The 110,590-nt window shown below is 62.2% G+C and carries 107 protein-coding genes, 4 tRNA genes and 1 riboswitch (1 of these 112 only partly in view); of the genes, 60 read left to right on the top strand and 51 right to left on the bottom strand.

From position 1 onward, the window contains the following. Positions 1 to 14 precede the first annotated feature (14 nt). The 3 genes from PFLCHA0_RS22770 to flgA form a co-directional block, all read right to left on the bottom strand. Positions 15 to 482 carry a flagella synthesis protein FlgN gene (locus PFLCHA0_RS22770; protein WP_011062748.1) on the bottom strand — a complete coding sequence of 156 codons (468 nt, stop codon included), beginning with the start codon at positions 480 to 482 and terminating at the stop codon, positions 15 to 17. A gap of 48 nt (positions 483 to 530) precedes the next feature. Next, a complete protein-coding gene (gene flgM / locus PFLCHA0_RS22765) occupies positions 531 to 848 on the bottom strand; it encodes a flagellar biosynthesis anti-sigma factor FlgM (RefSeq protein ID WP_011062747.1) in 318 nt (105 codons plus the stop codon). A gap of 151 nt (positions 849 to 999) precedes the next feature. Next, a complete protein-coding gene (gene flgA / locus PFLCHA0_RS22760) occupies positions 1,000 to 1,761 on the bottom strand; it encodes a flagellar basal body P-ring formation chaperone FlgA (protein ID WP_011062746.1) in 762 nt (253 codons plus the stop codon). A gap of 75 nt (positions 1,762 to 1,836) precedes the next feature. Between flgA and PFLCHA0_RS22755 the strand changes: the two genes are divergently transcribed. From PFLCHA0_RS22755 to flgE, 6 genes are all read left to right on the top strand, one after another. Continuing rightward, positions 1,837 to 2,769 carry a chemotaxis protein CheV gene (locus tag PFLCHA0_RS22755; protein ID WP_011062745.1) on the top strand — a complete coding sequence of 311 codons (933 nt, stop codon included), beginning with the start codon at positions 1,837 to 1,839 and terminating at the stop codon, positions 2,767 to 2,769. Positions 2,770 to 2,812: 43 nt separating this feature from the next. Continuing rightward, positions 2,813 to 3,640 carry a protein-glutamate O-methyltransferase CheR gene (gene cheR / locus PFLCHA0_RS22750; RefSeq protein WP_015636665.1) on the top strand — a complete coding sequence of 276 codons (828 nt, stop codon included), beginning with the start codon at positions 2,813 to 2,815 and terminating at the stop codon, positions 3,638 to 3,640. A gap of 251 nt (positions 3,641 to 3,891) precedes the next feature. Beyond that, a complete protein-coding gene (flgB, locus tag PFLCHA0_RS22745) occupies positions 3,892 to 4,299 on the top strand; it encodes a flagellar basal body rod protein FlgB (RefSeq protein WP_011062743.1) in 408 nt (135 codons plus the stop codon). A gap of 3 nt (positions 4,300 to 4,302) precedes the next feature. Beyond that, positions 4,303 to 4,746, top strand: a complete 444-nt coding sequence (gene flgC / locus PFLCHA0_RS22740; RefSeq protein WP_011062742.1) for a flagellar basal body rod protein FlgC — start codon at positions 4,303 to 4,305, stop codon at positions 4,744 to 4,746. A 15-nt stretch (positions 4,747 to 4,761) separates the two neighbouring features. Further along, a complete protein-coding gene (flgD, locus tag PFLCHA0_RS22735; protein WP_011062741.1) occupies positions 4,762 to 5,490 on the top strand; it encodes a flagellar hook assembly protein FlgD in 729 nt (242 codons plus the stop codon). Between the two features lie 29 nt (positions 5,491 to 5,519). Beyond that, positions 5,520 to 6,863, top strand: coding sequence for a flagellar hook protein FlgE (flgE, locus tag PFLCHA0_RS22730; RefSeq protein ID WP_011062740.1), 1,344 nt, complete (start codon positions 5,520 to 5,522; stop codon positions 6,861 to 6,863). A gap of 264 nt (positions 6,864 to 7,127) precedes the next feature. Here the strand turns inward: flgE and PFLCHA0_RS22725 are convergent, their stop codons facing one another. Continuing rightward, positions 7,128 to 10,019: a ribonucleoside-diphosphate reductase subunit alpha gene (locus PFLCHA0_RS22725; RefSeq protein ID WP_015636664.1), complete on the bottom strand. Its 2,892-nt coding sequence runs from the start codon at positions 10,017 to 10,019 to the stop codon at positions 7,128 to 7,130. A gap of 786 nt (positions 10,020 to 10,805) precedes the next feature. On the opposite strand from PFLCHA0_RS22725, the gene PFLCHA0_RS22720 reads away from it, so the two are divergent. Beyond that, positions 10,806 to 11,528, top strand: a complete 723-nt coding sequence (locus PFLCHA0_RS22720; protein ID WP_011062738.1) for a response regulator — start codon at positions 10,806 to 10,808, stop codon at positions 11,526 to 11,528. After that, positions 11,525 to 13,135 (top strand): ATP-binding protein, encoded by a 1,611-nt coding sequence (locus PFLCHA0_RS22715; RefSeq protein WP_011062737.1) that lies wholly within the window; start codon positions 11,525 to 11,527, stop codon positions 13,133 to 13,135. Before PFLCHA0_RS22720 ends, PFLCHA0_RS22715 begins: the two co-directional genes overlap by 4 nt. 13 nt (positions 13,136 to 13,148) lie before the next feature. On the opposite strand, the gene PFLCHA0_RS22710 is transcribed toward PFLCHA0_RS22715, so the two are convergent. Together PFLCHA0_RS22710 and PFLCHA0_RS22705 are read right to left on the bottom strand one after the other, a co-directional pair. Next, positions 13,149 to 13,874, bottom strand: a complete 726-nt coding sequence (locus PFLCHA0_RS22710; protein ID WP_015636663.1) for a 4'-phosphopantetheinyl transferase family protein — start codon at positions 13,872 to 13,874, stop codon at positions 13,149 to 13,151. Between the two features lie 93 nt (positions 13,875 to 13,967). Further along, positions 13,968 to 14,759: a dienelactone hydrolase family protein gene (locus PFLCHA0_RS22705; protein WP_015636662.1), complete on the bottom strand. Its 792-nt coding sequence runs from the start codon at positions 14,757 to 14,759 to the stop codon at positions 13,968 to 13,970. Positions 14,760 to 14,904: 145 nt separating this feature from the next. Here PFLCHA0_RS22705 and PFLCHA0_RS22700 point away from each other — a divergent pair, with 145 nt between their 5' ends. The 3 genes from PFLCHA0_RS22700 to PFLCHA0_RS22690 all read left to right on the top strand — a co-directional run bounded on the left by PFLCHA0_RS22700 (position 14,905) and on the right by PFLCHA0_RS22690 (position 17,647). Continuing rightward, positions 14,905 to 15,507 carry an outer membrane beta-barrel protein gene (locus PFLCHA0_RS22700; protein WP_015636661.1) on the top strand — a complete coding sequence of 201 codons (603 nt, stop codon included), beginning with the start codon at positions 14,905 to 14,907 and terminating at the stop codon, positions 15,505 to 15,507. A 119-nt stretch (positions 15,508 to 15,626) separates the two neighbouring features. Next, the gene (locus tag PFLCHA0_RS22695) at positions 15,627 to 16,304 is read left to right on the top strand and encodes a response regulator (protein ID WP_011062733.1); all 678 of its coding nucleotides are present in this window, start codon (positions 15,627 to 15,629) and stop codon (positions 16,302 to 16,304) included. Further along, positions 16,301 to 17,647, top strand: coding sequence for an ATP-binding protein (locus tag PFLCHA0_RS22690; RefSeq protein WP_011062732.1), 1,347 nt, complete (start codon positions 16,301 to 16,303; stop codon positions 17,645 to 17,647). Before PFLCHA0_RS22695 ends, PFLCHA0_RS22690 begins: the two co-directional genes overlap by 4 nt. Before the next feature lie 4 nt (positions 17,648 to 17,651). Here the strand turns inward: PFLCHA0_RS22690 and PFLCHA0_RS22685 are convergent, their stop codons facing one another. After that, positions 17,652 to 18,650 (bottom strand): AraC family transcriptional regulator, encoded by a 999-nt coding sequence (locus PFLCHA0_RS22685; protein WP_041752486.1) that lies wholly within the window; start codon positions 18,648 to 18,650, stop codon positions 17,652 to 17,654. A gap of 333 nt (positions 18,651 to 18,983) precedes the next feature. Here PFLCHA0_RS22685 and PFLCHA0_RS22680 point away from each other — a divergent pair, with 333 nt between their 5' ends. Continuing rightward, positions 18,984 to 20,315, top strand: a complete 1,332-nt coding sequence (locus PFLCHA0_RS22680) for a dicarboxylate/amino acid:cation symporter (RefSeq protein ID WP_015636658.1) — start codon at positions 18,984 to 18,986, stop codon at positions 20,313 to 20,315. A 147-nt stretch (positions 20,316 to 20,462) separates the two neighbouring features. Continuing rightward, entirely contained in the window at positions 20,463 to 21,644 is a 1,182-nt protein-coding gene (locus PFLCHA0_RS22675) for a CaiB/BaiF CoA transferase family protein (protein WP_011062729.1), read from the top strand. Positions 21,645 to 21,677: 33 nt separating this feature from the next. Here PFLCHA0_RS22675 and PFLCHA0_RS22670 read toward each other — a convergent pair whose 3' ends face one another. After that, a complete protein-coding gene (locus PFLCHA0_RS22670) occupies positions 21,678 to 22,172 on the bottom strand; it encodes a SprT family zinc-dependent metalloprotease (protein WP_011062728.1) in 495 nt (164 codons plus the stop codon). Between the two features lie 151 nt (positions 22,173 to 22,323). After that, positions 22,324 to 22,926: a Yip1 family protein gene (locus PFLCHA0_RS22665; RefSeq protein WP_011062727.1), complete on the bottom strand. Its 603-nt coding sequence runs from the start codon at positions 22,924 to 22,926 to the stop codon at positions 22,324 to 22,326. Positions 22,927 to 23,217: 291 nt separating this feature from the next. Between PFLCHA0_RS22665 and ttcA the strand changes: the two genes are divergently transcribed. After that, on the top strand, positions 23,218 to 24,042 hold the full coding sequence (gene ttcA / locus PFLCHA0_RS22660) for a tRNA 2-thiocytidine(32) synthetase TtcA (RefSeq protein ID WP_019094595.1): 825 nt from the start codon (positions 23,218 to 23,220) through the stop codon (positions 24,040 to 24,042). Positions 24,043 to 24,086: 44 nt separating this feature from the next. Here the strand turns inward: ttcA and PFLCHA0_RS22655 are convergent, their stop codons facing one another. The 7 genes from PFLCHA0_RS22655 to arsC form a co-directional block, all read right to left on the bottom strand. After that, a complete protein-coding gene (locus PFLCHA0_RS22655) occupies positions 24,087 to 25,622 on the bottom strand; it encodes an ArnT family glycosyltransferase (RefSeq protein WP_015636656.1) in 1,536 nt (511 codons plus the stop codon). A 113-nt stretch (positions 25,623 to 25,735) separates the two neighbouring features. Further along, positions 25,736 to 27,487 carry a lipid IV(A) 4-amino-4-deoxy-L-arabinosyltransferase gene (gene arnT, locus PFLCHA0_RS22650; protein WP_041752483.1) on the bottom strand — a complete coding sequence of 584 codons (1,752 nt, stop codon included), beginning with the start codon at positions 27,485 to 27,487 and terminating at the stop codon, positions 25,736 to 25,738. A 244-nt stretch (positions 27,488 to 27,731) separates the two neighbouring features. Beyond that, complete coding sequence (gene pmrG / locus PFLCHA0_RS22645; RefSeq protein ID WP_070100298.1) at positions 27,732 to 28,397, bottom strand: lipopolysaccharide core heptose(II)-phosphate phosphatase PmrG; 666 nt, start codon at positions 28,395 to 28,397, stop codon at positions 27,732 to 27,734. A 453-nt stretch (positions 28,398 to 28,850) separates the two neighbouring features. Next, on the bottom strand, positions 28,851 to 29,522 hold the full coding sequence (locus PFLCHA0_RS22640) for a DNA-3-methyladenine glycosylase I (protein WP_041119501.1): 672 nt from the start codon (positions 29,520 to 29,522) through the stop codon (positions 28,851 to 28,853). Positions 29,523 to 29,625: 103 nt separating this feature from the next. Continuing rightward, complete coding sequence (locus tag PFLCHA0_RS22635) at positions 29,626 to 30,048, bottom strand: DUF2069 domain-containing protein (RefSeq protein WP_041752482.1); 423 nt, start codon at positions 30,046 to 30,048, stop codon at positions 29,626 to 29,628. Continuing rightward, on the bottom strand, positions 30,041 to 30,646 hold the full coding sequence (gene wrbA, locus PFLCHA0_RS22630) for an NAD(P)H:quinone oxidoreductase (protein ID WP_041752480.1): 606 nt from the start codon (positions 30,644 to 30,646) through the stop codon (positions 30,041 to 30,043). Before wrbA ends, PFLCHA0_RS22635 begins: the two co-directional genes overlap by 8 nt. Next, entirely contained in the window at positions 30,643 to 30,996 is a 354-nt protein-coding gene (arsC, locus tag PFLCHA0_RS22625; RefSeq protein ID WP_041119496.1) for an arsenate reductase (glutaredoxin), read from the bottom strand. The genes wrbA and arsC overlap by 4 nt, the downstream gene beginning before the upstream one ends. Before the next feature lie 138 nt (positions 30,997 to 31,134). Between arsC and PFLCHA0_RS22620 the strand changes: the two genes are divergently transcribed. Then, the gene (locus tag PFLCHA0_RS22620; protein WP_011062718.1) at positions 31,135 to 31,599 is read left to right on the top strand and encodes a TlpA disulfide reductase family protein; all 465 of its coding nucleotides are present in this window, start codon (positions 31,135 to 31,137) and stop codon (positions 31,597 to 31,599) included. A gap of 143 nt (positions 31,600 to 31,742) precedes the next feature. Here the strand turns inward: PFLCHA0_RS22620 and PFLCHA0_RS22615 are convergent, their stop codons facing one another. The 4 genes from PFLCHA0_RS22615 to PFLCHA0_RS22600 form a co-directional block, all read right to left on the bottom strand. Further along, positions 31,743 to 32,147, bottom strand: coding sequence for an META domain-containing protein (locus tag PFLCHA0_RS22615; RefSeq protein ID WP_011062717.1), 405 nt, complete (start codon positions 32,145 to 32,147; stop codon positions 31,743 to 31,745). Next, entirely contained in the window at positions 32,144 to 32,581 is a 438-nt protein-coding gene (locus PFLCHA0_RS22610; RefSeq protein ID WP_011062716.1) for a hypothetical protein, read from the bottom strand. Before PFLCHA0_RS22610 ends, PFLCHA0_RS22615 begins: the two co-directional genes overlap by 4 nt. Positions 32,582 to 32,671: 90 nt before the next feature. Continuing rightward, positions 32,672 to 33,661, bottom strand: a complete 990-nt coding sequence (locus PFLCHA0_RS22605) for a 2-hydroxyacid dehydrogenase (protein ID WP_041752476.1) — start codon at positions 33,659 to 33,661, stop codon at positions 32,672 to 32,674. 63 nt (positions 33,662 to 33,724) lie between these two features. After that, positions 33,725 to 36,478 carry a response regulator gene (locus tag PFLCHA0_RS22600; protein ID WP_011062714.1) on the bottom strand — a complete coding sequence of 918 codons (2,754 nt, stop codon included), beginning with the start codon at positions 36,476 to 36,478 and terminating at the stop codon, positions 33,725 to 33,727. 219 nt (positions 36,479 to 36,697) lie between these two features. Here PFLCHA0_RS22600 and PFLCHA0_RS22595 point away from each other — a divergent pair, with 219 nt between their 5' ends. From PFLCHA0_RS22595 to PFLCHA0_RS22565, 7 genes are all read left to right on the top strand, one after another. After that, positions 36,698 to 37,420: a response regulator transcription factor gene (locus PFLCHA0_RS22595; protein WP_011062713.1), complete on the top strand. Its 723-nt coding sequence runs from the start codon at positions 36,698 to 36,700 to the stop codon at positions 37,418 to 37,420. After that, a complete protein-coding gene (locus PFLCHA0_RS22590; protein WP_011062712.1) occupies positions 37,407 to 38,762 on the top strand; it encodes a sensor histidine kinase in 1,356 nt (451 codons plus the stop codon). The genes PFLCHA0_RS22595 and PFLCHA0_RS22590 overlap by 14 nt, the downstream gene beginning before the upstream one ends. Positions 38,763 to 38,879: 117 nt before the next feature. Continuing rightward, on the top strand, positions 38,880 to 39,782 hold the full coding sequence (gene cysM, locus PFLCHA0_RS22585; RefSeq protein ID WP_011062711.1) for a cysteine synthase CysM: 903 nt from the start codon (positions 38,880 to 38,882) through the stop codon (positions 39,780 to 39,782). Further along, positions 39,782 to 41,134: a 23S rRNA (uracil(1939)-C(5))-methyltransferase RlmD gene (gene rlmD / locus PFLCHA0_RS22580; RefSeq protein WP_015636648.1), complete on the top strand. Its 1,353-nt coding sequence runs from the start codon at positions 39,782 to 39,784 to the stop codon at positions 41,132 to 41,134. The genes cysM and rlmD overlap by 1 nt, the downstream gene beginning before the upstream one ends. 122 nt (positions 41,135 to 41,256) lie before the next feature. After that, positions 41,257 to 43,500 carry a GTP diphosphokinase gene (gene relA, locus PFLCHA0_RS22575; protein ID WP_011062709.1) on the top strand — a complete coding sequence of 748 codons (2,244 nt, stop codon included), beginning with the start codon at positions 41,257 to 41,259 and terminating at the stop codon, positions 43,498 to 43,500. 24 nt (positions 43,501 to 43,524) lie between these two features. Then, positions 43,525 to 44,358 (top strand): nucleoside triphosphate pyrophosphohydrolase, encoded by an 834-nt coding sequence (gene mazG, locus PFLCHA0_RS22570; protein ID WP_011062708.1) that lies wholly within the window; start codon positions 43,525 to 43,527, stop codon positions 44,356 to 44,358. Positions 44,359 to 44,384: 26 nt separating this feature from the next. Then, a complete protein-coding gene (locus PFLCHA0_RS22565; RefSeq protein WP_011062707.1) occupies positions 44,385 to 44,924 on the top strand; it encodes a DUF2058 domain-containing protein in 540 nt (179 codons plus the stop codon). Between the two features lie 101 nt (positions 44,925 to 45,025). Here PFLCHA0_RS22565 and PFLCHA0_RS22560 read toward each other — a convergent pair whose 3' ends face one another. The 4 genes from PFLCHA0_RS22560 to purM form a co-directional block, all read right to left on the bottom strand. Next, positions 45,026 to 45,214, bottom strand: coding sequence for a hypothetical protein (locus tag PFLCHA0_RS22560; RefSeq protein WP_011062706.1), 189 nt, complete (start codon positions 45,212 to 45,214; stop codon positions 45,026 to 45,028). A 284-nt stretch (positions 45,215 to 45,498) separates the two neighbouring features. Further along, positions 45,499 to 46,212 (bottom strand): DUF3108 domain-containing protein, encoded by a 714-nt coding sequence (locus PFLCHA0_RS22555; protein ID WP_011062705.1) that lies wholly within the window; start codon positions 46,210 to 46,212, stop codon positions 45,499 to 45,501. A gap of 8 nt (positions 46,213 to 46,220) precedes the next feature. Then, positions 46,221 to 46,871 (bottom strand): phosphoribosylglycinamide formyltransferase, encoded by a 651-nt coding sequence (gene purN / locus PFLCHA0_RS22550; protein ID WP_015636646.1) that lies wholly within the window; start codon positions 46,869 to 46,871, stop codon positions 46,221 to 46,223. Between the two features lie 11 nt (positions 46,872 to 46,882). Further along, positions 46,883 to 47,941: a phosphoribosylformylglycinamidine cyclo-ligase gene (gene purM, locus PFLCHA0_RS22545; protein ID WP_011062703.1), complete on the bottom strand. Its 1,059-nt coding sequence runs from the start codon at positions 47,939 to 47,941 to the stop codon at positions 46,883 to 46,885. A gap of 370 nt (positions 47,942 to 48,311) precedes the next feature. On the opposite strand from purM, the gene PFLCHA0_RS22540 reads away from it, so the two are divergent. The 6 genes from PFLCHA0_RS22540 (at position 48,312) to PFLCHA0_RS22515 (ending at position 53,601) form a co-directional block, all read left to right on the top strand. Continuing rightward, positions 48,312 to 49,352: a DUF2066 domain-containing protein gene (locus PFLCHA0_RS22540; protein ID WP_015636645.1), complete on the top strand. Its 1,041-nt coding sequence runs from the start codon at positions 48,312 to 48,314 to the stop codon at positions 49,350 to 49,352. Positions 49,353 to 49,389: 37 nt separating this feature from the next. Then, on the top strand, positions 49,390 to 50,463 hold the full coding sequence (locus tag PFLCHA0_RS22535) for an AI-2E family transporter (protein ID WP_011062701.1): 1,074 nt from the start codon (positions 49,390 to 49,392) through the stop codon (positions 50,461 to 50,463). A gap of 207 nt (positions 50,464 to 50,670) precedes the next feature. Continuing rightward, the gene (gene hda, locus PFLCHA0_RS22530) at positions 50,671 to 51,375 is read left to right on the top strand and encodes a DnaA regulatory inactivator Hda (protein ID WP_007898944.1); all 705 of its coding nucleotides are present in this window, start codon (positions 50,671 to 50,673) and stop codon (positions 51,373 to 51,375) included. Positions 51,376 to 51,598: 223 nt separating this feature from the next. After that, positions 51,599 to 52,219, top strand: coding sequence for a C40 family peptidase (locus tag PFLCHA0_RS22525; protein ID WP_015636644.1), 621 nt, complete (start codon positions 51,599 to 51,601; stop codon positions 52,217 to 52,219). Positions 52,220 to 52,383: 164 nt separating this feature from the next. Further along, positions 52,384 to 52,917: a C40 family peptidase gene (locus PFLCHA0_RS22520; RefSeq protein ID WP_015636643.1), complete on the top strand. Its 534-nt coding sequence runs from the start codon at positions 52,384 to 52,386 to the stop codon at positions 52,915 to 52,917. A gap of 21 nt (positions 52,918 to 52,938) precedes the next feature. Beyond that, on the top strand, positions 52,939 to 53,601 hold the full coding sequence (locus PFLCHA0_RS22515; protein WP_041752473.1) for a class I SAM-dependent methyltransferase: 663 nt from the start codon (positions 52,939 to 52,941) through the stop codon (positions 53,599 to 53,601). Between the two features lie 2 nt (positions 53,602 to 53,603). On the opposite strand, the gene PFLCHA0_RS22510 is transcribed toward PFLCHA0_RS22515, so the two are convergent. Then, positions 53,604 to 54,923: a PQQ-dependent sugar dehydrogenase gene (locus tag PFLCHA0_RS22510; protein ID WP_015636641.1), complete on the bottom strand. Its 1,320-nt coding sequence runs from the start codon at positions 54,921 to 54,923 to the stop codon at positions 53,604 to 53,606. A 70-nt stretch (positions 54,924 to 54,993) separates the two neighbouring features. After that, positions 54,994 to 55,575 carry a hypothetical protein gene (locus PFLCHA0_RS22505; RefSeq protein ID WP_011062696.1) on the bottom strand — a complete coding sequence of 194 codons (582 nt, stop codon included), beginning with the start codon at positions 55,573 to 55,575 and terminating at the stop codon, positions 54,994 to 54,996. A 171-nt stretch (positions 55,576 to 55,746) separates the two neighbouring features. Next, positions 55,747 to 55,979: riboswitch (cobalamin riboswitch) on the top strand. A gap of 81 nt (positions 55,980 to 56,060) precedes the next feature. Here PFLCHA0_RS22505 and cobO point away from each other — a divergent pair. The 14 genes from cobO (at position 56,061) to PFLCHA0_RS22440 (ending at position 67,381) form a co-directional block, all read left to right on the top strand. Beyond that, the gene (cobO, locus tag PFLCHA0_RS22500) at positions 56,061 to 56,672 is read left to right on the top strand and encodes a cob(I)yrinic acid a,c-diamide adenosyltransferase (RefSeq protein WP_015636640.1); all 612 of its coding nucleotides are present in this window, start codon (positions 56,061 to 56,063) and stop codon (positions 56,670 to 56,672) included. A gap of 10 nt (positions 56,673 to 56,682) precedes the next feature. Next, positions 56,683 to 58,023 carry a cobyrinate a,c-diamide synthase gene (locus tag PFLCHA0_RS22495; protein ID WP_015636639.1) on the top strand — a complete coding sequence of 447 codons (1,341 nt, stop codon included), beginning with the start codon at positions 56,683 to 56,685 and terminating at the stop codon, positions 58,021 to 58,023. Continuing rightward, entirely contained in the window at positions 58,016 to 58,666 is a 651-nt protein-coding gene (gene bluB, locus PFLCHA0_RS22490; protein WP_015636638.1) for a 5,6-dimethylbenzimidazole synthase, read from the top strand. Before PFLCHA0_RS22495 ends, bluB begins: the two co-directional genes overlap by 8 nt. Beyond that, positions 58,663 to 59,571: an adenosylcobinamide-phosphate synthase CbiB gene (gene cbiB / locus PFLCHA0_RS22485; protein ID WP_015636637.1), complete on the top strand. Its 909-nt coding sequence runs from the start codon at positions 58,663 to 58,665 to the stop codon at positions 59,569 to 59,571. The genes bluB and cbiB overlap by 4 nt, the downstream gene beginning before the upstream one ends. Further along, positions 59,564 to 60,556, top strand: a complete 993-nt coding sequence (gene cobD, locus PFLCHA0_RS22480) for a threonine-phosphate decarboxylase CobD (protein ID WP_011062691.1) — start codon at positions 59,564 to 59,566, stop codon at positions 60,554 to 60,556. Before cbiB ends, cobD begins: the two co-directional genes overlap by 8 nt. After that, positions 60,553 to 62,004, top strand: coding sequence for a cobyric acid synthase (locus PFLCHA0_RS22475; RefSeq protein ID WP_015636636.1), 1,452 nt, complete (start codon positions 60,553 to 60,555; stop codon positions 62,002 to 62,004). The genes cobD and PFLCHA0_RS22475 overlap by 4 nt, the downstream gene beginning before the upstream one ends. Positions 62,005 to 62,046: 42 nt before the next feature. Next, positions 62,047 to 62,568, top strand: coding sequence for a bifunctional adenosylcobinamide kinase/adenosylcobinamide-phosphate guanylyltransferase (gene cobU, locus PFLCHA0_RS22470; protein WP_015636635.1), 522 nt, complete (start codon positions 62,047 to 62,049; stop codon positions 62,566 to 62,568). Continuing rightward, a complete protein-coding gene (cobT, locus tag PFLCHA0_RS22465) occupies positions 62,565 to 63,620 on the top strand; it encodes a nicotinate-nucleotide--dimethylbenzimidazole phosphoribosyltransferase (protein WP_015636634.1) in 1,056 nt (351 codons plus the stop codon). The genes cobU and cobT overlap by 4 nt, the downstream gene beginning before the upstream one ends. After that, positions 63,617 to 64,192, top strand: a complete 576-nt coding sequence (gene cobC, locus PFLCHA0_RS22460; RefSeq protein WP_015636633.1) for an alpha-ribazole phosphatase family protein — start codon at positions 63,617 to 63,619, stop codon at positions 64,190 to 64,192. The genes cobT and cobC overlap by 4 nt, the downstream gene beginning before the upstream one ends. A 1-nt stretch (position 64,193) precedes the next feature. Further along, positions 64,194 to 64,925 carry an adenosylcobinamide-GDP ribazoletransferase gene (locus PFLCHA0_RS22455; protein WP_015636632.1) on the top strand — a complete coding sequence of 244 codons (732 nt, stop codon included), beginning with the start codon at positions 64,194 to 64,196 and terminating at the stop codon, positions 64,923 to 64,925. 70 nt (positions 64,926 to 64,995) lie between these two features. After that, positions 64,996 to 65,400 carry a MarR family winged helix-turn-helix transcriptional regulator gene (locus PFLCHA0_RS22450; RefSeq protein ID WP_015636631.1) on the top strand — a complete coding sequence of 135 codons (405 nt, stop codon included), beginning with the start codon at positions 64,996 to 64,998 and terminating at the stop codon, positions 65,398 to 65,400. A 52-nt stretch (positions 65,401 to 65,452) separates the two neighbouring features. After that, the gene (locus PFLCHA0_RS22445; RefSeq protein ID WP_015636630.1) at positions 65,453 to 66,655 is read left to right on the top strand and encodes an MFS transporter; all 1,203 of its coding nucleotides are present in this window, start codon (positions 65,453 to 65,455) and stop codon (positions 66,653 to 66,655) included. Continuing rightward, a complete protein-coding gene (locus tag PFLCHA0_RS32110; RefSeq protein WP_015636629.1) occupies positions 66,652 to 66,774 on the top strand; it encodes a hypothetical protein in 123 nt (40 codons plus the stop codon). The genes PFLCHA0_RS22445 and PFLCHA0_RS32110 overlap by 4 nt, the downstream gene beginning before the upstream one ends. 55 nt (positions 66,775 to 66,829) lie before the next feature. Continuing rightward, the gene (locus tag PFLCHA0_RS22440) at positions 66,830 to 67,381 is read left to right on the top strand and encodes a glutathione peroxidase (RefSeq protein WP_015636628.1); all 552 of its coding nucleotides are present in this window, start codon (positions 66,830 to 66,832) and stop codon (positions 67,379 to 67,381) included. Between the two features lie 79 nt (positions 67,382 to 67,460). Here the strand turns inward: PFLCHA0_RS22440 and PFLCHA0_RS22435 are convergent, their stop codons facing one another. The 3 genes from PFLCHA0_RS22435 to PFLCHA0_RS22425 form a co-directional block, all read right to left on the bottom strand. Beyond that, on the bottom strand, positions 67,461 to 68,741 hold the full coding sequence (locus tag PFLCHA0_RS22435; RefSeq protein WP_011062682.1) for an OmpP1/FadL family transporter: 1,281 nt from the start codon (positions 68,739 to 68,741) through the stop codon (positions 67,461 to 67,463). A 144-nt stretch (positions 68,742 to 68,885) separates the two neighbouring features. Beyond that, positions 68,886 to 69,368 carry a hypothetical protein gene (locus PFLCHA0_RS22430; RefSeq protein WP_015636627.1) on the bottom strand — a complete coding sequence of 161 codons (483 nt, stop codon included), beginning with the start codon at positions 69,366 to 69,368 and terminating at the stop codon, positions 68,886 to 68,888. A 272-nt stretch (positions 69,369 to 69,640) separates the two neighbouring features. Continuing rightward, on the bottom strand, positions 69,641 to 69,865 hold the full coding sequence (locus PFLCHA0_RS22425; protein ID WP_011062680.1) for a hypothetical protein: 225 nt from the start codon (positions 69,863 to 69,865) through the stop codon (positions 69,641 to 69,643). Positions 69,866 to 70,741: 876 nt separating this feature from the next. On the opposite strand from PFLCHA0_RS22425, the gene PFLCHA0_RS22420 reads away from it, so the two are divergent. Together PFLCHA0_RS22420 and PFLCHA0_RS22415 are read left to right on the top strand one after the other, a co-directional pair. After that, positions 70,742 to 71,065 (top strand): SEL1-like repeat protein, encoded by a 324-nt coding sequence (locus tag PFLCHA0_RS22420; protein WP_011062679.1) that lies wholly within the window; start codon positions 70,742 to 70,744, stop codon positions 71,063 to 71,065. Between the two features lie 175 nt (positions 71,066 to 71,240). Further along, on the top strand, positions 71,241 to 72,608 hold the full coding sequence (locus tag PFLCHA0_RS22415; protein ID WP_162865008.1) for a DNA recombination protein RmuC: 1,368 nt from the start codon (positions 71,241 to 71,243) through the stop codon (positions 72,606 to 72,608). A gap of 15 nt (positions 72,609 to 72,623) precedes the next feature. Here PFLCHA0_RS22415 and PFLCHA0_RS22410 read toward each other — a convergent pair whose 3' ends face one another. After that, positions 72,624 to 76,097, bottom strand: a complete 3,474-nt coding sequence (locus tag PFLCHA0_RS22410; protein WP_011062677.1) for a hybrid sensor histidine kinase/response regulator — start codon at positions 76,095 to 76,097, stop codon at positions 72,624 to 72,626. 133 nt (positions 76,098 to 76,230) lie between these two features. After that, entirely contained in the window at positions 76,231 to 76,776 is a 546-nt protein-coding gene (locus PFLCHA0_RS22405; protein ID WP_015636625.1) for a TetR/AcrR family transcriptional regulator, read from the bottom strand. Positions 76,777 to 76,868: 92 nt separating this feature from the next. Between PFLCHA0_RS22405 and PFLCHA0_RS22400 the strand changes: the two genes are divergently transcribed. The 3 genes from PFLCHA0_RS22400 (at position 76,869) to PFLCHA0_RS22390 (ending at position 81,422) form a co-directional block, all read left to right on the top strand. Then, positions 76,869 to 78,074, top strand: coding sequence for an MFS transporter (locus tag PFLCHA0_RS22400; RefSeq protein ID WP_015636624.1), 1,206 nt, complete (start codon positions 76,869 to 76,871; stop codon positions 78,072 to 78,074). Between the two features lie 238 nt (positions 78,075 to 78,312). Continuing rightward, on the top strand, positions 78,313 to 79,464 hold the full coding sequence (locus PFLCHA0_RS22395; protein ID WP_015636623.1) for a TDT family transporter: 1,152 nt from the start codon (positions 78,313 to 78,315) through the stop codon (positions 79,462 to 79,464). Between the two features lie 83 nt (positions 79,465 to 79,547). Further along, positions 79,548 to 81,422, top strand: coding sequence for an MFS transporter (locus PFLCHA0_RS22390; protein ID WP_015636622.1), 1,875 nt, complete (start codon positions 79,548 to 79,550; stop codon positions 81,420 to 81,422). A 58-nt stretch (positions 81,423 to 81,480) separates the two neighbouring features. On the opposite strand, the gene sugE is transcribed toward PFLCHA0_RS22390, so the two are convergent. The 3 genes from sugE to rdgC all read right to left on the bottom strand — a co-directional run bounded on the left by sugE (position 81,481) and on the right by rdgC (position 83,877). After that, a complete protein-coding gene (sugE, locus tag PFLCHA0_RS22385; protein WP_011062672.1) occupies positions 81,481 to 81,798 on the bottom strand; it encodes a quaternary ammonium compound efflux SMR transporter SugE in 318 nt (105 codons plus the stop codon). A 117-nt stretch (positions 81,799 to 81,915) separates the two neighbouring features. Continuing rightward, positions 81,916 to 82,881, bottom strand: a complete 966-nt coding sequence (locus PFLCHA0_RS22380) for a bile acid:sodium symporter family protein (RefSeq protein WP_015636621.1) — start codon at positions 82,879 to 82,881, stop codon at positions 81,916 to 81,918. Between the two features lie 75 nt (positions 82,882 to 82,956). Next, positions 82,957 to 83,877 carry a recombination-associated protein RdgC gene (gene rdgC / locus PFLCHA0_RS22375; protein ID WP_011062670.1) on the bottom strand — a complete coding sequence of 307 codons (921 nt, stop codon included), beginning with the start codon at positions 83,875 to 83,877 and terminating at the stop codon, positions 82,957 to 82,959. A gap of 160 nt (positions 83,878 to 84,037) precedes the next feature. Between rdgC and PFLCHA0_RS22370 the strand changes: the two genes are divergently transcribed. From PFLCHA0_RS22370 to PFLCHA0_RS22355, 4 genes are all read left to right on the top strand, one after another. Next, positions 84,038 to 84,113, top strand: a tRNA-Val gene (locus PFLCHA0_RS22370). A 19-nt stretch (positions 84,114 to 84,132) separates the two neighbouring features. Then, a tRNA-Asp gene (locus PFLCHA0_RS22365) sits at positions 84,133 to 84,209 on the top strand. Positions 84,210 to 84,396: 187 nt separating this feature from the next. Continuing rightward, a tRNA-Val gene (locus PFLCHA0_RS22360) sits at positions 84,397 to 84,472 on the top strand. 19 nt (positions 84,473 to 84,491) lie between these two features. Further along, a tRNA-Asp gene (locus PFLCHA0_RS22355) sits at positions 84,492 to 84,568 on the top strand. A gap of 140 nt (positions 84,569 to 84,708) precedes the next feature. On the opposite strand, the gene PFLCHA0_RS22350 is transcribed toward PFLCHA0_RS22355, so the two are convergent. Together PFLCHA0_RS22350 and PFLCHA0_RS22345 are read right to left on the bottom strand one after the other, a co-directional pair. Further along, positions 84,709 to 85,878, bottom strand: a complete 1,170-nt coding sequence (locus PFLCHA0_RS22350) for a catalase family protein (protein ID WP_011062669.1) — start codon at positions 85,876 to 85,878, stop codon at positions 84,709 to 84,711. After that, entirely contained in the window at positions 85,875 to 87,683 is a 1,809-nt protein-coding gene (locus PFLCHA0_RS22345; protein WP_041752471.1) for a di-heme-cytochrome C peroxidase, read from the bottom strand. Before PFLCHA0_RS22345 ends, PFLCHA0_RS22350 begins: the two co-directional genes overlap by 4 nt. Before the next feature lie 269 nt (positions 87,684 to 87,952). Here PFLCHA0_RS22345 and PFLCHA0_RS22340 point away from each other — a divergent pair, with 269 nt between their 5' ends. The 5 genes from PFLCHA0_RS22340 to PFLCHA0_RS22320 all read left to right on the top strand — a co-directional run bounded on the left by PFLCHA0_RS22340 (position 87,953) and on the right by PFLCHA0_RS22320 (position 90,655). Further along, positions 87,953 to 88,666 (top strand): FKBP-type peptidyl-prolyl cis-trans isomerase, encoded by a 714-nt coding sequence (locus tag PFLCHA0_RS22340; protein ID WP_011062667.1) that lies wholly within the window; start codon positions 87,953 to 87,955, stop codon positions 88,664 to 88,666. 292 nt (positions 88,667 to 88,958) lie between these two features. Next, the gene (locus PFLCHA0_RS22335; protein ID WP_011062666.1) at positions 88,959 to 89,414 is read left to right on the top strand and encodes a YkvA family protein; all 456 of its coding nucleotides are present in this window, start codon (positions 88,959 to 88,961) and stop codon (positions 89,412 to 89,414) included. 114 nt (positions 89,415 to 89,528) lie between these two features. Next, a complete protein-coding gene (locus tag PFLCHA0_RS22330) occupies positions 89,529 to 89,870 on the top strand; it encodes a helix-turn-helix domain-containing protein (protein ID WP_015636619.1) in 342 nt (113 codons plus the stop codon). After that, entirely contained in the window at positions 89,867 to 90,238 is a 372-nt protein-coding gene (locus PFLCHA0_RS22325; protein ID WP_003179080.1) for a hypothetical protein, read from the top strand. The genes PFLCHA0_RS22330 and PFLCHA0_RS22325 overlap by 4 nt, the downstream gene beginning before the upstream one ends. After that, positions 90,239 to 90,655, top strand: coding sequence for an SEL1-like repeat protein (locus tag PFLCHA0_RS22320; protein ID WP_011062665.1), 417 nt, complete (start codon positions 90,239 to 90,241; stop codon positions 90,653 to 90,655). It abuts the gene before it with no gap. On the opposite strand, the gene PFLCHA0_RS22315 is transcribed toward PFLCHA0_RS22320, so the two are convergent. Further along, the gene (locus tag PFLCHA0_RS22315) at positions 90,606 to 92,432 is read right to left on the bottom strand and encodes a bifunctional diguanylate cyclase/phosphodiesterase (protein ID WP_015636618.1); all 1,827 of its coding nucleotides are present in this window, start codon (positions 92,430 to 92,432) and stop codon (positions 90,606 to 90,608) included. The two genes, PFLCHA0_RS22320 and PFLCHA0_RS22315, sit on opposite strands and share 50 nt — an antisense overlap. A gap of 133 nt (positions 92,433 to 92,565) precedes the next feature. Continuing rightward, positions 92,566 to 94,650, bottom strand: coding sequence for a carboxy terminal-processing peptidase (locus PFLCHA0_RS22310; RefSeq protein WP_172621753.1), 2,085 nt, complete (start codon positions 94,648 to 94,650; stop codon positions 92,566 to 92,568). 138 nt (positions 94,651 to 94,788) lie between these two features. Here PFLCHA0_RS22310 and PFLCHA0_RS22305 point away from each other — a divergent pair, with 138 nt between their 5' ends. After that, positions 94,789 to 95,751 carry an NAD(P)H-quinone oxidoreductase gene (locus PFLCHA0_RS22305; RefSeq protein WP_015636616.1) on the top strand — a complete coding sequence of 321 codons (963 nt, stop codon included), beginning with the start codon at positions 94,789 to 94,791 and terminating at the stop codon, positions 95,749 to 95,751. 106 nt (positions 95,752 to 95,857) lie between these two features. Here PFLCHA0_RS22305 and PFLCHA0_RS22300 read toward each other — a convergent pair whose 3' ends face one another. The 6 genes from PFLCHA0_RS22300 to PFLCHA0_RS22275 all read right to left on the bottom strand — a co-directional run bounded on the left by PFLCHA0_RS22300 (position 95,858) and on the right by PFLCHA0_RS22275 (position 101,165). Next, positions 95,858 to 96,511: an HAD family hydrolase gene (locus PFLCHA0_RS22300; RefSeq protein WP_011062661.1), complete on the bottom strand. Its 654-nt coding sequence runs from the start codon at positions 96,509 to 96,511 to the stop codon at positions 95,858 to 95,860. A 40-nt stretch (positions 96,512 to 96,551) separates the two neighbouring features. Continuing rightward, a complete protein-coding gene (locus PFLCHA0_RS22295) occupies positions 96,552 to 97,541 on the bottom strand; it encodes an ABC transporter ATP-binding protein (protein WP_015636615.1) in 990 nt (329 codons plus the stop codon). Next, entirely contained in the window at positions 97,538 to 98,338 is an 801-nt protein-coding gene (locus PFLCHA0_RS22290) for an ABC transporter permease (RefSeq protein WP_015636614.1), read from the bottom strand. The genes PFLCHA0_RS22295 and PFLCHA0_RS22290 overlap by 4 nt, the downstream gene beginning before the upstream one ends. Continuing rightward, entirely contained in the window at positions 98,325 to 99,170 is an 846-nt protein-coding gene (locus tag PFLCHA0_RS22285) for an ABC transporter permease (protein ID WP_015636613.1), read from the bottom strand. The genes PFLCHA0_RS22290 and PFLCHA0_RS22285 overlap by 14 nt, the downstream gene beginning before the upstream one ends. Next, positions 99,167 to 99,973 (bottom strand): alkaline phosphatase family protein, encoded by an 807-nt coding sequence (locus tag PFLCHA0_RS22280; protein ID WP_011062657.1) that lies wholly within the window; start codon positions 99,971 to 99,973, stop codon positions 99,167 to 99,169. The genes PFLCHA0_RS22285 and PFLCHA0_RS22280 overlap by 4 nt, the downstream gene beginning before the upstream one ends. 124 nt (positions 99,974 to 100,097) lie before the next feature. Then, the gene (locus tag PFLCHA0_RS22275; RefSeq protein WP_015636612.1) at positions 100,098 to 101,165 is read right to left on the bottom strand and encodes an ABC transporter substrate-binding protein; all 1,068 of its coding nucleotides are present in this window, start codon (positions 101,163 to 101,165) and stop codon (positions 100,098 to 100,100) included. Positions 101,166 to 101,527: 362 nt separating this feature from the next. Between PFLCHA0_RS22275 and PFLCHA0_RS22270 the strand changes: the two genes are divergently transcribed. Then, positions 101,528 to 102,241 carry a UTRA domain-containing protein gene (locus tag PFLCHA0_RS22270; protein WP_011062655.1) on the top strand — a complete coding sequence of 238 codons (714 nt, stop codon included), beginning with the start codon at positions 101,528 to 101,530 and terminating at the stop codon, positions 102,239 to 102,241. Between the two features lie 39 nt (positions 102,242 to 102,280). On the opposite strand, the gene PFLCHA0_RS22265 is transcribed toward PFLCHA0_RS22270, so the two are convergent. From PFLCHA0_RS22265 to minC, 7 genes are all read right to left on the bottom strand, one after another. Further along, positions 102,281 to 104,437 carry a mechanosensitive ion channel family protein gene (locus tag PFLCHA0_RS22265; RefSeq protein WP_015636611.1) on the bottom strand — a complete coding sequence of 719 codons (2,157 nt, stop codon included), beginning with the start codon at positions 104,435 to 104,437 and terminating at the stop codon, positions 102,281 to 102,283. 78 nt (positions 104,438 to 104,515) lie between these two features. Beyond that, the gene (locus tag PFLCHA0_RS31885) at positions 104,516 to 104,692 is read right to left on the bottom strand and encodes a hypothetical protein (RefSeq protein WP_011062653.1); all 177 of its coding nucleotides are present in this window, start codon (positions 104,690 to 104,692) and stop codon (positions 104,516 to 104,518) included. Between the two features lie 111 nt (positions 104,693 to 104,803). After that, positions 104,804 to 106,093, bottom strand: a complete 1,290-nt coding sequence (locus tag PFLCHA0_RS22260; protein WP_011062652.1) for a M18 family aminopeptidase — start codon at positions 106,091 to 106,093, stop codon at positions 104,804 to 104,806. Positions 106,094 to 106,217: 124 nt separating this feature from the next. After that, complete coding sequence (locus tag PFLCHA0_RS22255) at positions 106,218 to 106,853, bottom strand: RluA family pseudouridine synthase (protein WP_015636609.1); 636 nt, start codon at positions 106,851 to 106,853, stop codon at positions 106,218 to 106,220. Between the two features lie 92 nt (positions 106,854 to 106,945). Further along, the gene (gene minE / locus PFLCHA0_RS22250) at positions 106,946 to 107,200 is read right to left on the bottom strand and encodes a cell division topological specificity factor MinE (RefSeq protein ID WP_007898843.1); all 255 of its coding nucleotides are present in this window, start codon (positions 107,198 to 107,200) and stop codon (positions 106,946 to 106,948) included. Then, the gene (gene minD / locus PFLCHA0_RS22245; protein ID WP_011062650.1) at positions 107,200 to 108,012 is read right to left on the bottom strand and encodes a septum site-determining protein MinD; all 813 of its coding nucleotides are present in this window, start codon (positions 108,010 to 108,012) and stop codon (positions 107,200 to 107,202) included. The genes minE and minD overlap by 1 nt, the downstream gene beginning before the upstream one ends. Before the next feature lie 200 nt (positions 108,013 to 108,212). Beyond that, positions 108,213 to 108,947: a septum site-determining protein MinC gene (gene minC / locus PFLCHA0_RS22240; RefSeq protein WP_011062649.1), complete on the bottom strand. Its 735-nt coding sequence runs from the start codon at positions 108,945 to 108,947 to the stop codon at positions 108,213 to 108,215. 122 nt (positions 108,948 to 109,069) lie between these two features. On the opposite strand from minC, the gene PFLCHA0_RS22235 reads away from it, so the two are divergent. Further along, positions 109,070 to 110,002 carry a lipid A biosynthesis lauroyl acyltransferase gene (locus tag PFLCHA0_RS22235; RefSeq protein ID WP_015636608.1) on the top strand — a complete coding sequence of 311 codons (933 nt, stop codon included), beginning with the start codon at positions 109,070 to 109,072 and terminating at the stop codon, positions 110,000 to 110,002. Between the two features lie 50 nt (positions 110,003 to 110,052). Beyond that, on the top strand, positions 110,053 to 110,590 hold the start of the coding sequence (locus PFLCHA0_RS22230) for a patatin-like phospholipase family protein (RefSeq protein WP_015636607.1). Its footprint extends 629 nt past the window's final position; the window shows 538 of its 1,167 coding nt (coding positions 1-538); it begins with the start codon at positions 110,053 to 110,055; the stop codon falls past the right edge of the window.

Genomic DNA, 110,590 nt, shown 5'->3' with positions numbered 1-110,590 from the left:
CTCATTTTTTGGGTTTAAGCCTGACTGAGTGGGCGTGGCTTCGCAAGCATTGAGGTAGAGCCGCGGGCGTCGTATAGGGCAGGAGGTTCGCCACCATTGAGGATTTTCAGCTGGTTGGCGGTGGTGGCCTGTTGGATCTGGATCGAGCGACCATTGAGCTCGTTGGCAGCTTGGCACTCGGCAAGCAATTGGGTCAGGACATTGCTCTGTTCGAGCAATTGCGCGCCCAGGCTGGAGTGGCTGGCCAGTTGCTCGAGCCCCTCGCGGTTGGTCGGCAGGTTCAGGCTGGCAAGAATTTGCGTGCGCTTACGGCCATGCTGTTCCAGCAAGATGACCAAGGCTTGCTTCTGCGCCAGGATATCTTCCAGCAGCGGCATGTCGCGGCCGTGGAGGGCGATAGACTCGGCGCGTAGCAGCTCCAGCAAGTGTTGCGCTGGAGCAAGGTCATCGTTGATCAATTGCAGTAGGTTGGTGTCGTGCATGGCTGGCCTTGGGGATTAAGCGTCCAAAAGCCTGGCGCAAGCCTGGGGCTAGCGCTGGGCTTCGAAGTTAAGCAGTTTGCTGGCTACGCGGTTGCTGTCGACCTTATAGCTGCCATCGGCAATCGCTTGCTTCAACTCGGCCACCCGGGCTTTGTCGACGGCAGGCTGATCACGCAGCTTGTCAGTGACTTTCTGCAACTGTTGAGCCTCATTGCTCAGGTGTACCGATTCCCCGCTTTTGCTGGTCTCGGCGGCGGTTGTCAGCGGCGTGGATTTGCCGGCATCACCGGTTTCCTTGCTGGTGCTGGTACGCGTACTGCCTGTCAGTGAAGGGGAGCTGTTTAAACGGCTGAAGTCGATGACCATGATGAAGTAAACCTCTGGGTATTTGGACGCTTGCCATGTTTTCGGCCATACCCTGAAAAACTTTAGGCTTGATTGTCGACAAACCAGGTCAGGTATCTGCGACCCTTTATCGGCCACAGTTTAGGGAACGCACGGCTTGAGCGCCAGCTATCTACATGGCCACTTCCACTTGCCCTGGCGCCGTGATGCGGGCCTTGATCACTCGTTGCGAATTGAGATTCTTGACCCGGATCTGTTCGCTCATGCCGCCGTTGGACAGCGCCTCGCCCGGCATCCGTACATTCAACGTGCCGCTGCGTGCCGATATCACCACTTGATCGCCCTTGCGCACGACTTCCGCCTGCTCCAGATGGGCCAGGGTAACGAGCTGGTCGGCGACCATTGGTCGGACAAGTTTCTGACCAATGGCTTGGTCCACTGAGGTGAGGTAGCCCTGATTGTTCTGGCTGATGTCCCGTTCGCGCAGCACCACGTCTTCCGGTTCGATGATGCCGGCGCGCTTGAGCGGGCGTGCAGTGGTGACCACCTCGCGAAACAGCTTGACCTGCGCCGGCACGAATACCGTCCATGGCGAGGCGCCTTCGCAGCGCACTTTGACGGTGACCCGCCCCAGCGGTTGGGCCGGGCTTTCCAGGTTGGCTGTCAATTCCTTGTCGCAATTGGGCATGCGCATGCGCGGGTCCAGCTGGTTGACCTGGATTTCATAGCGACCTTCCGTTTGACTGGTGGCCAGGTAGTCTTCTACCGTGAATTCAAGAAACCCTTGAGTGACGCCGATAAGAAGATCAGGCAGGGTGACCGAATCAGCAACGGCAGGGTTGCCGGGGTTTAAAATGCACAAAGCCGACAGCCCGCACAGCAAAGTGCGGTAGCGGGATGTCAGGCGTCGGAAAAATGTCGTTTTGGCGTTCATAACAGTTAAAAAGCAAGCGCCGTGCCGTTTAGCAATGAGCGTGCGTCGGATCTTAAAGCTTTGGGGAGTCTGGGCATGGCTGGTGTAATGGATTCGGTGAACCAGCGCACGCAATTGGTTGGGCAGAATCGACTAGAGTTGTTGCTGTTCCGTCTGGACGGTGGGCAGCTCTACGGGATCAACGTATTCAAGGTTCGCGAGGTGCTGCAATGCCCTAAGCTGACCCTGATGCCCAAATCCAGTCCTGTGGTGTGCGGTGTCGCGAATATACGAGGGGCAACCATTCCGATCCTGGATCTGGCAATGGCTACGGGTTCTGGTGGCCTGCAGGACCAGAGCAATCCGTTCGTCATCATCACTGAGTACAACACCAAGACCCAGGGTTTCCTGGTGCGCTCGGTGGAGCGCATCGTCAACATGAACTGGGAAGAGATCCATCCGCCGCCCAAGGGGACCGGACGCGATCACTACCTGACGGCGGTCACTCGGGTGGACAACCAGTTGGTGGAAATCATCGACGTGGAGAAGATCCTGGCGGAAGTCGCGCCGACCTCGGAGGCGATCTCGGCAGGAGTGGTGGATGTCGAAACCCAGCACAAGGCTGTTTCCCTGCGGGTGCTGACCGTCGATGACTCGTCGGTGGCACGCAAGCAGGTCACCCGTTGCCTGCAAACCGTAGGTGTCGAGGTAGTGGCATTGAATGATGGCCGGCAAGCGCTGGATTACTTGCGCAAACTGGTGGACGAGGGCAAGAAGCCGGAAGAGGAATTCCTCATGATGATTTCCGACATCGAGATGCCCGAAATGGACGGTTACACCCTCACGGCCGAGATACGTAATGATCCACGCATGCAAAAGCTGCATATCATCCTGCATACTTCGTTGTCAGGGGTGTTCAATCAGGCGATGGTGAAGAAGGTCGGTGCCGATGACTTCCTTGCCAAGTTCCGCCCTGATGACCTGGCATCCCGGGTAGTCGACCGGATCAAAGCAGCAGATCACAGCTAAGGGCACTCGCCCTGGCGGACATAAGATTTAAGAGGCGGCAGCATTGTCTACGGGTAATTTGGATTTTGAACAGTTCCGGGTCTTCCTGGAAAAAGCCTGTGGTATTTTGCTCGGGGAAAATAAGCAATATCTAGTCTCGAGCCGTCTCAACAAACTGATGGAGCAGCAAGGGATAAAAACCTTGGGTGAGCTGGTCCAGCGGATTCAGACCCAGCCCCGCAGTGGTTTGCGCGAGATGGTCGTGGATGCCATGACGACCAACGAAACCTTGTGGTTTCGCGACACCTACCCATTCGAGGTGTTGAAGAACAAGGTGCTTCCCGAAGCCATCAAGGCCAGCCCCAACCAACGCTTGCGCATCTGGTCGGCGGCCTGTTCGTCGGGGCAGGAGCCCTACTCGCTGTCGATGTCCATCGATGAGTTCGAGCGTAGCAACATGGGGCAGTTGAAGATGGGGGTGCAGATCGTTGCCACTGATCTGTCCGGGACCATGCTCAACAACTGCAAGACCGGTGAATATGACAGCCTGGCAATTGGACGTGGCCTGTCGGCCGAGCGCCTGCAGCGTTACTTCGAGCCCAAGGGGCCGGGGCGCTGGGTGGTCAAGGCGCCGATCAAGAGCCGCGTGGAGTTCCGCTCGTTCAACCTGCTGGACAGCTACGCCAGTCTCGGCAAGTTCGACATCGTGTTCTGTCGCAATGTGTTGATCTACTTCTCGGCGGAGGTCAAGAAGGACATCCTGATGCGCATTCACAGCACCCTGAAGCCTGGCGGCTACCTGTTCCTGGGGGCTTCCGAAGCCCTCAATGGGCTGCCGGATCATTATCAGATGGTGCAATGCAGTCCGGGCATCATCTACCAGGCCAAGTAGCCAGCAGATCGTCGTACCGAAAAAGGAGGCCATTGGGCCTCCTTTTTTGTGCCTGCAATTATCTGACGCGCCGGCTGAAAGCGGCAGGGTGGTTGCCGCTTTGCCGGTGTTTCGCGGAAATCCGTTGCCGCTTTTCTGGCATTGCCGCCTTGCCGTCGCCGGCAAACCCTTGAAATACGGGGTTTGATGACTTGGCACGCAGCTTGCTATATCCGAGTTACGAAAAATCAGGTCACCCAAAGGTTTCCGCCATGAGCATCAGCTTCGATAAAGCGCTCGGTATCCACGAACAGGCCCTTGGCTTTCGCGCCAAGCGTGCCGAAGTTCTGGCCAACAACATCGCCAACGCCGATACCCCGAACTACAAGGCTCGGGACCTGGACTTCTCTGCCGTGCTTGCCGAGCAGAATCAGAAGGCCCAGAACGGTACCTTCGCGTTGAACATGACCAACAACCGGCATATCGAAGCCCAGGGCTTGAGCAGTGGTGATGAATCGCTGCTGTATCGCACCCCGATGCAACCTTCGATCGACCAGAACACCGTGGACGCCCAGCTGGAGCAATCGAGCTACGCGCAGAACTCGGTGGATTTCCAGGCCAGCTTCACGCTGCTCAACAGCAAATTCAAAGGGCTGGTAGCAGCCCTGCGCGGAGAGTAATCCATGTCCCTCGCCAGTGTTTTCAATATTGCCGGTAGTGGCATGAGCGCCCAGACCACCCGTCTGAACACCGTCGCCAGTAACATCGCCAACGCCGAGAGCGTCTCGTCGAGCATCGACCAGACCTACCGCGCTCGTCACCCGGTGTTTGCCACCATGTTCCAGGGTGCGCAAAGCGGCGGCAGCGACTCGCTGTTCCAGAACCAGGACGCTGCCGGCCAGGGCGTGCAGGTACTGGGTGTGGTCGAAGACCAGAGCAACCTCGAAGCTCGTTACGAGCCGAACCATCCCGCCGCTGATGCCAAGGGTTATGTCTACTACCCCAACGTCAACGTGGTGGAAGAAATGGCCGACATGATTTCTGCCAGCCGTTCGTTCCAGACCAACGCTGAAATGATGAACACCGCCAAAACCATGATGCAGAAGGTCCTGACCCTGGGTCAGTGATAAGGGGCGAAGACCATGAGCGTTACTGATACCACCAACGCCCCATCCCTCAAGGATATCCTGGCGAATTCGTCGAAAACGACGAGCAATACCAGCGCCGACGGCCTGGCCGCGGCGACCAACAGCGCCACCGGCAAACAGAGCCTGGGCAAGGACGCATTCCTCAAGCTGCTGGTAACCCAGCTGAACAACCAGAACCCGCTGGATCCGCAGGACAACAGTGCGTTCGTTGCGCAGTTGGCGCAGTTCTCCACCCTGGAAGGCATCACCACCCTCAACTCCTCGGTGAATGCGATCACGGGTAACTACAAGTCTTCCCAGGCCTTGCAGGCTTCGTCCCTGGTGGGGCGCTCGGTCATCGTGCAGACCGGCACTACCCAGGTCGACACCAGCAAGAGCATGACCGGCTCGGTCACCGTGCCATCCAGCGTGAACTCGGTCACCGTGACCGTCACCGACAAGGACGGCAATACCGTCAAGACCATCGACATGGGCAGCCAGAAGGCCGGCAACGCCAGCTTTGTCTGGGATGGCACCAAGACTGACGGCACCAAGGCGGATCCGGGCAACTACACCTTCAAGGCCAGCACCACCATCGATGGCAAGGGCACTGATCTGATCACCTACCTGCCGGCCACGGTCAATAGCGTGACCATCAGCCAGACCGGCGGCGAGTTGATGTTGAACCTCGCCGGCATGAGCAGCCCGATTGCCCTGTCCAAAGTACAAACCATTGGTATCTAGAGCCGACTAACCGGCACAAGGAGTGGAATATGTCTTTCAATATCGGCCTTAGCGGTCTCTACGCTGCCAACAAACAGCTGGACGTTACCGGCAACAACATCGCCAACGTCGCTACCACCGGCTTCAAATCCTCCCGTGCGGAGTTCGCCGACGTCTATTCGGCCACCAAGCTGGGCAGCGGCACCCAGGTGATTGGTAACGGTGTGCGCCTGGCCAACGTTTCCCAGCAGTTCACCAACGGTGATATCAACAACACCGGTAATGTGCTGGACATGGGCATCCAGGGCCAGGGCTTCTTCGTGCTGAGCACCAACGGCTCCCTGACCTACACCCGTGCCGGTACCTTCAAGACCGACAAGGAAGGCTACATCACCAACAGTGACGGCACTGCCCGCCTGCAAGGTTATGCGGTCGATGCCAACGGCAAGATCATCAACGGTGTGCTGACCGACCTGCGGATCGATACTTCGAACCTGGCGCCAAAGCCAACCGACTCGATCTCCTCGACGATCAACCTGAACTCCGATTCGACGCCGATCGATGTGGGTGCGACCACTCCGGCCTATGTGTTCAATCCGACCGACAACACCACCTACACCAAGCAGTTCAGCACGCCTGTGTATGACACCCAGGGCAACAAGCACGTCATGGATCAGTACATGATCAAGACGCCGAACGCCAATGAGTGGCAAACCTACACGCTGATTGATGGTCGCAACCCGGACGGTACTGCATTCACCATGGCCAACCAGTCGCCGATCACCATGAAGTTCGACTCGTCGGGCAAGCTCAGCAGCATGACCCCGCCAGCTGCGCCTGGGACCACGCCGTATACCATTACCGGTAACAGCATTGTCATGTCGGCTGCGGCCTGGACCCCGGGTACCGTCACTAACGGCGTGTTCACTCCCAATGGCGCCAAGCCTGCACCTAACGGTGTCAGCATCGACATGACCAAAACCGGTTCGGTGTTTGGCGAAAGCACCCGCTCGGTGATCGCGCAGAACGGCTACTCCACTGGCCAGATCAGCAGCCTGACCATCGATGGCACCGGTGTGATGCTGGCCAACTTCAGCAACGAGCAGACCAAGCCGATCGGTCAGATCTCCCTGGCCAGCTTCACCAACGAGCAGGGCCTGCAGCCGGTAGGCGGCACTCAGTGGAAAGAGACCTACTCGTCCGGTATTCCAGGTTATGACGCGCCGAAGACTGGCACCCTGGGGGCGATTCAGTCCAACTCCCTGGAAGAGTCCAACGTCAACCTGACCAACGAACTGGTAAACCTGATCAAGGCCCAGAGCAACTATCAGGCGAACGCCAAGACCATCTCCACCCAGAGCACCATCATGCAGACCATCATCCAGATGACCTGATGCAGGTTGGCTGAAACGCTTTACGAAAAGCCCCTCCTCGAGGGGCTTTTTTGTGCCTGTTCGATAGTGCTGTTCGCTCTGCAAGAACCGCTGCCGCAGGGGCTGGCTTGCCAGCGAAGGCGCTCTCGGTGCAGTGCAAGGCTTCGGGCCTCTTCGCTGGCAAGCAGGCTCCTGCAGCTTTGTTGCGGGCAAAAGAAAACCCCCGATAAACCGGAGGTCTATCGGGGGGTGGGGCAGGTGCCCGCAGGCACCTGTCGGCTCAGCTTATTGGCAAGCTTCGCAATCCGGCTCGTCGATGGCGCAAGCCTTAGGTACAGGAGCTGGGCCGGCTGGAGCCGCGAGGACCGAGTCGTCACCGTGGTTGCCGCCGCTGGAAACAGCGTTCAGCTTGCCGGTGTTGATGGTGGACTTCTCGGTGCTGGTGGCGGCCAGGGCGCGGAGGTAGTAGGTGGTTTTCAGGCCACGGTACCAAGCCATGCGGTAGGTCACGTCCAGCTTCTTGCCCGAAGCGCCGGCGATGTACAGGTTCAGCGACTGAGCCTGGTCGATCCACTTCTGGCGACGGCTGGCGGCGTCGACGATCCACTTGGTTTCCACTTCGAAGGCAGTCGCGTAGAGCTCCTTGAGCTCCTGCGGGATGCGCTCGATCTGCTGTACCGAACCGTCGTAGTACTTCAGGTCGTTGATCATGACCGAGTCCCACAGACCGCGAGCCTTCAGGTCGCGAACCAGGTACGGGTTGATCACGGTGAATTCGCCCGACAGGTTGGATTTCACATAGAGGTTCTGATAGGTCGGTTCGATCGACTGCGACACGCCGGTGATGTTGGCGATGGTGGCGGTCGGTGCGATGGCCATGATGTTGGAGTTACGAATGCCTTTCTGTACACGGGCGCGAACCGGTGCCCAGTCCAGGGATTCGTTGAGGTCCACATCGATGTACTTCTGGCCACGGGCTTCGATCAGGATCTGTTGCGAATCCAGCGGCAGGATGCCCTTGGACCACAGCGAACCCTGGAAGGTCTCGTAGGCGCCGCGCTCGTCGGCCAGGTCGCAGGAAGCCTGGATTGCGTAGTAGCTGACCGCTTCCATGGACTTGTCGGCGAACTCGACGGCTGCGTCGGAACCGTAGGCGATGTGCTGCAGGTACAGCGCATCCTGGAAGCCCATGATGCCCAGGCCGACCGGACGGTGCTTGAAGTTGGAGTTCTTCGCTTGCGGCACCGAGTAGTAGTTGATGTCGATCACGTTGTCGAGCATGCGCACGGCAGTGTTCACGGTGCGTTGCAGCTTGGCGGTATCCAGCTTGCCGTCGACGATGTGGTTCGGCAGGTTGATCGAGCCCAGGTTGCAGACTGCGATCTCGTCCTTGTTGGTGTTCAGGGTGATCTCGGTGCACAGGTTCGAGCTGTGGACCACGCCCACGTGCTGCTGCGGGCTGCGCAGGTTGCACGGGTCCTTGAAGGTCAGCCATGGGTGGCCGGTCTCGAAGAGCATGGACAGCATCTTGCGCCACAGGTCTTTGGCCTGGACGGTCTTGAACAGCTTGATCTTGTTGTACTCGGTCAGGGCTTCGTAGTACTCGTAGCGCTCTTCGAAGGCCTTGCCGGTCAGGTCGTGCAGATCAGGCACTTCCGATGGCGAGAACAGGGTCCACTTGCCGTCGTCGAAGACGCGCTTCATGAACAGGTCGGGGATCCAGTTGGCGGTGTTCATGTCGTGGGTACGACGGCGGTCATCACCGGTGTTCTTGCGCAGCTCGATGAACTCTTCGATGTCCATGTGCCAGGTTTCCAGGTAGGCACAGACAGCGCCCTTGCGCTTGCCACCCTGGTTCACGGCTACCGCGGTGTCGTTGACCACTTTCAGGAAGGGCACGACGCCCTGGGACTTGCCGTTGGTGCCCTTGATGTAGGAGCCCAGTGCACGTACCGGAGTCCAGTCGTTGCCCAGGCCGCCGGCGAATTTCGACAGCATGGCGTTGTCGTGGATGGCGCCGTAGATGCCTGACAGGTCGTCCGGAACGGTGGTCAGGTAGCAGCTCGACAGCTGTGGACGCAGGGTGCCGGCGTTGAACAGGGTCGGGGTCGAAGCCATGTAGTCGAAGGACGACAACAGGTTGTAGAACTCGATGGCGCGGTCTTCACGTTGTTTCTCTTCGATTGCCAGGCCCATGGCCACGCGCATGAAGAAGATCTGTGGCAGTTCGAAACGCACGCCATCCTTGTGGATGAAGTAGCGGTCGTACAGGGTCTGCAGGCCCAGGTAGGTGAACTGCTGGTCGCGCTCGTGGTTGATCGCCTTGCCGAGTTTTTCCAGATCGAACTCGGCCAGTACCGGGTTCAGCAATTCGAACTCGATACCCTTGGCGACGTAAGCCGGCAGCGCCTTGGCGTACAGGTCGGCCATTTCGTGGTGGGTGGCGCTTTCGGCTACTTCGAGGAAGCCCAAGCCTTCGGCACGCAGGGTGTCCATCAGCAGGCGGGCAGTCACGAACGAGTAGTTCGGCTCGCGCTCGACCAGGGTGCGGGCAGTCATCACCAGAGCGGTGTTGACGTCTTTGAGTGCCACGCCGTCGTAGAGGTTCTTCAGAGTTTCGCGCTGGATCAGGTCGCCGTCGACTTCTTCCAGGCCTTCGCAGGCTTCGCTGACGATAGTGTTCAGGCGGCCCATGTCCAGGGGCGCGAAGCTGCCATCGGTGCGGGTGATGCGGATCGAAGGGTGGGCTTGTACCGGCTCTTCGCTGGTGGAGCGGGTGGCCCGTTCCTTGGCGCGGGAGTCACGGTAGATCACGTAGTCGCGGGCGACTTTCTGCTCGCCGGCGCGCATCAGGGCCAGTTCGACCTGGTCCTGGATCTCTTCGATGTGGATGGTGCCGCCCGAAGGCATGCGACGCTTGAAGGTTGCGGTGACCTGTTCGGTCAGGCGCGCCACGGTGTCGTGGATTCGCGACGAGGCAGCGGCGGTGCCGCCTTCAACTGCGAGGAACGCTTTGGTGATCGCGACGGTGATCTTGTCATCGGTATAAGGAACGACAGTGCCGTTACGCTTGATCACGCGCAATTGGCCAGGTGCGGTAGCAGACAGATCCTGAGTGGAATCGGCGGCCTGCGGCGCATTGGCCTGCGAGTTCTCGCGAGTTGTGTCGGTTTGCATGGGTGTCTCCACGTTCTCTATGTTTGTTTGGGCACCGTTTGGGTGCCCACCGTTCCGTCCTGAAGCACTACAGCCGGCATAGGCCGGGCATAACGACTTCGGGACAGTTCAGGAAGGGGGCTATAGGCGCCGCTTCCATGCCGAAGTCATGGGTGCCGAGCCGGGGCTCGGCACCTTATTCCTGGTGGGTGACAGTCTTGTTGCTGCAACACCCGTACCGCTTTCTCCTGGACAGGGTGGAAAACGATGCCATCCGCACGCGCGGTCTTGGTCTTCTGAAACAGCGATTGGTTCCACCAAACGGGGCAAGAAAAGGGCTTGAGTTTCTTGGCTGAATTGTGTTTGGTTTTTTGCGCAAAACCCTAGATATAGGGATTTTTAGCCGCCGGGCTACAAGATAATGCGTTTGGGGGGCTGATTGCAACGTACTGCCTGTGGATAAGGTTGTGCGTAAATTGTGTATGGACTGGGTAAAACTCACGCAGCCCGCAGTCCCAGTGGATGGAACCGTTTGTCACTGTTTTTTACCGTCGAAAATTGCCTTGGGCGGATTTTTGCGGGCGCGAACCCTATCACAAAAAAACGCCCTGACCGAGTCGTTTTAGCCGCTTGTGTCGGCGCCTGTGCCGGTTGCTACAATCGGCAGCGATCGACCGGGGTTTCCCGGCCTTTCCCATGGCAAACCAGCCACCTTTCCCAGAGCGTGTTATCCGCCTTTTTCATGACAGAAAGACGGGGGCTTTCCTGCTCAAGGTGGACTGGCAATAGAACAAGAAGAGGTCGTGCGTGGAACAGGAAGCCTGGCAGGTACTGATTGTCGAGGATGACCAGCGTCTGGCTGAGTTGACCCGTGAATATCTCGAAAGCAATGGCCTGCAGGTGGCGATCGAGGGCAACGGTGCCCGGGCCGCGGCCAGGATCATTGCCGAGCAGCCGGATCTGGTGATCCTCGACCTGATGCTGCCCGGTGAAGACGGCCTGAGCATCTGCCGCAAGGTTCGGGATCGTTATGACGGAGTGATCCTCATGCTCACCGCCCGTACCGATGACATGGACCAGATCATGGGCCTGGACCTGGGTGCCGACGACTATGTCTGCAAGCCGGTGCGCCCGCGGTTGCTGCTGGCGCGCATCCAGGCCCTGCTGCGCCGTAGCGAAGCGCCGGAGCCGGCGGTGGAGAAAACCCGCCGCCTGCAGTTCGGCCCGCTGGTGGTGGACAATGCCCTGCGCGAGGCCTGGCTGAGCGATGCCGGGATCGAATTGACCAGTGCCGAGTTCGACCTGCTGTGGCTGCTGGTGGCCAATGCCGGGCGGATCCTGTCCCGGGAAGAAATCTTCACCGCCCTGCGCGGCATCGGCTATGACGGCCAGGACCGCTCCATCGATGTGCGGATCTCGCGCATCCGCCCGAAGATCGGTGACGATCCGGAGCACCCGCGGCTGATCAAGACCATTCGCAGCAAGGGTTACCTGTTCGTCCCCGAAGCTGCCGCCGACATGCGCTCGTGAACTCGATCTTCCTGCGGATCTACGGCGGTATGTGCGCCGCGCTGATCCTCGTGGCGTTGCTTGGAGTCCTGGCCCTGCATCTGTTGAACCAGGTGCGCAGCGAGCAGTACCGCGAGCGGCTGGCCCACGGCACTTTTTCGCTGATGGCGGACAACCTGCAGCCGATGAGCGAGATCGAGCGTCGCCGGGCGCTGGCGGTGTGGGAGCGCTTGCTGGGCATTCCCCTGAGTCTCAAGACCTTCAGCCAGACCGACCTGGACAGTAGCCAGCGCGGTCGGGTGCTGCGCGGCCAGGCGCTGGTGGAGCAGACCGGCCCCTTCGCCGCCCGGGTCTATCGCCTGGTCAGCGAGAAGGAACAGCTGCTGCTCAGTGCCGAGGTCCAGCAGATCAGCGAGCAGTTGGCCCGGGCCACTATCTACCTGCTGGCGGATGAGCTGGTGCGTTATCCGGTGGCAGAGCAACCCCAGCGCCTGGCTGCACTCAAGGAAGCCAAGGGGTTTGGCTTCGATATGCAGTTGTCGACTCTGGACGCCGCCGACATGGACGAGGATCAGCGGCGCCGGGTGGCCGAGGGCGACACGGTGATGGCCCTGGGCAAGGGTGGCGATTCGATCCGGGTCTTCGCCGGCCTGGTGGGCACGCCCTGGGTGCTGGAGATCGGCCCGCTGTATCAGATGAATCCCTATCCGCCGCAATGGCTGGTGCTGATTGCCGTGCTGGGCCTGAGCCTGATCGGCCTGATCGTCTATCTATTGGTGCGCCAGCTGGAGCGGCGCCTCAGCGGCCTGGAGTCGGCGGCCACGCGCATCGCCAAGGGCAGCCTGGAAACCCGCGTGCCGGCCCGTGGCGCGGACTCGGTGGGGCGCCTGGCGGCGGCCTTCAATGGCATGGCCGAGCACTTGCAGCGCCTGCTGGCGATTCAGCGCGAGCTGGTACGTGCGGTGTCCCATGAGTTGCGCACACCCGTGGCGCGGCTGCGTTTCGGCCTGGAGATGATTGCTTCGGCGAGCACCGATCAGGCCCGGCAGAAGTACCTGGACGGCATGGACAACGACATTCAGGACCTCGACCGGCTGGTGGACGAAATGCTGACCTACGCCCGCCTGGAGCAGGGCTCGCCGGCGCTGAATTTCCAGCGTATCGACCTGGATGCGCTGATCAACCAGGTGATCAGCGAACTGGCGCCGTTGCGGGCCAATCTCAAGGTCCGGCGTGGCCTGTGCCTGTCTGCCGCCGAGTGTGACGGTGCGTGGGTCGAGGCCGAGCCGCGCTACCTGCACCGGGCCTTGCAGAACCTGGTGGGCAACGCCATGCGTCATGCCGAGTCCCAGGTGACGGTCAGCTATCAGGTAGGGCAGTTGCGCTGCCGGGTGGATGTGGAAGATGACGGTCCCGGCGTGCCGGAGCATGCCTGGGAAAAGATCTTCACCCCATTCCTGCGCCTGGATGACAGCCGCACCCGGGCTTCCGGCGGGCATGGGCTGGGGCTGTCGATTGTGCGGCGGATCATCCATTGGCACGAGGGCCGTGCCCTGATCAGCAAGAGCAAGAACCTGGGCGGTGCCTGCTTCAGCCTGAGCTGGCCACGGCATCAGGAACCCCGTTGAGGGCGGCCCCGGTTCAGGCCTTGATGGCCACCAGGCTCAGCAGATGATCGTCTTGCACGGCGAACTGCCCTTGCAGTTCGCGGCCGTGCTGCCATTCCTCGGACAGATCGGTCAGCAGGCGCATCCGCACCGGCCCTTCGGCAGACCATTCCAGGACTTCGGCGTGTTCGAAATAGAAGCGTTTGTGCACCAGCGGGTACAGGGCCTTGAACAGGCTTTCCTTGATCGAGAAGGTCAGGGTTACCGCCAGTGCATGCAGCTCGGCCGGCAACTGGTCGCGGCGCTGCAGTTCGGCCGGGGTCAGGATCTGCTCCGCCAGTTTGGCCGCACGTTCTGCACTGAGCAGGTGTTCCAGGTCCATTCCCAGGCCACGCCAGTGTTGCTTGTCGGCGACGATGGCCGCGGCGCGTCCGCTGCTGTGGGTGATCGAACCGCAGATGTGTTCGGGCCAGATCGGCGCTCGGTCATCGCCAATGGGCGGTACCCAGTCCAGTCGTTGCAGTTGCTGCAAGGCGGCTCGGGCACACAGGCGTCCAGCGAGAAATTCGGCCTGACGCTTGGCCACCGAACGCTGGATGCTCGGCGGTGCCTCAATGCCGCTGCGCTGAAAATCATCCGCGGCAAGTTGCCCGGGATCGAACCGGGTACTTAGCCAGAGGGCTTGGGGCAGGACGTTCGGCAGCGGCCAGGCAGCGTCCAGAGGGGTGCAGCAAGCGGGGAGGGGGGGGAGAGCATTCATGGCCGCTAGTGTGCCGGGTTGCTGCGTTTGAGGGTAGTCGGGTGAAGCGCAAAGGGTTGCCGCAGCGCACTGACCGCAACCCAGGTACGGCGGCTAGCCAAACAGTTTTTTGAAGAATGCCTGCATGTCTGCCCAGGAACGCTCATCGGCGGCCTTGTTGTAGCCGATGTCCGGCCCGCCGTGTTCGCCATGGCTCAGGCGGTCGGCATCGGGATTGCTGAAGCCATGCTTGGCTCCCTCCAGGCTGACGAAGCGGTAGTCGGCGCCGGCCTTGTCCATTTCCGTTTTGAAGGTGGTGACGTTGTCCGCCGTCACCATGCTGTCCTGGGCCCCATGTTCCACCAGGATCTTGGCCTTGACGCTGCCGGGGGTAGCCGGTGTGGCGGTGGCCAGGGCACCGTGGAAACTCACCACGCCGGCCAGGGGCAGGCCCTGGCGCGCGGCGTCCAGGACAATCTTGCCGCCAAAGCAGTAGCCGATGGCGGCGAGTTTCTGCGGATCGGTCTGCGGTTGCTGTTTCAACAGCTCAAGGCCGGCGTTGAAACGTGCACTGGCAGCGGTACTGTCCTTCAGCGCGGCCTGCATGAAGGCCATGGCGTCCGCCGGGTGTTCGGTGTGCTTGCCCTGGCCGTACATGTCGATGGCCAGGGCACTGTAGCCAAGGGCGGCAAGGTCCCGGGCCCGGCGCTTGGCGTAGTCGTTGAGGCCCCACCATTCATGCACCACCACGATGCCCGGGCGCGGGCCCTGTAGGGCGTCGTCGTAGGCGTAGTAGCCGATCAACTGAGTGCCGTCGGTGCTGCGATAGGGAATTTCCTGAGTCTTGATGGCGGCCTGGCTGAGGCTGCCGAGGGTTAACAGGACCAATGCGACGAGCATGCGCATGAGGGGAACTCCGGTTGAAAAGGTGTCAGCACAGCCTAGTCGATCTGGTTCAGGCGAGGTTAAGGGTGTGTTCAGGGGGAGTTCAGGGCGGGCTGTTTACTCTAGCCCCGTACCCAAAAAGCCAATAGCGCAAAGGAAACTTCCTATGACTTCATTGAAAAAACTGTTCCTGGCCTTTACCGTCTTCGGCGCCAGCGCCGCTGCCCAAGCCGCTGACAGCAACTTCGTTGGGTTGTCCTTCGGCCAGACCAGCGACAAGATCAACAAGTCCAGCCAGCTCAACAGCAACCTGGGCCACCCGAACGCCGATGGCGTGATCGGCAAGGACAACACCTGGGGCATACGCGCCGGTCAACAGAATGACCAGGGTCGTTACTACGCTACCTACGATTATGTGTCTGGCTCCCACAACGGCATTAAACTGCGCCAGCAGAACCTGCTGGGCAGCTACGATATGTTCCTGCCGGTGACCAGCAGCACCAAACTCTTTGGCGGCGGCACGGCCGGCCTGACCAAGCTGACTCAGGAGTCTCCGGGCTTCAGCCGTGACAGCGACATTGGTTACGCGGTGGGCGTACAGGCCGGCGTCCTGCAACAGGTTTCACAGAACACCTCGGTGGAGCTCGGCTACCGTTACCTGCGCAGCAATGCCGGGACCGAGATGAGCGAGCGCGGTGGCAGCAAGCAGGGTTCGCTGAGCCTTACCAGCAGCGCCCAGACCTACCTGTCGGCCAACTACGCTTTCTGATAAGCGGCCTGGCCTGGACCGCGCCGGATCGTGCCTTGGGCACGGTCCGGCGTTGGCGCATTAATCATCAGGGCGCAGGGGCGCCCCTGGAGATGTCGAATTTTGCCTGGGAGAGCGTTATGAAGTTGCTGGTCGTCGAAGATGAGGCGCTGTTGCGTCATCATTTGCAAACCCGCCTCACCGACAGCGGTCATGTCGTCGAGTCCGTGGCCAACGCCGAGGAGGCGCTGTATCAGACCGAGCAGTTCAACCACGATCTGGCGGTGATCGACCTGGGCCTGCCCGGCATGGGCGGGCTGGACCTGATCCGCCAGTTGCGCAACCGTGGCAAGACGTTCCCGATCCTCATCCTCACGGCCCGTGGCAACTGGCAGGACAAGGTCGAGGGCCTGGCGGCCGGTGCGGACGACTATGTGGTCAAGCCATTCCAGTTCGAAGAGCTGGATGCGCGCCTGAATGCGCTGCTGCGGCGCTCCAGTGGCTTTACCCAGTCCACCATCATTGCCGGGCCGCTGCTGCTGGACCTGAATCGCAAGCAGGCCTCCCTGGATGAGCAGCCCCTGGCCCTGACGGCCTATGAGTACCGGATTCTCGAATACCTGATGCGTCATCATCAGCAAGTGGTGGCCAAGGACCGGCTCATGGAGCAGTTGTACCCGGACGACGACGAGCGCGATCCGAATGTCATCGAAGTGCTGGTGGGCCGCTTGCGGCGCAAGCTTGAGGGGCCGTCGGGCTTCAAGCCGATCGATACGGTGCGTGGCCTGGGCTACCTGTTCAACGAGCGTTGCCGATGATTCGATCGCTGCGCCTGCGCCTGATGCTGGCCGCCACGACCCTGGCGGTGCTGTTCATGCTGGCCCTGCTGCCAGCCATGCAGGGGGCGTTCAGCCTGGCGTTGCAGGACTCTATCGAGCAGCGCCTGGCTTCCGATGTCACCACCCTGATCAGTGCGGCGCGGATCGAGAACAACCGCCTGCAGATGCCGGCGCAATTGCCCGACGAGCGCTTCAACCTCGCCGACAGCCGCCTGCTGGGCTACATCTACGATCGCGAAGGGCACCTGGTCTGGCGCTCGCGGGCGACCCAGGAAGAGAACATCAACTACCGGCCGCGGTACGACGGGCGTGGCAATGAGTTCGCCAGGATCCGCGAAGCCAACGGCCAGGAGTTCTTTGTCTACGACGTCGAGATCAAGCTGCTGGGGGGCAAGAGCGCGGCCTTCAGTATCGTCGCGCTGCAGCCGGTGCGTGAGTACCAGCAAACCCTGGAAGGCGTTCGGGAAAACCTCTACCTGGGGTTCGGCGCTGCCTTGCTGGTGCTCCTGGCACTGCTCTGGCTCGGCCTGACCTGGGGATTGCAAGCCTTGCGACGCTTGAGCCAGGAGCTGGACCAGATCGAAAGCGGCACCCGCCAGAGCCTCAGTGAGGAGCACCCGCGCGAGCTGTTGCGCCTGACGGGCTCGTTGAACCGCCTGCTGCAAAGCGAGCGCGAGCAGCGCAGCCGCTATCGTGACTCCCTGGATGACCTGGCCCACAGCCTGAAAACCCCGTTGACGGTGTTGCAGGGCGTGAGCGAGGACATGGCGCAACGCCCCCAGGATCGTGAGCAGGCCTGGGTGCTGCAGGCGCAGATCGAGCGCATGAGCCAGCAGATCAGTTACCAGTTGCAGCGCGCCAGCCTGCGCAAGAGCGGCCTGGTGCGCCACCAGGTGCGGCTGCGGCCGGTGCTGCAAAGCCTCTGCGACACCCTGGACAAGGTCTATCGCGACAAGCAGGTACGGGTGTCCTTCGACTTGCCGGAACGCTGCTACCTGCCGATCGAGCACGGCGCTTTGCTGGAGTTGCTCGGCAACCTGTTGGAGAACGCTTATCGCCTGTGCCTGAGCTCAGTGCGCATCAGCGTGCGCGAGACCCTGGAAGGCTCCGAGTTGTGTGTGGAAGACGACGGCCCCGGCGTGCCACCCGATCAGCGGGCGCGGATTCTGCAGCGCGGTGAGCGCCTGGATCGCCAGCACCCGGGGCAGGGCATCGGCCTGGCGGTGGTCAAGGACATCATCGAGAGCTACGGCGCGCAACTGACCCTGGGGGATTCGGCCCTGGGGGGGGCGGCCTTCCGGATTCACTTTCCGGCCCTGTAGGGGGCTACTGTTCCCGGGCGCGGTAGGCGCCCGGGGTCAGGCCGGTCCATTTCTTGAACGCCCGGTGAAAGGCCGAGGGCTCGGAAAAACCCAGTTGTTCGGCGATCTGTTGCAATGACAGGTCGGCCCGGCCGAGGTGGTAGATGGCAATGTCGCGGCGCAGCTCATCCTTCAGCTCCTGAAAGCTCGAACCTTCTTCGCGTAGATGCCGGCGCAGGGTCTGCGGGCTGACGTGCAGGTGCTGGGCGACGCTTTCCAGGTCGGGCCAGTGCTCGCGGTCGCGACTGAGCAGGCGGCGCAGCTGGCTGCTGAGGCTGTCGCCTTCATCCGGGCGCGACAACAGGTCGGCGGGAGAGCGTTCGAGGAAGTGCTTGAGGGTGCGTTCGTCCTGCAGCAGCGGCATGCCCAGGTAGCGACTGTGGAACAGCAGGCTGCTGCGCTCCTGGGTGAATTGCAGCGGGCAAGGGAAAAGCAGGTCGTATTCCGCGCCGTGATCGGGCTTGGGGTAGCTGAAGCAGGCCTGCTCCAGGCGGATGCGCTGGCCGATCAACCAACTGCCGAGGCGATGCCAGATCACCAGCAGGCTCTCGCTGAGAAAGTGCTCGGGATCCCATAGCTCGGAATCATCCAGGCTCAGCCGGGCCATTTCTCCTTCACGCGTCAGACTCAGACGCGGGGCTTCCGGAAACAGGCTATAAAATAATAAGCCGCGATTGAGTGCTTTTTCCAAGGTACGGCAGTGGATCAGCGCGTGGCACATCATGGCGAAGGTCCCGCGCTTGCTGGGGCCATGGCCGAACCCGAGGTACTCGTCATCCAGCTCCAGCCACAGTTGCTGCAATAGACGGGTGAATTGCTCGGGGGCGATACGGGCCTTGGGTTGGTTCAGCAGTTCGGGGCTGATGCCCAACTGATGCAGCAGGGGCGCGTAGTCATAGCCGTGCCGGCGTGCTCCGCCCAAGGCGGCACGGGCAAAGTGGCTGGCGATGGTGCGTTCGCGCATGCAGGCAGGTCCGTCCATTGAGTGGCGGATCTTAGCCAGCCCCCAGGAAGGGAACAAGGCGGATATCCGCCAAATTGTAGGACGAGAGAGGGTGAGTGGGCGGAAATCCGCCAGCTTCAGCCTGCGCAACGGATGCAAGGATCAGCCCGCACCCCTGATGTCTAAAGGCCTGCAAGGCTTTTTCACAAGGTGGCACGGGCTTTGCGATAGAGCCGGAAGATCTGCCAGCACGCAGCTCGACACAACAAATCCCTCCAGCGCAGGAGGGTTCGCACTTTAGGCACCGCATGCATCGACGGAAAGTGCATGCCGGGGCTCTTGAGGAAACTTGCAATGACGACTCGTCAGCCACTGTACAAATCCCTGTATTTCCAGGTGATCGTTGCCATCGCCATCGGCATCCTGCTCGGCCACTTCTACCCTCAGACCGGCGTGGCTCTCAAGCCCCTGGGTGACGGCTTCATCAAACTGATCAAGATGGTCATCGCTCCGATCATTTTCTGTACCGTGGTGAGTGGTATCGCCGGCATGCAGAACATGAAGTCGGTGGGCAAGACCGGCGGCTATGCGCTGCTGTACTTCGAAATCGTCTCCACCATCGCCCTGCTGATCGGCCTGATCGTGGTCAACGTGGTGCAGCCGGGGGCCGGCATGCACATCGACGCTTCGACCCTGGACGCCTCGAAAGTTGCAGCCTACGTGACTGCCGGTAATGACCAGAGCATCGTCGGCTTCATCCTCAACATCATCCCGGCCACCATCGTCGGCGCCTTCGCCAATGGCGATATCCTGCAGGTGCTGATGTTCTCCGTGGTGTTCGGTTTCGCCCTGCATCGCCTGGGCGCCTACGGCAAGCCGGTGCTGGATTTCATCGACCGTTTCGCCCATGTGATGTTCAACATCATCAACATGATCATGAAGCTCGCGCCCCTGGGTGCGCTGGGCGCCATGGCGTTCACCATTGGTGCCTACGGTGTGGGTTCCCTGGTGCAACTGGGTCAACTGATGATCTGCTTCTACATCACCTGCGTGGTGTTCGTGCTGGTGGTCCTGGGGGCAATCTGCCGCGCCCACGGCTTCAGCGTGATCAAGCTGATCCGCTACATCCGTGAAGAACTGCTGATCGTGCTGGGGACTTCCTCCTCGGAATCGGCCCTGCCGCGCATGCTGATCAAGATGGAACGCCTGGGCGCCAAGAAGTCGGTGGTCGGCCTGGTGATCCCTACCGGTTATTCGTTCAACCTCGACGGTACTTCGATCTACCTGACCATGGCTGCGGTGTTCATTGCCCAGGCCACTGATACCCACATGGACATCACTCACCAGATCACCCTGCTGCTGGTGCTGCTGCTGTCTTCCAAAGGCGCTGCCGGTGTGACGGGCAGTGGATTCATCGTCCTGGCCGCGACCCTGTCGGCCGTGGGTCACCTGCCGGTGGCCGGCCTGGCGCTGATCCTGGGTATCGACCGCTTCATGTCCGAAGCTCGCGCCCTGACCAACCTGGTGGGCAACGCCGTGGCTACCGTAGTGGTTGCCAAGTGGGTCAAGGAGCTGGACGAAGACAAGCTGCAATCCGAGCTGGCTTCCGGTGGCCGGCCGATTACCGACACCCGTGAAACCGATGACCTGGGTGTGGCCGAAGGCCCGGCACCGAACATCAAGTAAGCCTTGAGCTATATAAGGAACCCGCTTCGGCGGGTTTTTTATTGCCTGGCGATTGAGCGCAACGGTCAGCCCGGCTGACTGTTGCGGTGATTGTTGCGGGCGTCGCGGCTGCCTACTCTGTGGGCTGCCGATCAAGAGGAGAGGGCTATGCAAGGGCCGTTGGCGTCACTCAAGGTACTGGATTTCTCCACCCTGCTGCCGGGGCCCTTCGCCTCGTTGCTGCTGGCGGACATGGGCGCCGAGGTCCTGCGCATCGAGTCGCCGACCCGCATGGATCTGTTGCGGGTGTTGCCGCCCCACGATGCCGGGGTTTCCGCCAGCCACGCTTATCTCAACCGCAACAAGCGCAGCCTGGCCCTGGACCTCAAGCGTCCCGAAGCGCTGGAGGTGGTGCGGCAACTGGTGCAGGACTACGACATTGTTCTCGAACAGTTCCGCCCGGGCGTGATGGAGCGCCTGGGGCTGGGTTACCAGGCCTTGAAGGCGATCAACCCGCGGCTGATCTACGTCTCCATTACCGGCTATGGCCAGACCGGCCCCTACCGGGACCGCGCCGGGCATGACATCAACTACCTGGCCCTGGCCGGGCTGGCCAGCCAGACCGGCCGCCGCGATCAGGGACCATTACCCCTGGGCATCCAGGCCGCGGATATCGCCGGGGGCTCGCTGCATGGGGTGATCGGCCTGTTGGCGGCGGTGATCGCGCGCCAGCACAGCGGCCAGGGACAGTACCTGGACGTGAGCATGACCGACTGCGTGTTCAGCCTGAACGCCATGGCCGGTGCCGGCTACCTGGCCTGTGGGGTCGAGCCCGGAATGGAGCAGCAGGTGCTCAATGGTGGCAGCTTTTATGACTACTACCGCAGCCGGGACGGGCGCTGGCTGTCGGTGGGCAGTCTGGAACCGGTGTTCATGCAGCAGTTGTGTCAGGCCCTGGGCCGCCCGGAGCTGGTGGCCCAGGGCCTGTCTCCCTTGCCCGAACAGCAACAGGCACTGAAGCAGGCCTTGCAGGTCGAATTCGAGAAACACGATTTCGCCGAGTTGTGCCAGCTGTTCGCTGGTTTCGATGCCTGCGTCGAGCCGGTGCTGAGCCTGGGCGAGGCCCTGGAACATCCGCAGTTGCAGGCCAGGCAACTGGTCAGCCAGGTGCCCCGTGAAGACGGCAGCCGGCAGGCGCAGATGGCCTGCCCGTTGAAGTTTTCCGAGGGGCTGCCAGAGCCGCGGCATATTGGCGCCAGGTTGGGGGCGCATTCCGATCAGGTGCTGGAGGAACTGGGCTACAGCGCCGAGCGCATCGAGGCACTGCGGCGCGAGCGGGTCATCGCGTAGCTGCGGGTTTGCCGAGGCAGTGCTTTAAAACTGTCACTCGACCCTGGTTTCCCCGCTGTAGACCAGGGTTTGCCGACAACGCCGGCACAGATAGCGACGCCCCTGGGCCACCAGTTTGTGGCGTTGGGCGGAGAACGGGAAATCGCTCTCGGCGCAGGGGCAGCGGTAGATATAGCGGGTCACGCTACGACGCTTGACGTCGTAGGTATGACAACGATTGGGCGGCAGTTCGTACACCCCGCGCATGATCAGTTGCCACTCTTCACCGTGGGGCTGGATACGTTCGCCAAACAGTTGGTGGGCGATCAGGTGTGCCACTTCGTGGGCCACGGTCTGCTTGAGGAAGTCCTCGGTGTTTTCCCGGTACAGCTGCGGGTTGAAGCGCAGCAGGTTCTCGTGCAAATGGGCGACACCGGCTTTCTGGCCACGCAACTTGAGGCTGACCACCGGGCGTTTGAAAGGACGTTTGAAAAAGGATTCAGCGAGTTGGAAACAATCTTCGACGCGGGTATTGAGTTGCTCGGGCATGCTTAACGGCTCTCCAGAGGGAGTGAGTATGCCGCAAACAGGGGGGATTCCGAATCGCCCAGGCGCCGAATGGTCATCCACCCCGCGCCCATAAGAAGGCCGCCTTGCGGCGGCCTGTGCTGGCAGACAGAGGATTATTATTGGTGCGGCGTCAGTTGGTGTACACGGGGCCGACGCCCAGGCCCCAGACAATCACGGTGAAGGCCATGATCGCGACCAGTACCACCAGGCCTACTGCCAGCACTGAGCTGGAAAACAGGAACCCCTCGTCCGACGGGATATTCATGAAGGTCGGCAGCCCGACATACAGCAGGTAGACCGTGTAGCAGATGGCGGCAGTGCCGACGATCATGCCCAGCCACATGTGCGGGTACAGCGCCGCCAGGCCACCGACGAACAGCGGTGTGGCGGTGTAGGTGGCAAAGGCCACGCAACGTGCCAGGCTCGGGCTGGCGTCATAGGTCCGGGCCATCCAGTGGATGAACGCGCCCATCACCGCCACGCCGCCAAGCATGGCCAGGTACGACATGATGGTCATCCACAGGGCGCTTTCCATGGTCAACATCACCGGCGCGCGATTGCCGATGACCCAGCCGACCTGGGTGGTGCCGATAAAAGCCGAAATGGCGGGGATTGCCGCGAGGATCAGCGTATGGGTGAGGTACATGTGGCTGATGCTTTCCTCGGCATCGCCACGGATGTCTCGCCATTCCTGATCGGGGTGGGTGAAGAGTCCTACGACATGATGAATCATGGTCAGTCACTCCTTTATTGTTGCCATCGCCCCCCAACGGAGCGCTTACAGCCAAGTGGCACAGTCAGTATAGGTCTATATGTGCATGCGACCTTATGTCGCAGTATAGGGAGGAGTTTTCCGCAGATGTGCGCACCTTTAGAGCAAATTGCGCTGTAAACCCCCGGGCTAATCGCTGCTGCATCTGTCATTGCAGCCCCGGCACCGCTGCTCTGCGGCGCTTTCACGGGGCTGGGGTTTTTGCGTAAAATGTCCGGCTTTTCGTCACATACCTCGCGGATTTCAAGAGCCATGGGCACTCTTACGGTCAACCAGAACAAACTGCAGAAACGTCTTCGCCGCCAGGCGGGCGAAGCGGTCGCCGATTTCAACATGATCGAAGAGGGCGACAAGGTCATGGTCTGCCTGTCCGGCGGCAAGGACAGCTACACCATGCTCGACGTGCTGCTGCACCTGCAGAAGGTGGCGCCGATCAAGTTCGAGATCGTCGCGGTGAACATGGACCAGAAACAGCCAGGCTTTCCCGAGCACGTGCTGCCGGCCTACCTCAAGGAGCTGGGGATCGAGTACCACATTGTCGAGAAGGACACCTATTCGGTGGTCAAGGAGCTGATCCCGGAAGGCAAGACCACCTGCTCGCTATGCTCGCGCCTGCGTCGCGGCACCCTGTACACCTTCGCCGACGAAATCGGCGCCACCAAGATGGCCTTGGGTCACCACCGCGACGATATCGTCGAGACCTTCTTCCTCAACATGTTCTACAACGGTTCGCTCAAGGCCATGCCGCCCAAGCTGCTGGCCGATGACGGGCGCAACGTGGTAATCCGCCCGCTGGCCTATTGCAGCGAGAAGGACATCCAGGCCTATTCCGACCTCAAGCAGTTCCCGATCATCCCGTGCAACCTCTGCGGTTCCCAGGAGAACCTGCAACGCCAGGTGGTCAAGGAGATGCTTCAGGAATGGGAGCGCAAGACTCCAGGGCGTACCGAAAGCATCTTCCGCGGCCTGCAGAACGTGATCCCCTCGCAACTGGCGGACCGCAATCTGTTCGACTTCGCCAGCCTGCGCATCGACGACAGCGCCGCGCCGCGTTTCGTCAATGTGGTGAACCTCTGATCCGATCCTGGTGAATCCGTGATGCGCTTGCGCAGCCCGGTCATTCAGCTCCCCGGCATGCGGGGAATGAAGGCCACGCTGCCTTGCGCCGGTTTCTTGGCCAGGCGCTCACCGTTGGTCGGGGTGGTGCGGACCAGTTGATGATCCTCGCCCAGATACCCCAGCATCAGCGGTTCATCGTGCTTCTGCTGGACGAAGATCAGGGTGCGCTGCGGGTCCCAGTGCTGGCCACTGGTATTGTCCAGCCAGGCCATGAAGTCCGCGCTGCTGCCGTTACGCGGGAAATCTGCGGTTTCTGCCACGTAGTAGAAGGGTGCGCCCTGGTTCTGCAGGTACATCGGCAGTTTGTTATCGATTTCCACCATGACCATCCGCCATTGATTCCAGGGAGCGATCCGGCTCGCGGCGGCCCGGGTATCGGCGCTGAACTGCATCACCCCCCCGCCGCTGTTGCTCCAGGGGTAGGCAACCCCCAGCACCAGCAGCATGACCAGGGCCGCACAGGAGAAGCCGAGGGGCCAGCCACGGGAAACGGGTTTGCCGGCGGCCTGGCGTAGCTGCAGCCGACGGTTGAGCCACCAGGCACCGAGCAACTGAGCGAAGGGCACCAGGGGCAGAACGTAATAGCTGCGCCGGCTGCCACTGGCGGTGAAGAACAGGAACAGCAGCCCCAGGGCCCACACCAGCCAGCGTTCATTGGGTTGCAACTGGCGCCAGTGCCGGGCCGCCAGCCATAGGCCGAGGATCCAGCAGGGCGCCCAGGGCAAGGTATAGGCCGGCAGGTAGATCAGGTAGGTGTAGATCGGCCCGACATGGTCGAAGGGGTTGAAGAAACGCACCACATTCTCGCGAAACACCAGGCTCAGGCCGCTTTCCCCGTAGCTGGGAGCGCCGTACAGGTGCGAGAGAACGAAGGGCACCATGTAGAACAGCGCGGCGATGCTCAAGGCCAGCAACAGGCGCAGGTTCAGGTGGCGTTTCCAGCGCCCCTGGCTCAGCAGGTGTGGCAACAGGATCAGCCCCGGCAGGACGAAGCCGATCAGCCCCTTGAGCAGCGAGGTCGCCGCCAGTATCAGGAAGAACACCGTATAGCGGCCCAGGCGGGTATCTTCCGGGCCGCGCCAGTACCACCACACTGCAGCCAATACGCCACAGACGGTCAGGACGTCGGCCGTGGCCACCCGCGCCCAGAAGGCGAAATAGAAGGTGGTGGCCAGCATCCAGCCGGCGATCAGCCCAGTGCCTTTGTGGAACAGCCGTTCGCCGATCAGGTAAACCAGCCAGATGCTCAGCCATGCGGCGATCACCGAGGACAGGCGCAGCGACCAGTGCCCCAGGCCCCCCATCAGCCAGGCGCTGGCGGTAATCAGCCAGTAGGAGGGCAGCGGCTTGTCGTAGTAGGGAGCGCCCTTGAGGTAAGGGTCGAAATAGTCGCCACTCTGCAACATCTGCAAGGCGATGTTGGCCCAGCGGGTCTCCGGCCCCCAGAGTTCACGGGAGCCCAGGCCCAGCAGCAGGATCAAGGCAGACACGCCGAGCAGCAGGGCCAGGGCCCTGCGTTCGCTGCGAAACAGATTCATAGATGGATTTCCAGAGCGGCGGTGGGAAAAGTCGCAGCCATCCAGGGCATCGAAGCGTGAAGAAAAGCCAGCGCCAACCGTGGTCGGCGCTGTCGTTACAAGGGTACCCAGGGTCAGGGTTGGCTTTGTGGCAGGATCAGGACCAGCATATTGCCTTCCTCATAGCGCTTGCCTCCGGGCGGCAGCAGCGCCACTTCCTCGCTTTCCACCACGTCCTTGACCCGCATCACCACACCCACCGAACCCTGTTTGCGGGCCTCGCTGACCCACTGCCCGACCTCGGCCATGCTTACCTTGCGCTGCGCCGAATCAGCATAAGCCAGGCCATATTTCAATTCGCCCTCGGTGTTGTACAGCGTCACCTCCGGGCGCTGCAGGCGCCAGGCCAGGGCCGAGGCGGCGCCCAGGTCATTGCTCAGCAGCGTCTTGGTCTGCCTGAGCTCCTCGATATGTTCCTTGATGAACTGGTCCGGCATCTGGTTATGCACGATGAACCCCGGCATGCCCGCCGGCAGCAGGGCCACCAGCAACCAGATGCCCAGGGCCGGGGCCGCCCAGTACTGCAGCGGACGGGCGGCCGGCAGCAGGTTGGCGATGATCCAGCCCATCAGCATGATGAACACCAGGGACAGGCCGAGCATCTCGTTGTGGCCGTAGACCGGCCGGGTGAGCTGGATGTACAGCAGGGCCACCATGGCCGCCACGCCGATCAGCAGGTTGAGCAGGCTGTTGATGCGGATGCTCCGGCCCTGGCTGGCGTTGATACGGTCGATCAGGGCGCTGCCCATGAGCACGGCCAGAGGCAGCAGGCACGGCATGATGTAGGTTGGCAGCTTGCCGCGGCTCAGGCTGAAGAACGCCAGGGGCAGCAGGAACCACAGCAGCAGGAAACCGGTCGGGGCCTGGCGCTTGTCTTTCCAGGCTTGCATGAATGTGCCCGGCAACAGGGCTGCCCAGGGCAGGCTGGAGGCCACCAGCAGCGGCAGGTAGAACCACCAGGGGCGGGTATGTTGGGCGTTGTCGGCGGCGAAGCGGCGAATGTGCTCGTGCCAGAAGAAGAAACGCCAGAAGTCGGGCTCGTGGGCGTGGATGCTCAATACCCAGGGCAGGCTGATGCCGATCGCTACCAGCACGGCCACCAGCCCGTAGCGCAGCAGTTCGCCCAGACGGCGTTGCCAGATCATGTAGGGCAGGGCGATGAGTACCGGCAACAGCCAGGCCAGGAAACCCTTGGTCATGAAGCCCATGCCACAGGCGACGCCCAGCCCGGCCCATGCCAGCAGGCGTTCGCGGGTGGTTCGGCCGTCCAGGGCGAACCACAGGGCTACCAGGCTCAGGTTGACCCACAAGGTGAACTGCGGATCAAGGTTGGAGTATCCGGCTTGGCCGGCAATCAGGCCGAAGCTCATATAAAGCAAGGCGGCGGCGAGGCTCTTGCGCGGGTCGTTCCACATGCGGCGGGTGATCAGGTAGGCCAGCAGTACGCTCAGGCCGGTGCTCAGGGCCGAGGCAATGCGCACGCCGAACAGGTTGTCGCCAAAGACCGCCTGGCCGATGGCGATCAACCAATAGCCGGCGATGGGCTTCTCGAAGTAGCGGATGCCCATGAAGTGTGGCGCCACCCAGTCGCCACTGAGCAGCATTTCCTGGCTGATCTGGGCGTAGCGGGTCTCGTCGGGAATCCACAGGCCGTGGCTGGTCAGAGGTAGCAGGTAGAACAGGCCGAAGGCCACGAGCAACAGAGGAAGTGCCCAGCGCTGGAGAGTGCTGGTTGTACTTGCGCCGAGGGTAAAGCCGGACGGCGGGGCGCTTGTTCCATAAGCGGGGGGCGGCGAAGTGCGGTGCATTTGTATCCTCGAAGTCATTGGCCGATAGCGATTTTGTTATTTGCTGGGGGTTGCTGACAAAGCGTCAATTTTGTGGAGCTGTTGGCTTTCCCAAGTTCGCGAAGTTTCAGCGGGCAGCATTCATTTGTTTGAGAGGTTTTTTCATAAATGCGGCTGTCCGTTTCTTATTAGTACAGAAATTTTTTAAGTCAATTAATTAGCCGGCAAGTGTGTCGCTTCCCCTAATAAAGTCTGTTGGCATGTTGTTAAAAACAGTTACAAGTTACTCAAGGGGTTGATCAAGTACACGCTGCCAGCTGCCCGCATCCAGGGTTCCCAGTACTTGCATGTGGCCTTGTGGATCCAGAGTGATAAACAACGAGCTGGTGTATTCGCTGGCCAAGGCGTGCGGGTAGCCCAGCTGGCGTTCCAGGCTACTGATGCAGTCGCTGTGGGTTATCAGGATCAGATTGCGCTTGAGTGACTTGTGCGCCTTGATCGTCTGCTGGAAATGCTCGTCACAGGTGGCCAGCCAGTCCTGGGTCTGCGCCGCACCGTTGAACATGAATTCCGTCGTTTGCCGGGTGCGGGTTGCGGGGCTGCTGATGACATCGGTGGCGGCCATGCCCAGGGTGCGAAAGGCTCGTCCCAGGTCGCTGGCGCTGTGGCTTCCGAGCTGGGTAATGCCATCGGCGGGCCCCAGGCAGGGGTTGGCGGAGCGGTCACAACGCTCGGCATGGCGGACCAGGACTATCACTTCGCCCCCTTGCCAGTGGCGGTAGATGTTGGCCTGCTGCATCTGGTTGCCGACCCCCAGGTCGCGAGGTGTGACGGGCCACAGGACAAAGCCGCTGACCAGGATTGCCAGGGCCGCCGCACAGACGCCACCGACGATTCGCCAGGTTCGGGGGGGCTTGTTGCCAGTGCCGGATTCAGCGGTGTTGAGCACGTGGTGTACCTGAGTAGGTTTTTGCCGAGTGTTGGTTATTCGGGTTGGAACTGGTGCGTTGAAGACGAACGACATGCAGCCACTGGAACCCGCACTGCAACTGGGGCCAATTTAGGTCGGGCCAGGTGGGCGAAGAGTGAAAGCAATGTGAAAAAAACGAATGGGCGACGGCAGTTCTTTTAAAACCGGACAGCCTTTGTTCAGGTTGTTGGCCCGAACGCTGCTTTAGTTATCCGGTTATGCACGTCAGATGGCTTCGGGAGGTTATTCCCGGAGTTTCGTTTTTATCGTTGAGGCAAGTGCGAGGCGAACTTTATCCGATAAAAAACAGCGGATGAAAAATCCTCGCGTTTAGTTCAGCTTATTGTCAGCTTGGGCTGGAGGGCGGGCATGAGAAGGGAGGTTTTCCTGCCCGTTGTTTCGGGCAGGAAGTGATGCTGGGGAGCGGGCGGCTCAGTGATTGACGGTGTAGGCCAGCATTGCCGACAGCTGGCACAGTGGCCGGCCGCTCTCCTGCTGCCATTGGTTGAATACTTCCTGCACCAGGGCCTGGTCGCGTTTGCTGCTGGGCACCTTGTCGATGATGTTCTGGGCATTGAGGGCCGCGACCACGTCCCAGGTGGGGATAAAGGTGTCCTTGCCCACCATACGCAGGAAGCGCGGGGCAGACAGCCCGCCCATCTGGTTGCCATGTTTGGCCAGGTACTGCCAGAGCCCGGTGATGTCCTGCACCGGCCAGTCGGCGATGAAGGCGCCAAAGCTGCCGCGCTGCTTTTGCACATCGAGGATCATCTGCGCGTTGCGCGGCACGCTCTTGAGCTTGCCCAAGTGGCGGATGATCCGCGTGTCCTGCATCAGCCGCTCCAGGTGCTCGGCGCCCATCAGCACCACCTTGTCCGGGTCGAAGCCGAAAAACACCTGCTCGAACGCCGGCCATTTGGCGTCCACCAGGCTGTGTTTGAGCCCGGCGCGGAAAACCCGCAGGGCCAGGGTCGAGAGGTAGCGGTCGGCGCTTAATGCGCGCAGGTAGTCGTCGCTGGCCGGGGTGGGCAACTGGGCTTCCAGGGCCGCAGCGGAACCGAAGCGGTTGAGACAGTATTCATTCAGCCATTTGTAATCGTGCATGCCTGCTCCGGGACGGTCGGGAGGGTCGGAAAGTCTGTTGACCAAGGTTGGGGCCTTTGGCGGCATTACAAGTTCCCCGGGAGCCGGGGAACCTGGGGCGGATTCAGGCCGGGCTGGCGCCTTCGCCCGCGAGCCGGCGATCAAGCTGGAAGCGCCAGCGCACGTAGAGCAGCGCCGAAGTGAACACGGCCAGGCTGGCGAACATCTCCAGCAGGCCGAACATTTGGCGGTTCGGGTCGTAGGCCGCCAGGGCGCCCTTGATGAAGTACAGGTTGACCACGAAGCACATCCACGAATGGCCACGGGCACTGCCGCTGAGCATGCCGGGGGCCATCAGCAGCAGCGGCACCAGCTCGATCAGCAGGATGACCCAGGGGCGGGCACCGTGCAGATCGGCCACCAGCAGGTAATACCCGCAAAGCAGCCCCACCAGGCCGAAGAAGCAGACCAGGCTGAGGATTCGCATCAGGCGGACCCGGGGCTCCAGCCATTCCACCGGGGGCAGGATCTTCGGCTTCTTAGCCACGGCCGTTCTCCAGTCGCAGGGCGGTTTTCGCCAGACGCAGGCCCAGGGCCCGGCACAGCGCAATCTCGTGTTCGTCCAGTGGGCTCTTGCCATCTGCTCCGGCATGGTGGCTGGCGCCATACGGGGTGCCGCCACCGCGGGTTTCCAGCAGGGCCGACTCGCTGTAGGGCAGGCCGGTGATCAGCATGCCGTGATGCAGCAACGGCAGCATCATCGATAGCAGGGTGGCTTCCTGGCCGCCATGCAGGCTGGCGGTCGAGGTGAACACGCCGGCAGGCTTGCCCACCAGGGCACCGGTCAGCCAGAGGTTGCTGGTACCGTCGAGAAAATACTTCAGCGGCGCTGCCATGTTGCCGAAGCGGGTCGGGCTGCCCAGGGCCAGCCCTGAGCAGTGCTTCAGATCGTCGAGGCTGGCGTACAGGGCGCCGCTGTCGGGGATGTCCGGGGTGACCGCCTCGCATTCCGCGGAGATCGCCGGGACAGTGCGCAGACGAGCCTCCAGGCCGGCCTGCTCGACGCCGCGGGCGATCTGCCGGGCCATCTCGTTGGTCGAGCCGTTGCGGCTGTAGTACAGGACCAGGATATAGGGCGCGCTCAAGGCAGGATCTCCAGCACGTTTTCCGGCGGCCGGCCAATGATGGCCTTGTCGCCGGCTTCGAGAATCGGCCGCTCCATGAGTTTCGGGTGCTGGGCAATGGCGGCGACCAGTTGCTCTTCGCTGAGGCTCGGGTCGGCCAGGTTGAGGGTCTTGTACTCGTCCTCGCCGGTGCGCAATAGCTGGCGCGCGCTGAGGCCGAGCTTGGCCAGAAGGCTGCGCAACTGGGCGGCATCCAGTGGGGTTTCCAGGTAGCGGACCACGGTCGGGGCCAGGCCGCGTTGTTCCAGAAGTTCCAGCGCACCGCGGGATTTCGAGCAGCGCGGGTTGTGATAAAGCGTCAGATCGGTCATGTGCGGGTCGCATCTTGCGTAAGGTGGCGGCTATTCTACCCGCGCGACGAGCACTCCTGAACCTTGGGAGTCGTTAGGTCGCAGCGACCCTGGGTCGACGGTTATTTTCAAGACATCTTTCAAGACAGGAAACAGCGCATGGCAAGGCAATTGGCGGCGGTATTGGCGATCATTACAACCCTGCTGCTGGGCGGCTGTGGCAATGACTACGGGGTCGACCAGTATGGCCAGAAAGTCGCCGCCGAGCGTATCGACAAGCAGTGGCTGGTGCTCAACTACTGGGCCGAGTGGTGCGGGCCTTGCCGTACCGAGATCCCGGAACTCAATGCCCTGAACGAGCAGCTCAAGGGGCAGTCGGCATCGGTGATGGGGGTCAACTTCGACAATGTGCAGGGTGAAGAGCTAAAGAGCGCCAGCGAGAAGCTGGGGATCAAGTTCACCGTGCTGGCACGGAACCCCGCGGAGCTCTTCGATCTGCCACGCAGCGAAGCGTTGCCGGTGACCTACATCATCGACGACAAGGGCAAGGTACGTGAGCAGATGATGGGCGAGCAGACTGCAGCCGGCGTGCTGGCGAAACTGCAGGCCTTGCGCGGGCATTGAGGGCGCGAGGATCTGTAGCCGCTGCCGCGCAGTGCGAGCGCCCTCAAGTGACGCAGGGGGCCTGAAACTCGCCAGAGATTCATCCAGGAACATCCTGGAGTCCCGTTCGCAGCCTCGCGGGCTCGGCAGCGGCTAGCGCACTATCAGCCTTCTTCCAGCCACCAGCGCAACGGCTTGCCCTCGGCAGGCCAGAACCGCACCTGTTCGATCGGCGAGATGTCCCAGCGCTCAACGGTTTCCAGCGCCTGAAGGAAGCGCCGCTCCTGCTCCATCAACGCCGGTGCACAGAGTTTGCGGGTGCTGCCGACCTTGCCGAAGCTGAGTTTTTCGCCGTCCAGGGTGTAGGGCGCGAACCAGTGGTTGCAGCCGCCATTGCCATAGGCCCGACCGTCCTCGCCGAGGGTGATGGTCAGGTGGCTGTAATCGATCAGCGGACGCTCGCCAATCCATTCCAGGACGTAACTGCGGTCCTGCTGCAGCTTCAGCGGCTCGGCGGCGCAGCCCAGCAGGCCGGCCCCCAGCGCCGCAGCCAGCATCAGGCGTTTCATTGGCCGGCCTGCTGGCATTTCGGGCAGCGGTGATGCTCACCCTCGCTACGCCAGCCGAGCTCGGCAATGCGCGCGCTGGCGGCAGGCTTCTGGGCCTTGCTGCCCAGCTTGGCATCCACTGCGAACTCGAAGTCCAGGGTGGCGTCGCAGCTGTCGCAATTGACCTGCCACTGGTGGATCGCCAGTTCGCCGAATACCGGGCCACGCGCCACGGCGACCCACTGGCCGACGGGGTTGATCAAGTGGCGCACGGTGTCCACGGTCAGGCGCATGGAGAGATCCTTGCTGCCCTTGAGGGTGACCAGAAGCACGTCGTCGGTACGGATCGAGCCACCGTTGCCGGTGACTTGATAGCGGCCGGGCACCAGGGCACGGCATTCGATCAGGGTGTGTTGCGGGTTCATCAGGTTGTAGCGGAAATCGTGTTCGACCATGGGTCCTCCAAATCTGCCGCGTATGCTAGCACGGGCCCCTGCGGCGCAGGTTGCGGGCAGGTGACCTTCGATCAGCCCGTGGCGCGGATTTCAGCCGTGGACCCGGTTCTGCGGCTGGCCAGCTGCCCAGCTGGCGATGTTGTGCAAGGTGGTCTCGGCGATGGCCGCCAGGGCTTCGCGGGTCAGGAACGCCTGGTGCGCAGTGACTATCACGTTGGGAAAGGTCAGCAGCCGCGCCAGCACGTCATCCTGCAGGGGTAGATCGGAGCGGTCCTCGAAGAACAGTTGCGCCTCTTCTTCATAGACATCCAGCCCCAGGTAGCCCAGTTGGCCGCTCTTGAGCGCCTCGATCAGCGCCGGGGTGTCCACCAGGCCGCCACGCCCGGTGTTGATCAGCATTGCTCCCGGTTGCATGTGGGCCAGGCTCTGCTGGTTGATCAGGTAACGACTGTCCTCGGTCAACGGGCAGTGCAGGCTGATGATCTGCGACTGGGCCAGCAGCTCGGGCAGGTCCAGGTAACGGGCACCGAGGGCTTCTACAGCGGGATTGGGGAAGGGGTCGTACGCCAGCAGCTGGCAGCCGAAGCCGGCCATGATCCGGGCGAAGGTGGCGCCGATCTGGCCGGTGCCGACAATGCCCACGGTCTTGCCCACCAGGTCGAAGCCGGTCAGGCCGTGCAGGGTGAAGTCGCCTTCGCGAGTGCGGTTGTAGGCCCGGTGCAGGCGGCGGTTGAGCGCCAGGATCAGGGCCACGGCATGTTCGGCGACCGCATGGGGGGAATAGGCCGGGACCCGCACCACATCCAGCCCCAGGCGCTGGGCCGCGCTCAGGTCGACGTGGTTGTAACCGGCCGAGCGCAGAGCGATCAGGCGGGTGCCACCGGCAGCCAGCTGTTCCAGTACCGGGGCACTGAGGTCGTCGTTGATAAAGGCACAGACCACTTCATGGCGTTCAGCCAGGGCGGCGGTATCCAGGCTCAGGCGTGCGGCCTGGAATTGCAGTTCGATGCCTGCTGGCCGTTGAGCGCCGAGGAAACTCTCGCGGTCGTAGTTCTGGCTGCTGAAAAGAATCGTACGCATGGCTGCATCCTTGTTCGGGGCGCCCAGCATGGCGGCTGGGCGCCGGGCAGGTCTTGCCCTGGGTCAGGCGTTGGTCCGCGCTTCGGCAGCCAGGCGGCCGATGGCGTGGTCCAGTTCATCCAGGGCGGCAAAGGCTTTGGCATCTTCCTGCTTGAGCAGGGTCTCGCTGCGCTGGCAGGCGGCGCGCAATTGCGGCACACCGCAGTAGCGGGTGGCACCGTGCAGGCGGTGGACCCGTTCGATCAGGGCGTTCTGGTCATTGGCGGCCCGCGCTGCCTTGATGGCTTCGCGGTCGGCGTCCAGGGACGCCAGCAACATGGCCAACATGTCCGCCGCCAGATCGGCCTTGCCGGCGGCCAGGCGCAGGCCTTCGTCCTGATCCAGTACCTGCAGTTCCAGCCCCAGTTCCGGGCGCTCGCTGGCCCGCTCCGGCCCCTGGTTGCGCAGGGCCAGGCCGGTCCATTTCAGCACCACCTGGGCCAGTTGGCGCTCACTGATGGGCTTGGTCAGGTAGTCGTCCATGCCGCTTTGCAGCAGGGCGCGCTTCTCGTTGGCCATGGCGTGGGCGGTAAGGGCGACGATGGGCAGCGGCGTACCGTGTCGCTCGCTTTCCCACTGGCGGATCGCCTCGGTACTCTGCCGGCCGTCCATGCCGGGCATCTGCACGTCCATCATTACCAGGTCGAAGGGTTCGGTCTGGATCGCGTTCAGCGCGGCGTAACCGTTGTCCACCGCCAGCACCTTGGCGCCCATGTCCTCCAGCAAGGTCTGGATCAGCAGCAGGTTGGCCGGGTTGTCATCGACACACAGCACTCGCGGCGCGCGGCTGGAAAGGGTTTCCTCCGGTTCGCTGCGAGCCCGGCGCGGGGTCACCAGGTCGGACAGGGCCCGGCGCAGCTTGCGGGTGCACGCGGGCTTGGCCTGCAACTGGCTGTGAGGGTTGGGCACCGACAGATGGAACAGTGTCTGTTCGGTGGTCGGGCACAGTACCAGGACCTTGCAGCCCAGGTGTTCGAGGTCCCAGATATGCTGGCTCAGGCGTTCCGGCGACATGTCGTTGGTGGTGATGCCCAATACCGCCAGGTCGATGGCCTGTTCGCTCTGGTGCACGCCGGTAATGCCGTTGGTCAGGGCCTCCAGGGTATTGAACGGGGTCACCTCCAGGCCGCAGTCCTCCAACTGGTGTTGCAAGGCCTGGCGCGCCAGCTCGTGGTTTTCCAATACCGCCACGCGCCGCCCCAGCAGCGGCGGGCCGGGCAGGTCCTCGGCGTCGTCGCGGGTTTTCGGCAGGTTGAGGCTGATCCAGAACTCCGAACCTTCGCCCGGGGTGCTGTCGACACCGATCTCGCCGCCCATCTGTTCGATCAGGCGCTTGGAAATCACCAGCCCAAGCCCCGTGCCGCCGGGTTGCCGCGACAGCGAGTTGTCAGCCTGGCTGAAGGCCTGGAACAGGGCGCGCACATCCTGGTTCGACAGGCCGATACCGGTGTCCTGGATGCTGATGCGCAGTTGCACGCTGTCTTCGTGTTCTTCTTCCAGCATGGCCCGGGCGACGATAGTGCCTTCGCGGGTGAACTTGATGGCGTTGCTCACCAGGTTGGTAAGAATCTGCTTGAGCCGCAGCGGGTCGCCCACCAGCGACAGCGGCGTATCGCGATAGACCAGGCTCACCAGTTCCAGCTGCTTGGCGTGGGCGGCCGGGGCGAGGATGGTCAGGGTGTCTTGCAGCAAGTCCCGCAGGTTGAACGGGATGCTGTCGAGCACCAGTTTGCCGGCTTCGATTTTCGAGAAGTCGAGGATCTCGTTGATGATGCCTAACAGGCTGTCGGCGGATTTCTCGATGGTGCCCAGGTAGTCCAGCTGGCGTGGTGTCAGCTCGCTTTTCTGCAACAGGTGGGTGAAGCCGAGAATGCCGTTGAGCGGTGTACGGATTTCATGGCTCATGTTGGCCAGGAATTCCGACTTGATCCGGCTGGCCTCCAGGGCCTCCTTGCGCGCCAGGTCCAGCTCGATGTTCTGGATCTCGATGGTTTCCAGGTTCTGGCGCACGTCTTCGGTGGCCTGGTCGATGCTGTGCTGCAATTCTTCCTGGGCATTCTGCAGGGTGCTGGCCATGCGGTTGATGCCCGAGGCCAGCTCATCCAGCTCCTGGCTGCCCAGGGGTGGCAGGCGGGTTTCCAGGTTGCCGTCCTTGAGTTGCGCCACGGCCTGCTTGATCTGGGTCAGCGGGTTGTTGATTGTGCGGCCCATGCGCACTGCCAGTAGGGCGGTGCCGGCCAGCCCGGCGGCAATCAACAGCAGGCTGGCGAACAGGCTGCGGTAGCCGCGCAGCAGCATGCCACTGTGGGACAGCTCCAGTTCCACCCAGCCCAGCAGGCGGTCGGACTCATCGGGAATCAGGTCGCCGGCCAGGTTGCGGTGCCGGCCGAAGACCGGCAGTTGATAGCGGGTCGCGTCGCTGCCGGAGCGTTGCATCATGTGGCTGCTGTTACCGGCGGGAGGCGGGTTGAGCATGCTGGGGCCGGCATGGGCCAGCAGGCTGCGATCCGGGGCAAGGAGCGATACGGCGCGCACGTCTTGCTGTTCCAGCGCCTGGGTGGCAATGCGCTCGAGCATCTGGGTGTTGTGGTTGCCCATGGCCGGGGCCACCAGGGAGGCCAGTTGTTCCGCGATCATCTCGCCACGCTGCAGGAGCTGGGTCTGCAGGTCCGAGAGCTGCATCCAGGTGAAGTAGCCGCCCAGCACCAAAGCCATCAGGCTGGTTGGCAACAAGGTCAGCAACAGTACGCGGCCTTTGATTCCCAGTTTCTTGAGCACGCAACTCTCCTGCTTCCACGCTGTTTTGAAAGGTCTACGGGCACGTCCGTGATGCGCCACCTGCGCAGTGTAACGATTTGCCGGGGGCTGATCTTGGCAAATTGCGCCAGGGCGGCCGTCGCCTGAAATGCCTGAAGCCGGGCTGCGACCAAGGCACTGGTTGCCGCGATCCGGGCAATCTTGAATAATCGCCCAACTGAGAATCACTTGCAGAAGTCAATGACTCCCGTATCTGTTGAGCCACCACGTATTCTGACCATTGAAGATGACCCGGTGCTGGGTGCCTATGTGCGCGAGCAACTGGAGCATTGTGGCTTTGCCGTGACCTGGTGCCAGAACGGCCCGGAAGGGCTGGGCATTGCCCGGCGCCGACCTTTCGATGTGGTGCTGCTGGATATCCTGTTGCCCGGAATGGATGGCCTGGAAGTGCTCACGCACTTTCGCCAGAGCCATTCCACGCCGGTGCTGCTGATGTCCGCCCTGGGAGCGGAAGCCGACCGAATCAGCGGTTTCCGCCTGGGGGCCGACGATTACCTGCCCAAGCCATTCAGCATGGCCGAGCTGCGTGTGCGCATCGAGGCCATCCTGCGCCGGGTCGCCCTGGACCGGCGACCGATGCCACCGGTACCCGTCAGCCTGGCCCAGAGCCTGCGCTTCGACGATGAGCGCAGCGACGTGTTCTTTGCCGAGCAATGGGCCGGCCTGACCCGCAGTGAATACCGCCTGCTGGATACCTTGCACCGCAATGGCGACGAGGTGTTGAGCAAGGCCTTCCTTTATCAGCATGTACTGCAACGCGGTTATGCGGCTCACGACCGCAGCCTGGACATGCATGTCAGCCAGATCCGCCGCAAGCTCAAGGCGCTGGGCTACAGCGAGCGTGAGCTGCGAACCGTGTGGGGCAAGGGTTATGTGCTGAGCGCCTTAGATGAACTGGTCTGATCTGCCGGGGCGGCATTCGCTGTTCTGGAAGCTGGCGTGCCTGTTGGTAGCTTTCTGCCTGTTGATGATCTGGCTGAGCTGGTCCTGGGGGCGTTATGTGGAGCAGAAGAACCTCTACCTCTCCGATGAGGCCAGAGCCACCTTGGGCAGCTACGCCCGCGAGGCCGAGCAGGCCTGGAAGGGCGGCCAGAGTGCCGGTGTCGATGCCTGGATCCAGCAGATCGCCAGCCGCGAGAAAACCTGGATCGGCGTGATTGGCAGTGACCTGCAATCCCTGAGCAGCTACCCGTTGACGCCGGCGGAGGCCCAGCGCCTGACCTTCCTGCGCGGTGCCGACTGGCCGGTGAGCCGGCACGCCCGGGGCCTGCCGTGGCTGAAAGTACCCTTTCCCGAGGATCCGTCCCTGGGCAGCCTGGTGATCGAGTTGCCGCAACGTTTCATGCCGGGGCGCTACCGGGTGTTCTGGCAGGTGATCACCAATGGGGTGATTCCCGGGCTGTTCACCTTGTTGCTGTGTGTCGGCCTGTATCGCTTGCTGGTGGTGCCGCTGAACCAGTTGCGCGAGCAGGCCAACGCCTGGCGGGCGGAGCAGTTGAACGTGCGGCTGTCCAGTGAAACCACCCAGCGTCGGGACGAGCTGGGCGAACTGGGACGGGCGTTCGATCAGATGTCCGAACGTCTGCAGAGTACCGTGGCGGTGCAGCAGCAGTTGTTGCGGGACCTGTCCCACGAGTTGCGCACCCCCCTGAGCCGCCTGCGCGTGGCCTGCGATGGCGAGCGTGATCTTGCCGCGCTGCGCGAGCGCTTGGCGCGGGAGGTCGACGGCATGCAGCGCCTGGTGGAGGACAGCCTGCAACTGGCCTGGCTGGACACCGAGCGTGCGCCACTGCCGCAAGAGCAGATCCAGGTCCAGGCGTTGTGGGAGATGCTCAGCGAAAATGCCTGCTTCGAGAGTGGCTGGTCCGCGCAGCAGCTGCGTTGCGAGCTGGAGGCCGATTGCTGGGTTCGCGGGCACCTCAATACCCTGGCCCAGGCCCTGGAAAACATCCTGCGCAACGCTATTCGGCATTCTCCGGCCGGAGCACGGGTCAGCCTCGGAGGCCAGCGCGACGGCAAGTACTGGCACCTGTGGCTGGATGACGAAGGGCCGGGGGTGGCTGAAGAGGATCTGGAAAGGATCTTCGCCCCCTTCACTCGTCTGGATGGGTCGCGACCGGGGGATGGCGGTTTCGGCCTGGGCCTGAGCATCGCCCGCAATGCCGTAGGGCGTCAGGGTGGGCAGTTGTGGGCGCAGAACCTGGCTCAGGGCTTGCGCATCCACGTGCGCCTGCTGGCGGCCTGAGGCTTGCCCTGGGCTGCCTTATTCCAATAAGCCATAAGGCTCGCACTTTGCGTGATATGGCGCTCGGTCGTTTGCCGGTATGATAGGCGCCCCCGCAGTCTGGATTGCGAATACGCCATGACCTTGCAGTACCCAACCATCGCCGATTGCGTCGGCAACACCCCCCTGGTCCGCCTGCAGCGCCTGCCCGGCGCCACCAGCAATACCCTGCTGCTAAAGCTCGAGGGCAACAACCCGGCGGGTTCGGTCAAGGACCGTCCGGCACTGTCGATGATCACCCGCGCCGAGTTGCGCGGGCAGATCCAGGCCGGCGATACCCTGATCGAAGCGACCTCGGGCAATACCGGCATCGCCCTGGCCATGGCTGCAGCGATCAAGGGCTACAAGATGATCCTGATCATGCCCGACAACTCCAGCGCCGAGCGCAAGGCGGCCATGACCGCCTACGGCGCCGAGTTGATTCTGGTCAGCCAGGAAGAAGGCATGGAAGGCGCCCGTGACCTGGCCGAGCGGATGCAGGCCGAAGGCCGCGGCAAGGTGCTCGACCAGTTCGCCAACGGCGACAACCCTGAGGCCCACTACAGCGGCACCGGCCCGGAAATCTGGCGCCAGACCCAGGGCAGCATTACCCACTTCATCAGCTCGATGGGCACCACCGGCACCATCATGGGCACCTCGCGTTACCTGAAGGAGCAGAACCCGGCGGTGCAGATCGTCGGTCTGCAGCCGATGGAAGGCTCGGCCATTCCCGGCATTCGCCGCTGGCCCGAGCAATACCTGCCGAAGATCTACCAGGCCAGTCGGGTCGACCGGATCGTCGACATGGCCCAGAGCGAGGCCGAAGACGTGACTCGGCGCCTGGCCCGTGAAGAAGGGATCTTCTGTGGCGTCTCTTCCGGCGGTGCGGTGGCAGCGATGCTGCGCCTGTCCCGGGAAGTGGAAAACGCGGTCATGGTCGCGATCATCTGCGACCGTGGCGATCGTTACCTGTCGACCGGCATTTTCGATGCGCCCAATTGATGGCTAAGCACGATAGAGGCCTGCGCTTCCAGCCGGCGGGCGGTAGCCGGGCGCCACAGATTCCGGTGGGCAAGAAACAGCGTTTGACGATTCAGCGTCTGGCCAACGACGGCCGTGGCATTGCCTTTGTCGAAGGGCGTACCTGGTTTGTCAGCGGTGCCCTGGCCGGTGAAGAAGTCGAAGCTCGGGTGTTGGGCAGCCACGGCAAAGTGGTGGAGGCCCGTGCCGAGCGCATCTTCAACGCCAGTGATTTGCGTCGCCCGGCGGCCTGTGCCCATGCCGGGCGTTGCGGCGGTTGCAGTGTCCAGCATTTGCCCCATGACGAGCAGCTTGCCCTGAAACAGCGCATGCTCGCCGAGCAGTTGTCCAAGGTCGCGGGTGTCGAGCCCGAGGCCTGGGCCGCCCCCTTGAGCGGTCCCGAGTTCGGCTATCGGCGCCGCGCCCGGGTGGCGGTGCGCTGGGACGCCAAGGGCAAGCAACTTGAGGTGGGTTTTCGCGCTGCCGGTAGCCAGGACATTGTCGCCATCGACGATTGCCCGGTGCTGGTACAGGCCTTGCAACCTGTCATGAACCGTTTGCCCGCCATGCTGCGACGCTTGAGCAAGCCTCAGGCACTGGGGCATGTGGAGTTGTTCAGCGGTTCGGCCCTGGCGGTGCTGTTGCGCCACATGGCGCCGTTGTCCGACAGCGACCTGACGATCCTCAAGGACTTCTGCGATTTCCATCAGGCGCAATTGTGGCTGCACGGTGAAGGCGAGCCGCAACCCTTTGATCCATCGCAGGCTCTGGGCTACCGCCTGGAGACCTGGGACCTGCACCTGGCGTATCGGCCGGGTGACTTCATCCAGGTCAATGCGGGAGTCAATGAAGCGATGGTCGCCCAGGCCCTGGAGTGGCTGGCGCCGCAAGCTGATGAGCGGGTGCTGGACCTGTTTTGCGGCCTGGGCAACTTCGCCTTGCCGTTGGCCCGACAGGTGCGGGAAGTGGTGGCGGTAGAGGGCGTGGCGACCATGGTGGCGCGCGCCGCGGAGAATGCCGCCAGCAACAATTTGCATAACACGCGCTTTTTTCAAGCCGATTTATCCCAACCTCTGAGCGCTGCCGAGTGGGCTGATGAAGGCTTTTCTGCGGTACTCTTGGACCCACCCCGCGACGGTGCTTTCGAGGTGGTCCGCCAGTTGGCGACCCTGGGTGCCAAGCGGTTGGTGTACGTGTCATGCAATCCGGCAACTTTGGCTCGTGACACGGTCGAACTGATCAAGCAGGGCTATAGATTAAAACGTGCCGGGATCCTCGATATGTTTCCTCAGACGGCGCATGTCGAGGCCATGGCGTTATTTGAAGCGAGCTAGGATGGCTTGTCTAATCCGACTGGTCTTTCGGGAGTGGCGCGCTGGCCCTGCGAGCCGCACCCGAGCGTTGAAGGTCAGCGATTTGACGCATTGAATGTGCGTCGTAGGGAAGGTAAAGCAAGATGGTACAGGTGAGAGCGCACCAGCCGATCAACACCGACGGCAGTATCAATCTCGAGGCATGGCTCGATCATACGGTCAGCGTCGACATGGCACTGGACCGTGAAGCCTTGAAAGAAGCCTGCGAGTTCGCTCGCGAGGCGGAACTGCAGCACATAGCAACGAAGAATCTCAGCCCCGAGGACGTGTCGAGTTTCAGCACGGGCCTGGAGATCGCCGAGATCCTCGCCGATCTTAAGCTGGATCAGGACTCCCTGGTTGCCGCGGTGCTCTACCGGGGTGTCCGCGAGGGCCAGATCCAGTTGCCGGCGGTCAGCCAGCGGTTTGGTCCGGTGGTCACCAAGCTGATCGATGGCGTCTTGCGCATGGCGGCCATTACCGCCAGCCTCAGCCCCCGCCAGTCCCTGGTGCTGGGCACCCAGGCCCAGGTGGAAAACCTGCGCAAGATGCTGGTGGCCATGGTAGATGACGTGCGGGTTGCACTGATCAAGCTGGCCGAGCGTACCTGTGCGATTCGAGCGGTAAAAAGCGCCGACGAAGAGAAGCGCAACCGGGTTGCCCGGGAAGTCTTCGACATCTACGCACCCCTGGCTCACCGCCTGGGTATCGGGCATATCAAGTGGGAGCTGGAAGACCTGTCCTTCCGTTACCTGGAGCCCGAGCAGTACAAGCAGATCGCCAAGCTGCTGCATGAGCGGCGCCTGGATCGCGAGCGTTTCATCAGCGACGTGATGAACCAGCTGCAGAACGAACTGAAGGCCACCGGGGTCAACGCCGACATCAGTGGGCGGGCCAAGCACATCTATTCCATCTGGCGCAAAATGCAGCGCAAGGGCCTGGAATTCAGCCAGATATACGACGTGCGCGCGGTGCGGGTGCTGGTGCCGGAAATGCGCGATTGCTACACCGCGCTGGGCATCGTGCATACCCTGTGGCGGCACATCCCCAAAGAGTTCGACGACTACATCGCCAACCCCAAGGAGAACGGCTACCGCTCGTTGCACACGGCGGTGATCGGCCCTGAGGGCAAGGTGCTGGAAGTGCAGATCCGTACCCACGCCATGCACGAAGAGGCGGAGCTGGGGGTTTGCGCGCACTGGAAGTACAAGGGCACCGACGTCAAGTCCGGCTCCAACCATTACGAAGAGAAAATCTCCTGGTTGCGCCAGGTGCTCGAATGGCACGAGGAACTGGGGGATATCGGCGGTCTGGCCGAACAGCTGCGGGTGGATATCGAACCGGACCGGGTGTACATCTTCACCCCCGACGGTCACGCCATCGACCTGCCCAAGGGCGCCACGCCGCTGGATTTCGCCTACCGGGTGCACACCGAGATCGGCCACAACTGCCGGGGCGCGAAGATCAACGGGCGCATCGTGCCGCTCAATTACAGCCTGCAGACCGGCGAGCAGGTGGAGATCATCACCAGCAAGCACGGCACGCCGAGCCGCGACTGGCTGAACCCGAACCTGGGCTATGTCACCACGTCCCGGGCGCGGGCGAAGATCGTCCACTGGTTCAAGCTCCAGGCCCGCGATCAGAACGTCGCCGCCGGCAAGACCCTGCTGGAACGCGAACTGAGCCGACTCGGCCTGCCACAGGTGGATTTCGACAAGCTGGCCGAGAAGGCCAACATGAAGATCGCCGAGGACATGTTCGCCGCCCTGGGCGCGGGGGACCTGCGCCTGGCGCAACTGGTCAACCTGGCCCAGCAATTGGTGGAGCCGGAGCGGGGCAACGAGCAACTGGAGTTGATTCCGCGCAAGGCTGCCGGCTACAAGCCGGGCAAGCGTGGCGACATCCAGATCCAGGGCGTGGGCAACCTGATGACCCAGATGGCCGGCTGCTGCCAGCCATTGCCGGGGGATGCGATCGTCGGCTACATCACCCAGGGCCGCGGCGTGAGCATTCACCGCCAGGACTGCGCCTCGGTGCTGCAACTGGCCGGGCGCGAGCCGGAGCGGATCATCCAGGTCAGCTGGGGGCCGGTGCCGGTGCTGACCTATCCGGTGGATATCATCATCCGCGCCTACGACCGTTCCGGCCTGCTGCGTGATGTGTCCCAGGTGCTGCTCAACGAGCGGATCAACGTGCTGGCGGTCAACACCCGCTCGAACAAGGAGGACAACACCGCGTTGATGTCCCTGACTATCGAGATCCCGGGGCTGGACGCGTTGGGTCGCCTGTTGGGGCGGATTTCCCAGTTGCCTAACATCATCGAGACCCGGCGCAACCGGACCCCCTGATGCCTGTATGAAATGGATGAACTGATGTACAGCCTTGAAGACCTGCTCCACCTCATGGCGCGCCTGCGCGACCCGCAGTATGGCTGCCCGTGGGACATCAAGCAGAACTACGCCAGCATCGTCCCCCATACCCTGGAAGAGGCCTATGAAGTGGCCGACGCCATCGAGCGCGGCGACTTCGACCACTTGCAGGGCGAGCTGGGGGACCTGCTGTTCCAGGTGGTGTACTACAGCCAGCTGGCCCGGGAGGAGGGGCGTTTCGAGTTCGACGCGGTGGTGGACGGCATCACGCGCAAGCTGATCCGCCGGCATCCCCATGTATTTCCCACCGGGGACCTGTACGCGCCGCTGGACATCCCGCGGCTCGATGAAGACCAGGTCAAGGAGCGTTGGGAGCAGATCAAGGCCGAGGAGCGCGCGGAGAAGTCCGAGGCTCCCCAGCAGTTGTCCCTGCTCGATGATGTGCCGGTGGCCTTGCCGGCCTTGTCCCGCGCCGCCAAGTTGCAAAAGCGTGCGGCCCAGGTCGGTTTCGACTGGCCCGAAGCCCTGCCGGTGGTGGACAAGGTTCGTGAAGAACTGGATGAAGTGCTGGAAGCCATGGCCGACAACGATGCGGCGGCGATCACCGATGAAATCGGTGACTTGCTGTTTGTCGTGGTCAACCTGGCCCGGCACCTCAAGGTCGACCCGGAAACCGCCCTGCGCGGTGCCAACGCCAAGTTCGACCGACGCTTCCGATTTATCGAGCAGGCATTGCGCGACACTGCCCGTCCCATGGAAGATTGCACCCTCGAAGAGTTGGATGCCCTGTGGGGCGAAGCCAAACGTCAGGAAAAGAATTTGCCCAGCTGCGGCTGAGGCCGTTGCCTAAGTGAGTAAGCACCATGAGCCTTTCCCTTCGCGACCAGTTGCTCAAAGCAGGGCTGGTCAACCAAAAGCAGGCCAAGCAGGTCAGCAAAGACAAGCAGAAGCAGCAGCGCCTGGCCCACAAAGGCCAGATCGAACTCGATGACTCCCAGCAGCGTGCGGCCCAGGAAGCCATGGCCGAGAAGGTCAAGCGCGACCAGGAGCTCAACCGTCAGCAACAGGAAAAGGCCGAGCAGAAAGCCCGCGCGGCGCAGGTCAAGCAACTGATCGAAGTGTCGCGGCTGCCCAAGCTGAACACCGAGGACTACTACAACTTCGTCGACGACAAGAAGGTCAAGCGCCTGTCGGTGAATACCCTCATGCGCAACAAGCTGAGCAGCGGCTCCCTGGCCATCGTCCACCATGGCGGCGGCTACGAGGTGATTCCGCGGGAAGCCGCGCTGAAGATCCAGGAGCGCGACCCGCGCCGAATCGTGCAGCTCAATACGCCCACCGAGGCGCCGGATGAAGATGATCCGTACGCGGCCTACCAGATCCCCGACGATCTGATGTGGTAAGCCTTGAATAACGACAAACCCCGCTCATGGCGGGGTTTGTCGTTTGTGGGGGAGGCCGTTGATCCGCGTGGAGATCCCGGCACTCCGGCACTGAGGTCGAGTCAGGAGCTCTGGGGCGCGCGGTTCTGCTCGAGTTTTTCCAATTCAGCCTTGTAGCTGTGGGCGTCGCTCTCGGAGTGGAACATGCCCACCAGCATGTCTTGTTGATGTACATCCCAGATCCGTACACCCGCGGCTACGCCTTCATGGGACATATGTGAATCGTCGCGTTCAGTTACTTTTACAGTCATCTGCTAGCTCCAATCTCTGTTGATCTGCAGCAAGGCGTGTGCAGGACTCTGTTATATATTTTGTTAGCTTGCTAAGTAAATTGCCTGGCGCTGCAACAAACCTTTGCAGAATCGAAGAAAATCCTGCAGCCCGCGTAAACCGTGACATTTCGCCGCAGGGCGTACCGCTTCATGACAAAAGTTTCATCTTCGAGGGCTTGTGCCGGGGCTTGCTGTGCGGGCGAGGAACCAAATCCCGGGCAAAAAAAAGCCCCGCTTTCGCGAGGCTTCGTGACTGCTGCGGCTCAGCTGCCTTTGACCGTCTTGCCGTCAACGGTGCCGTTGAGGAGCATGATGTTGTACTCCTTGCCGTCGGTTTCCACCTGTTGCAGGCGCACCAGCAGGTAATCCCAGTCCTTGGCGAACCACATCACGGTGATGCGTTTGCTCTGTGTCGGGTCGCGAACGCGCTCGACCTTGATCGCATCGATCTGGCCAGCCTTGGTGTCAACCTTCTCCGAGCCCAGGACACGGAAGTCATAGGTGTCGACTTCACCGCCGTCGACCACTTGATAGCTCATGGTCTTCTTGCCGGCTGCCACATCGTGCTGCAGGGCCAGCTGGTAGGTGGATTTATCCACCATGCCGGTGTTCAGCGGCAGCTTGACCGCATCACCACGGTCGGTGCCGGTGACCATCTTGGCTTTCCAGTCGAAATCCAGGTCGGCTTTCTTGGCTTTGCCCAGACCACCACGCTCGAAGCGATAGGACTGGGGCACCAGGGTGTCCTTGTCCAGGGTCAGGGTGCTTTCCTCGCTCAGGCTGGCGATCATCATCGATGCCTTGAAGCTGAGTTTCCACGCACCATTGGCGGTTTTTTCCAGGCTGCGTTCAGCAGTGCCGCTCATGGGCAGTTGCTTCCAGTCGGCGGTGTAGCTGGCGGAGAACGGATGAAGGTCTGCCGCCTGCACAGCCGGCAGGGCGAACAGAGCGCAAGCGAAGAGCAGGGCGCGACGCATAAAATCTCCTAGGTTCGAATCAAATAGCCGCTGGCGGCCAGTAATTGACCATCCAGTAAAGCACCCTGATCGCCGAGCGTCAGCCGACCTTCGGCAAACCAGCGTACGGCCATGGGGTAAATCCGGTGTTCCTGGACGTGCACTCGCTGCGCCAGGCTCTGCGGCGAGTCGTGCAACTCTACCGGGATCACAGCCTGTACGACCAGAGGGCCGCCATCGAGTTCCTCGGTGACGAAGTGCACGCTGCAGCCATGCTCCGTATCTCCGGCCTCCAGCGCCCGCTGATGAGTGTGTAACCCTTTGTATTTCGGGAGCAGCGAGGGGTGGATATTCAGCAGCCGGCCCTGGTAGTGGCGGACGAATCCGGCGCTGAGAATACGCATGAATCCGGCCAGGACCACCAGTTTGGGTTGGAAGGTATCGATCAGCTCGATCAGCCCCTGATCGAAGGCCTCCCGGCCTTCGAAGGCGGTGTGATCGAGGAAGCGGGTAGCGATACCCGCTTCCTTGGCGCGCTGCAGGCCATAGGCGTCAGCGCGGTTGGAGATCACGGCGGCGATGCGCACCGGGCTGTCGCCGGTGTGCACGCTGTCGATCAAGGCTTGCAGGTTACTGCCGGTGCCGGACAACAGCACCACAACATCACAGGTCGGCGACATCCGCTCTTGCATCAGTGAGCCTTGAGGTTCTTCAGCTCGACCTGGGCCGCGCCTTCGGCTGCGGTGGCGATCTGGCCGATGACCCATGGCTGCTCGCCCGCCTCGCGCAGGACCTTCAGGGCGTTCTCGACCTGATCCTGGGCCACGCAGATGACCATGCCCACGCCGCAGTTCAGCACGCGGTGCATTTCGTGCTCGTCGACGTTGCCTTTTTCCTGCAGCCAGTCGAAGACCGCCGGGCGCTGCCAGCTCGCCACGTCGACCACGGCCTGGGCGCCTTTTGGCAGCACGCGCGGGATGTTGTCCAGCAGGCCGCCACCGGTGATGTGGGCCATGGCCTTGACCGCGCCGGTGTCCTTGATCAGCTTCAGCAGTGGCTTGACGTAGATGCGGGTCGGCGCCATCAGCAGGTCGGTCAGTGGTTTGCCGTCCAGCTGGATGCTTTCGATGTCGGCGCCGGAGACTTCGATGATCTTGCGGATCAGCGAGTAGCCGTTGGAGTGCGGGCCGGAGGAGGGCAGGGCCAGCAGGGCATCGCCGGCGGCAACTTTCGAGCCGTCGATGATCTCGGCCTTTTCCACCACGCCTACGCAGAAGCCGGCCAGGTCGTAGTCTTCGCCTTCGTACATGCCAGGCATTTCAGCGGTTTCACCGCCCACCAGGGAGCAGCCGGACAGCTCGCAGCCAGCGCCGATGCCGGTTACCACTTGGGCTGCGGTATCGACGTTGAGCTTGCCGGTGGCGTAGTAGTCGAGGAAGAACAGCGGTTCGGCGCCGCAGACCACCAGGTCGTTGACGCACATGGCCACCAGGTCGATGCCGATGCTGTCGTGCTTGTTCAGGTTCAGGGCCAGGCGCAGCTTGGTGCCGACGCCGTCAGTGCCGGAGACCAGCACCGGTTGCTTGTAGCCGGCCGGGATTTCGCAGAGGGCGCCGAAACCGCCCAGGCCGCCCATGACTTCCGGGCGCGCAGTGCGCTTGGCGACGCTCTTGATGCGTTCGACCAATGCTTCACCGGCGTCGATGTCTACACCGGCGTCTTTGTAGCTCAGGGAGGGTTGCTTGCTCATGATCCAGGCCTTTAGGGGGGATTCAGGGGTATCGACCGAACCAGTGAGACTGCCGGAAACACAGGAAAAGTGTTTCAGGGTGCCCAGCTGATGCCGGTCTGCGAAGGCGCGCGATTTTATCAGGCTTGAGGGGCAGCGGCCATCCTCGGGCCGACGGGGAGAGGCATATCCTGTTAAAAAAACCGCGATTGGTCGTGTTGGTGCTCCTGCCCATGCCTGTATAAGGTATAGCGCTCAAGTGGCTATCGTTATGACAGCGCGAAAACTATCGGGCGCCGGGTGAATGTTTTGCCCAGGCTTGTGGTCACAGCCTTGCTCGCCGCGGTTCAAGTGCGCTGTTTCAATCGTTTTCTGTCGTCGGGAATCTTCCATGCGTCTGGGTAAATTTCTGTTTGTGGGCTGTTTGTCATTGGTCAGCCTGGCGAGTCATGCCGAAACCCTCAATGGCCTGTATCAAGTGCGTGAGCCTGTGAGCAGCCAGTCGCCCGAAGAGCGCGACCAGGCCACGCAACGGGCCCTGGAAACCCTGGTGTTGCGCCTCACTGGCGACGCCAAGGCCGCCCAGGGGCCAGGGCTGGCGGCGATCCGCAAGGACCCGCAGCAGATCATCAGTCAGTACGGCTACGACGCCGGCCCGCCGGAAAGCCTGCAGGTGGATTTCGATCCGGTCACCACCGATCGCGCCCTGCGTCAGGCCGGGCTATCGCTCTGGGGCAACAACCGGCCGTCGATCATCGGCTGGTGGTTGAGTGATTCCACCGAAGGCTCGAGCCTGGTGGGTGATGGCCAGGCCAGCGCGGCGCCCTTGCGGCGTGCGGCTCAACATCGTGGCTTACCCCTGCGCCTGCCGCTGGGGGATCTGAACGAGCAGATCGTCGCCACGGCGCCGAATCTTGAAGGTTCCGATCCGGCGCCGCTGCGTGAAGCCTCCGAGCGTTACGGTGCTGATGCGTTGCTGGCGGTACATGCCCGGGAAGAAGGTGGCCAATGGCAAGCCAAGTGGCGGCTGTGGCTGGGCGATCAGAAGGAGCAGGGCACTGTCCAGGGCGCCGATACCGCGGCCCTGGCCGATGGGGTGTTGCTGGCGGTGAGCCAGCGTCTGGCGCCCCGTTTCGTCACTCGTCCTGGTGCTTCCAGCGAGCAGTTGCTGGAAGTGCAGGGCATGACTCTGGAGCATTACGCGGCCCTTGGGCACTTGCTGGAGCCTTTTGGTGCGCAGTTGCAGAGCGTTGACGGTGATCGGATCGTCTATCGCGTCAACGGCAGTGCTGAGCAGCTGCGGGCGCAACTGTCGCTGGCCAAGCTGCAAGAGATTCCGGCGGGTGAAGCGCCTGCGCCGCATGCTCCTGTACAAGGCGCTGAAGGGGCCGCGCCGCCGGCGCCGCAGGCCCAACTGCGTTTTCGTTGGTAGCAGGTTGTTTCCTTCTATATAGAAGCTGGAGAGGTATATGGCTGATACGCGTCGCTGGGTCTGGTTGGGTGTCGTGCTCCTGGCCTGCGGGTTCGTCTACCTGCTGCACCCGATCCTCAGTCCGTTCCTGGTGGCGCTGTTGCTGGCCTACCTGTTCGATCCGCTGGTGGACCGGCTGGAGCAATGGGGGTTGTCGCGGACCTGGGGCGTGGTGGCGGTATTCGCCCTGTTCACCCTGATCGTCATGACCCTGCTGCTGGTGCTGGTGCCCATGCTGGCCAAGCAGTTGGTGCGGCTCTATGAACTGGCGCCGCAGATGCTCGATTGGGTCCAGCACAGCGCCATGCCCTGGGTGCAGTCCAAGCTCGGTCTGGCGGACGGCTTCTGGAAGTTCGACAAGGTCAAGGCGGCCATCAGCGAGCACATGGGCCAGACCACCGATATCGTCGGCGTGGTGCTGAGCCAGGCAACGGCTTCGGGCCTGGCGCTGATTGGCTGGCTGGCCAATCTGGTGCTGATCCCGGTGGTCAGCTTCTATCTGCTGCGGGACTGGGACTTGATGATGGCCAAGATCCGCAGCCTGTTGCCACGCAGCCGCGAAGAGCAGGTGGTGTCTCTGGCCGGGGAGTGCCATGAAGTGCTGGGGGCTTTTGTTCGCGGGCAATTGCTGGTGATGCTGGCTCTCGGGGTGATCTACGCCGCGGGCCTGATGCTGGTGGGGCTGGAGCTGGGGCTGTTGATCGGTCTGATTGCCGGTCTGGCGGCAATCGTGCCGTATATGGGCTTTGTCATCGGCATTGGCGCGGCTCTGATTGCCGGGCTGTTCCAGTTCGGTGGCGACCTGTATCCGATGATCGGCATTGTCGCGGTATTCATGGTGGGGCAAGCCCTTGAGGGCATGGTGCTGACGCCGTTGCTGGTGGGCGATCGCATCGGCCTGCACCCGGTGGCGGTGATCTTTGCCATTCTTGCCGGCGGCGAACTGTTCGGTTTTACCGGGGTGCTGCTGGCGCTGCCGGTGGCAGCGGTGATCATGGTGCTGGTGCGCCATGTGCATGATCTGTACAAGGATTCGGATCTCTACAGCGGTGCTGAAGACCCCGAGTTGTAAAGGGGCGCGCGGGCCTTCGTGACGGTTGGCGGCGCTCGGCCGGCTGTCACGGTAGCTGTCAAGGAACGCCCTTCGATTGCGTTTGGCTGTCGCAAACCTTTGATTTTGCTTGTGGTCTGCTGCATTGTGCGCTCGGCGTCACGGGTATAAACTTTGCAAACTTTACACAGAGGCCACTAACGGTTCGTTTGGAACTGTTCAGTCAGCATGAAACCGATTCAGCTGCCCCTAGGTGTGCGTCTGCGTGATGACGCCACCTTCATCAACTACTACCCAGGCGCCAATGCCGCAGCACTCGGCTACGTCGAGCGCCTCTGCGAAGCCGACGCCGGTTGGACCGAAAGCCTGATCTACCTCTGGGGCAAGGATGGCGTGGGCCGCACGCACTTGCTGCAGGCCGCGTGCCTGCGTTTCGAGCAGTTGGGGGAGCCGGCGGTGTATCTGCCGCTGGCGGAGCTTCTGGATCGCGGTATCGAGATTCTCGACAACCTGGAACAGTACGAGCTGGTTTGCCTGGATGACCTGCAGGCAGTGGCTGGCAAGGCGGATTGGGAAGAAGCGCTGTTTCATCTGTTCAACCGCTTGCGCGACAGTGGTCGGCGCCTGTTGATCGCGGCCTCGACCTCGCCTCGCGAGTTGCCGGTGAAGCTGGCGGATTTGAAGTCCCGCCTGACCCTGGCGCTGATCTTTCAGATGCGCCCGCTCTCCGACGAAGACAAATTGCGTGCCTTGCAGCTAAGGGCATCCCGCCGGGGGTTGCATCTGACCGACGAGGTCGGGCATTTCATCCTGACCCGCGGTACCCGCAGCATGAGTGCCCTGTTCGAGCTTCTCGAACGCCTCGACCAGGCTTCGTTGCAGGCCCAGCGCAAGCTGACCATCCCTTTTCTGAAAGAGACCCTGGGCTGGTAAAGACAAGGCGTCCAGGGCTTTCTGGAGCGACCTTCGGCATATTCCAGGCGCCAGAAAACGCACCTTTGGAAGGGTTTCCAGAGGTGGGCGGACTTAAAATGGGCTTAAAGCCTTAGATGTACGGAAGAAACTCATAAGTCACATTCTGATCGATTGAATTTGCAAATGAGGGCGATAGAAGGCATAGTCGCGTCTTCTTTTATTTCAAGCCACGGTCGTGCCCATGCTAAATCGCTTCGCACCCCTCGTGCCTCTCGCACTCGTCACCCTGTTGTTTGGTTGCGCCTCCCACACTCCGGTGTCCCAGCAGCAACCTGTCCAGCAGGCTCAAGTCTCCGTCAAAAACCAGTCTTCCGCTGTTTATCAGGAAGAGCTGGCAACTGAAAAGGAACTGGCAGAGTTCTCTGACAGCAAGCCTTACCAGTTGCCAGTTCTGGCTGACAGCATCCTCGAGCGCGGCATGTCCCTGATCGGTACCCGTTACCGTTTCGGCGGTACCTCGGAAGCCGGCTTCGATTGCAGCGGTTTCATCGGTTATCTGTTTCGTGAAGAGGCGGGCATGAACCTGCCGCGTTCCACTCGCGAAATGATCAACGTGAAAGCGCCTCTGGTAGCGCGCAACAATCTCAAACCGGGTGATCTGCTGTTCTTCAGCACCAACGGCCGTGGGCGCGTCAGCCACGCAGGTATCTACCTGGGCGATGACCAGTTCATCCACTCCAGCAGCCGTCGCAGTGGCGGTGTGCGGGTCGACAGCCTGGGCGATAGCTACTGGAGCAAGACCTTCATCGAAGCCAAGCGCGCACTTGCCATGGCTCCAACCGTGGTCACTGCACGCAAATAAGCGGACTATTTGTAGGGCGAAGTTAAAGTCTTACTTGAAGTTTGGCGTGTAGGCGCTAGAATCCTGATCTATTGTTGAAACTAACCGCGTAAGCCTTGCTTACGCGGTTTTGTTTTCAGTGCCACGGCAGAGAAAGCCGCATCCCGATCAGGATTGTCCAGCTTATGTCGACCTCAGCCCGTTTTGCTCTTATTGCCCTCGCAGCGCTGCTCAGCGCCTGTGCCAGCCGTACCCCGCCGCCTGCGCCTGTGGTGCGTGCTCCGGTGTTCACCTCCTCCCAAACCTTCTCTCCGGTTGCCGAAGACGTGCTGTTCCGCGCCCTTGGGCTGGTGGGCACGCCTTATCGCTGGGGCGGCAACACCCCGGATTCCGGTTTCGACTGCAGTGGCCTGATCGGTTACGTCTACCGCGATGCGGCGGGTATTTCCCTGCCGCGTTCAACCCGGGAAATGATCGGCATGCAGGCGCCGGACGTGGGCAAGAACGCGCTGCAGACCGGCGATCTGATCTTCTTCGCCACCAATGGCGGCTCCCAGGTCAGCCATGCGGGCATCTACGTGGGGGAAGGGCGCTTCGTGCATGCGCCGGCCACTGGCGGCACGGTGAAGCTCGACAGCCTGTCCAAGGCCTATTGGCAGAAGGCCTACCTGAGCGCGAAGCGCGTCCTGCAGCCAGAACACCTGGCGCGCAATCCCTAATCTTCTCTGGTCGAGGTGCCTGTGACCGCTCGGACGCTGAACCTCGACGATGCCCTCTACCATTACCTGCTGGACGTTTCCCTGCGTGAAACGCCCCTGCTGCGTCGTCTGCGGGATGAAACCCAGGCAATGCCCACCGCCCGTTGGCAGGTGGCGCCCGAGCAGGGCCAGTTCCTCGCGTTGCTGGTGAAGTTGACCGGCGCCCGTCGCGTGCTGGAGGTCGGCACCTTCACCGGCTACAGCGCCCTGTGCATGGCCCAGGCGCTGCCTGAAGACGGTTCTCTGATCTGCTGCGACATTCCCGGCGACTACAACGCTACGGCCCTGCGCTACTGGCAGGAGGCGGGGGTGGGCCAGCGCATCGAACTGCGCCTGGCCCCGGCCCTGGATACCCTGGCCAGCCTGGAGCGAGCGGGGCAGCTTGGCTGTTTCGACCTGATCTTCATCGATGCCGACAAGGCCAACTACCCGGCCTACCTGGAGGTCGCGCTGGGCCTGCTGCGCGTTGGCGGGCTGCTGGTGTTCGATAACACCCTGTGGAGCGGGCGCGTGCTGGAGACCGATTCCCTGAGCGAGGATACTCGAGCCATCCAGGCGCTCAATCGCGCCTTGAAGGATGACTCGCGTATCGATCTGTCGCTGCTGCCGCTGGGAGATGGTCTGACGCTGTGCCGCAAGCGTTGAGCCTAGGGGGCTTTGGCGGCGGAGACTCGCCAGATCTTGTTGCCGACATCGTCGGCCACCAATAACCCGCCTTGCTGGTCGATCACCACTCCGACCGGGCGTCCCATGGCCTTCTCGTCGGCATTGAGAAAGCCGCTAAGCACATCGATCGGCGCTCCATTGGGCTTGCCGGCGCTGAATGGCACGAAAATCACCTTGTAGCCGCTATGGGGTTTGCGGTTCCAGGAACCGTGCTGGCCGATGAAGGCGCCTTCGGTGAAGGGGGCGGGGAGCTTGCTGCCGTCGGCGAAGGTCAGCCCCAGCGACGCGGTGTGCGGGCCTACCGCGTAGTCCGGGGCGATGGCCTTGGCCACCAGGTCGAGGTTCTGCGGCTCGACCCGTACATCCACATGTTGCCCGTAGTAGCTGAAGGGCCAGCCATAGAACGCGCCATCCTTGACCGAGGTGATGTAGTCCGGCACCAGGTCGCTGCCGATTTCGTCCCGCTCGTTGACTGCGGTCCAGAGTGCGCCGCTGGCCGGCTCCCAGGCCAGGCCATTGGGGTTGCGCAGGCCGGTGGCGAACAGGCGGTGCTGGCCGCTTTCACGGTCCACCTCCCAGATCGCCGCTCGGCCTTGCTCCTTGTCCAGGCCGTTTTCGCCGACGTTGCTGTTGGAGCCCACGGTGACGTAGAGCTTGCTGCCGTCCTTGCTGGCGATAACGTTCTTGGTCCAGTGATGGTTGAGGGTGCCGCCGGGCAGGTCGACCACCTTGGTGGCGGCTGCGCTGATCTGGGTGTCGCCGCTCTGATAGGGAAAGCGCAGTAGCTTGTCGGTATCGGCCACATACAGGTCATTGCCCACCAGGGTCATGCCAAAGGGCGAATTGAGGTTCTCCAGAAACACTGTGCGGGTCTCCGCCACACCATCGTGATCCTGGTCCCTTAGCAGGGTGATGCGGTTGGCGCTGGGCACGGCCGCCCCGGCACGGCCCATGATCTTGCCGGCGATCCAGCCGCGAATGCCCTGGCTGTCATCCGGTTTGGGCGGGGCGTTGGTTTCCGCCACCAGCACATCGCCATTGGGCAGGACGTAGAGCCAGCGTGGATGGTCGAGGTTCTCGGCGAAAGCCTTGACCTGGGTGCCGGCCGCGGCCTGGGGTTTTGCACCTTGCGGCCAGCCGATGGCGGGGGCGATGTTGACCGTGGGGATCAGCGTCGGGTTAGGTTCTGGCAGCTTGGGGTTGGGGCCGGTGCCGTCGGATACCTGCAGGCTGGAAGTTTCGCCGCAGGCGGCGAGGCCGGCGGCGATGGCGATCAGTAGGCTGTGCTGAAGCTTGAGCATGCGAATTTCCCTATGAGTGCACGGACGTCGTAGTCATAGAGAAGCATAGCCAGTCGATGGTTCCGCCCGATCAGCGGGCCTCCTTGAAGAGCACGGCGACGCCCGGGTGGTAGTGGCCGGCCTCGTTGTGCAGCTTGCGATAGGCATAGGGGAAGTACCAGGCCACGGCGCAGCAGTGCTCCTTCTGCAGTTCGTCGAGCATGTCCTGGAGTTCTTCCGGGGTAGCGCTGTGCTGGGATTTTTGTGGGGCAACGAACAGGCAACCCAGTCTCAGGTCGCTGGCGTAGCTGATCTTTCTTGCGTCCTGGGCAACGTCCAGCAGTGCCTGGGTCAGGTTCAGGCTGTTGACCCTTGGCCAGCGCTGGGTGGCGTGGATGTAGGCGCGCTCTTCCTTGGTGGCCAGGTACAGGTCGGTGCGGGCGTTGCGCGCACCTTCTTCCTGCTGTTTCCTGCTGGGGCTGTGTTCCAGGCTGACCATCTCGGCCATCCAGGCCGACGCGCTGAGCAGCCCGAGATTGGCCTGCTCGTCGAACCAGTAGGGCGTTTCGTTATCGCCGCGAACCGCGTTGTAACGATCGATGCAATCGAACCAGCGTTCCAGCATCGGGCGCAGGAATTCCAGCTTCGGATTGCTGATGATCATGCCTTGCATCGAACTCACCCCTTATTGTTGTGTGGTTGGCGCCTGGGGCGCTGAAAAGTGGCTATTTGATATCATTGCTCTGAGTGTGGCACAAGATTGGCGTCAGTTTATTGATGCAGTGCAGTTTTGTGCCGGGGGCGACGGCCGGCTTTAATTGACGCTCCACCCCCAACCCTCTAACCTTCGCGACTTGTTTCAGGTGCTCTGTGGCCGGTGGCCGACAGAGTGAAACAGGGAAGCCGGTCAGGGTCTGTTCCAGTGATGGAGCCGACGACGATTCCGGCGCTGCCCCCGCAACGGTAGATGAGTCAAGACTGCGCCTGACGCCACTGTGTCAATGACACGGGAAGGCGCGCAGTCCGGCAGCCATGCCGCTCATGAGCCCGGAGACCGGCCTGATCCATCCAACGGCATCACGGTGGGCGATGCCAGGCTAGCGCCGTCTGTTCCTTTTCCCTGCCCCCCGTTCCCCAGCCCCAACGGAGAGCTGCCCCATGAGTGAATCCCCCGATCGTGACGAGCGCCATCTGGCGCGCATGTTGCGCAAAAAAGCCGTGATCGATGAACGCATTGCCAACTCGCCCAACGAATGCGGCCTGCTGCTGGTATTGACCGGCAACGGCAAGGGCAAGAGCAGCTCGGCCTTCGGCATGCTGGCGCGGTCCATGGGCCACGGCATGCAGTGTGGCGTGGTGCAGTTCATCAAGGGGCGTAACAGCACCGGCGAAGAACTGTTCTTCCGGCGTTTCCCCGAGCAGGTGCGCTTTCACGTGATGGGGGAAGGCTTTACCTGGGAAACCCAGGATCGCCAGCGCGATATTGCTGCTGCTGAAGCCGCCTGGGCGGTTTCCAGGGAGTTGCTGAGCAACCCGGATATTGGCCTGGTGGTGCTCGACGAGCTGAACATTGCCCTCAAGCACGGCTACCTGGACCTGGATCAGGTGCTCAGTGACCTGCAGGCACGTCCGCCCATGCAGCATGTGGTAGTGACCGGTCGCGGCGCCAAGCCGGAGATGATCGAGCTGGCCGATACCGTGACCGAGATGGGCATGGTCAAGCACGCCTTCCAGGCCGGGATCAAGGCGCAGAAAGGTGTCGAGCTGTGAGCGTGAATTCATGACTGATGTTCGTCATTGCCCGGCAGTGTTGATCGCCGCACCGGCTTCCGGCCAGGGCAAGACCACGGTGACCGCGGCCCTTGCCCGCTTGCACCGCAACCGGGGGCGCAAGGTCCGGGTCTTCAAGTGCGGCCCGGATTTCCTCGACCCGATGATTCTTGAGCGCGCCAGTGGTGCCGCGGTGTACCAGTTGGACATGTGGATGGTGGGCGAGCAGGAAAGCCGCCGTCTGCTCTGGGAGGCGGCGGGAGAGGCCGACCTGATTCTGATCGAGGGGGTCATGGGCCTGTTCGATGGCACCCCTTCCAGCGCCGATCTGGCGCGGCATTTCGGCGTGCCGGTGCTGGGGGTGATCGATGGCACCGCCATGGCCCAGACCTTCGGCGCCCTGGCTCTGGGCCTGGCGCGCTACCAGCCGGACCTGCCGTTTGCCGGGGTGCTGGCCAACCGGGTTGGTACCCTGCGCCATGCGCAGTTGCTGGAAGGCAGCCTGACGGAAGGCTTGCGCTGGTATGGCGCCTTGTCCCGGGAAACCGATATCGAGCTGCCCAGCCGCCATCTGGGGCTGGTGCAGGCCAGCGAGCTGAATGATCTGGACCTGCGCCTGGATGCCGCCGCCGAGGCCCTGGCCAGCAGTTGCCAGGTGGAACTGCCGCCAGCGGTGAGTTTTGCTGCACCCACGCCGGTGGCTTGCGCGCCACTGCTCAAGGGCGTGCGGATTGCCGTGGCGCGGGACGAGGCGTTTGCCTTCACCTATGGCGCCAGCCTCGATCTGTTGCGAGCCATGGGGGCGCAGTTGAGCTTCTTCTCGCCGATCCACGATACCCAGCTGCCCGACGCGGACAGCCTGTACCTGCCCGGCGGCTATCCCGAATTGCACCATCAGGCCCTGGCCCGCAACAGCAGCATGCTGCAGGCCATTCGTGCCCATCACGCGGCCGGCAAGCCGCTGCTCGCCGAGTGCGGCGGCATGCTCTACCTGCTGGACTCCCTGACCGATGTCGAAGGCCAGCGTGCCGAGCTCCTGGGCCTGCTGCCCGGAGATGCGGTAATGCAGAAGCGCCTGGCGGCACTGGCCTTGCAGGCGGTGGATTTGCCCGAAGGCAGTCTGCGCGGCCACACCTATCACCATTCCCTGACCAGCACCGAGCTGCTGCCCATCGCTCGTGGGCTCAGCCCCAACGGCGGGCGCGGCGCGGAAGCGGTGTATCGCCAGGGGCGGATGACGGCCTCTTACGTGCACTTCTATTTCCCGTCCAATCCGGCGGCGGTGGCGGCGTTGTTTGCGCCGGGCGCGCCTGTTCAGCCGGTTTTAGCCGAGGGCGTGGCGGGTGAGTGAGCAGGGGTTCTCTGAGGCGCAGCGCGAGGGGGTCTACCGGGCCATCGCCGAGCGCCGCGACATGCGTCATTTCGCGGGTGGCAGTGTCGAGCCGGCAGTGCTGCGGCGCTTGCTGGAAGCAGCGCATCAGGCGCCCAGTGTCGGCTTGATGCAGCCCTGGCGTTTTATTCGCATCAGCGACCGGCTGTTGCGCAAGCACATCCAGCAGTTGGTGGAGGCGGAGCGGGTGCGCACCGCCCAAGCCCTGGGTGAGCGTTCCGACGAGTTCATGAAGCTCAAGGTCGAAGGCATCAACGATTGTGCCGAGGTGCTGGTGGCCGCCTTGATGGATGACCGCGAACGACACATCTTCGGCCGTCGGACCCTGCCGGAGATGGACCTGGCGTCCCTGTCCTGCGCCATCCAGAACCTGTGGCTGGCAGCCCGCAGCGAAGGCCTTGGAATGGGGTGGGTGTCTTTGTTCGATCCTCAGGCCCTGGCCGATCTGCTGGGGCTGCCGGCAGGTGCCAAGCCCGTGGCCGTGCTGTGCCTGGGCCCGGTCACCGAATTCTACCCGGCGCCGATGCTGGCACTGGAAGGCTGGGCGCAACCGCGGCCGCTGAGTGAGTTGTTGTATGAGAATTACTGGGGAGTGAGTCAATGAGTGTGGCCTTGCTGAGTGTCGCCGGGGTCGCGCTGGATGCGCTGCTGGGCGAACCCAGGCGCTGGCATCCGCTGGTGGCGTTCGGCCGTGTGGCCGATCGTATCGAGCAACGTTTCAACTCCGCCGGCCGTGGCTGGCGCAGCCATGGCGTCACCGCCTGGGTGCTGGCGGTGGTGCCCCTGACCCTGGTGGCCACAGCGCTGTCCTGGTTGCCCTACGTCGGCTGGCTGGTGGAAATCCTGGCGTTGTACTGCGCCTTGGGCCTGCGCAGCCTCGGCGAGCATGTGGAGCCGGTGGCCCAGGCGTTGCGCAGTGACGATCTGGAAGAAGCGCGCCGCCGGGTGGGGTTTCTGGTGAGTCGCCAGACCAGCGAGCTGGACGCCACCGAAGTGGCCCGCGCGGCCACCGAATCGGTGCTGGAAAACGGCAGCGATGCGGTGTTCGCCGCGCTGTTCTGGTTTGCCGTGGCCGGCGCGCCCGGGGTGGTGCTCTACCGTCTGAGCAATACCCTGGATGCGATGTGGGGCTACCGCAACGAGCGCTTCGAACGTTTTGGCTGGGCTGCGGCGAAGATTGACGACCTGCTCAATTACATTCCCGCGCGCCTGGTGGCCCTGACTTACGCCTTGCTGGGCAAGACCCGGCTGGCACTCAAGTGCTGGCACCGCCAGGGCCCGACCTGGGACAGCCCGAATGCTGGCCCGGTGATGGCGGCCGGGGCGGGCGCCCTGGGAGTGGAGCTGGGTGGCGCAGCGATTTATCACGGTGAGCTGCATCAGCGCCCGCAACTGGGTGAAGGCGAGCCGGCCAGTGCCGGTTCCATTGATCGTGGCTGGCAGCTGGTGCAGCGGGGTGTCTGGCTGTGGCTGCTGATTCTTTGCCTGGGGGCTGAATTCTATGCTTGAGCACGGCGGACGACTGCGCAAGGCGGCCGAGCAATACGGGATTGCCGAAGATGCCTGGCTGGACTTGTCCAGCGGGTTGGCGCCCTGGCCGTTTCCCCTGCCGCCCATTGCGCTGCGTGCCTGGGCGCGCCTGCCGGAAACCGATGACGGACTGGAACAGGCGGCCCGCGAATACTATGGCGCCAGTGAAGTGCTGCCGGTGGCCGGCTCCCAGGCAGCAATCCAGTTGCTGCCGCGCTTGCGTCGAGCGGGCAAGGTCGGTGTGCTGTCGCCCTGTTATGCCGAGCACGCCGAAGCCTGGCGCCGCAGCGGCTACCGGGTACGCGAAGTGCTGGAGCAGGAAGTGGATTTCTTCCTCGACAGCCTCGATGTGCTGGTGGTGGTCAACCCGAACAACCCTACCGGCCTGAGCCTGACCCCGGAGCGCCTGCTGGACTGGCACGCGCGCCTGGCTCAGCGCGGCGGCTGGCTGGTGGTGGACGAAGCCTTCATGGACAACACCCCGCACCTGAGCCTGGCTCGCCACGCCCATCAGGTGGGGCTGATTGTGTTGCGTTCGTTCGGCAAGTTCTTTGGCCTGGCCGGAGTACGTCTGGGTTTTGTCCTGGCCGAGCGCCGGCTGCTCAAACTGCTGGCGGAGCAGGTCGGACCCTGGGCGGTCAGCGGGCCGACCCGGGTGGTGGGGCAGGCCTGCCTGCGCGATACCCAGGGGCACGCCCGGCAAAGGTTGCGCAGCGAAGCGGCGAGCGAGCGTCTGGTTGAAGTCCTCGAGCGCCATGGTCTCAAGCCCCAGGGCGGTTGCGCGCTGTTTCAGTGGCTGATCAGTGCCGAGGCCGAATCGCTTTATCACTTCATGGCGCGCCGCGGCATTCTCCTGCGGCTGTTCACTCATAACAGCAGCCTGCGCTTCGGCCTGCCCGCCGAGGAGGCCGATTGGGATCGCCTGGAACAGGCGCTGCAGGCCTATCGCAAGGAATATCCATGAGCACTCTGATGGTTCAAGGCACCACCTCGGATGCCGGCAAGAGCACCCTGGTGACGGCCCTGTGCCGTTGGCTGCGGCGCCAGGGTGTCAGCGTGGTGCCGTTCAAGCCCCAGAACATGGCCCTCAACAGTGCGGTGACTGCCGATGGCGGCGAGATCGGCAGGGCCCAGGCCGTCCAGGCCCAGGCGGCCAATCTGGCGCCCCACACCGACATGAACCCGGTGCTGCTCAAGCCCAACAGCGATACCGGCTCTCAGGTAATCATTCACGGCCGCGCCGTGACCAGTATGAACGCCGTGGCCTATCACGACTACAAGGCCATCGCCATGCAGGCCGTACTGGCTTCCCATGAGCGCCTGAAAAGCGCTTATCAGGTGGTGATGGTGGAAGGCGCCGGCTCGCCGGCGGAGATCAACCTGCGGGCCGGCGATATTGCCAACATGGGCTTTGCCGAGGCGGTGGACTGCCCGGTGCTGCTGATCGCCGACATCAACCGCGGTGGGGTCTTCGCCCATTTGGTGGGCACCCTGGAACTGCTGTCTCCCAGTGAGCAGGCTCGTGTAAAGGGCTTCATCATCAACCGCTTTCGTGGCGACCTGGCGTTGCTGCAACCGGGCCTGGACTGGCTGCAAGCCCGTACCGGCAAGCCGGTGATCGGCGTGCTGCCCTATGTCCTGGACCTGCACCTGGAAGCCGAGGACGGTATCGACCAACGCCAGGTGGGCAAGGTCGAACAGTTGCTCAAGGTGGTGGTGCCGGTGCTGCCGCGCATCAGCAATCACACGGATTTCGATCCGTTGCGCCTGCATCCTCAGGTCGACTTGCAATTCATCGGCCCCGGCCAGGCGATTCCTGCTGCCGATCTGATCATCCTCCCCGGCTCGAAAAGCGTACGGGGCGATCTGGCCTACCTGCGCAGCAACGGCTGGGATCGGGCGATTGCCCGCCACCTGCGCTACGGCGGCAAAGTGCTGGGCATCTGCGGTGGCCTGCAAATGCTTGGCGAGCAGGTGCATGACCCGCTCGGGCTCGAAGGCGCTGCGGGCTCCAGCCCCGGCCTGGGCCTGCTGGCATTTGAAACCGTGCTCGAAGAAGAGAAACAGCTGCGTAACGTCAGCGGTCGCCTGAGCCTGGAGAATGCCGCGGTCAGTGGTTATGAAATTCACGCCGGGGTCACTCGCGGGCCGGCCCTGGAGCTGGCCGCCGTGCAACTGGACGACGGTCGCAGCGATGGCGCCTGCAGCGCCGACGGGCAGATCCTCGGCACCTACCTGCACGGTCTGTTCGAAACCCCTGCGGCCTGCAGTGCGCTGTTGCGCTGGGCCGGGCTCGAAGCGGTGCAGGAGGTGGATTACCACGCCTTGCGTGAACGCGATATCGAGCGTCTGGCAGACCTGGTGGAGCATCACCTGGACACCGCTGCACTGCGTCGGCTCTGTGGCCTTTGAGCGCTCAACCCAGGCCGTCTTCCCTATCAGAGGTGCCCAAGCATGTTGCAACTGATCCTCGGCGGTGCCCGGTCCGGCAAGAGCCGCCTCGCTGAAAAGCTCGCCGGTGACAGCGCCCTGGCGGTGACCTACATCGCCACCAGCCAGCCTCTGGATGGCGAGATGAATCAACGCATTGCCCATCATCGCGATCGGCGTCCGGCCCATTGGGGCTTGATCGAGGAGCCGCTGGAGCTGGCCCGGGTGCTGCAGGAATCTGCCGGCGAAGGGCGCTGCCTGCTGGTGGACTGCCTGACCCTGTGGTTGACCAACCTGCTGATGCTCGAGGACCCCGAGCGCCTGGCCGCCGAACGCGAGGCCTTGTTGCATTGCGTGGCGAGCTTGCCGGGGGAGATCATTTTTGTCAGCAACGAAACCGGAATGGGTGTCGTGCCGCTGGGCGAATTGACTCGCCGCTATGTGGATGAAGCCGGTTGGCTGCATCAAGCCCTGGCCGAGCGTTGTCAGCGAGTGGTGCTGACGGTCGCCGGCCTGCCCCTGACTTTGAAAGGAACTGCGTTATGAGTAACTCTTGGTGGCTGGAACCCTGCAAGGCAATCGACACCCAGATGGTCGAGCAGGCCCTGGCGCGTCAGCAGCAACTGACCAAGCCGGCCGGCTCTCTCGGGCGCCTGGAGCCACTGGCGGTACGCCTGGCGGGCCTGCAAGGACGGCTCAAGCCCGGCATCGAGCGGCTATGGATCGCCATCTTCGCCGGTGACCATGGGGTGGTGGCCGAGGGCGTTTCCGCCTACCCGCAGGAAGTCACCGGGCAGATGTTGTTGAACTTCGTCAGCGGCGGAGCGGCCATCAGCGTGCTGGCCCGGCAACTGCAGGCGCAACTGGAGGTGGTGGATCTGGGCACAGTGACGCCAGGCTTGAACCTGCCGGGGGTGCGCCACCTGAACCTGGGGGCCGGCACGCAGAATTTTGTCCAGGAGCCGGCGATGACCCCTGCACAGGGCGAGCAGGCCCTGCAAGCCGGCCGCGACAGCGCGCTGCGGGCTCATGCCGACGGCGCCCAGCTGTTTATCGGCGGTGAAATGGGCATCGGCAATACCACCGCAGCCAGTGCCATTGCCTGTGCCCTGCTGGGTATTCCAGTGGCACAACTGGCCGGGCCGGGCACCGGCCTGAATGCCGAGGGGGTCAATCACAAGGCGCAGGTTATCGAGCGTGCCCTGGCGCTGCACGATGCCTCTCGCGGCGATGCCTTGCAGACCTTGTTCAACCTGGGTGGCTTTGAAGTGGCGGCGCTGGTGGGGGCTTACCTGGCGTGTGCCCAGGAGGGCATTGCGGTGCTGGTGGACGGTTTCATCTGCAGCGTCGCCGCGTTGGTGGCGGTGCGTCTGAATCCGGCCTGCGCGCCCTGGTTGCTGTTCGCCCACCAGGGCGCCGAGCCCGGGCACCGGCATGTGCTGCAGACCCTGCAAGCCGAACCCTTGCTGGACCTGGGCCTGCGCTTGGGTGAAGGCAGCGGCGCCGCCCTGGCAGTGCCGTTGCTGCGGCTGGCCTGTGACCTGCACGGGCAGATGGCGACTTTCGCCGAAGCAGCGGTGGCGGATCGTCCGGCATGACCTTGTACCTGGACCTGTTGCGCCACGGTGAAACCGAACTGGGTGGTGGCCTGCGCGGCAGCCTGGACGATGCGTTGACTGCAACGGGCTGGCAACAGATGCGCGAAGCCGTCCAGGGGCGGGGCCCCTGGGACCGGGTACTGAGTTCGCCATTGCAGCGCTGTGCGCGTTTCGCCCAAGAGCTGGCGGAGCGGTTGCAGTTGCCGCTGAGCCTCGAGCCTGATCTTCAGGAACTGCACTTTGGTGCCTGGGAAGGGCAGAGCGCGGCGGCGCTGATGGAAACCGACGCCGATGATCTGGGGCGTTTCTGGGCCGATCCCTATGCATTCACCCCGCCTGGGGGCGAGCCGGTAGAGCTGTTCTCCCTGCGGGTGCTGGGGGCGATAGAGCGCTTGTACCAGGCCTGCGCCGGGCAGCGTGTGCTGCTGGTCAGCCATGGCGGGGTCATGCGCCTGCTGCTGGCCCGGGCTCGAGGGCTGCCGCGCCAGCAGTTGTTGAACGTTGAAGTGGGTCATGGCGCGCTGTTTCGTCTGCAGGTCGCCAGCGAAGGCCGGATGAGCGAGGAGGGCTGAGATGTTGCCGTTCTGGATTGCCTTGCAGTTTCTCAGCAGCCTGCCGGTCCGCCTGCCGGGCATGCCTCGGCCTGAAGAGCTGGGCCGCTCGCTGTTGTTCTATCCGTTGGTGGGGCTGCTGTTCGGCGTGCTGTTGTGGGTGCTGAATGCCATGCTGGGCGGTGTTCCCCTGTTGCTGCATGCGGCCTTGCTGTTGACCGCCTGGGTCCTGCTCAGCGGTGGTCTGCACCTGGATGGCCTGGCGGACAGTGCCGATGCCTGGCTGGGAGGCTTTGGCGATCGAGAGCGGACCCTGAGCATCATGAAGGACCCCCGTAGTGGTCCGATCGCCGTGGTGACCCTGGTGCTGGTGCTGCTGCTCAAGTTCACCGCCCTGGTGGCGCTGATCGAACAACAGCAGGGCTTTGCCTTGTTGCTGGCGCCGCTGATCGGTCGCGGGGCATTGCTGGGCCTGTTTCTCTGCACGCCTTATGTGCGTGCCGGTGGGCTGGGGCAGGCGCTGGCTGACCACCTGCCACGTGTGGCCGGGCGGCAAGTGCTGGGCTTGAGCGTGCTGGCCTGTTTGCTGCTGGGGGGCTACAGCGGGTTATGGGCAGTGCTGCTGGCCGCTGTGCTGTTCTTCTGGCTGCGGCAAGTGATGATGCGGCGCCTGGGTGGTACCACTGGAGACACTGCCGGGGCTGTGCTTGAACTGTTGGAAACTGCCGTATTGCTCGGGGTGGCGCTGCTTTGAGTGGAGCACGGGATTGACGATTTTCATGAAAAATCTTGCCTTGGAATAATCACGGGTATATACACGCATCATGCTTCCCTCTCAGTGTTTGTGCACCAACCTGCGTCGCGCCGCCCGTGGCGTCAGCAGGTACTACGACGGCGCCCTTGATGGCTTCGGGATCAACGTTGCCCAGTATTCTCTGCTGAACAACCTGTTGCGCCTTGATCAGCCAAGCATTTCCAGCCTGGCGGAAGCCATGGGGCTGGATCGCAGCACGCTCGGGCGCAATGTGCGGGTCCTGGAAGCAGCAGGGCTGGTGCGCCTGCAGGAAGGCGACGATCAGCGAAACCGGCTGGTGCTGTTGACCGAGGCCGGGCATGAGCGGCTGGTGGCGGCCTTGCCTGCGTGGGAAGCGGCTCAGCAGCGGTTGATCGATCGCCTGGGTGTGGAAAAGCGTGAAACCTTGTTGGCCTTGCTGAACGAACTGTCTTGAGCGCCTTTCGTTCGACTATAAGCGGGTACATACCCGTAACTGGAGAATAAAAATGTCATCGATGTGGCGTACCAGCGGCTGGGTGCTTCTCGGCAGCGCATTGATCCTGGCCTTGTCGCTGGGGATCCGGCATGGCTTCGGCCTGTTCCTGCCGCCCATGAGCGCGCAGTTTGGCTGGGGGCGCGAAGTCTTCGCCTTCGCCATTGCCCTGCAGAACCTGATCTGGGGGCTGGCCCAGCCTTTTACCGGAGCCTTGGCCGATCGTTTTGGTGCGGCGAAAGTGGTACTGGTGGGTGGCGTGCTGTACGCGGTCGGGCTGGTGTTCATGGGGCTGTCGGATTCGGCCCTGACCCTGTCCCTGAGTGCCGGGCTGCTGATCGGCATAGGTCTGTCGGGTACGTCCTTCTCGGTAATTCTCGGTGTTGTCGGCCGCGCCTTGCCGCCGGAAAAACGCAGCATGGGCATGGGGATTGCCAGTGCGGCAGGTTCCTTCGGCCAATTTGCCATGCTCCCCGGAACCCTGGGGCTGATCGGCTGGCTGGGCTGGTCTACGGCGCTGCTGGTGCTGGGCTTGCTGGTGGCCTTGATCGTGCCATTGGTGAGCATGCTCAAGGACAAACCGCTGCCGGCGCTGGGGCATGAGCAGAGCCTCATGGAGGCCTTGCGTGAAGCCTGTTCCCATTCAGGGTTCTGGCTGTTGGCATTCGGCTTTTTCGTCTGTGGCTTCCAGGTGGTGTTCATCGGCGTGCACTTGCCGGCTTATCTGGTGGACCAGCACTTGCCGGCGACCGTGGGCACCACGGTGCTGGCCCTGATTGGCCTGTTCAATATCTTTGGTACCTATACCGCCGGCTGGCTGGGTGGGCGGATGTCCAAGCCGCGCCTGCTGACGGGCCTGTATCTGCTACGGGCGGTGGTGATCGGGCTGTTCCTGTGGTTGCCGGTGACTCAGGCCAGCGCCTATCTGTTCGGCATGGCCATGGGCTTTCTCTGGCTGTCCACCGTGCCTTTGACCAACGGCACCGTGGCCACCTTGTTTGGCGTGCGCAACCTGTCCATGCTCGGCGGCATTGTGTTCCTGTTCCACCAATTGGGGTCTTTCCTTGGTGGTTGGCTGGGGGGCGTGGTGTATGACCGTACCGGGAGCTACGACTTGATCTGGCAGGTGGCGATTCTCCTTAGTCTGTTGGCTGCGGCACTGAACTGGCCGGTGCGCGAGCGGCCGGTGGCGCGTTTGCAGGCCAGCGCGGCATGAACCGCTGGCTGCTGCGCGGTGCCGGCCTGGGCCTCGGCATTCTATTGTTGCTGCTGGCCTGGTGGGGCTGGCACCGGGGCGGCCTGGCGCTGATGCAGCTGGGCATGGGCGCTTGCTAGGGGAGCGAGGGGGCGAGTAACGTCGTAGCCCGACACTTTGACAAGGATTCTGGACATGGCTATGCGCTGGTTTGCGGTTCCAGCTTTACTCGCGACCTTGGCCGGCTCGGCATGGGCGGCGGACTGTCCGCCCCTGTTGCAGGGTTCCTTGCCCAAATTGCACGCCAAGGAATCCATCGACTTGTGCCAGCGCTTTGCCGGCAAGCCGCTGGTGGTGGTCAATACGGCGAGCTTCTGCGGGTTTGCTCCGCAATTCAAAGGCCTTGAGGCGCTGTACCAGCGTTACAAGGATCAAGGGCTGGAAGTGGTGGGCGTGCCCTCCAATGACTTCAAGCAAGAGTCCAAGGATGGCGCGGAGACTGCCAAGGTCTGCTACGTCAATTACGGCGTGACCTTCACCATGACCGAGCCACAGAAGGTTCGGGGGGCGGATGCGGTGCACCTGTTCAAGGTGCTGGCGCAGCAGAGTAGCGCGCCGAAGTGGAATTTCTATAAATACGTGGTGGATCGCCAGGGCAATGTGATTGCCAACTTTTCCAGCCTGACCAAACCGGACAATCCGGAATTCATCGAAGCGGTGGAGAAGGCATTGGCGTCGAAATCCTGAGAAAGCCTATTCATTAGCCAATAAAAAACCCGCATCTGCGGGTTTTTTATTGGTTTGAAACTGCGCGGCCTAGAGTTCGTTAGAACTTGTAGGTGGCGCCCAGGCCGTAGCCCCATGCGCTGTTCTGGTAAGTAGCGCTGTAGGCATTGCCTTTGCCGGTTCTGTTGACGTTGACGTCTTCTTCCTTCAGGTAGGAAACCGCCAGGTCCAGAGTCAGGTCTTCAGTCGGGCTGTAGCCGGCACCGAAGCTGATGGCCTTACGGTCACCGGTAGGGATACGTACGGAACGGTCGGTGTTGTTGGTTGGCGCCTGGTCAACCGAGAGGCCGCTGCGCAGAACCCACTCTTTGTTGACCTTGTAGGAAACACCAACAGCCGAGGCCCAGGTGTCGTGCCAGTTCTGTGGCTCGGTGATGGTGCCGATCGGGCCCCTGGAACCGCCAAGCAGGGCAGGAACACCTTCGTTGTTGACGGTGATGTCTTTCAGGCGGCTCCAGCGAGTCCAGGTGCTACCTGCGTAGACGGTCCACTGGTCATCCAGTTTCTGGGTGACAGAGAAGTCGACGACTTCCGGAGTAGTGATGTCCAGCGAGGCGTCGTAACGGCCGCCATTGAACGGACCGAAGCCCGGGCCGGCGATGTTGGTGTGGCCTTCCAGCTTGTACTTGACCTTCGAGTGGTAGGTCAGGCCCAGGCGAGTAGTGTCGGTAGGCTGGACGATGATGCCGACGTTGTAGCCGATGGCGGTATCGTCACCCTTGATCTTCACGCTGCCATCATTGCGGCCGAAGAGCGCAGGGTTTGGAAACGGAGTCGCGGAAGTTAGTTCACCGCTTAGGCGGTTGATGGTCGGGCCGAAGCCGATCGACACCATGTCATTGAAGGCATAGCTGACGGTCGGTTGCAGGGTGACGACCTTGACTACGCTCTTGTCGCCGTAATAGCGGCTGGCAGAAGTCGACTCATAGTTGGTAACCAGGCCGAAGGGGGCATAGGCGCCCAGACCCAATGCCCAGCCGTTGCCCAGTTGTTTGACGAAGAACCCCATAGGAACGCTGGTGAACGGAACCATGTCGCCGTCGCTGGTGCCGCCGGGTGGGCCGCCCTTGACGTTTTTCAGGTTGGTCTTGGCATCGATTGCCGCAACGCCGACAGTTACCTGGTCACGTTGCAGCAGGGACATGCCGGCAGGGTTACCGTAAACGGTGCTGGCATCTTCGGCAGAAGAGGAACGACCCGCGAAGCCGGTACCCATGCCGCTGATGCTTTGTTCGTTAAGAGCAAAACCGCTGGCGAAAAGTTGGGTAGAGGCAAGTGCAACCGCGAGACTTATGGTGGATTTGAGCATTACTTTTTTCATTATTAGAACTCCTGGTGATCACCGAGGCGAAAATTACCAACATTTCGATCTCGGCGCTATAGGCTGCAACAGTTGATTTAGAGCGGTTTTGTAGGACAATCCGACCAAAATCGGCTTCTTTCTCCGATTTTGCAAAAGTCGTTGTCAGCAGGCGACCTGGTTTAACGGTGCAATGCAGGTCTGCCAGGCGCAGGCGAAATCTCTTAAACGTCCTTGTGGTTGAAAGGTCTTCCTCCAGATGCGGGCCATGCCGAGCAGGTCGTCGGCAGCGGGGAGCGGCGTGTGTTGTTCTTCCACCAGCAACCAGGCAATGGCGGTGGCGTAACGCAGGTTGACGGTCAGTTCCAGGTGCGGCCCGCTGAGGAACGCATGCTGGCTGGCGAGCCCGCGAACCAGGCTGGCCCGTTCCGGATCCAGTGCCAGGTACTGGTCCCAGAGGGCTTGATGGCGCAATTCGGTGATGCGGTAGAGGCCGTGGCCACGACGATCGTGCAGGGCTGAGCCCAGCGCCGATTGGCTGGCGGCAATGCCCAGCAGCAGGACTTCAGCGGTTTTGCTATGGCTGCCCAGGTACATCAGCGTCGGGCGGATCACATAGCGGCACAACTCGCTGGCGGCGATACCCATAAAGCCCTCGAAGCGTGAAATGGCCGGCGAAACCTGAAGGGCGCTTGGCAGCAAAAAAGGATCAGGTTTGCCGGAAGCGGTTCAGGCCGCTTGAGTTGAAGTGTAGTGTCATATCTGTGCTGTAAAGGACTGTTTTTAAAATATTTCCGTCCTCTTGTTATAAGCCTTATATCGATTGGTACTTTTCTCTGTAGGGTAAATGGGCGAATTGCAGGCAATAAAAAGCCCCGCGATCAGGCGAGGCTTTTCAGGGTTTTCAGCAGTTCGGCGTATCAGGCAACCAGGGCCTGGCGCGCACGTTCGATCACTGCCTGCAGCGGTTCGGCGCTGGAATACTGGTCGGGATACAGGCGTTCGCTGTGACGGGCGATCCCATGTTCGTTGACCAGGGTGAAGCTGAAGCAACCTTTGCGAGCGGCCATGATCAGGCAGTTCAACGGTGCAAAGGCGTGGGTTAGGGTGCGAATGGCATCCTGAGTCTGGATTTGAGTAGACATAATTATTAGGTGTTCCTACAAATGACACGGTTAAGAACCGTGCAACGTTAAAACGTTCCAGTAAACGTCGACCAGCATTGGTCAAACGAAGAACCTGACTGGAACAAAGCAGCCAGTTGCAGCGCGTTGATTGGTTGCGCTAGGGCTGGCAGGTAGGTACTTAGGAGGGCAGGCAACACAGCAAGGGCAAAGGTTCGGGGCCCAGGGTGGAGATCCTGATCAATTTGCAGGTTGGTTCGGTCAGAGTAAATGGCTCGAGCACTGCCGTTGAATTCGTATCAAGGGCGGGAGGGTGAGCTTTACCTGGAAACCATCGAGGTGGTCGGTCCTTGGTGTTCGACGTTGTGCTCGGTTGGAGACGCTGTCGATGGGACTTGTTCGACCAGAATTGACTTTCAGCTTGGTACTAACGGCGAGGATTCTATTTGGTTGAACGACATAATGCAAGTGTGCTAGGAAAAAACTTTCAGAAGAGGCCAGAGGCTCAAGCATCAGCTGTGTAACCGTTGCTGTTGTGGCGTGTACGAAAACAGTGCGTTACCGGCGTTAATCTGCGCAAGGTTGTGCACACTTGTTGCGCAGCGTGTCACCCCGTTGTCACCTTCCCCGACGCCCGCCCCTTAGCCTGTCTCGAGAATTTAAGTCAATGATAAACATCGCTTTTTTTTACTGGTGAAAAAATCGTCAGTTTGACTGCAAGGCCCGTCTCATGGGGCTTTGGGAGGGTTGTGGAGGGGTTGTCCACTGAGTTATCCACAGCTTCTGTGGATTGTCCCAAGCGCTTGCTCTAGGACGGGCGTACTGGCTCTTTTAGGCTTTACCCGGGCGAAAAAAGGAGTAGAGTGGCGCGCCTTTCGATCTGCCCCACAGTGCTTTATGAAGTTTCGCTCCGTATCACCTTCTGTTACCGCGACCCCTGCCAGTGTTACCGAACCCAAGCGGTTTTCCCTGCGCGTTGCTCTCTGGCTGTTGGACAGCCCGCGCCTTGGTCACAACCCCAACGTCAAGCATTTTGCTGGACGCCTGCTCAAGCAGCCGGCCCGGGAAGGCGTGGTCGCGGCGCAGAGTCGCCTGGGCCAGTTGATGTGCCGCGAATGCGGCAACGCCCGTGATCGTCGCATCGGCCATGACCTGTTGCGCCAGGCTGCCCGTGCCGGCGACCGCCGTGCGCAACTGGAGCTGGGCCGGATCGAAGACTGAGCTGTCCAACACTCGGACGCTTGGTTAACCTTCATTTCTTCTTTCTACGGCAGGAATCGCTATGGCTATGGACTTGACCAGCTTGCTGCTTGGCCTGGCGGGAGCGGCGCTGCCGCTACTGGTTCTGGCCTGGCAACTGCAACGCCGGGCCAGTTCCAGCCAGACTGAGCTGAGCCTGCTGGAAGAGCGCCTGGCCACGGCCCAATTGGCCCAGGAGGGGTTGGCAGCACAGTTGGATGCCAGCCGCGATGAAGTCAGCGACCTGAGCCAGGCCAATGCTCTGAAGCAGGCGGACCTGGCAGCCCTGCGCCGCGAGGTCGAATTGCTGCAGATCGAGCGCGATAACGCCCGTGATGCCGCCCACGCCTGGAACCTGGAACGGGCCGCCAAAGAAAACGAATTGCGCCGGCTGGATGCCCTGGCGGCGTCCTTGAATGCCGAGCTTCGTGAGCAGCAGGACAGCCACCAGCAGCGCCTGACCGATCTGCAAGGCTCGCGGGATGAGTTGCGCGCCCAGTTCGCCGAGCTGGCGGGGAAGATCTTCGATGAGCGCGAACAGCGCTTCGCCGAGACCAGCCAGCAGCGCCTCGGGCAGTTGCTGGACCCGCTCAAGGAGCGCATCCAGTCCTTCGAGAAGCGGGTCGAGGAAAGCTATCAGGCCGAAGCCCGGGAGCGCTTCTCCCTGGCCAAGGAGCTGGAGCGCCTGCAACAGCTGAACCTGCGCCTGAGCGATGAGGCCACCAACCTGACCCGTGCCCTCAAGGGGCAGAAGACTCAGGGCAACTGGGGCGAGCTGATTCTGGAGCGAGTGCTGGAGCACGCCGGCCTGGAAAAGGGCCGCGAGTATCAGACTCAGGTCAGCCTCAAGGGCCCGGATGGCGAGCGCTTCCAGCCTGACGTGCTGATCATGTTGCCGGGTGACAAGCAGGTGGTAGTGGATTCCAAGGTCAGCCTCACGGCTTACCAGCAATACGTCGGTAGCGACGATCCGCAGGTCGCCCAGGCGGCCCTGAAACAGCACGTGCTGTCCTTGCGCAATCACGTCAAAGGTCTGGCCGGCAAGGATTACAAGCGCCTTGAAGGCTTGCACAGCCTCGATTTCGTGCTGCTGTTCGTGCCCATCGAGGCAGCGTTTTCCGCGGCTCTGCAGGCCGAGCCGAATCTGTTCCAGGAAGCCTTTGACCGGCATATCGTGATCGTCAGCCCAACCACGTTGCTGGCCACCTTGCGGGTGATCGACAGCCTGTGGAAGCAGGAACGCCAGAGCCAGAATGCCCGGGAGATCGCTGAGCGCGCCGGCTGGCTGTACGACAAGTTCGTGCTGTTTATCCAGGACCTGGATGAAGTGGGCAATCGCCTGCAACAACTGGACAAGGCCTACGCCGCTGCGCGTAACAAGCTGACTGAAGGGCGTGGCAACCTGGTCAGCCGTAGCGAGCAGCTCAAGCTGCTTGGCGCCCGGGCCAGCAAGAGCTTGCCGGCGGACTTGCTGGAGCGGGCCATGACCGACGCCGAAGGACGCGAGCTGGAATTGCCGGAGTAATCCGCCAAAGGCCCGTCAGCCCAGGGGCAGGTGCCGGCTCAGCAGGGCGCGCAAGGCCGCCGGCTTCACCGGCTTGGCCAGATAGTCCAGGCCCGCTGCATGGACCTGGGCGACCATTTCAGGGCGCCCATCGGCACTGATCACGACCCCCGGTACCGGCTCGCCCAGTTGCGTGCGCAGCCAGGCCATGACCTCGGTTCCGGTCTCGCCGTTATCCAGGTGGTAGTCCACCAGGGCCAGTTGCGGGCGGATGCCTTCTTTGAGCAGCGCCGCGCATTCCTCGCGGTTGCGGGCGGTCCAGACCTGGCAGCCCCAGCGGGTGAGCAGGCTGTTCATGCCGATCAGAATGCTGTCTTCATTATCGACGCAGAGCACTTGCCCGCCATTGAGGGACTGGCCGTTGAGCTCGGCTGCCTTGCCTGGAGCCACCACGCTGCTGCGGGCCAGGGGTACGCTGACGCTGAATACGCTGCCTTTGCCGGGCCAGGAACGTACCTGCAACGGATGGCCGAGCACCCGGCACAGGCCATCGGCAATCGCCAGGCCCAGGCCCAGGCCTTTCTCGGCGCGGGTCTGGTGGCTGTCCAGGCGCTTGAACTCCTCGAAGATCACCTGCTGCTTGTCCTGGGGAATGCCCGGCCCCCGGTCCCAGACTTCCAGGCTCAACGTTTCACCACGGCGGCGCACTCCCAGTAAAACGGGGCCCTTGGCGTAACGGAAGGCATTGGTCAGAAAGTTCTGCAGCACCCGACGTAGCAGCTTGCTGTCGCTGTCGATGCGCAGATGGCTGCCGCGCACCCGGAACTGCAAGCCCTGTTCCTGGGCCAGGGCCTTGAATTCGGCTCCCAGGGTGTCGAACAGTTCGTTGAGAGCAAAGGGCTTGCGATCAGGGGTGATCTTGCCGTTTTCCAGGCGCGAGATGTCCAGCAGGTCGCTGATCAGGTCCTCGGCGGAGCGCAACGAACTGTCCAGATGCTGCACCAGTTGCTGGGCTTCGGCGGACAGGCCGTCGTCCTGGTGGGACAGGGCCGCGGAGAACAGGCGCGCGGCGTTCAGCGGTTGCATCAGATCGTGGCTGACCGCGGCCAGAAAACGCGTCTTCGACTGGTTGGCCGCTTCCGCCGTGCCCTTGGCCTCAGTCAGTGCTGCGTTGAGTTGCGACAGTTCGTGGGTACGCTCAGCCACTCTTTGTTCCAGCCCTTCATTGGCCTCGGTGAGGGCCTGCTCGGCTTCGCGGAACGGGGTGATGTCGGTGAAGCTCATGACAAAGCCGCCGCCGGGCATGGGGTTGCCGATCAGTTCGATGACCCGGCCATTGGGGAACAGCCGCTCGGACGTATGAGCCCGACCCTGGCGCATCCAGTGCAGGCGCCGGGCCACATGGACTTCCGCCTCGCCAGGTCCGCACAGGCCGCGCTCGGCATTGTGACGAATGATGTCGGCAATTGGCCGGCCCACGCTGATCAGCCCATCGGGGTAGTTGAACAGCTCCAGGTAGCGGCGGTTCCAGGCCACCAGCTTCAGCGACTGATCGACCACGCTGATGCCCTGGGTAATGTTTTCAATCGCCCCTTGCAGCAGGGCCCGGTTGAACTGCAGCACCTCGGAGGCTTCGTCGGCGATGCGCACCACGTCTTCGAGCTGCATCTCCCGGCCTTCAATGGCGGCCTTGACCACCGCGCGGGTGGAAGAGGCGCCGAGCACACCGGCCAGCAGGCGCTCGGTATGGGCGATCCACTCGCCGTCGGCATTCTGGTTCGGGTTGAAGCCTTTGCCCTGACGATAGGCGAAGCGGATGAAGCTCTGGCGCGCACGTTCCTCACCGACAAAACGCGCGGCCAGTTTCAGCAGGTCGTCGATCTGTACCGCCAGCATCGAGCGGGAGCTGAGGCGGCCGCTGATTTCCTGGCCGATGAAGCGTCCGGCCTGCCAGTGCTCGGAGACTCGGGTGCGCGAGAGCACCGAAACCCAGGCGAACAGGGTGAAGTTGCCCGCCAGGGACAGCACTACGCCTTGGGTCAGCGGGGTGATCGGCAGGTTCAGCGGATTGCCGTGCAGCCAGGCCAGGCCGGGGAAACTGCTCAGGGACCAGCCCAGGCTGTGGGCGGCGATGGGCAGGATCAGGGTGTAGAACCAGATGAAGGTACCGGCAGCCAGGCCCGCGAATACACCGCGGCGGTTGGCCTGTTTCCAGTACAGCGCGCCGAGCATGGCCGGTGCCAGTTGGGTCACGGCGGCGAAGGCGATCTGGCCGATGGTGGCCAGGCTGGCGGTGGAGCCCAGCAGGCGATAGCTGACGTAGGCCAGCAACAGGATGACCACGATGCTCACCCGGCGCACCGAGAGCATCCAGTGGCGGAATACTTCGAACGGCCGCTCGGCATTCTTGTGGCGCAACAGCCAGGGCAGCAGCATGTCGTTGGAGACCATGGTGGACAGTGCCACGCTGGCGACGATCACCATGCCGGTGGCCGCCGAGGCGCCGCCGATGAATGCCAGCAGAGCCAGGGCGGGGTGGGCCTGGGCCAGGGGCAGACTGATGACGAAGGAGTCCGGCAATACGCTGCTGGGCAGGAGCATCTGCCCGGCGAGGGCGATGGGCACCACGAACAGCGCGGCGAGGGCCAGGTACGCCGGGAACACCCATTTGGCCAGGCGCAGATCCTGGGGTTCGATGTTTTCCACCACGGTGACGTGGAACTGCCGCGGCAGGCAGATGATCGCCATCATCGCCACCCCGGTTTGCACCACCATCGACGGCCAGTTGATGGTTTCCTTCCAGTACTGCTCCAGGCGCGGAGCCAGCATGGCCTGGTTGAACAGGTCGTCGAAGCCGTCATAGAGGCCGAAGGTGACGAAGGCGCCGACGGCGAGAAAGGCAAACAGCTTGACCAGGGATTCGAAGGCAATCGCCAGTACCATGCCGCGGTGGTGCTCGGTGGCATCGAGGTTGCGGGTCCCGAAGACGATGGTGAACAGGGCCAGGATCAGCGACACGATCAGCGCCGTGTCCTGGGCGCGGGTGCCCATGGCGTCTGCACCGGCACCGATCAGCAGGTTGACCCCAAGCACGATGCCCTTGAGCTGCAGGGCGATGTAGGGCAGTACCCCCACCAGGCAGATCAGTGCCACCACCACCGCCAGCGACTGGGATTTGCCATAGCGGGCAGCAATGAAGTCGGCGATCGAGGTGATGTTCTCCTGCTTGCTGATCATCACCATCTTCTGCAGCACCCAGGGGGCGAACACCAGCAGCAGGATGGGGCCGAGGTAGATCGGCAGGAAGGCCCAGAGCTGCTCGGCCGCCTGGCCCACCGCGCCAAAGAAGGTCCAGCTGGTGCAGTAGACAGCCAGCGACAGGCTGTATACCCAGGCCCGCACCCGCGGCGGAAGTGGCGCGCTGCGGCGGTCACCGTAGAAGGCGATGGCGAACATGATGGCCATATAGGCCAGGGCAACGGCGGCGATCAGCCCGCTGGACAACGACATGGAAACTCCGGAACAAAGACACCGGGCACCTCAGCCCGGCCAGACAGTCTGGCACGATGTTGGATTGGCGTCAGTGTCGACCAAGGTATCAGCGCGGCCTGATGTCGCAGGGCTGAGCCGAGGCGGGGAAGGGCTACGGCTGCAGAGCGATCTCGATCAGTTCATGGAGTTCCTGAACCGGCAGTGGCGTGGCGGAGAACAGGATGCGAAACACTGTCGGTGCTACCAGCAGGTTCAGCAGGCGGTCGATGTCCGGCAGGTGTTCCGTGTGGCCCTGATAGCGCTCGAGGATGCACTGCAACTGCCCGCTGAGGATGGTCACGCAATAGCCCGGGGTCGCGCTGCATTGCACATCGCGCATCATGTTGCGCCCGGGCTCCGAGCTCATTTCGTCCAGATACTGTTCGGCCCAGGCCCGCAGGTCGCCGCGCAGGCTGCCGGTATTGGCCGGTTCGCTGTCCGGGCGCATTCGTTCCAGGGCGACATCGGCCAGCAGGGCCGACAGGTCGCCCCAGCGCCGGTAGATGGTCGACGGAGTGACGCCTGCTCGGGCGGCGATCTGCGGCACGGTGAGGGACGAGCGATCCTGCTCTTCAAGGAGCTCGCGGACCGCGGTGTGAATGGATTCCTGGACCCGGGCGCTACGGCCGCCTGGGCGCAAACCTTCTTTGATAGCCATGGGGCGGCACCTTAACACAAAGAATTTGCTTTAAGCATTGGCGGGTAGCACACTGCACAAAAGCAAAATATTAGCTTTAGTGGAGCGAGCTTATGTCTGGTGCTATCGACACTTGCGTGTCCAACCGTCGCAGTCTGGTGTTTCTGGCTATTACCCTGTTGAGTTTTCTGGCTGCCTCCAGCGTACCGACCCCGCTGTACCACCTGTATCAGGAAAACCTGCACTTTTCCCCGGCGGTGCTGACCCTGATATTCGGGGTCTACGCGATGAGCCTGCTGGCGGCTCTGCTGACCGTAGGGTCGCTGTCGGATCACCTGGGGCGGCGACCGGTGATTTTTGTCGCCTTACTGCTCAATATCCTGGCGATGTTGCTGTTCATCAATGAAAGCGGAGTGCAGTGGCTGATTGCCGCGCGGGTGATGCAAGGCTTTGCCACCGGCATGGCCACCAGTGTGCTGGGGGCGGCCCTGCTGGATACCGATCGCCAGCAGGGGCCGTTGGTCAATAGCGTTGCGCCGCTATTGGGCATGGCCTGTGGAGCCATGGGGGCCAGCCTGTTGGTGGAGTTTGCGCCCTGGCCGCTGCAATTGAGCTACTGGCTGCTGCTCGGGGTGTTCGTGCTCCAGGCCGGGTATGTCTGGCGCTTGCCGGAAAGTGTCAGCCCGCAACCCGGTGCCTGGGCGTCGCTGAAACCCACGCTGCATGTGCCGATGCAAGCGCGGCGCGCGTTATGGCTGGCCTTGCCGGTGGACGTGGCGGTGTGGGCGGTGGGCGGCTTTTATCTGTCGCTGGCGCCTTCGCTGGTCCGTGCGGCGACCGGCTCTACCTCGAACCTGATCGGCGGTGGCCTGGTGGCGGTGCTGACACTCAGCGGCGCACTGATGATCTATTCCCTGCGTCAGCATCCTGCAGACAGGGTGCTGCGCCTGGGCGCCGGGATGCTGGCGGCGGGAGTGATGCTGATCCTTGCTGCGGTGCATAGCGCCAGCCTGCTGTTGTTCTTCTTTGGCACCTTGGTGCTGGGCAGCGGCTTTGGCGCCGGTTTTCTCGGTGCGCTGCGCAGTGTGGTACCACTGGCCCTGCCTCATGAGCGTGCGGGCCTGATGTCAGCGTTTTATGTGCTGAGCTACCTGGCCTTTTGCCTGCCGGCGTTGTTGGCTGGCAACCTGACCCGCAGCTTCGGCCTGATCGCTACTACTGACGGCTATGGTGCGGTACTGGTTCTCTTGTCCCTCGGGGCGCTGCTGGCCCTGATACGCCAGCGCCCGGTGGCGGCGTGTGGGGCGTCGGGGCTTTGAGCCCCAGGCGTCAAGGGCTGCGGGATTGTGCCTGGGAAGCCGCAGGGGAGAGGTACTGTACGCCAATCAGATACGGGCGTGTCGCCGGGCGCGGTCCGATTGTGGTGATCGCTCCTGGGGCCGTGGCATAGATGTTTATCTGCAAAATAGATAACAGATAGAGAAATTACCCGTTATATAGATATTCGATTAGGTTCTACCATGTTTCCTACCTCATCGGAGGACAGGAGACACAACCATGACATGCCCCAATAGCGTTAAAAGCGGCCACCGGCCATTGAGCCATCTGCCGCATCCCCTCGAAGCCATTCGCCAATTCACCCCCAACTGGTTCGCCGCCACTATGGGCACCGGGGTTCTGGCCTTGGCGCTGGCCCAGTGGCCGGCCGAGGTTCCCGGCTTGCACCAGGTGGCAGAGGGTTTCTGGTGGCTGACCATCGCCCTGTTCCTGTTGTTTACCGCGATGTATACCGCGCGCTGGGTACTGTTCTTCGACGAGGCGCGGCGGATTTTCGGGCACTCCACGGTCTCGATGTTCTTCGGCACCATCCCCATGGGCCTGGCGACCATCATCAATGGCTTGCTGGTGTTCGGCATGCCTCGCTGGGGCGATGGTGTGGTGGAGGTGGCGCAACTGCTGTGGTGGCTGGATGTGGCCATGTCCCTGGCCTGCGGGATCCTGATTCCCTACATGATGTTCACCCGCCAGGAACACAGCATCGACCAGATGACCGCGGTCTGGCTGCTGCCGGTGGTGGCGGCCGAAGTGGCGGCGGCCAGTGGCGGCCTGCTTGCGCCTCATCTGCTGGATGCCCACGGACAGTTGGTAATGCTCAGCACCAGCTACGTGCTGTGGGCCTTTTCGCTGCCGGTGGCGTTCAGCATCCTGACCATCTTGCTGTTGCGCATGGCGCTGCACAAACTGCCCCATGAAAGCATGGCAGCGTCGAGCTGGCTGGCCCTGGGGCCAATCGGCACCGGTGCCCTGGGCATGCTAGTGCTGGGCGCCGATGCACCGGCGATCTTCGCCGCCAATGGCTTGCCCGGCGTCGGTGAGATTGCCGCCGGCCTGGGCCTGGTGGCGGGGCTCACACTGTGGGGGTTCGGTCTGTGGTGGATGTTGATGGCGGTGCTCATCACCCGCCGTTACCTGCGCGAAGGCATACCCTTCAATCTTGGCTGGTGGGGCTTTACCTTTCCTCTGGGCGTGTATTCGCTGGCCACCCTTAAACTGGGCAGCACCTTGCACCTGGGGTTTTTCAGTGTGTTTGGCGCGGTACTGGTAGCGGCGCTGGCGGTAATGTGGCTGATCGTGGCCAAGCGCACGGTTCAGGGGGCTTATAAAGGAGAGCTGTTTGTCTCGCCGTGCATTGCGGGGTTACGGAAATAATCGGCAAAGATAGGTAAGGTTGTGGCCTGGATCGATATTCGACATTCCAATAACAGTATCCACGCCACTCAGGGACATGGAAGATGAGTCACCCTTCGCAGTTCACCTTGCTTCGCAAGCGGCGGTTCCTGCCGTTTTTCATCACGCAATCCCTCGGTGCCTTCAACGACAACATCTTCAAGCAGTCGCTGATCCTGGCCATTCTCTACAAGCTGAGCATCGAGGGTGACCGGTCGATCTGGGTCAACCTCTGTGCCTTGCTGTTCATCCTGCCGTTCTTCCTGTTTTCCGCCCTGGCCGGGCAGTTTGGCGAGAAGTTCGCCAAGGACTCGCTGATCCGCCTGATCAAACTGGGGGAGATCGCGATCATGGTGGTGGGGGCGGTGGGCTTCGCCTTCGATCACCTGTCGCTGATGTTGGTGGCACTGTTCGCCATGGGCACCCACTCGGCGCTGTTTGGCCCGGTGAAATATTCGATCCTGCCCCAGGCCTTGCGTGAAGAGGAATTGGTGGGAGGCAACGGCCTGGTGGAAATGGGCACGTTCCTGGCGATCCTGGCCGGTACTATCGGCGCTGGGGTCATGATGTCCTCGGAGCATTACGCGCCGATAGTCTCCAGCGCCATGATCGGTGTGGCGGTACTGGGCTACCTGGCCAGCCGCGCCATTCCCCGGGCTGCCGCGGCGACCCCGGAGATGCGCCTGAACTGGAATATCTTCAGCCAGTCCTGGGCCACCTTGCGCCTGGGGCTGGGGCAGACCCCGGCGGTGTCGCGCTCGATTGTCGGCAACTCCTGGTTCTGGTTCGTCGGCGCCATCTACCTGACCCAGATTCCGGCCTATGCCAAGGAGTGGATGCACGGCGACGAGACCGTGGTGACCCTGATCCTGACCGTGTTCTCGGTGGGGATTGCCGTAGGCTCGATGCTGTGCGAGAAGCTGTCGGGGCGCAAAGTGGAGATCGGCCTGGTACCGTTCGGCTCCTTTGGCCTGACGGTGTTCGGCCTGCTGCTGTGGTGGCATTCCGGTGGTATCCCGGAAAGCGCCACGGGTCATGGCTGGATTGAAGTGCTGGGTTTTGCCCATGCCTGGTGGGTGCTGTTCGATGTCCTTGGCCTGGGGATCTTCGGCGGCTTCTATATAGTGCCACTGTATGCCCTGATCCAGTCCCGTACCCCGGAAAACGAGCGAGCCCGGGTGATAGCCGCCAACAACATTCTCAATGCGCTGTTCATGGTGGTGTCGGCGATTGTCTCTATCGTGATGCTGAGCATGGTCCAGCTGACCATTCCCCACCTGTTCCTGGTGGTATCGCTGCTCAACATTGCGGTCAACGTCTACATCTTCAAGGTGGTGCCCGAGTTCAGCATGCGTTTCATGATCTGGCTGCTCAGCCATTCCATGTACCGCGTTGAGCATCGCAACCTGGAGTTGATCCCTGATGAAGGCGCTGCCCTGCTGGTGTGCAACCACGTGTCTTTCGTCGATGCCTTGCTGATTGGCGGTGCGGTGCGTCGGCCGATTCGCTTCGTCATGTACTACAAGATCTACAACCTGCCGGTGTTGAACTTCATCTTCCGTACCGCCGGAACCATTCCCATCGCCGGTCGGCATGAAGACCTGCAGATCTATGAAAAAGCCTTCCAGCGCATTGCCCAGTACCTGCGCGATGGCGAACTGGTGTGCATTTTTCCCGAGGGCAAGCTGACTGCCGATGGCCAGATCAACGAGTTCAAGGGCGGGCTGACACGGATTCTCGAGGAAACCCCGGTGCCGGTGATTCCCATGGCTCTGCAAGGCTTGTGGGGCAGCTTCTTCAGTCGCGATCCGAGCAAGGGTTTCTTCCACCGCTTCTGGTCGCGAGTGACCCTGGTGGCCGGGCCATCGGTGGCGGTGGACGCAGCCGAACCGGCGAAGTTGCAGGCCATGGTGGCGCAATTGCGGGGTCCACGGCGCTAGCTGCCGGATACGAAAACGCCCGCACATTTGCGGGCGTTTTCATTTCTGCCTGGGCTTTTCAGCTGGCGCTGACTTTCAGGCCCACCAGGCCGGCGATGATCAGCGCCACGCTGACCAGGCGCACCAGAGCCATGGATTCGCCAAACAGGATGATACCGGCGATCACCGTGCCGACGGCGCCGACTCCGGTCCAGATGGCATAGGCCGTGCCCAGGGGCAGTTCCTTCATCGCCAGGCCCAGCAGGCCGAGGCTGATGGCCATGGCAATGATGGTCAGGGCGGTGGGCAGCGGGCGGCTGAAGCCATCGGTGTATTTCAGGCCGACGGCCCAGCCCACTTCAAACAAACCGGCAAAAAACAGAATGATCCAGGACATGCCTACCTCATCGGTTGATGGGGTCGTCCCCGGAATTGATCGCTCGAATGAGTCGCGAGGTCGTCCTCGCGATGCGCAGTATACTGCCCACTCTCACGTGGGCGAGTATTTTTTTCCTCAGTCATGGCCTCGCTGTATTTCCAGCTTTTGTTCGGCTGGATCTTCCATTCGCCGGAAATAGGTCGAGAGCAGGGCCCCGGAAATGTTGTGCCAGACGCTGAACAAGGCGCTGGGTACCGCCGCCAGTGGCGAGAAATGAGCGCTGGCCAGGGCCGCGCCCAGGCCGGAGTTCTGCATGCCGACTTCCAGGGCCAGGGATTTTCGCTGCGCCAGTGGCAGCTTGAACAGACGCCCCGTGAAGTAGCCCAGCAGGTAGCCAAAGCTGTTGTGCAGCATCACCACGGCCATGATCAGCAGGCCCGACTCGGCGATTTTCGCCTGGCTGGCGGCCACCACCGCGGTGACGATGATGACGATGCTCACCACGGAAACCAGCGGCAGTACTTCCACCGCGTGCTGCACCCGCTGGCCCAGCAGGCGCTGGGCCAGCACTCCCAGCACGATCGGTAGCAGCACCACTTGCAGGATCGACCAGAACAGCTCCATGAACGAGACCGGTAGCCAGGCCGAGGCCAGCAACCAGATCAGCGCCGGGGTCAGCAGTGGGGCCAGTAGAGTGGTAACCGCTGCAATGGCCACCGACAGCGCCAGGTCGCCGCGGGCCAGCCAGGTCATCACGTTGGAAGAGGTGCCGCTTGGGCAGCAGCCGACCAGGATCACCCCGACGGCGATTTCCGGCGGCAGGTGAAATGCCTGGCAGAGCACCCAGGCCACCCCGGGCATGATCACGAAATGGGCCACCACTCCCAGGGCCACGCGCCATGGGTGGCGGGCCACTTCGGCGAAATCTTCAAGTTTCAGGGTCAGGCCCATGCCGAACATCACCAGGCCCAGCAGCGGCACGATGGCGCCCTTGAGACCGACGAACCAGCCAGGCTGGAAGAATGCCAGGACGGCGAAGATCAGTACCCAGTATGCGAAGGTGTTGCCGACAAAGCGGCTCAGTGCAGCCAGTGCGCGCATGACCTGTTCCTTATTATGTGAAAACGCCACCGAAGGCGGTGGCGTCTAGTGCGTAGCGGTTATCCGGGCAAGGCGTCAGATGCCCTGCGGAATCTCCTCGCCGCCCAGGGCTTCGAACAGCGCCGGCAGGAAGTCGCCGAAGGTCAGCATCATCAGGGTGAAGCTGGCATCCTGCTGGCCGAGGGCTTCATCACCGCCGTCCTGTTCCGCCTGATCCTGCAGCAGGTCTTCGAACTTCAGGCGCTTGACCACCATCTTGTCGTCGAGCATGAAGGACAGTTTGTCCTGCCAGGCCAGGGACAGTTGGGTGACCACCTTGCCGGTGCTCAGGTGCAGCTGGATTTCCTCGCCGGTCAGGTCCTGGCGCTTGCAACGCACGATGCCGCCGTCCTCGTGGGTGTCGCGTAGTTCGCACTCGTCGAGTACGAAGAAATCGTCGGCGGCTTTCTGGGTCTTGACCCAGTCGGTCATGATCGCGGTGGGGGCGATCTTCACGGTCAGCGGGCGAACCGGCAGGGTGCCGAGGACTTCGCGCAGGGTGGAGAGCAGGTCTTCGGCGCGCTTCGGGCTGGCCGAGTTGACCAGGATCAGGCCCTGTTTCGGGGCAATGGCGGCGAAGGTCGAGGAGCGACGGATAAAGGCGCGGGGCAGGAAGGCCTGGATGATTTCATCCTTGATCTGGTCGCGTTCCTTCTTGTAGACCTTGCGCATCTGTTCGGCTTCGATCTCTTCGACCTTTTCCTTCACCGCATCGCGCACCACGCTGCCAGGCAGGATGCGTTCCTCCTTGCGCGCGGCTACCAGCATGAAGTCCTGGCTGACGTGAACCAGCGGGGCGTCTTCACCTTTGCCGAAAGGGGCGACGAAACCGTAAGTGGTCAACTCCTGGCTTGCACAGGGGCGCGCCAGTTTGGTCGCCAGTGCAGTTTCCAGCGCCTCAGCATCAAAAGGCAGATCTTGGGTCAGGCGATAGATCAGCAGGTTTTTGAACCACATGGGGTGAATCTCTCCTTTATACAAAGGAGGGCATTATTCTCTTCGCTGCTGCTCAGGCCAACCCTTCGCTAAGCCTTTGGAAGGCCTGAAAAAATTATTATAAAAAGTGCTTGCCAGAGTGGGGGCTGCTCCGTAGAATGCGCGCCACACCGAACGTGAAGGGTGATTAGCTCAGCTGGGAGAGCGTCTGCCTTACAAGCAGAATGTCGGCGGTTCGATCCCGTCATCACCCACCATTCGCATTCAGTGTTACGCGCAGCGGTAGTTCAGTCGGTTAGAATACCGGCCTGTCACGCCGGGGGTCGCGGGTTCGAGTCCCGTCCGCTGCGCCATATTCGGTAACCTGGAATACTGAACGCCAGGTCACCACAGAAAGCCCGCTAACGCGGGCTTTTTGCTGTAAAGAGTTACGTGGGTTGTGTTGCTGTACATGGAAATTTGGTTTTTTTAATAAAATTATTAATTAAATCAACACTTTAAGAATTTCTGTGGCATAATGCGCCCCGCAACGAAGGTAAAGGGTGATTAGCTCAGCTGGGAGAGCGTCTGCCTTACAAGCAGAATGTCGGCGGTTCGATCCCGTCATCACCCACCACTTACTTTCAACGCTACGCGCAGCGGTAGTTCAGTCGGTTAGAATACCGGCCTGTCACGCCGGGGGTCGCGGGTTCGAGTCCCGTCCGCTGCGCCATATTCGGTAACCTGGAACACTGAACGCCAGGTCGCCACACAAAGCCCGCTCAATGCGGGCTTTTTGCTGTCTGGGATTTGTATCGGTTCGAATCCTGCGCATGAAAAAAGCGGCCCTCGGGCCGCTTTTTGCGTTTTTGCCTACTGCTCGGCGTTACGGCTATGCCGGTAGTCGCTGACGGCTTCATACACCGCCTTGCGTAGACGGTTGATGCCGCCGATGGGGCGATGGGCTTCCAGACCGAACCAGGGGTTGAAGGACTGGTTGTCGCAAGCCAGGTTCTGCGCCGGGGTATCGAAGTCCTGGGCGGGAAGGGTCACCCGCGCCACCGTTTCAAAGGGGGCGTCACTTTCTTTCCATTCAATGCTGGTGTCTTCGATCGGCATGAAACGGTTCGGGTCCTGGCGCTGGACTTGCAGTACGAAACAGGCGCCAACCCGGTCGGTGGAGAGTTGCTGGGTCAGGGCGCTGCGCAGGAAGTTGGGCAGATCCTGGTTCTGTGCTGGCAGGCTGTAGGCCGGGCAACTCTCGGGGTCCGGCATGACCCGGAATTTGGCGTTGGCATTGCCGAACTTGTAGGGCGAGACCGAGTAGTAGGTGGTCTGGGTCGGGCTGGCCGGGGCCGGTGACAGGGTCGCCAGGGCGATGAACAGATGCCGTACCTGCCAGGTGCGCGGATCCCACCCAGGGAAGAATGCGCCGACTTTCTTGCCGTCCGCCTGGGCGGCGATGTTCTGCTGATATTCGGCTACGTCGCTGACGAAGAAATTCGGATGATTGAACATCACGAAGTCCTGTTCACGGCGTTGTGATTCCGACGCCATCAGTTGTTGCCCGGGAACATCCAGTAGCTTGATCGCCATGCCGCGGGCGTCGCGAATACTGTCGAACTGCGGGTAGGCGTTGCCGTTGGACAGGCGTACGACGGCCTGCCAGGTCTGGCCAGGGGTGGCAAATACTCCCTGGCGCAGTGGCGGGCTCAAGTCGTTGAGGACCTGGACCTGCGCCTTCACGCAACCGTGGGCCTTGGCATGGGCATCGCGCAGGTAGCGGGTGCCTTCGCGGTGCTGGTCAACGATGCGCACCGCGGTCTGGATGATGTCCTGGGTGCGGGCTGCCTCATCGGCAGGAACCTGCTCCTGCACCGCTACCGGGCCTCGGTGGTGCCAGGCGAACCAGGCACTGGACAGTGCCCAGCCCAGCAGGCCGATGACCAATAGCAATAACAGGGTCCTGCCCAGCAAGGCGCCGAGGCGCAGCCACAGTCGGGCCAGCAGGGACGGTCGTTTTCTGGCGAGATCGAGTTTCATGGCAATTGCGACTCCAATGGTCCGCCCAGCACTTTCAGGTATTCCAGCAAGGCCCAGCGTTCTTCTGGCTGCAGCAGTGGGCCGATAACGCCATTGCCACGCTGGCCGGCGCGGAATTCGTGGCCGCTGTTGTGGTTGCCGCTGATGCGGGTATCGAATTCAAAACCGTTCTTGAAGGCTTCCGGGCGATAGCCCAGGTGCTTGGGATCGTACTCGAAGGTGCCGCGGTAGAAGGTTGTCGAGCGCTCCGATTGCGGAGACAGCAGTTGATAGAGGTTGGGTACCGAGCCGTTGTGCAGGTACGGCGGTGTGGCCCAGACCCCGGCCAGCGGGCGGGCCTTGTAGGCGCGCAACTCGCGTACGCCGATCGGCAGCCCGTAGCCGTCCAGCCGCGGGCGCTCCTCGGGGGTGACCTTGGCGTCGCGATAGGCGCGCTCTTCGACAAAGGCCGTGATGTAGGCCAGGCCCTTGGCAGCCGAGAGTTGACGCAGGTCCAGCGGTTCGCTGGGTGTCGGGTGCAGCTCGACATTGGACCTGGCCAGTTCGGCGGTATCCCACTGCAAGGAGCTCAGGTCATAGCGCAGGTCGGCGATATTGCTCGCCGAATTCGGGTCGGTGCCAATCACCGCTACCGGAAGCATTTTCAACTGCTGCACGGGGCGGCCGTTGTTGTCGCTGACCGAGGGTACATGGCAGCCGGCACAGTTGCTGGCGAACAGCTCGCGGCCCTTGGCGGCCAGCGGCTTGTCGATCGTGCCCAGCAAGGCTTCCGGCCAGGCCGGTGGCTTGAGGCGCTGCAAGGTTTCCTCGATCAGGTTGAGATCGCGGACACGTACGCTGGAAGGGTAGCGGGCCTCGCCGGTGAGGGGTTGGCTGTTGGCGTCGAACAGGTTCAGGGTGGCGCCAACCCCCAGGGCTTCGCCGATATTGCGCGCCATGGGTTGCTGCGCCGAGCCGTTCCACTGGACCCAGTCGAAGGTCCAGATATCCCAGAGTTGCGGGTAGTCCACCGGGGCATTGGCAATCCGATAGTTCTCAGGGGAAATGGCGTCGCCGAAGCTGGCATTGGCGATGCGGCCAAAGGCGTCGGTACGGCCCGGACCCTCTTCGGTTGGATAGAGGCCGCGATGGGTATCGTTCCAGGCCACCCGCAGGAAGTTATCCAGTGAGACCTTGAAGTCCTTGCGCAGTTGTTCGTGCCTGGCTTCGTAGTCGGCACCCAGCACCTTGCGGGCGAAGCGCTCGAATTTCCAGGGGTTGTAGTAGGTGCTGGTGAGGCTGGCCACGAGGGCCTGGCCGAAGCTGCCACCACGCAGGGTCGGTACGCTGGACGGCAGTACGTGCTGCGCCGAGCCGCCATCAATGCGCAGGGCTTGATGGTTGAAACGCAGCTCGCCGGTGTGGCAGGCAGCACAGGTGATGTCCAGGTATTGTTCCGCGCTGCCCGGATTCTGATGGCGGGCGAAGCCCACGGGCAGGTTGCCGGGATTCTGCGCTGTGGCTTTCTGTCCCGGCTCCACCAGGAAGCCGAAGCGGGCCAGGTACTCGGGAGCGGCAAAGGACTGCTCGGAGAACGGTAGCTCCAGAGCGCTGAACCATTCATAGCGCAGGCCTTTGACCTGGGTGCCCTGGGGAGTGAAATAGTAGGTCTGGCGATCCTTGGCATCCCATTGGTCCAGGTAGTGCACCTGTTCAACGGGTACATAGTCGGGGAGTTTCGGATTGGCCACGTAGTACAGGACCACTGCCAGGACAATGCCGATCAGCACGGCAATCAACAGCAACACACGATAGATGAGGCGCAAGATGTACTTCCTTGTCGAATTTCGTTTCCTTATGCCTGAGCTCATCTGACGCGGCAAGTAGCCATTACTTGAGCTATGGTTATTCGCGCCCGTTCAAGCGCCTCGGTAAGCGGCCTGGGCAGGGTGTACCCCAGAGCATGAAAACGCGTTTAAAGACGTGAACTTATCGGCCATTTACTACTCTTACGCCGGTAGCCATTGGTCGTGGTCGCCTGATAAGCTCGCGGCTTTATTCGATTGCCCTTTAGGCGCATGAACAAGGAAATAGCATGAAACAGCATCGGTTGGCGGCGGCGGTGGCCCTGGTTAGCCTGGTACTTGCGGGTTGTGATTCGCAGACCAGCGTAGAGCTGAAAACCCCGGCGCAAAAAGCTTCCTACGGTATCGGCCTGAACATGGGCAAGAGTCTGGCTCAGGAAGGCATGGATGACCTGGATTCCAAAGCGGTCGCCCAGGGCATCGAAGATGCCGTCGGCAAGAAAGAACAGAAGCTGAAGGATGAAGAGTTGGTCGAAGCCTTCGCCGCGCTGCAAAAGCGTGCCGAAGAGCGCATGGCCAAGATGAGCGAAGAGTCGGCGGCTGCCGGCAAGAAATTCCTCGAAGAGAACGGCAAGAAAACCGGTGTGACCACCACCGCTTCCGGTCTGCAGTACGAAGTACTGAAAAAGGCTGACGGTCCTCAGCCCAAGCCGACTGATGTCGTGACTGTTCACTACACCGGCACCCTGACCAACGGCACTGTGTTCGACAGCTCGGTAGAGCGTGGCAGCCCGATTGATCTGCCTGTCAGCGGCGTGATCCCGGGTTGGGTCGAAGGCCTGCAACTGATGCACGTGGGCGAGAAGTACAAGCTGTACATCCCGAGCGACCTGGCCTACGGCGCCCAGAGCCCGAGCCCGGCGATTCCAGCCAACTCGGTGCTGGTCTTCGAACTGGAGCTGCTGGGTATCAAGGATCCAGCCAAGCAGGACGCCGCCAAGTAACCTGCGTCAGCGCCTGAAGCAACGCCCCGTTCTTACGGGGCGTTGTCGTTTCTGCAGGTTGCTGCTGGCAAATTATCCGAACCGACGGCAGTGCGGGTGGTCTGAACAGGGTATGAGCGGTAGGTAGTCGCTGGAGGCTGCCAAGTCAATGAAATTATGGGTTTTTTTATGTGAGTAAAAAACGCCCGATCTGAGCTCAGCCCTTATGAAACGGGGCTTTCAGCCGTGAAAAATAGCTCTGTTCACAAGGTTATCCACAATTTGTGTGGATAACATTTCAGTGGGAGTGATGATGAAAGCACCCTGGAATTTTGCTCGTTTCCTGCCGTTGGCGGGGCGCTTGCTGAGCCGCGGTCGTTTGCCCACGCTGCTGTTCGCCGTGGCGAGCAAAGGCGCCAGCCAGGGCGGACGCCTGGGCAAGGTCAAACAGGACCTGCGCTTGTTGCAGGCACTGTGCCTGGCGTACTGGCGTGGCGAGTACCGGGCCATCAGCCCCAAGGCGCTGCTGTCGGTGGTGGCAGGCTTGATGTATTTCCTCAGCCCTGTGGATGCCATTCCCGACTTTATTCCGGTGTTCGGCATGCTTGACGATATCGCCGTTCTGGCTTGGCTGATGAAAACCCTGGATGACGAACTCAACGCCTTCCGAACCTGGCGTAATCGGCAAATGCCGGAAAAACTCGCGGTTGTCGAGCGCTTGCCGGACACTGCGGAGCAATTGCTGCTGGAAGGACCGCAGAAAAACTAAGGGTATTCACCGCCTCCCACAACAATCATGCTCCCCGCGACCATTGCCGCTGTTAGGATTACACTTCAAGGGAAAAGTCCGACTCGCTAAGTGTCGTTGTCCTACGGGGTAGTAATGGATATTCAGATTATTGAACGCGATGGCGAGCCCGAATATGCGGTTCTGCCGTGGGCTCAGTATCAAGCTTTATTGTCAGCCGCAGGTCTTACCGAACAACCACCGCACGCTGCCGCAACTTCTCAGGCAGCGCCACCAGCCCAGAATCTTCCGGGCCTGGATCAATTACGCAGTCTGCGCGAAGGGAAGGGCATCGCCATCGAGGCGCTGGCCCGCAAAGTTGGTATCAGTCCGTCTTACCTGGCCCTGATTGAAAGTGGCGAGCGTCAACCCGACGCTGCGATTCGCCGCAGCCTGGCCTGGGAGTTGACGGTGCCGGGGTGGAGGGAGCAATCGTGAGTGTAAGGATCAGTCGTCAGCACTGGGATGGGCTGTTGGGTGAGCTGGATCAGGCCCGTCGTCAGCGGCATCTTTTAACCTATCGAGCCTTGTTGGAGCGCTTGCAACTGCCCAGCCCGGCCATGCAGACCCTGACAGCGGCGCTGGAGCATCTGGCAGCGCTGGATGCACGGGCCGAACAGCCTTTGCGCAGTTCCCTGGTGATCAGCCAGGGGGCCAGCCGCTTGCCGCGTACCGGCTTCTTCGAGTGCGTGGAGCGTCTGGGGCGTTTTTCCGGCCCTTCCGACGGTGTTGCCGCGGCTTCCTGGCATGCCTCGGAAGTGGTGCGGGTCTTCGAGTACGAGTATCCCGAATCAGCGGAGGCTTGAATGTTCCTGGCACTCAAGGCGCGACTCGGCTATTGGCTGGCGCGCCGTTTGTTTCATTGGCCGTGGTTTGTCCGCCAACCCCGTGTCTGGCGTTGGATGGAAGGTCAGTTCGCGCGCATGGCCAATCTGGGCAATGTCGGTGCGCTGAGCTTTTATGGGCACATCCTGACTTTTCGTGGGCAGGGGCTTGGCGCCCGTCAAGAAGGTCAACGCCTGCTGCGGCTGGCTGCACTGGCAGGGGATGGCAAGGCAGCCTATCAGTTGGGCGTGATCAGCCTGGCCGGCTCGCCCAGCAAGGCTCCCGACGCTGTCGAAGCGGCGCGCTGGTGGACGCTTTCGGCCCAGGCCGGGCATCCTCTTGCGGCGCTCAAACTGACGCAGCTCGATCAGCCGACTGATCCCGCAGCGGCTCACTGAGGTTTTGCGCTCCCAGGCTGGCTGCCGCTTCCAGGCTGTCGATCACATGGATGCTGTAGCCCTGGATATTCTTGGCGTGATGCTTGGCCTGGGAGGCCAGCTCCGCCAGTTGGCTGGAGTCCAGTTGGCCACAGGCCTGTGGATACAGGTGCACTACGCCGATGGACAGTGACAGCAAGGGAAATTCCTGACGGATACCTTGCCGATTGGGGGCGACAAAGCAGCCAGCCTCCAGGTGTTCGCTGCGGTAGAAGCGCCGGCACTGGCTGTGGAAGTCATCCAGCAACTGGTTGAGCCGTCGGCGCCAGTCTTCCGGCCCCAGCACCAGCAGAAAGTCATCCCCACCGATATGTCCGACGAAGTCGCGGCTCGGGTCTACCCGGTCGTTCAGGCATTGGGCCAGGCACAGCAGCACCTCATCGCCGCGGCCATAGCCATAGATATCGTTGAAGGGTTTGAAACTGTCGATGTCGACGTAGCAGATCACCGATTCCCGTGCTTGCTGCAGCAGGCGGCTCAGGCACTGCTGGATCGGCACATTGCCGGGCAGCAGAGTCAGCGGGTTGGCGTAGCGGGCTTGCTGGATCTTCAGCTCCGTAATCAGCTTGAGCACATCGATGACCCGCCCCAGCCCCAGATAATGGCCATTCAAGGTGATGATGAAATCTTCCTCGATGCGTTGGCGGGCGCGGCTGGTGATCAGGCGGCTGACCTGCTGCAGGGACTGGCTGAGTTCGACCGCGAGAAAGTCATCGTTCATCAGGCGGCTGATGGGCTTGCGGGCGAACAGGTCGGTGGCAAAGGGCTTGAGCAGGGCGTCGGAGAGCGAGTGCCGATGGACGATGCCGCAAGGCTGCCCCTGTTCGTCCAGCACCGCGAGGGAGTTGAGGTTGGCTTGCCGGCGAAAGGCTTCCAGGACGTTGGCGGTGGGCGTATTGCGGGCAACGGCCGGTTGCTCGTTGAGCAGCGCACTGAGGTCGCTGCCATCATCGTTGAGGGCCACGCTGGTGTGATCATGCTTGGGCATCATTGCCCGAGCGTCCCTCGGCGGCTGTTCCTGGGGGCGACACAACAGGTAGCCCTGGACCAGGTCGACGCCCATCTCGGTCAGCACTGCCAGTTCTTCGGTCAGTTCGATCCCTTCGGCGATCACCTGGGCGCGGGAGGCTTTTGCGATTTGCAGAATCGAGCCGACGAACTCGCGCTTGAGGGCATCCTGGTGAATGCCGTCGATAAAGTGCCGGTCGATTTTCACGTAGTCCGGGCGCAGCTCCGACCACAGGCGCAGGCTCGAATAACCGGCGCCCAGGTCGTCCAGGGCGATGGAGAAACCCATGTCGCGGTAATGGTGCAGGGCGTTCTGCAGCAACTGGAAATCGTCGATCGGGGTCTGTTCGGTAAGCTCGATCACCACCTGGCTGGGGGGGATGCCGAAGTCCTCAAGCAGCTGCAAGGTACGCCCTGGTTGGTGGGCGGCCTCCAGCAGGGATTCCGGTGAGACGTTGAGGAACAGCTTGCCGGGCAGTTGTTGTTCGCTGAAGCGTTTGCAGGCGCTTTGCCGACAGGCAATCTCCAGCTCGCTCAGGCGCCCGGCCTGGCGCGCGACGGCGAACAGCGCGACAGGGGAGTGCAGAGGGCTGTTTGAGGGGCCGCGACTCAGGGCCTCATAACCCAGGATGCGCCGCTCGGACAGGGAAATGATCGGTTGGAACAGGCTGTGCAAACCGCTTTGAGCCAGGATTGAACTCAATGCACTGAGCTGTTCGGTCGTGGTCATGGCGATCTCTGTCGATAAAAAAGGACCGGGCGCGGCTCTGGCTAGAGAACGGCGCCCGGTCCTTTATTTCACGACAGAATGATGACTGTTTAATGACGATCCGAGGCGCGATCGAATTAAATTGCCATCATCCTCAGTGCTTGGCCACCGAGGTGTTGAGCTTCAGATAGTCCAGCAGGATGCGCCCGGTTTCACTCAGGTAGGCGTCGTCTTCCGGCTTGGTCTTGTCCGGCTCGGCAGCAGCCAGTGCATCTTCGTCTTCTTTCTTCAGCTCTTTGAGCGGCTCCTCGCCCTTGGCTTTGCGACGGGCGTTTTCCAGGGCCAGTTGCTTGGCTTCGATATCGGCATGTTGCGCCCGACGATCGGCTTCATTGAGGCTGACGGTTTTTTCCGCCATCAGCTTCTGTGCCAGGGCCAGCTTGTCGCGGATGAACACGAACTCCGGATCTTTCGCCGAACGGATTTCGTGTTCGGCCTTGAGCTGAGCCAGGAACGGTTTGAACGGGTCTACCGCAGGCTTGATGGCCGGGCGGATGGTGTCCCATGGCATGGCTTCAGGCAGGGCGCTTTCGCCGATTTCCTTGGTGTCGATGATCGACGGATAGCCGATATCCGGCAGCACGCCCTGGTGCTGGGTGCTCTGCCCGGAAACCCGGTAGAACTTGGCCAGGGTCAGCTTCAGCTCGCCGTGGTTCAGCGGCTGGATGGTCTGCACGGTGCCTTTGCCGAAGGTCTGGCCGCCGATGATCAAGGCGCGGTGGTAGTCCTGCATGGCGCCGGCGAAGATCTCCGAAGCCGAAGCCGAGAGACGGTTGACCAGCAGTGCCATCGGACCTTTGTAGAAGGCGCCGGGGTTTTCATCTTCCAGTACATCCACCCGGCCGTCGGCGTTGCGCACCAGCACGGTAGGACCCTTGTCGATGAACAGGCTGGTCAGCTCGGTGGCTTCCTGGAGGGAGCCGCCGCCGTTGTTGCGCAGGTCGATGACCACACCGTCGACCTTGTCTTTCTGCAACTCGGTCAGCAGTTTCTTCACGTCGCGGGTAGTGCTCTTGTAATCCGGATCACCAGCGCGGAAGGCCTTGAAGTCCAGGTAGAAGGCTGGGATCTCGATCACCCCGAGCTTGTAGTCCTTGCCGTCCTGCTTGAGGTTGAGGATCGACTTCTTCACCGCCTGGTCTTCGAGCTTCACCGCTTCGCGGGTGATCGGCACGATCTTGCTGGTCTGGTCGTTTGGCGCATTGCTGGCCGGAATCACTTCCAGGCGTACCAGGGTGCCTTTCGGACCACGGATCAGCTTGACCACTTCGTCCAGGCGCCAGCCCACCACGTCGACCATTTCCTTGTCGCCCTGGGCCACACCGATGATCTTGTCCGCAGGGGCTACCTGCTTGGTCTTGTCCGCCGGGCCTGCCGGCACCAGGCGCACGACCTTGACCTGGTCGTTGTCGCTCTGCAGCACGGCGCCGATGCCTTCCAGCGACAAGCTCATGTTGATGTCGAAGTTTTCCGCGTTATCCGGCGACAGATAGTTGGTGTGCGGGTCGTAAGACATGGCGAAGGTGTTGATGTAGGCCTGGAAGATATCTTCGGCACGGGTCTGGTCCAGGCGCGCCAGCTGGTTCTTGTAGCGCTTGGTCAGGGTTTCCTGGATCTGCTTGGGATCCTTGCCGGCGATCTTCATCCGCAGCACTTCGTCCTTGACGCGCTTGCGCCACAGGTCGTCGAGTTCGGCGGTGGTCTTGAGCCAAGGAGCATCCTTGCGATCGATCAGCAAGGTTTCCTTGGTGGTGAAGTCGATCTTGTCGACGCCCTTGTTAAGCTCGGCCAGGGCGAAGTCCAGGCGGGATTTGACCCGGTCCAGATAGCGCTTGTAGATGGTGAACCCGGCGTTCAGGTCGCCGCTCTTGAGGAAGTCGTCAAACTGGGTTTTCCATTTGTCGAACTCCGCGATGTCGCTGGCCATGAAGTAGCTGCGCGACGGATCCAGCAGCTTCAGGTAGCTGTCATAGATGATCACCGAGCGCGCATCATCCAGCGGCGGTTTGCTGTAGTGATGACGTTTGAGCAGTTCAACGACATTGAGGCTGGCAATTACCTCATCGCGATCGGGCTGAAGATTGTCCCAGCTATTGGCTGCGAACGTATTGGTCGACATCGGCAGCAGGCCGAAACCAATGAAAAGAGCGAGGGCGGTGCTGGGGAACAAATGCTTCATGCTGATTCGACGCGGGGGCAATTGATAACGCATATTAGGCCGTCTTTGAAGTCGCCGGTTCCATAAGGACCGGTCGCATAATGCAAAAAGCCCGGTGCTACCGCTCCGGGCTCAGTCCAGACTCACTATGGAGGCACTGTGAAAGCATTGCAAGGCGTTGAAGGTCATGTGGAGTGGGTGGAAGAGCCAAGTCCGGCCTGTGATGTGGGGCAAGTTCGCATTCGGGTGGCGGCTGCTGGCCTCAATCGGGCCGACCTGTTGCAGCGTGCGGGGCTCTATCCCCCGCCTCCCGGAGCCAGCAAGGCCCTTGGCCTGGAATGCTCCGGGGTAGTCAGTGAAGTGGGCCCGGGTTCGTCCTGGCAAGTGGGTGATCGGGTCTGTGCCCTGCTGGCGGGCGGAGGCATGGCTGAAGAGGTGGTGGTAGATGCCCGCCATGTACTGCCAGTACCCGAAGGGTTGTCCCTGGCCGAGGCCGCGGCGCTGCCCGAGGTCTACAGCACAGCCTGGCTGAATCTGTTCCAGCTGGCAGCGCTCAAGCCGGGCGAGAAGGTCCTGCTGCACGCTGGCGCCAGTGGCGTCGGCTCGGCGGCTATCCAGCTGTGCAAGGCGTTCGGCAACCCGTGCTGGGTGAGCGTTGGTTCAGCCGATCGCCTGGCCTACTGCGAGAGCCTCGGTGCCCAGGGCGGTGTGGTGCGTACCGATGGCATTGAGGCGCTGCGGGACTTTGGGCCTTTTGATGTGATTCTCGACCCGGTGGGCGCCAATTATGTGGCCAACAACCTCAAGCTGCTGGCCCTGGATGGACGTTGGGTACTGATCGGCTTGATGGGCGGGCGCGAAGCGCAGCTGGACCTGGCCCAGGTGCTGGGCAAGCGGATCCAGTTTCTGGGGTCGACCCTGCGCAGCCGGAATGACCAGTTCAAGGCCGACCTGTTGAGCGACCTTGGGCAGAATGTCTGGCCGTTGTTCAGCGAAGGGCGTCTGAGCCCGCAATTGGCCAGGACCTTTGCGATCCAGGATGCAGAAGCCGCTTTTGCGGAGCTGGCGACCAATCAGGTCTCGGGCAAGCTGGTGCTGGTGATCGACCCCAGCCTGACCTGAGCCCTGCAGGAGCCGGCTTGCCGGCGAAGGGGGCGTCAGGCCTGACGGTCTGTTCGCTGGCAAGCCAGCTCCTACACAAGCCAGCTCCGGGGATCTCTGGGGCTGGTCACTTCCAGTGGTGGATCGGCCAGCCGGCCTTCTGCGCATGTTCACGCAGCACCGGATCCGGGTTCACCACCTGCGGGTGGTCCACGCGCAGCAGCAACGGCAGGTCATTGCGCGAGTCGGAGTAGAAGGTTGCGCCTTCCAGGTTTTCTTCCTCGGCATCCAGCCATTGCAGCAGGCGGGTGATCTTGCCCTCGCGGTAGGTCAGGGTGCCAACGGTGCGGCCGCTGTAGACCCCATGCTGCACCTCCAGCTCGATTCCCAGGACTTCGTCGATACCCAGGCGCGCGGCAATCGGTTTCACCAGGTGGGTGCCCGAGGCCGAGATCACCAGGATCCGGTCGCCGGCCTGGCGGTGGGCGGCAATGGCCTTGCAGGCGTCGCTGAAGATGATCGGCTCGATCACCTCTTCGACCCAGGGCTCGACCAGGTGCGCGACCTCTTCCGGGGTGCGTCCGCTCATGGGTTCCAGGCTGAAGTCCATGAACTCCTCCATGGCCAGCTTGCCATGGCTGTAGGCGTCCATCAGCTCATGGTTGCGACGCATGAACGACTCGCTGTCGACCCAGCCCAGGCGGCCCATCTGCTCGCTCCAGAGGGTGGCGCAGTCGCCGTGAATCAGGGTTTCGTCCAGATCAAAAATTGCCAAGGCCATCAGTGCCGCTCTCTCTTCAGGATCAATTGCGTGAATGCCATCAGGCTACCTCACACAGGGCTGTCGGATCGATGCTCAATGCCAGACGCTGGCCGTCGGCGTGCAGATCATCGGCCGAGCGGTTGAGTACATCCACCACCAGCTCCACGCCTCGGGCCTCGACTCGATAGCGGATCACGTTGCCCAGCAGACTGTGGCTGCGTACCAGCGCATCCAGTGGGCCTTCCTTGCGCAGTTCGATGGCTTCCGGGCGGATGGCGATGCGGCCGCTGACCGGCCGCTGCAGCAGCTTGCTGGCGCTGTCGGCATCCAGCAGGTTGTAGTTGCCGATAAAGCCCGCGGCGAAGGCGTCCACCGGGGCGGTGTAGAGGGTTTCGGCATCGCCGCTCTGGACGATCCTGCCCTGGTTCATCAGGAAGATCCGGTCGGACATGGTCAGGGCTTCTTCCTGGTCGTGGGTGACGAAGATCGTCGTCAGGCCCAGTTCCCGCTGGATGTTGCGGATCTGTTCGCGCAAGTGCTTGCGGATCCGTGCATCCAGGGCCGACAGCGGTTCGTCCAGCAACAGCAGGCGCGGGCGGGTCACCAGGGAGCGGGCCAGGGCCACGCGCTGGCACTGGCCACCGGACAGCTGGTGCGGGTAGCGGCTGGCGAAGTCGTTGAGCTCCACCAGTTGCAAGGCTTCCTCGACCCGCTTGCGGCTGTCTTCGGCGCCGACCTTCTGCATGCGCAGGCCAAAGGCGACGTTCTGTTCCACGGTCATGTTGGGAAACAGCGCGTAGCTCTGGAACACCATGCCGATCCCGCGTTTCTGCGGGCTCAGGGGCACGATGTCCTGGCCGTCGAGGAGGATCTTGCCGCCGTCCACCGGGGTCAGGCCGGCGATGCAGCGCAGCAGGGTCGACTTGCCGCAGCCGGAAGGGCCGAGCAGGGTGACGAACTCGCCCTTGCGGATTTCGCAATTGATGTCGCTGAACACTGTGGTGCCCGCATAGTTCTTTTGCAGGTGTTGGACGCTGACGAAGCTCATTGGCTTTTGTCCTTGTTCAAGATGTTGGCGGCCCAGGTCAGAAGCAGCACGAAGAAGAAGTAGGAAATCACCAGGGCGCTGGTGAAGTGGCCGCTGCTGTTGCGCATGTTGTTCAGGTAGACCTGCAGGGTTTCATAGCGGGTGCCCACCAGGATGTTGGCGAACACGAACTCGCCGAACAGGAACGAGAAGGACAGCAGCAGCGCCACCATCAGGCCCTTGCGCAGGTTCGGCAGGACCACCAGGAAGGCTGCCTGCCAGGTACTGGCGCCCAGCAGTTGGGCAGCGTCCATCAGGTCCCGCAGGTTGATCGCCTGCAAGTTGTTGGTGATGGCCCGGTACATGAACGGCAATGCCACGGTGAAGTAGCAGCCGATGAGGATCCAGGGCGTGCCGACCATGGCGAAGGGCCCCGAACCATAGAGTTGCAGCAGGCCCACCGAGGACACCACCGGCGGCACCGCGAAGGGCAGCAGGATCAGGATGTTCATCAGCGCATCGAGCCTGGGGAAGTGGTAGTGCACCACGAACAGCAGCGGCAGGATCAGCACCACTGAAAGCACCAGCGCACCCACGCAGACCAGCAATGACTGGCCGAAGGCATTGAGAAAACGTGGGTCGCTCCACAGCTGCAGGTACCACTTGAAGGTGAAGCCGCTGGGCAGGATGGTCGCCGACCAGCTGCTGGCAATCGAGTAGACGAAGGTCCCCAGCAGCGGCAGCAGAAGGATGGCAAACAGCAGGTAGACCATCACTCGGTGGTAGAGCGCGGCGGAGCCGGGTTCAGCGCGAGACATGGTAGCTCCTCTTCAACAGCAGTTGATGGACGATGGTCACCAGGGTCATCAGCGCCACCAGCACCACGGCGAGGGCGCTGGCCATGTTCGGATCCAGGGAGATGTCCCCGGAGACCATGGCGGCGATGCGGATCGGCAGGACGTTGAAGTTGCCGGTGGTCAGGGCGTAGACCGTGGCGTAGGCGCCCAGGGCGTTGGCCAGCAGGATGACGAAGGTGCCCAGCAGCGCCGGGGTCAGCACCGGCAGGCCGATATGCCGCCAGAACTGCCAGCCGTTGGCCCCCAGCAAGGCGGCGGATTCACGCCAGTCCTCGCGCAGGGCGTCGAAGGCCGGGTAGAGCAGCAGCACGCCAAGGGGGATCTGGAAGTAGGTGTAGAGAATGATCAACCCAGTCTTGGAGTACAGGTTGAAGTCCTGAATGATCCCCGACTGCTTGAGCATGATGGTGATGGTGCCGTTGAAGCCCAGCAGGATGATGAAGGCGAAAGCCAGGGGCACCCCGGCGAAGTTGCTGGTCATGTTGGCGAAGGCATTGACGAAGTTGCGCAGGCGCGAATCCACCCGGCGCAGCGAGTAGCTGCCCAGCACCGCGATGATGATGCCGAACACGCTGGACCAGAAACTGATCTCCAGGCTGTACTGGATGGCCTGCAGGTAGAACTTCGAGCTGAAGATCCTGGTGAAGTTGGCCAGGCCCCAGCCGAACTCTTCCGATTGCAGGCTGTTGATCAGCACCCACACCAGGGGGGCAATCTGGAACACGATGAAGAACAGGGCGAAGGGCACCAGGCACAGGGCCGCCAGCCATTTGCTACGGGTGACTGAATTCACTTCAACAGCTCCCGGCAGAAAGGTTTGTCATGGGGCGCGCCCAGCAATTGGCAGACGGTGCCGCACAGTTCGGTCTGTTTCGGCGCGGCAGCGGGGTCGAGGCTGAAAGCGTCGCCGAGAACGAACAGCGGGACCTCTCGCTCCTCAGCCAGCAGGCCATTGTGCGAGCGGTCGTTGTTCATGCCGTGGTCGGCCGTCACCAGCACCTGGTAGCCGGCGTCGAGCCAGCCTTGCAGGTAGTCGGCGAGAATGATGTCCGCTGAGCGCGCGCTGTTGCGGTACTGCGAACTGTCCAGGCCGTGCTTGTGTCCGGCGTCGTCGATGTTCATCGGATGCACCAGCAGCAGGTTGGGCTGATGGCGCAGGCGCAGGTCCTCGGCGTCGGCGAACAGATGGGAATCGGGGTAATGATCGCTCCAGTAGAAGTGGCCGTACTGGATCGGCAGTTCAGGGTTTGCGGTGTGCCGGTCTTGCGGGGCGTTGAAGGGCGAACGGTTGTACAGCTCACTGACCCAGTGATAGGCCGCGGCGGCAGTGCTCAGGCCGGCCTCGCGGGCGTAGTGGAACAGACTGCGCTGGTTGGACAGGCGCGAAACCTGGTTGTGCACGATACCGCTGTCGATCGGCCGCACGCCGGTGAGTATGCATTCGTACAGAGGGCGGGAGAGGGCAGGTAGTTCGCATTGCAGTTTGTACAGGGCGGCGCGGCCAGCACCGACGTAGGCTTGCAGGTGCCCCATGGCGTGTCGGGCAACTTCGTGGTTGAGGCCGTCGAGCACCACAAGGATGACGTTGTGCTTCATGAGGTGGAGGGCTCCGGGATCGGGTGTGTAGGAGCCGGCTTGCCGGCGAGTGGTCTGTGTGCGCTTGTCTGTGCAGCGCCTTTGAGCCATTCGCCGGCAAGCCGGCTCCTACAGGGATGCAGCCTTACTGCATGTTGATGATCACTTCTTCCTGCCACTTCTGCGGCAGGCCCTTGGAGGTTTTCTCCCAGGCATCGGCGTCCTTGATCGGTGTTACGTGCTTGTACTGCTCGTTGGGCAGCAGGTTGGCCTGTACGTCCGCCGGCAGGGTCAGGTGCTCGGCACGGATCGGCCGCGCATTGCCGCGGGCCAGGTTGGTCTGGCCGGCGTCGCTGAAGATGTACTCGCGGGTCAGCTTGGCGGCGTTGGGATGCTTGGCGTACTTGTTGATGATGGTGGTGTAGCCGGAGATCACCGAGCCGTCCGACGGGATCAGCACGATGTAGTCGTCCTTGTTGACCATCTTGTTGCGGTAGCTCAGGCCGTTGAAGTCCCAGACCACGCCCACTTCCACTTCACCCTTTTCCATGGTGGCGATGGTCGGGTTGGCCAGGGACAGGCGCCCCTGCTTGGCGATCTCGGCGAACATCAGCAGCGCCGGCTGGATGTTCTTCTCGTCACCACCCTTGGCAATGGCGGCGGCCAGTACGCCGTTGGCGGCCTGGGCCGCGGTGCTCACGTCACCGATGGAAACCTTGTACTTGCCCTTTTCCAGGTCGGCCCAGCTCTTCGGCGCTTCGGAGCCGTGCAGCAGCTTCTTGTTGATGATGAAGGCGATGGTGCCGGTGTAGGCCAGCGCCCAGTTGCCGTCCTTGTCCTTGGCCCAGTCCGGGACCTGGGCCCAGGTGCTCGGCTTGTAAGGCTGGGCCACGCCCTGCTTGACCGCGATCGGGCCGAAAGCCGCGCCAACGTCGCCGATATCGGCGCTGGCATTGTCTTTCTCGGCGGCGAACTTGGCGATCTCCTGGGCCGAGCTCATGTCGGTGTCGATGTGCTTGAGGCCGTAGGTCTTGGCCAGGTCTTCCCAGGTGCCTTTCCAGTTGGCCCAGTCATCGGGCATGCCGACGCTGTTGACCGCGCCTTCTGCTTTCGCAGCGGCTTCCAGGGTTTTCAAATCGTTATCAGCAGCCATGGCGGCGGTGCACAGGGCAATGGTCGAGCCTAACAGTGATGCCAGGAAAAGCTGTTTCATCCGAAGCTCCTTTGGGCGTGTTCAACGCTGCGTTTTATCGACAGTCTTGCGGTGGGTTGGTCTAGGTCAGCAATACCTGAGCCAATTTAGGCGGGTTGGATGACACTTTGATGTCGGTGCCAACGATCGACGCATGGATTGAGGCGCAGGTCCGAGGCTGCGAAATAAGCGTAGACCATGGCCAAACGCCCGCAGAACAAGGATCTGGCGGGTAATTTGCAAGTTGGTGACAGGCCCGCTGAGCGCCTTTGTCATCTGTCAGTCATATGCATTGCCTAGGCTTTGGGCACGGATGCAGAGCACTGCCCCGGCCATTGCGCTGCCCTGAAACAGTGCTGGTCTAGTCCAGATAGGTAACGTTGATGCGTATTGATGCAACCAAAGCGGTGACAGCCATCGGCCAGGTCCTGCAGGAGCAGATCGCCCACGGGCTGTTGGCGCCCGGTAGCAAGCTGCCGGCCGAACGCAAGCTCAGCGAGCTATTTGCCACCACCCGCATCACTGTGCGTGAGGCCCTGCTGCAACTGGAGGCCCAGGGCCAGATCTACCGTGAAGAGCGTCGTGGCTGGTTTGTCTCGCCGCCGCGCCTGGCCTACAACCTGATGCAGCGCAGCCACTTCCACGCCATGGTCAGCGCCCAGGGGCGGGTGCCCTCCACCGAGGTGATTTCCGCGCGCCTGCAACCGGCATCGGCGGCGGTCTGCGCCTGGCTGCAATTGCCGGCACTGTCCAGCGTGATCCAGATCTGCCGCGCACGACGTATCGATGAGCGACTGGTGCTGTATGTCGAGCACTACCTGAACCCCAAGTATTTTCCGAAGATTCTCGATCTGGACCTGAACCAGTCGATCACCGAACTCTATGCCCGGCATTACGACCTGCACTACGGACGGGTGCGCTTTGAAATCGTGCCCACCTCACTGCAGCCGGAAGCGGCGGCGGCCTTGAAGGTCTCGGTGGGCAGCCCGGGGCTGCGGATTGCCCGGGTGAACTATGACCAGCACGAGCGGCTGATCGATTGCGACCTGGAGTTCTGGCGCCATGACGCGATTCATGTCGGTGTTGACGTTCTTTAGGCGCCAGTGTCGTTCGCCGGCAAGCCGGCTTCTACAGGATCACTCCTTTTCCGCGCCGCCGCCTGCGGTGATCACCTGGATGCTCATGCGCGGCGTAGCCAGGTCCAGCCCGGCTTCGTCGAGGTGACGCTTGAGGGACAGGTTGAACGCCCGGGACACTTCCCACTGCTTGATCGGTGCAGTCTTGAAACGGGCCCGGAGGATGGCGCTGCCGGACTCGAAACTCTCCACCCCCTGGATTTCCAGCGGCGACCAGATATTGCGGCGCTGCAGGGGGTCGGTGCGCATCTTCTGGCCGACATCGCGCATCAGCTTGATTGCGTCGTCGATTTCCATGTTGTACGGGATCGCCACGCGGAAGATCGCGTAGCCGAACTCCCGGGAGTAGTTCTTGATGCTCTTGATTTCGCTGAACGGGATGGTGTGCACGATGCCGTCGATGTCCCGCAGGCGCACGGTACGGATAGTCAGGCCCTCGACGGTGCCCAGGTGGCCGCCGACATCGACGTAGTCGTCGATGGCCAGGGAGTCCTCGATGATGATGAACAGGCCGGTGATCAAGTCCGCTACCAGGGACTGGGCGCCGAAACCGATGGCCAGGCCGATGACACCGGCACCGGCCAGCAGCGGCGTGACGTTCATGCCCATGTTCGCCAGGGCAACGATGGTGGCAATGATGAAGATCGCCACGAACAGCACGTTGCGAATCAGCGGCATCATGGTTTGCGCGCGCGCGTTGGCCAGGCCCTTGCGCGAACGGGTCAGGGCGTGATGCACCGCGGTGTCGCTGAGAATCCAGATCAGCCAGGCAAAGATCAGGGTGCCGCCGAGGCTGAACAGCTTGACGCTGACTTCATGGCCATCGCCTTCGGTGAAGCGGATCAGCGACATGCCCCAGACCCGCAGGCCGAGCTCGATGAATGCCAGCCAGACCGCCAGGTGAGCCAGGGTGTAGAAGAAGCTTTTCAGCCGCTCGGAGTACAGCGCATGGCGTTTGTGCCCGCGCTGGGGCTTGAGGGCATGGCGGCGTACCAGGCCGTTGATCACCATGCACAGCACCAGCAGTACCGTGCACAGCAACGACTGGCGCAGGGCGGTGCTGGTGTCGCCGGCGGAAACGAAGGTGGCGAACAGCGAGATACCTACCAGCACCAGGGCCGGCAGGTACCAGAAGGTGCCGATGATCTCGATGGTGTCGCTCAGGGCCCGGCGGGTCAGGCGCCGTGACAGTGGCTGATTGCGGATCAGGTGGGCGATGGGGCGGCGGAAACGCAGGATGAACACGCCGGTGGACAGCGCCGCCATGACATTGGCGAAGGTCGCCGCGGTATGGGCCAGGTGCTGGCCCAGGCTGGCCACCATGCGTGGGTCGCTCAGGGCCTCGCCAAAGGCGGCGAAGCTGCCGATCCACCACAGCGGGCGGAAGGCCTGGCGCCGCAGGATGTACAGGGCGCGATGGCGGTGCGGGCCATCGAGTACGGAGAACGCCACCACGCAGATCGCCGAGAAACAGGTGCCGACCACCAGGGCGTAGGCCAGGACCATGGCCAGGTCCTTGCCCAGGGAAGAGGGCAGGGAGTAGGTCATGTAGACCGTGATCAACAGGGCGATCAGCCAGGGGCCGAGCTTGCGCAGGGCAAAGCGCAGCAGGTCCCAGGTCTTGGGGTGCTGGGGCAGGTCTTCGGTCAGGCCGAAGCGCAGGCGCACCCGGTGGCTGAGCCAGATCAGCGCTGCTGCCAGCAGGCTCCAGACCATGAGGATCAGGGCAAAGGCAAAGATGATCGGCAGCCACTGGCTGGCTGGCAGCATCAGTGCCGAGAGTTCTTCCTTGGCCAGGTCGAACTCGTCGGACCAGCGGGTAACCGGGCTGTCGGCCCCGGAGAATTGCTTTTCCAGGTTCGACAGGGTGCCGCCGATCAGGCCCAGTACGCCTTCTTCTGGCGTGGGCTGGGCTTTTTTCGTGGCATCTCGCAGTTTCTTCAGGTCCGCCAGCAGCTTGGTCCGTTGCTGGTCGTTCTCCAGGGACTTGATCACCTCGTCCAGGGATTGCCCCAGGGGTTCCTCAGCCTGGGGCTGCGCCTTGGTCTGGTTGCCCAGCAAGCCAGGCAAGCCCACCGCCTGGGCGCTCCCCAGGGGCAGCAGGGTCAGCAGGCAGACGAGCACATAGCAGGGCAGGGCAAAAAGACGAGCGAACACTGGGCGGTCAACCTCGGGGAAAATGGATCGACCGAGTGTACGAGGCCGCCAAATTCAATGCGAGGGTGAGTGCTGCATTTATTCCGCGAGCTTGGCCAGGATCTTGTAGACCACGGTGCCGAGAATCAGCAGCATGCCGATCCACATGCTGAACACACCGAGGTTCTTGTCCCGGAAGTTGAAGCCGATGGCCAGCAGGATCATGCCCGTGAGAATGGGGATGAGCATGGAGTGGAACGAAGACATCGAGATCATGGCGACAGCCTTGTCAGGAGGAGTAACTGTAAGTCTAGGTCGCTTTGTCGCGGCCCGGGTTGATGTGCATCAGAAACAGGCGGGCGTGTGTCCACGCGCCCGCCCTCTGCCTCATGGCAGTTCGTGGCTAGCGTAGAAGGCGCTCAGCACTTTCACCAGATGAGCCAGGTCATGGCTGCCACAGAGCTCGCGGATCGAGTGCATGGCGAAGGTCGGCAGGCCGATGTCCACAGTGCGTACCCCCAGATGGCTGGCGGTGATAGGGCCGATGGTCGAGCCGCAACCCATGTCGCTGCGTACCACGAAGCTCTGTACCGGCACTTCTTCGGCCATGCACAGGTGGCGGAAGAAGCCGGCGGTTTCGCTGTTGGTGGCGTAGCGCTGGTTGCTGTTGACCTTGATCACCGGGCCGGCATTGAGTTTCGGGCCGTGATTGGCGTCATGCTTGTCGGCGTAGTTGGGGTGTACGCCGTGGGCATTGTCTGCGGAAATCAGCAGCGACCTCTGGATGGTGCGGACGAACTCGTCGCCTTCGGGCAGCAGGCGGCGCAGGGTCTGTTCGAGCATCGGACCATCAGCGCCGCAAGCCGAGCAGGAGCCGACTTCTTCATGGTCGTTGCACACCAGTACGCAGGTTTCCTCGCTGTCGGCCGTCAACAGGGCCTGCAGCCCGGCGTAACAGGACAGCAGGTTGTCCAGGCGCGCGCCGGCAATGAAGTCACCGTGCAGGCCGATCACGGCAGCACTCTGGGTGTCGTAGAAGCTCAACTCGTAGTCCAGCACCACATCGGCGTTCAGGCCGTGTTCGCGGGCCAGTTGGTCGGTCAGGACCGCTCGGAAATCCACCCGCTCATCGCCGGCGAACTGGGCCAGGATCGGCGGCAATTCGTTCTGCGCGTTGATCGCCCAGCCCTGATTGGCTTCACGGTTGAGGTGGATGGCCAGGTTGGGAATGATCGCGATCGGCGCCTTGAAGTCGATCAGCTGGCTTTCCACCTTGCCGTCGCGGCGGAAGGTCACGCGGCCGGCCAGGGACAGGTCGCGGTCGAACCACGGAGCCAGCAATGCGCCGCCATAGACTTCGACGCCCAGTTGCCAGAAGCCCTGGCGTTGCAGTTCCGGCTGGGGCTTGACCCGCAGGCAGGGGCTGTCGGTGTGGGCGCCTACCAGGCGGATGCCGCCTTGCAGTGGCGAATGCCGGCCCAGTTTGAAGGCGACGATGGAGGAGTCGTTACGGGTGACGTAGTAGCGGCCGTTGGCTTCGGTGGTCCATGGCTCGCGCTCGTCGAGGCGCTGGTAACCCGCCGCTTCCAGGCGTTGAACGAGGCTGGCAGTGGCATGGAAAGGGGTAGGGGAGGCCTTGAGAAAGTCGATCAGGCCTTGGTTCAACTCTTCGCGCATAAGTAGCTCCAGACAGCAGTGGCGCGAGTTTAACGTATAGGCGGGCCTTGTAGGAGCCGGCTTGCCGGCGAAGAACAGGCGCCGGGGCGACATCGCCGGCAAGCCGGCTCCTGCAGTGGGGGGGTCAGAACGGCGCGGGGCACTCGAAGCGCAGGCGCTCGCCTGTCTGCGGGTGAGTGAAGCTGAGCATGCTGGCATGCAGGCATAGGCGGGGCCAGGCCGCCAGTGCTTGTGGATGGGCATAAAGGCCGTCACCCAGCAGCGGATGGCCGATGGAAAGCATGTGTACCCGCAACTGATGAGAGCGGCCGGTGATGGGGGTCAATTCGACCCGGCACCAGTCGCCGCAGCGCTCCAGCACTCGCCAGAAGGTCAGGGCGTGCTTGCCGAATTCGTGGTCCACCACATGCCGGGGTTTGGTTGGCGGATCATAACGCAAGGGCAGATCGATGCTGCCGCTGTCCAGTTCCGGCTGGCCCCAGCACAGGGCGGTGTAGGCCTTTTCGGTTTCGCGGTCATGAAACTGTCGCGACAGTTCGCGATGGGTATCAGCGTCCCGGGCCAGGAGAATGATGCCCGAGGTTTCCCAATCCAGCCGGTGGACGATACGGGCTTCGGGGTAGCCGTTTTCCTGCAGGCGAGTGATCAGGCAGTCCTTGTTGTCGTCGGCGCGACCGGGGACTGAAAGCAGCAGGGTGGGTTTGTTCACCACCAGGACGGCGGGGTCCTGATGCAGGATGTGGATATTCGACAACGGCATTGAAACAGCCTCGTAACAAACGCCAACGGCGGCTCGCCGACCTCGATGCAATGCATGAGGCCAGCGAGCCGCCGTGGCTCCCGTCGGATCAATCAGCGATCAGGCAGGGTGATATTGAGTTCCAGGATCGAGCAGCTGCCCTGGTTTTCCAGAGCGACGTGCACGTCGTCGGACCCGATATTGACGTACTTGCGGATCACTTCCACCAGTTCCTTCTGCAAGGCGGGCAAGTAATCAGGGGTGCTGCGCTGGCCGCGTTCATGCGCCACGATGATCTGTAGACGCTCTTTCGCTACCGACGCGGTGCTGACCTTTTTGCTGGCACGAAAGAAGTCAAAAAGATTCATTATCTACCTCCAAACAGGCGCTCGAAGAATCCCTTCTTCTCGACATCAAGGAACCGGTGCTCCACGGTTTTGCCCAGCAGGCGGTCAACCGCATCGCTGTAGGCCTGGCCAGCATCACTCTGGTCGTCGAGAATCACCGGCACGCCCTGGTTGGAAGCCTTGAGCACTGCCTGGGACTCCGGAATGACGCCGAGCAGGGTCACTGCCAGAATTTCTTTGACGTCTTCAACACCGAGCATTTCGCCATTGCTGACACGCTCCGGGTTGTAGCGGGTCAACAGCAGGTGTTCCTTGATCGCGTCCTCGCCCTTTTCGGCGCGACGGGATTTGCTGGCCAGCAGGCCGAGCATGCGGTCGGAGTCACGCACCGAAGACACTTCAGGGTTGGTCACGACAATCGCTTCGTCGGCGAAGTACATGGCCAGGTGCGCGCCTTTCTCGATACCGGCCGGGGAGTCGCAGACCACGAACTCGAAGGTTTCCTTGAGTTCCATCAGGACCTTTTCCACGCCTTCCAGGGTCAGCGCGTCTTTGTCGCGGGTCTGGCTGGCGGCCAGTACGTAGAGGTTTTCCAGGCGCTTGTCTTTGATCAGGGCTTGCTGCAGGTTGGCTTCGCCGTTGACCACGTTGACGAAGTCATACACCACGCGACGCTCGCAGCCCATGATCAGGTCGAGGTTACGCAGGCCGACGTCGAAGTCGACGATCACTGTTTTGTGGCCGCGCAGAGCGAGGCCGGTACCGATAGCGGCGCTGGTGGTGGTTTTACCCACACCACCCTTGCCGGATGTAACCACGAGAATCTTGGCCAAGGTGTTTCACCCCTAAGGAAAAAGGACTTTTAGCCCCTGAAAAACATCTCTTGAAAACTACTGCAGTCGGACAGCCTTGGCTGGAGCTCGGTCAGCGGCAGGGTTTATCGTCGATAAACACTGCTGATTGCCAATTTCCTACTTCGTTTGAGCCGTTTTCGCTACGTTTTAGAGATGCTTGGAAAATGCGGCAGTATCCGTTAAAGACGTGTGATGTTCAACACGTCACCCGACAGGCTGACCTGGACTCCGGAGCCCCACAGAGGGTCGCGTCGCAGGTCCTCGGAAACCTTGTACTGGCCTGCAATGGAGATCAGTTCAGCGCTCAATTGCTGACAGAAAATCCGCGCCTTGGTGTCACCCTTGACTCCGGCCAGGGCGCGGCCGCGCATGGGGCCGTATACATGGATATTGCCATCGGCGAGAAGTTCCGCACCGGGGCTGACCGAGGACACCACTACCAGATCGCCACCCTGGGCATAGATCTGCTGCCCGCCGCGTACGGGCGAGGTGATGATGCGAGTCGGTTTGATGGTGGGTTCCGGCGGTTTTTCCGGCTTCTTGATTTCACTTTCCGGTGGCTCCAGCGGCCGCTCCCGGGCGCCGGAAGGCGGCAGCACCGGCAGGTCGACGGCAATCGCCGCGGCAATGTCTTCGATGCGGCTGGCGCGGATCGCCAGGGTCCGCAGGCCGTGCTGGCGGCAGACGCGCATCAGCCCGGGCAGATCCACCGAGCCTTCGCCAGCAGGCAGCTTGTCCAGGGCCAGTACCAGCGGGGCGTTGCTGAAGAAGTTCGGCGCCTGGGCGACTTTCGCGGCCAGTTGGCGATCGAGGCCTTCGAGGTCGTTGCGGGCCAGTTCCAGCACGGTGATGGCGAGCATGCTGCCCTTTAACTGGAACACAGGATCTTGGTCTAGCGATTCGGTTTGGCTCATGGTCTGCAGAAGGCGGCTTGTCACTAAAAGTGCCGAGACTTATAACGAGATCGCCCGCGCCCCGCAAGCCAGGTCGAACCGATGTAGAATGCGCGACCTTGTTGTCTGTCCCGGAATCTGTAATGGATCGCCCGCGTTTTCGAGCTGCATTCTTGTCTCCACGTTTCTGGCCGCTGTGGCTGGGGCTTGGTGTGTTATGGCTGATCGTCCAGTTGCCCTATGCCGCACTGCTGCACATCGGTCGCGCCCTCGGGGCGCTGATGTACCGGGTGGCCGGTGAGCGCCGGCGGATTGCCAAGCGCAACCTGGAACTGTGTTTCCCGGAAAAGTCCGCCGCGGAACGCAAACGCCTGCTCAAGGAGAACTTCGCCTCCACCGGGATCGCCTTCTTCGAGATGGCCATGAGCTGGTGGTGGTCCAAGCCGCGGCTGGCTCGGCTGGCCCATGTCGAAGGGCTGGACTACCTCAAGCAGGCCCAGCGCGACGGTCATGGGGTGATTCTCATGGCCCTGCACTTCACCACCCTGGAGATCGGCGCGGCGCTGCTGGGCCAGCAACACACCATCGATGGCATGTACCGCGAACACAAGAACCCACTGTTCGACTTCATCCAGCGCCGCGGGCGCGAGCGCCACAACCTCGATTCCCTAGCGGTGGAGCGCGACGACGTGCGCGGCATGCTCAAGCTGCTGCGGTCCGGACGGGCGATCTGGTATGCGCCGGACCAGGACTATGGCGCCAAGCAGAGCGTTTTCGTGCCGCTGTTCGGTATCCAGGCTGCGACGGTCACCGCTACCAGCAAGTTCGCCCGCCTGGGCAAGGCGCTGGTGGTGCCTTTCACCCAGGAACGCCTGGCCGATGGCAGTGGGTACCGTCTGGTGATCCATGCCCCCCTGACGGATTTTCCCGGCGCCACCGAAGAGGAGGATTGCCTGCGGATCAATCAGTGGGTGGAAACCGCCTTGCGCGCCTGCCCCGAGCAGTACCTCTGGGCTCACCGTCGCTTCAAGAGCCGGCCGCCAGGCGAGCCCAAGCTCTATAAGAAGCGCGGTTGACCCTCTGGCCTTGATGAGCGGCCCTGGTACGCCATGGATGGAGTGAAGCAATGAGTGCTGGACCGGTAACAGGTTTGATTCTTTCCGGCGGTGGTGCCCGGGCCGCTTATCAAGTCGGCGTGCTGGCGGCGATTGCCGAGTTGCTGGGCCCGGGGGCGCGCAACCCGTTCCCGGTGATCGTCGGCACTTCAGCGGGGGCCATCAATGCCGTCAGCCTGGCCAGTGGCGCCGCGGACTTTTCTGCGGCGATCCAGCGCCTCACGGCGTTCTGGCGCAACTTTCGCAGTGATCAGGTAATGCGCAGCGACTGGCCCGGGGTCATTCGCCAGGCCAGCCGCTTTGTCGGCCACAGCCTGCTGGGGCTGGGTGCCCAGGTGCCGGTGGCGCTGATCAACAACTCGCCGCTGCGCGAGCTGCTCAACGAACACATGCACCTGTCGGGCATCAACGACGCGATTGCCCAGGGCCAATTGCACGCTGTGGCGGTAACCGCGTTCGGCTACGAATCCGGCCAGGCGGTGACCTTCTATCAAGGGGGCGGGGTGATCGATCCCTGGCTGCGGCATCGACGGATCGGCATTCCCACCC

Origin of the sequence: Pseudomonas protegens CHA0, from assembly GCF_000397205.1 — a bacterium.
In the GTDB taxonomy this organism is placed as follows: Bacteria; Pseudomonadota; Gammaproteobacteria; order Pseudomonadales; family Pseudomonadaceae; genus Aquipseudomonas; species Aquipseudomonas protegens.
Note: the sequence above shows the minus strand (reverse complement) of the source record. Positions and strands in the feature narration are given on the sequence as shown.

Coding starts and splice junctions, on each gene's coding strand:
- PFLCHA0_RS22335 (WP_011062666.1), top strand. CDS start 88,959: ATGAAAGCACCCTGGAATTTTGCTCGTTTCCTGCCGTTGGCGGGGCGC.
- PFLCHA0_RS22755 (WP_011062745.1), top strand. CDS start 1,837: ATGGCTGGTGTAATGGATTCGGTGAACCAGCGCACGCAATTGGTTGGG.
- PFLCHA0_RS22565 (WP_011062707.1), top strand. CDS start 44,385: ATGAGCCTTTCCCTTCGCGACCAGTTGCTCAAAGCAGGGCTGGTCAAC.
- PFLCHA0_RS22300 (WP_011062661.1), bottom strand. CDS start 96,511: ATGGCCTTGGCAATTTTTGATCTGGACGAAACCCTGATTCACGGCGAC.
- PFLCHA0_RS22440 (WP_015636628.1), top strand. CDS start 66,830: ATGGCTATGCGCTGGTTTGCGGTTCCAGCTTTACTCGCGACCTTGGCC.
- PFLCHA0_RS22710 (WP_015636663.1), bottom strand. CDS start 13,874: ATGAATGCTCTCCCCCCCCTCCCCGCTTGCTGCACCCCTCTGGACGCT.
- PFLCHA0_RS22310 (WP_172621753.1), bottom strand. CDS start 94,650: ATGAAGCATTTGTTCCCCAGCACCGCCCTCGCTCTTTTCATTGGTTTC.
- PFLCHA0_RS22685 (WP_041752486.1), bottom strand. CDS start 18,650: ATGCGCGAACGCACCATCGCCAGCCACTTTGCCCGTGCCGCCTTGGGC.
- PFLCHA0_RS22695 (WP_011062733.1), top strand. CDS start 15,627: ATGAAGTTGCTGGTCGTCGAAGATGAGGCGCTGTTGCGTCATCATTTG.
- ttcA (WP_019094595.1), top strand. CDS start 23,218: ATGGGCACTCTTACGGTCAACCAGAACAAACTGCAGAAACGTCTTCGC.
- arsC (WP_041119496.1), bottom strand. CDS start 30,996: ATGACCGATCTGACGCTTTATCACAACCCGCGCTGCTCGAAATCCCGC.
- PFLCHA0_RS22665 (WP_011062727.1), bottom strand. CDS start 22,926: ATGATTCATCATGTCGTAGGACTCTTCACCCACCCCGATCAGGAATGG.
- cbiB (WP_015636637.1), top strand. CDS start 58,663: ATGAGTGTGGCCTTGCTGAGTGTCGCCGGGGTCGCGCTGGATGCGCTG.
- PFLCHA0_RS22235 (WP_015636608.1), top strand. CDS start 109,070: ATGGATCGCCCGCGTTTTCGAGCTGCATTCTTGTCTCCACGTTTCTGG.
- PFLCHA0_RS22380 (WP_015636621.1), bottom strand. CDS start 82,881: ATGCGCGCACTGGCTGCACTGAGCCGCTTTGTCGGCAACACCTTCGCA.
- PFLCHA0_RS22590 (WP_011062712.1), top strand. CDS start 37,407: ATGAACTGGTCTGATCTGCCGGGGCGGCATTCGCTGTTCTGGAAGCTG.
- PFLCHA0_RS22435 (WP_011062682.1), bottom strand. CDS start 68,741: ATGAAAAAAGTAATGCTCAAATCCACCATAAGTCTCGCGGTTGCACTT.
- arnT (WP_041752483.1), bottom strand. CDS start 27,487: ATGACTTCGAGGATACAAATGCACCGCACTTCGCCGCCCCCCGCTTAT.
- PFLCHA0_RS22620 (WP_011062718.1), top strand. CDS start 31,135: ATGGCAAGGCAATTGGCGGCGGTATTGGCGATCATTACAACCCTGCTG.
- PFLCHA0_RS22260 (WP_011062652.1), bottom strand. CDS start 106,093: ATGCGCGAAGAGTTGAACCAAGGCCTGATCGACTTTCTCAAGGCCTCC.
- flgM (WP_011062747.1), bottom strand. CDS start 848: ATGGTCATCGACTTCAGCCGTTTAAACAGCTCCCCTTCACTGACAGGC.
- PFLCHA0_RS22615 (WP_011062717.1), bottom strand. CDS start 32,147: ATGAAACGCCTGATGCTGGCTGCGGCGCTGGGGGCCGGCCTGCTGGGC.
- PFLCHA0_RS22420 (WP_011062679.1), top strand. CDS start 70,742: ATGAAGTTTCGCTCCGTATCACCTTCTGTTACCGCGACCCCTGCCAGT.
- PFLCHA0_RS22670 (WP_011062728.1), bottom strand. CDS start 22,172: ATGCCCGAGCAACTCAATACCCGCGTCGAAGATTGTTTCCAACTCGCT.
- PFLCHA0_RS22535 (WP_011062701.1), top strand. CDS start 49,390: ATGGCTGATACGCGTCGCTGGGTCTGGTTGGGTGTCGTGCTCCTGGCC.
- PFLCHA0_RS22425 (WP_011062680.1), bottom strand. CDS start 69,865: ATGTCTACTCAAATCCAGACTCAGGATGCCATTCGCACCCTAACCCAC.
- PFLCHA0_RS32110 (WP_015636629.1), top strand. CDS start 66,652: ATGAACCGCTGGCTGCTGCGCGGTGCCGGCCTGGGCCTCGGCATTCTA.
- flgD (WP_011062741.1), top strand. CDS start 4,762: ATGAGCGTTACTGATACCACCAACGCCCCATCCCTCAAGGATATCCTG.
- PFLCHA0_RS22270 (WP_011062655.1), top strand. CDS start 101,528: ATGCGTATTGATGCAACCAAAGCGGTGACAGCCATCGGCCAGGTCCTG.
- PFLCHA0_RS22510 (WP_015636641.1), bottom strand. CDS start 54,923: ATGCTCAAGCTTCAGCACAGCCTACTGATCGCCATCGCCGCCGGCCTC.
- purM (WP_011062703.1), bottom strand. CDS start 47,941: ATGAGCAAGCAACCCTCCCTGAGCTACAAAGACGCCGGTGTAGACATC.
- cobO (WP_015636640.1), top strand. CDS start 56,061: ATGAGTGAATCCCCCGATCGTGACGAGCGCCATCTGGCGCGCATGTTG.
- PFLCHA0_RS22410 (WP_011062677.1), bottom strand. CDS start 76,097: ATGTCGTTGTCCAGCGGGCTGATCGCCGCCGTTGCCCTGGCCTATATG.
- PFLCHA0_RS22330 (WP_015636619.1), top strand. CDS start 89,529: ATGGATATTCAGATTATTGAACGCGATGGCGAGCCCGAATATGCGGTT.
- PFLCHA0_RS22455 (WP_015636632.1), top strand. CDS start 64,194: ATGTTGCCGTTCTGGATTGCCTTGCAGTTTCTCAGCAGCCTGCCGGTC.
- PFLCHA0_RS22340 (WP_011062667.1), top strand. CDS start 87,953: ATGAAACAGCATCGGTTGGCGGCGGCGGTGGCCCTGGTTAGCCTGGTA.
- mazG (WP_011062708.1), top strand. CDS start 43,525: ATGTACAGCCTTGAAGACCTGCTCCACCTCATGGCGCGCCTGCGCGAC.
- PFLCHA0_RS22725 (WP_015636664.1), bottom strand. CDS start 10,019: ATGCAAACCGACACAACTCGCGAGAACTCGCAGGCCAATGCGCCGCAG.
- PFLCHA0_RS22560 (WP_011062706.1), bottom strand. CDS start 45,214: ATGACTGTAAAAGTAACTGAACGCGACGATTCACATATGTCCCATGAA.
- PFLCHA0_RS22705 (WP_015636662.1), bottom strand. CDS start 14,759: ATGCGCATGCTCGTCGCATTGGTCCTGTTAACCCTCGGCAGCCTCAGC.
- PFLCHA0_RS22445 (WP_015636630.1), top strand. CDS start 65,453: ATGTCATCGATGTGGCGTACCAGCGGCTGGGTGCTTCTCGGCAGCGCA.
- rdgC (WP_011062670.1), bottom strand. CDS start 83,877: ATGTGGTTCAAAAACCTGCTGATCTATCGCCTGACCCAAGATCTGCCT.
- PFLCHA0_RS22525 (WP_015636644.1), top strand. CDS start 51,599: ATGCTAAATCGCTTCGCACCCCTCGTGCCTCTCGCACTCGTCACCCTG.
- PFLCHA0_RS22505 (WP_011062696.1), bottom strand. CDS start 55,575: ATGCAAGGCATGATCATCAGCAATCCGAAGCTGGAATTCCTGCGCCCG.
- PFLCHA0_RS22655 (WP_015636656.1), bottom strand. CDS start 25,622: ATGAATCTGTTTCGCAGCGAACGCAGGGCCCTGGCCCTGCTGCTCGGC.
- minC (WP_011062649.1), bottom strand. CDS start 108,947: ATGAGCCAAACCGAATCGCTAGACCAAGATCCTGTGTTCCAGTTAAAG.
- purN (WP_015636646.1), bottom strand. CDS start 46,871: ATGTCGCCGACCTGTGATGTTGTGGTGCTGTTGTCCGGCACCGGCAGT.
- PFLCHA0_RS22280 (WP_011062657.1), bottom strand. CDS start 99,973: ATGAAGCACAACGTCATCCTTGTGGTGCTCGACGGCCTCAACCACGAA.
- flgA (WP_011062746.1), bottom strand. CDS start 1,761: ATGAACGCCAAAACGACATTTTTCCGACGCCTGACATCCCGCTACCGC.
- PFLCHA0_RS22495 (WP_015636639.1), top strand. CDS start 56,683: ATGACTGATGTTCGTCATTGCCCGGCAGTGTTGATCGCCGCACCGGCT.
- cysM (WP_011062711.1), top strand. CDS start 38,880: ATGACCTTGCAGTACCCAACCATCGCCGATTGCGTCGGCAACACCCCC.
- PFLCHA0_RS22395 (WP_015636623.1), top strand. CDS start 78,313: ATGACATGCCCCAATAGCGTTAAAAGCGGCCACCGGCCATTGAGCCAT.
- PFLCHA0_RS22540 (WP_015636645.1), top strand. CDS start 48,312: ATGCGTCTGGGTAAATTTCTGTTTGTGGGCTGTTTGTCATTGGTCAGC.
- PFLCHA0_RS22275 (WP_015636612.1), bottom strand. CDS start 101,165: ATGAAACAGCTTTTCCTGGCATCACTGTTAGGCTCGACCATTGCCCTG.
- PFLCHA0_RS22295 (WP_015636615.1), bottom strand. CDS start 97,541: ATGAGCTTCGTCAGCGTCCAACACCTGCAAAAGAACTATGCGGGCACC.
- PFLCHA0_RS22350 (WP_011062669.1), bottom strand. CDS start 85,878: ATGAAACTCGATCTCGCCAGAAAACGACCGTCCCTGCTGGCCCGACTG.
- minE (WP_007898843.1), bottom strand. CDS start 107,200: ATGAATCTTTTTGACTTCTTTCGTGCCAGCAAAAAGGTCAGCACCGCG.
- cobU (WP_015636635.1), top strand. CDS start 62,047: ATGTTGCAACTGATCCTCGGCGGTGCCCGGTCCGGCAAGAGCCGCCTC.
- PFLCHA0_RS22320 (WP_011062665.1), top strand. CDS start 90,239: ATGTTCCTGGCACTCAAGGCGCGACTCGGCTATTGGCTGGCGCGCCGT.
- PFLCHA0_RS22405 (WP_015636625.1), bottom strand. CDS start 76,776: ATGGCTATCAAAGAAGGTTTGCGCCCAGGCGGCCGTAGCGCCCGGGTC.
- cobT (WP_015636634.1), top strand. CDS start 62,565: ATGAGTAACTCTTGGTGGCTGGAACCCTGCAAGGCAATCGACACCCAG.
- PFLCHA0_RS22680 (WP_015636658.1), top strand. CDS start 18,984: ATGACGACTCGTCAGCCACTGTACAAATCCCTGTATTTCCAGGTGATC.
- PFLCHA0_RS22475 (WP_015636636.1), top strand. CDS start 60,553: ATGAGCACTCTGATGGTTCAAGGCACCACCTCGGATGCCGGCAAGAGC.
- PFLCHA0_RS22390 (WP_015636622.1), top strand. CDS start 79,548: ATGAGTCACCCTTCGCAGTTCACCTTGCTTCGCAAGCGGCGGTTCCTG.
- PFLCHA0_RS22700 (WP_015636661.1), top strand. CDS start 14,905: ATGACTTCATTGAAAAAACTGTTCCTGGCCTTTACCGTCTTCGGCGCC.
- PFLCHA0_RS22675 (WP_011062729.1), top strand. CDS start 20,463: ATGCAAGGGCCGTTGGCGTCACTCAAGGTACTGGATTTCTCCACCCTG.
- PFLCHA0_RS22255 (WP_015636609.1), bottom strand. CDS start 106,853: ATGCCGTTGTCGAATATCCACATCCTGCATCAGGACCCCGCCGTCCTG.
- PFLCHA0_RS22690 (WP_011062732.1), top strand. CDS start 16,301: ATGATTCGATCGCTGCGCCTGCGCCTGATGCTGGCCGCCACGACCCTG.
- flgC (WP_011062742.1), top strand. CDS start 4,303: ATGTCCCTCGCCAGTGTTTTCAATATTGCCGGTAGTGGCATGAGCGCC.
- PFLCHA0_RS22450 (WP_015636631.1), top strand. CDS start 64,996: ATGCTTCCCTCTCAGTGTTTGTGCACCAACCTGCGTCGCGCCGCCCGT.
- PFLCHA0_RS22430 (WP_015636627.1), bottom strand. CDS start 69,368: ATGGGTATCGCCGCCAGCGAGTTGTGCCGCTATGTGATCCGCCCGACG.
- cobC (WP_015636633.1), top strand. CDS start 63,617: ATGACCTTGTACCTGGACCTGTTGCGCCACGGTGAAACCGAACTGGGT.
- PFLCHA0_RS22770 (WP_011062748.1), bottom strand. CDS start 482: ATGCACGACACCAACCTACTGCAATTGATCAACGATGACCTTGCTCCA.
- PFLCHA0_RS22640 (WP_041119501.1), bottom strand. CDS start 29,522: ATGCACGATTACAAATGGCTGAATGAATACTGTCTCAACCGCTTCGGT.
- PFLCHA0_RS22610 (WP_011062716.1), bottom strand. CDS start 32,581: ATGGTCGAACACGATTTCCGCTACAACCTGATGAACCCGCAACACACC.
- PFLCHA0_RS22290 (WP_015636614.1), bottom strand. CDS start 98,338: ATGTCTCGCGCTGAACCCGGCTCCGCCGCGCTCTACCACCGAGTGATG.
- flgE (WP_011062740.1), top strand. CDS start 5,520: ATGTCTTTCAATATCGGCCTTAGCGGTCTCTACGCTGCCAACAAACAG.
- rlmD (WP_015636648.1), top strand. CDS start 39,782: ATGGCTAAGCACGATAGAGGCCTGCGCTTCCAGCCGGCGGGCGGTAGC.
- cobD (WP_011062691.1), top strand. CDS start 59,564: ATGCTTGAGCACGGCGGACGACTGCGCAAGGCGGCCGAGCAATACGGG.
- sugE (WP_011062672.1), bottom strand. CDS start 81,798: ATGTCCTGGATCATTCTGTTTTTTGCCGGTTTGTTTGAAGTGGGCTGG.
- hda (WP_007898944.1), top strand. CDS start 50,671: ATGAAACCGATTCAGCTGCCCCTAGGTGTGCGTCTGCGTGATGACGCC.
- PFLCHA0_RS22555 (WP_011062705.1), bottom strand. CDS start 46,212: ATGCGTCGCGCCCTGCTCTTCGCTTGCGCTCTGTTCGCCCTGCCGGCT.
- PFLCHA0_RS22595 (WP_011062713.1), top strand. CDS start 36,698: ATGACTCCCGTATCTGTTGAGCCACCACGTATTCTGACCATTGAAGAT.
- PFLCHA0_RS22315 (WP_015636618.1), bottom strand. CDS start 92,432: ATGACCACGACCGAACAGCTCAGTGCATTGAGTTCAATCCTGGCTCAA.
- relA (WP_011062709.1), top strand. CDS start 41,257: ATGGTACAGGTGAGAGCGCACCAGCCGATCAACACCGACGGCAGTATC.
- PFLCHA0_RS22520 (WP_015636643.1), top strand. CDS start 52,384: ATGTCGACCTCAGCCCGTTTTGCTCTTATTGCCCTCGCAGCGCTGCTC.
- PFLCHA0_RS22400 (WP_015636624.1), top strand. CDS start 76,869: ATGTCTGGTGCTATCGACACTTGCGTGTCCAACCGTCGCAGTCTGGTG.
- PFLCHA0_RS31885 (WP_011062653.1), bottom strand. CDS start 104,692: ATGATCTCGATGTCTTCGTTCCACTCCATGCTCATCCCCATTCTCACG.
- flgB (WP_011062743.1), top strand. CDS start 3,892: ATGAGCATCAGCTTCGATAAAGCGCTCGGTATCCACGAACAGGCCCTT.
- PFLCHA0_RS22605 (WP_041752476.1), bottom strand. CDS start 33,661: ATGCGTACGATTCTTTTCAGCAGCCAGAACTACGACCGCGAGAGTTTC.